This is a genomic window from Brevibacterium jeotgali (assembly GCF_900169175.1).
GTDB lineage: Bacteria > Actinomycetota > Actinomycetes > Actinomycetales > Brevibacteriaceae > Brevibacterium > Brevibacterium jeotgali.
The window spans coordinates 1-115,343 of sequence record NZ_FXZM01000010.1 but is presented as its reverse complement, the minus strand read 5'-3'; the positions used below and the strand labels follow the sequence as shown (position 1 = coordinate 115,343).

Below are 115,343 nucleotides of genomic sequence, written 5' to 3'. Positions count from 1 at the left end.
CCCAGATCGAAGCCCTCGAGGAAGAGGAATCCCAGCCACAGCACGGCGATGAGCACGAACCAGATCACGGGCAGCAGGTCAGCCATGTCGTCTCCTTGGTCTCCGGAAGAGGGGTCTCAGTACGCGAACGACAGGACGTCGTCCTCATCGCCGTCTACTCTGGCGCGGGTGGGCTTCGCAGGGTCCTCGCCCAGCTCCGGCATCGCGGAGACCACGCCGCCGCGGGTGTACTGCACGATGAGCTTCAGCTCGAAGACCATGAGCACTCCGTAGACGAGGGTGAGGAGGATGACCGAGGTGAGGAGCTCCGCCGCACTCACAGACGGAGACACCGCCGCGGCCGTGTAGAGGAACACGCCGTCGATGCCGCTGGGATCGGGGTTGGGCGCCACGACGAAGGGCTGCCTGCCCATCTCCGTGAAGATCCACCCCGCAGAATTCGCGATGAACGGCGCCGCGATCCCCCACAGTGCCAGCCGGGACAGGAACCTGGATCTGGGTACCGTGCCCCTGCGAGTGATGAAGAGCGCGAAGACCGCGGCCGCCGCCGCGAGTGCGCCGAAGCCGATCATGAGGCGGAAGCCCCAGTAGGTGATGAACATCGAGGGCTGGTAGTCGATCATCGTTCCGGAGCGCTCGCCGTACATCTCGTCCTCCGGCAGGTGGGTGCCGTAGGCGTCCTGGTACTCCGGGATGAGTGACGTCACGCCGGGGACGTCCGTCTCGACGTCCCCCTTCGCGAGGAACGACAGGACGCCGGGGATCTCGATGATCGGTGTGACGTCCTCGCAGCTGTTCGACTCGAGGTCGCCGATCGTCAACACCGAGAACGCGGTCCCGTCGTGGCAGGCGGCCTCTGCAGACGCCATCTTCATGGGCTGCTGCTCGTACATGAGCTTCGCCTGGATGTCACCGGTGAGCGCGACGGCGGCGAAGGAGAAGACCGCGACCCACGCACCGATCCGCAGGGACCGCCACCACACGGTGTAGTCCGCAGCGTCCCGTCCGGGGATGTCCGGGGCGGAGCCCACGATCACGCGGCCGTGCTCGTCGACGGTGTCGATGCCGTCGACGCGACGGCGCCACAGGTGGTGCCACGAGATGCCGAGCAGGAGGGCCGCACCCACGGAGAGTGCACCCGCGAGAGTGTGGCTCGTCGCAGCCAGAGCGGTGCTGTTCGTGAGCACCGCGACGACGTCGGTCATGACCGGTCGGCCGTCGATGAGCTCCACGCCGACCGGATGCTGCATCCAGGAGTTCGCGACGATGATGAAGTACGCGGATATCCACGATCCGATCACCGCACACCACAGGACGGTGAGATGCGCGCGTCTGCTGATGCGTCCCCAGCCGAAGATCCAGACTCCGATGAAGATCGATTCGAGGAAGAACGCGAGCAGTGCCTCCATCGCCAGCGGGGCACCGAAGACGTCGCCCACGAAGCGGGAGTACTCGCTCCACGCCATGCCGAACTGGAACTCCTGGACGAGGCCGGTGGCCACGCCCATGATGAAGTTGATGAGATAGAGCTTGCCCCAGAACTTCGTCGCCCTGAGCCAGACATCGCTGCCCGTGCGGTGCCACCGGGTCTGCAGCACGGCGACCAGCACGCCGAGCCCCAGAGTGAGCGGCACCATCCAGAAGTGGTACACGGTCGTGATGCCGAACTGCCAGCGCGCGATGAGCACGGGATCGAGTTCCACGGAGCCTCCTGAGAGCGGCTGCGGCCCCGTTGACCGAAGGCCGCCATTTCTACAGTCCGTAGAATACAGCCGACCGGCAGCCGCCCAGGAACCCATTCGCTGAGTGCACAGATCTGTCTCGCCAGCCGGACACCCTCTGAGAACGCGTGTCGGGCGACGCCCCGGGCCCGCATGATAGATTCATCGTTACGCGTGCGCGCGCCCAGCGGGCGCACGAACAGCATCTCAGTGCAGCAGTGAAGGAGAATCGGTGGAGAACCTCGGGGAACTCGAGCGCGGCGTGATGGACGCCCTGTGGTCGCAGCGCGAAGGTCTCTCCGCCGCCGCACTGCGAGACGCCCTGGCGGATCGCGGCCTCGCACTCACGACGGTCCACACGGTCCTCACGCGCCTTGAGAAGAAGGGGTACGTGGTCCGCGACCGCAGCACCCGTCCCCATCTCTACAGCGCCGCGTCGAGCAGGGAAGAGCACGTCTCCGATCTCCTCTCCGAAGTCCTCGACCAGGCCGGGGATCGCCGCGCCGTCCTCGCACGCTTCCTCGGAACGGTGTCCCTGTCGGACTCCGCCTTCCTCCGCGGGGTTCTGGACAGCCGTCTGCGCCACACCGATCCCCCGCGCCACTCCGAGGTCGGCTGACGGCCCGTGCGAATGGCCCCCCGGGCTGACGCGCACCCCTTCGACACGACCGGACCTCCCCTGGTCCGGTGCGACCCATGACCGTCGTCGGCTTCGCACTCGCGGCCTTCGCCGTCGTCCTCGCATGGCCCATCCCGGAAGCCGTCGCCGCAGCCCAGAACCGCTCGCGGCGCACCGCGGATCCGGTCGCAGCCGTGATCATCTGGCAGGCGATCGGTGTCGCGGGCGGCTTCTCGCTCATCTCCGCCTGCATCGCCTTCGCGCTCGCACCGCTGGTCCACGTGCCCGGCATCGCTCTCGACGATGCGCTCGACTGGTGGCGATGGCCCCTGCTCGCAGTCGGCATCGGCCTGCTCGCGCTGCTCCTGGGCTCCCTTCTGTGGGAGGCCCGATCCGCGCGTCTGCATCGCGCGCGGCACCGCGAGGTCCTGTCACTCGTCTCCGAACCGCGTGAGGGGGCACCCGAGACACGGGTGATCGAGACGGATCACGCCCTCGCGTACTCCGTGGCAGGAGGCTCCGGGACCACGGTCGTATCGACCGGGCTGCTTGCGCTCCTCGAGGACGAGGAGCGGGACGCCGTGCTGGCCCATGAGCGTGAGCACCTGCGACTCCGCCATGACCTCCTGACCCTCGCGTTCGCATCCTGGCATCGCATGCTGCCGTTCCTCCCCGCGACCCGGACCGCACTCGAAGCCGTGAGCGCAGCGATCGAGATCATGGCGGACGATGCTGCGCGCCGCTCAGTGTCGGACCGGGCGTTCGTCCGCGCGCTCACGAAGGTGTCCGCCAAGCAGGCCGCCGGGTCGAAGGACTACGACCCGGATCTGACGGACGTCCGCATCGCCCGACTGTCAGCCCCCGTCGCGGCCGACATGATACGTTCCCGGGTCCGCGCGGCCGTCTACGCCGTCTGCCTCGTGGCGGTGCCCCCGCTCATCCTCGTCGGAACGATCATCTACAGCTGAGCACGGCTCTCATCCGGCTGCGCAGCGCGCTCGTGCGTCAGCATCTGCGCAGCCACCCCCCGACCGCGGCCCCGTCACGCGTCGATGCGCTCTGCGTCGAGTGCAGCGGCGCCGGCGACGATGAACTCCTTGCGCGGGGCCACCTCGGAGCCCATGAGGAGTGCGAACGTGTGCTCTGCCGCCTCCGCGTCCGCCATCGTCACGCGCCTGAGGCTGCGCAGGGACGGATCCATGGTCGTCTCCGCCAGCTGGTCCGCGTCCATCTCCCCCAGCCCCTTGTAGCGCTGGATCGGCTCCTTGTACACCTTCTTCTGCTTCACGAGCTTCGCGAGCAGCGTGTTGAGCTCCTCTTCCGAATACGTGTAGATGACCTCGTTCGGCTTTCCGCGTCCCGTCACCACCTCCACTCGGTGGAGCGGGGGAACCGCCGCGAACACCCGCCCGGACTCGACGAGCGGTCGCATGTAGCGGAAGAAGAGGGTGAGCAGGAGCGTGCGGATATGTGCGCCGTCGACGTCCGCGTCCGTCATGATGATGACCTTGCCGTAGCGGGCCTGATCCACCGCGAAGCTGCGGCCCGCTCCCGCCCCCACCACCTGGATGAGCGCCGAGCACTCCGCGTTCGCGAGCATGTCCGCCACGGAAGCCTTCTGCACGTTCAGGATCTTGCCGCGGATCGGGAAGAGCGCCTGATGCTCGGAATCCCGTGCGGCTTTCGCCGTCCCCATCGCGGAATCGCCCTCGACGATGAACAGCTCAGTGTCCTCACGGTCGCTCACGCGGCAGTCGTAGAGCTTGGCCGGCAGCGACGATGATTCCAGGGCCGTCTTCCGGCGCTGGTTCTCACGATGCGTCCTCGCGGAGATCCGCGCCTTCATCTCCGAGACGACCTTCTCCAGCAGGCGACCGGCCTGCGCCTTCGTCTGCCGCTGCGACGAATCGAGCTGCGCGGAGAGCTGCTTCTCCACAGTCTGCGCCACGATCCGCTTGACCGCGGCGGTCCCGAGCACCTCCTTCGTCTGGCCCTCGAACTGCGGCTCGGCCAGACGCACCGTCACAACGGCCGTGAGGCCCGCCAGCACGTCGTCCTTCTCCAGCTTGTCCTTGCCGACCTTGAGCTTCCGGGCGTTCGCGTCGACCGCTTTGCGCACCGTCTTGAGGAGCGACTGCTCGAACCCCGCCACATGGGTCCCGCCCTTGGGGGTCGCGATGATGTTGACGAAGCTCCTCAGCTTGGTCTCGAAGCCCGTGCCCCAGCGCAGAGCGATGTCGACGGCCACGTCGCGCGTGACGTCCTGGGACACCATGCGGCCGTCGTCGCCCAGTACCGGGACCGTCTCTGTGAACGTCCCCTCTCCGCCGAGCCTCCAGACATCCGTGATGATCGGGTCCGCCGCCAGATGGTCGACGAACTCGGAGATGCCGCCCTCATAGCGGAACTCCTCAGTCCGGCTCCGCACGATCTCGCCGTTCTCATCACGCACGACGCCGCGCTCATCCGTCACCCTGATGCCCAGGCCCGGGATCAGGAACGCGGTCTGACGGGCTCGGTCCGCGAGTTCGCTGTACTGGAACTCCGCGTTCGGCAGGAAGATCTGTGGATCGGCCCAGTACCGCACCTTCGTGCCGGTGGCACCGCGCTTCGCCTTGCCCACGACGTCGAGTGGGGTGGGCTCCGTGAAGGGCGTGAAGGGGTTGTCGGCCGACAGGTCCCCCGAAGAATCGTCGAAGCGGCCGGGCTCACCACGGCGGAACGACATCCGATGCACCTTCGATCCGCGCGTCACCTCCACGTCGAGGCGCGCGGAGAGTGCGTTGACGACGGACGCACCCACACCGTGCAGACCGCCGGCAGCCGCGTAGGAGCCCCCGCCGAACTTGCCGCCCGCGTGCAACTTCGTCATGACGACCTCGACGCCGCTGAGGCCGGTGCGCGGTTCTATGTCGACGGGGATCCCGCGCCCCTCATCCGCGACGGTCACAGACCCGTCGGGGAAGAGCGTGATGTCGATCGTCGAACCGTGGCCGCCCAGTGCCTCGTCGACGGAGTTGTCGATGACTTCCCACAGGCAGTGCATGAGACCGCGCGTATCAGTGGTGCCGATGTACATCCCCGGCCGTTTGCGGACCGCCTCGAGGCCGGACAGCACCGACAGATGCCGTGCATCGTAGCTCTCGTCCGCCTTCTTGTTCGCGCTCTGCGCCACCACGGCCCCCTTCGCTTGCGGATTCCGACGCTCCATTCTAGAGCGCCGGGCCGTCAGATGCCGGGAACGCGCCCCGCAGGCGCGCCGCTCCACCCCTGCGTGCGGCATACTCGGTGGCGTGCACCACACCTCACTCCTCACCCGTGCCGCACGTGGCCTCGCTGTGCTCACAGTCCTCGCATTCGCAGTCTCCGGCTGCGGTGCAGGGGCAGGAGCAGGGGCAGGCACCCCCACGTCCACCTCCGCGTCGCACACTGCGACCGGCGAACAGGTGCCCGAATCCGCTCAGCCGGCGGAACGAGGGCCGGCACCCGAGGGCTCGGACCCGGAGGATGCCGAGACCAGGGCGTCCAGCGCCTCGCTGTCCGGACTCACCATCGCCGTCGATCCCGGTCACAACGGTGACAACGGCGCGAACCCGGCCACGATCAGAGAAAGCGTTCCGGACGGCCGCGGCGGGACGAAGGACTGCAACACCGTCGGCACGGAGTCCACAGACGGGTACCCCGAGCACCGCTTCGCGTGGGAAGCGGCTGAGGTGCTCGTCGACGCCCTGGAGGAGGCGGACGCATCGGTGGTCCTCAGCCGCGCCGATGACAACGGGGTAGGGCCCTGCGTCGATGAGCGCGGCACGTTCGCAGACGATGCGGATGCCCTGGTGAGCCTGCATGCGAACGGGACAGAGGACCACTCCGCCCGCGGCTTCCACGTCATCGCCGCCCCGGCGGGAGGCCGTGCGGACGAGCAGGTCGCGGACGTGTCCGAGGCCCTCGGGACCGCACTCGCGGCCTCGCTCGAGGACGCGGGCCTCACCCGCAGCCCCGCGTACGACGACCTGGTCGTGCGGGACGACCTCGCGACTCTCAACAACGCCTCCGTCCCGGCGATCATGGTCGAGGCAGGCGAGATGCGCAATGCCGAGGATGCGAGGATGCTCCAGTCCGAGAAGGGGCAGCAGCGCATCGCACGGGCCATCGTCGACGCGCTGGCCGTCACGCTCGTGAGATGACCCCGCCGACGTCGCAGTCCACCAGGCACCGGGCACAGGCTCGTCACAGCACCTAGACTGTCGGGGTGCGGCCAGGAGCCGCGGCACATCTTCCCCGACGCCAGGAGCCGCAATGGCCCCCCTTCCGTACGACCCGCCCTTCGGCGCCCCCTGCTGGTTCGAGCTCAGCTCGCCGGATCCCGACGCTGCTGAAAGCTTCTACTCCCAGCTCCTGGGGTGGCAGTTCGAGGGCGCGGGACCACTGGGCCTCGGCAGCGCCGCGCACTCGGAGGGCCTGCGCGTCGCCGGCGTGAGCGCACAGCCTCCGGGTCAGCAGGGCCCAGCGTTCTGGTCCGTCTACTTCCGCGTCGAAGAGCTGTCCGCGCACCTCGCACACGTGGACGAGGCCGGCGGGCAGGCGCTCATGGCGATCCCGGACTTCGACGGGTCCGCCGGCGTGGCGCTGACGTCCGATCCCGCGGGAACTGCGTTCGGCGTGCTCGCCTATGACGACGACCGCGCGATGCAGTCCTTCGGCACGGCAGGCGCAGTCCAGTGGGCGGAGCTCTTCACCGCCGACCCGACGGTCAGCGACTTCTACGCAGCGACGTTCGCGTGGAGCTTCTCCTCCCTCACCGGCTCGGAGGTCGCCGCGGGCGACATGGAGGGCAGTGCCGCCTCACAGCAGGGGTACTGGGCCATCGAGCATGCAGGGACCCGGATAGGCGGCGTGTTCGACGCCTCTGCCGTCTCCGTCCCCGCGCACTGGGAAGCACACATCAACGTGAACGACGTCGACGCACTGGTCGAACGGGTACGCGAACTGGGTGGGGACGTCCTCGCCGCCCCGCATGATTCCCACCACGGTCGCGTCGGTCGCTTCATCGATGCGCAGAATGCGGCATTCACACTGGTGTCCCCCGCCTGACGGGTCTGTTCGCATGCGGACCGCACGCAGTCCGCACCAGACGTGATCCGTGATCACGATCATCGGGGAACCCTCCCGCGCGGCGTGTGCGAGCACTGTCACACCGAGATGACCGCTCGTTGCACCGCGGTGACCGAGCACCGGCGTTCGAAACGACTGCGGCCCCGCCTGGAAGGACGGGGCCGCAGTCGTTCCGCAGCGAGCGCCGGTGCGACGAGCGCCCTGAGCAGGAGTGTGCTCTCAGTCGAGGTAGTCGCGGAGCACCTGCGACCGCGAGGGGTGACGCAGCTTCGCCATCGTCTTCGATTCGATCTGGCGGATCCTCTCGCGGGTCACGCCGTAGACCTTGCCGATCTCATCGAGCGTCTTCGGCTGTCCGTCATTGAGGCCGAAGCGCATGGAGACGACCCCGGCTTCACGTTCTGAGAGCGTATCGAGGACGGAGTGCAGCTGCTCCTGGAGGAGCGTGAAGCTCACCGAGTCCGCCGGGACGACGGCTTCGGAGTCTTCGATGAGGTCACCGAACTCTGAGTCACCGTCCTCGCCCAGCGGCGTGTGCAGCGAGATGGGTTCGCGGCCGTACTTCTGCACCTCGACCACACGCTCCGGTGTCATATCGAGCTCCTTCGCGAGCTCTTCCGGAGCAGGCTCACGACCCAGATCCTGGAGCATCTGGCGCTGCACCCGCGCGAGCTTGTTGATGACCTCGACCATGTGCACGGGAATGCGGATCGTCCGCGCCTGGTCGGCCATCGCGCGGGTGATCGCCTGTCGGATCCACCACGTCGCATACGTCGAGAACTTGAAGCCCTTGGTGTAGTCGAACTTCTCCACCGCACGGATGAGGCCCAGGTTCCCCTCCTGGATGAGGTCCAGGAACAGCATCCCTCGACCGGTGTAGCGCTTCGCGAGCGACACCACGAGACGGAGGTTCGCTTCGAGGAGGTGGTTCTTCGCGATCCGACCGTCGTGGATGATCCACTGGTACTCCCGCACCACCTTGGGATCGGTCACGTCTCCCTGCTTCACGAGGTGGTCTGCGTACATCCCCGCTTCGATGCGCTTCGCGAGGTCGACCTCCTCTGCGGCGTTGAGCAGCGCGACCTTGCCGATCTGCTTGAGATAGTCCTTGACGGGGTCCGCAGTCGCGCCCGCAGACACGACCTGCTGCGCCGGCTGATCATCATCGTCCGCGTCGGAGACGACGAAGCCGCCGGCCTCCTTGACCTCTTCGTCCTTCTCCTCTTCAATCGAGTTCTTGGTCTCCGTGGTCTCGTTGGGATCCACGTCCTCGACGCCGGCCTCTTCCAGCGTCGTCGGCTCGGTGCTCTCGAGGCCCTCGTCGCCCTTGGCCGCCGTGGCCGTCTTCCCCGTGGCCGTCTTCGCTGTGGCCTTGTTCGCTGCGGTGGTCTTCGTCTCAGCGGTCTTGGCGGCCGTCGTCTTCGCCGCAGCGGTCTTCGACGCCGTCGTCTTCGCCGCAGTGGCCTTCGCGGCAGTGGTCTTCGTCGCTGTCGACTTCGCAGCGGTCGACTTCGCGGCCGTCGACTTCTTGGCGGCGGTCGCCTTCGCCGCGGTCTTCGCTGTCGAGGAAGGAGCCTTCTTCGCAGCCGTGGTCTTCTTCGGCGTCGCTGCTGCGGTCGGCTTCTCAGCGCCTTCGCTGCTGGTCTGAGCGCTCGACTTTCCCGTATCCTTCGTGGGCACGTGCGAACCTTTCGGCAGAGGGCGGAGGCCACCGGGCCCATTCGGGCACCAGTAAGACCCATGTCAAACTGCGCGGAGGTATGGACCTCCGGCATCGCGTTCGACCGGGTCAACACTCCATCATTGCACGGTATTCCCCCGCGCCCAAACCGTCGGGCGACATCCTCTCCCCCGACGACGGCACCTCTTCACCTCCGATGCAGCCACCGCGGCGGGATCCCGTCGTCGATGGCCCTCCGGAGCATGGAGGCGAGCCGATGATCCGGATCGTCGGAGAGCGCACACTCGACGTAGTGCTCCGCGAATGACATCCTTCCCCTCGCCCATTCGAACCACGCGATGAGGGCCAGCACATCCGGGCGCACGTCGTCGATCACCAGCGGAAGGCAGTGGCGCAGCCAGCCCACCGACTCGGCCAGCGCGACGTGACGCGGCGGGTCGGGCGCCAGACCGACGATGTGCTCCGCGGCTCCCCCTGCGTCGACGCATCGGCGTGCGTACGGCAGGAAGGTCCCCGGCGAGAAGTTGCGCAGGCGTGCGGCGGAGAAATCGGGGTGGTCCCCCGCCAGCAGCATCTGGATGATGTCGCGATCTGCGACTCTGCGGCAGAGTCGCTCGACCGCCAGAACCGCCCGCGGATCGACCACCAGGGACACGTCCGGAACCTCGCCGGCCGCACGAGCATGAGCTCGCGCATCCAGCAGGAGGGCTTCGGACACGAGCCCGTCGACGAGCTCCGCATCGGCGAACCTCTCCCTGCGCAGGGCGTCGACCGCAGCGGCTGTGGCGGCGTCCGGCTCCGGTACCCGCACACAGCTGGCGAAGCTCTCCGCCACGAGGGTGCTCGCCGCCCCGAGCCCCCTCGTGGCGGCTGCCGGCCGCACTGAGTCCAGGGAGGACGTCTCCGTCATGCCGACCTCCCCGCAGTCGCCGCTGCCGGACCACAGCACCGGGAACACGGCGAACCCCATGTCGCCGAGCACATCGGTCACGGTGTCGAGTGCGGTGAGCAGGAGTTCCACCGCGGCGAGGTCTGCGTCGGGCATCGGCTCACGGTCATCCCAGCGCAGATGGAAGTCCGCCAGGACATCGCTGTAGAGGACGGGGAAGATCGTGTCGGCCTCCGGCACCGCGCACAGGGGTGCTGTGAAGCGACGGACGGCTGGGGCGTCGAGCCGTCTCGCCTTCTCGACGGTGAGGTCGACACGCAGGCTGGGGCCGATCTGCCCGGTCCCGTCCGCCGTCCTCGTCGCCGTCACGAGCACGAGGGAATCCTCAGGCGGATAGCCCAGCAGGTGCGGGACGATGCCGACGAGGTCAGGGCCATGAGTCACTCTCTCCGTATCCATGGCCGCAGTCCATTCCGCCGCGTGCGCCGCAGCCAGTCCCCGGAGTGAGCTGTGGAGCGCGCTCTCTCAGTCCACCGGGCTCTGTGCGCACGGATCGATCGCGGCGGTGCGAGCCTGTGACGCACCGCTGCCCCGCCCGCGGCTCGCTGAGGCCGTCGGTTCTCCGGCGGTGGACAGCGACTACTCTGGTCCGATGTCCGCTCGTCGCGCTCGGTCCGGGTCCCGGGCCCCGCTCTCCCCTCTGACAGGGCCCGTCCCCGCCGATACGGGAACCGCATCCTTCGACGCCGTGCCGGGCGATCCGCACGCCTACGTACTCACCCTGAACGGCGTCCCCTCGTCGCCCTACCGTTCGGACGACCCTCGGGTCCTGGACTTCGAGTACCTGCGCTGGATGGCCCATCTCACCGCCTCCGCTCTTCCCGCGGGACGATCGGTGCGCGCCGTCCACATCGGCGGAGCGGCCTGCGCGCTCCCCCGTCATCTCGACGCGATCAGGCCCGGATCGCGCCAGACGGTCGTCGAGGTCGATGCGGCTCTCGCAGACTGGGTGCGCGCGAACCTCGATCTGCCGCGCTCGCCTGCCCTTGCGATCCGCGCAGCTGACGGCGCCCAGGAGATCACGCGCTTCCGTCCGAACAGCATCGACCTCATCGTCCGCGACGCGTTCGCGGGAGACACCACCCCGGACGCACTGTCGTCGTCCGCATGGTTCGACGGGGTGCACGCGGCGCTCGGGCCTCACGGAGCCTACATCGCGAATGTCGCGGATCACGCGGATCGAACGGCTCTCCGGTCCGAGATCGAGGGCCTGCGCACGCGCTTCTCCCACGTGCTCGCCGTCGTCGACCCCACACAGTTCCGCCGGCGGCGACGCGGCAACGTGGTCGTCGCCGCGGCCCACGACCCGATCGACGCCCGGGCCGTCGAGTCGCTGGTCCGAGGCGACGGAGCATCCGTCCGGTCCGGCGTCGAGCTCATGTCGCACCTGGGACCGGCGCACGCCCGTCGGTGACGACATGCCGCGCGCGGCGACCTCTCCAGCGCGCGATCGCCTCACCACCAGGTGACGTCCGGGCGAACTCCTGACTGCATCGGGCCTCGCTGCACGCTTCCGGGCCGCGGATGCGCCATAATGGATTGCCCACATCTCAGAAAGGCGACATGACTGAGCGAAGCGAGATCGCGCACGAGCAGGCGCAGATCGACACCCTGTACGCCCGCCTCGACGATCTGCGTGCGGAGACGCGCGAGTCCCTGTCGACGGTGCGCAGGTCGAAGGTGGGCGGTCACCACCAGAACCGGTCCGAGCGCGATGCCTTCGCGACGATGTACGAAGACACCCTGATCCGCTATCAGTCGGCAGAGGAGGGCCTGTGCTTCGGTCGCATCGATGCTGCTGATGGCGAGACGATATACATCGGACGCATCGGTCTCTCCGCTCCAGACCGCTCACAGCTGCTCATGGATTGGCGTGCGCCCGCATCCGAACCGTTCTACCGCGCCACGGCGGCCGAGCCCAGCGGTCTGGTCCGACGGCGGCATGTCGCCACCCGTGCCCGGACCGTGACGGGCGTCGAGGACGACGTGCTCGACCTCGAGGGGCTCGACGAGGACGAACGCTCCCGGCTGCAGGGCGAAGGGGCGCTCATGGCGTCCCTGGACGCGCGCCGCACGGGCCGCATGGGCGACATCGTCGCCACGATCCAGTCGGAGCAGGATCGGATCATCCGCCGCGACCTGGCCGGGACCCTCGTCGTCCAGGGTGGTCCGGGCACCGGGAAGACAGCCGTCGCGCTCCACCGTGCGGCCTATCTCCTCTATCGGCACCGTGAGCGCATCGCGAAGTCGGGCGTACTCCTCATTGGACCGTCCCCGGTGTTCCTGCGGTACATCGAACGAGTGCTCCCGTCGTTGGGCGAGACAGGTGCTGTGCTCCTCACACCGGGACAGCTCATGCCCGGTGTCGACACGGCCCTGCGCGATGCGCCCGACACCGCAGCAGTGAAGGGCGACCTGCGGATGGCCGACGTCGTGCGCAGGATGGTCCGCTCCTATCAGCGAGTGCCCACCGAGGAGCAGCGTCTGGGGGTCGGACCGTACGCGGTCACGCTGCGGCCGGCGGACGTGCGGACAGCCCGCGAACGCGCGCGCCGGACCGACGACAGCCACAATGACGCCCGCACCGTCTTCGTCCAGGTGCTGCTGCGGTCCCTGGCGGAGGAGCTGGCACGCGCACAGGGCCTCGACACCCCCGGAGAGCGCCTACCTGAGTTCCTCGAGGATCTGCGCGCCTCGCGCGATGTGCGCATCGCGGTGAACCTGTGCTGGCTGCCGCTCACCCCCGCAGGAGTGCTCGACGCGCTGCTCTCGAAGCGCCACCGACTCGCCGCCGCCTCGCGGGGTGTCCTCTCCGCAGCGGAGATCGACGTCCTGCACCGTCCCAAGGGCGCACCCCTCACCGTCGAGGACGTCCCACTCCTCGACGAGATCGCAGAGCTGATCGGCACCGACGGAGTCCCGGCCGACCGTGGGCAGGACCCGGAGGTCGAGTACGCCGAGGCGGTCGTCGACATGACGGAAACGGGCACCTGGGTCTCTCCTCAGCAGCTCGCCCAGCGGTACAGGGAGACCGCGGCGGCGGGTGAGGTCTCGGACCGTGCGGCCCATGACCGGGAGTGGACGTTCGGCCACCTCGTCGCCGATGAGGCCCAGGAGCTCTCCCCCATGCAGCTCCGCCTCCTGTTCCGTCGGGTCCCCAGCAAGTCCGCGACCCTCGTCGGGGACCTCGCCCAGGCGTCCGCGACGGATGCCGGCCGCACGTGGCACTCAGTCCTGGATCCGCATGTCGGTGATCGCTTCGGCCTCGAGGAGCTCACCGTGTCGTACCGGACACCGCGCTCGATCATGGGGCCCGCCAATGCCCTCCTCGCCGCCCGGTTCCCGGCCCTCACACTTCCTGAAGCAGTGCGGGAAGGCGACGAGGCACCCACGCGGCGGCACTACGGCTCTGTGCAGTCGCTCGTGGAGGACATGCCCGCGAGCATCCGGGAGGAGGCTGCGGCAGTGGACGGCGGCCGCGTGGCCGTCATCGTGCCCGAGGGCCTGATGGAGCTGGTCGAGCATGCCATCGCTGCGGAGTCGGCGCAGGAGCGATCGTCGGACGTGCTCGAGGATGTGGGATTCGGCCCCACCGCGATCGATCATCGGATCGCCGTGCTCACTCCGTACGATGCGAAGGGCCTCGAGTTCGACTCCGTCATCGTGGCAGAGCCGACGCTCATCGCCCCAGTGCAGGCGGATCCGACAGGCGATCGATCGACGGACGCGGGTATCGGTGCGCTGTATGTCGCACTCACGCGCTCGACGTCCCGGCTGACGATCCTCGCCGCGAACCCGTCCGTGCTCGACGAGCACTTCACCGAGACAGGACCGGAAGCGGACGTCACAGCGGGATGAATGAAGACCGCCGGCGGCGTCGGCTTCCCCTCCGATGCCGCCGGCGGCGGGCGCACCGTCGGTGCGCAGTTGTCATCTTACACATATGTCGCGTCCGTCGCGCAATTCTTTCGAACTCCGGCGCACCGTCGTCCGCGAACCGCCGCAGAAGATCGCCCTGGGGCCTCTGAACAGCACGGACACTGACCTGAGCCGGCCTGTCTCCACGGCCCGGGATGCGTGTGCTGGGAGGGCGGTCTCCCTGCCCCAGTGCGCGGCGTCAGGCGAGGTGTGCGCTCGAGGAAGCGGGACCTGCCCTCAGGACGCGGGACCTGATCCTGCCGCCTCTGCATCACGTCGCAGCGAAGCGATCGCGGATTCGAAGTCCTCCAGCGTGTCGAATCCCTGGTAGACGCTGGCGAACCGCAGGTACGCGATCTGGTCCAGTGCACGCAGCGGCTCCAGGATGGCCAGCCCGACCTCGTCCGCATCGATCTCCGCGACGCCCAGACCGCGGATCTTCTCCTCCACCCGCTGGGCGAGCTTTGCCAGGTCATCGTCGTTCACAGGGCGTCCCTGACAGGCCTTGCGCACTCCGGTGACGATCTTCTGGCGTGAGAACTCCTCGGAGACGCCTGACCTCTTGATCACCGCGAGGCTTGTCGCCTCCATGGTCGTGAATCGGCGGTTGCACTGCGGGCACTGACGGCGCCGACGGATCGAGGAACCGTCCTCCGCGGTGCGGGAATCGACGACGCGCGAATCCGGGTGGCGACAGAAGGGACAGTGCACGGCTCAGGCCTCCCGGGCTTCATCGGCGAATCGCACGGAGATCGACTCACCGTGGGCCGGGAGTCGCTCCGCGGACGCGAGTGCGGTGATGTGGTCCGCGACCTCGGCGAGAGCATCCCTCGTGTAGTCGACCACCTGACTCACGCGCAGGAAGGCGTGCACGGAGAGGCAGTCGCCGAACGCGGCCGTTCCCATCGTCGGGAGCACGTGATTCGATCCCGCGATGTAGTCACCCAGTGCGACGGGCGTGTGAGCGCCCACGAACACCGCTCCACCATTGACGATGCGCCCGGCGACGTCCTGGGCGTCCGCGACGTGGAGCTCGACGTGCTCCCCCGCATACGCGTTGACGACGGCGATCCCTGCGTCCAGCGAGTCCACGAGGACGATGCCCGACTGCGGCCCGGCGAGGCTTGTCCTGATCCGCTCCGAGTGCTCGGCCGCAGCGGTCCGCGCGCCCAGGTGCGAGTCGACTGCCTGGGCGAGCGACGAGGACTCGGTCACCAGCACTGCGGCGGCGAGGGGGTCGTGCTCCGCCTGGCTGATGAGATCCGCGGCGATGAAGACGGGGTCCGCGGCCGCATCCGCCAGGACGATGATCTCCGTCGGTCCGGCTACCGCGTCGATCCCGACGTGCTCGCGCACCAGGGCCTTGGCAGTCGCGACGTATGCGTTCCCCGGCCCGGTGATGATGTCGACCGGCTCCAGCGACTCCTCGGTGCCGAGCTCGCCGTCCAGATCGGCGAACCCGAATGCGAAGGCTCCGATGGCCTGCGCACCGCCGATGGCCCATACCTCGTCGACGCCCAAGAGGTGGGCCGCCGCGAGCACGGTGGGGTGCGGCAGGCCGGTGGCCGACTGCGGAGGCGAGGCGATCGCGATCGACCGGACGCCGGCCTCCTGCGCAGGCACCGTGTTCATGACGACGGAGGAGGGGTAGACCGCGAGACCGCCGGGCACGTAGAGGCCCACGCGGTCAGCGGGCAGATGCCGTGTGGTGATGGACGCACCGTCTGCGACGGAGGTCGTCCGCGGTGCGGGGACCTCTGCGGCGGACACCGTGCGCACCCGCCGGATCGCCTCCTCCAGTCCCAGTCGCACGGCGGGATCGAGGGTCTCCACCGCCTCCGACAGTGCGGCGGCGGGGACGCGGAACCTCCCGGACGTCGCGCCGTCGAAGCGCGCAGCGGCATCCGCGACCGCGGCACGGCCGCGATCGCGGATGTCGTCCAGAAGCGGTCGAACAGCCTCGAGCGGTGCGTTCTGCTCGGCCGTCGCCCGCGGCAGACGGGACCGCAGCGTGCGGCGATCGAGCGCGGTTCCGCGCAGGTCGATGAGGGGGATGTTCTCGAGCGTGTCCACGACGTCCATCCTAGTGTCCGCTCTCCGACTCAGCGCAGGCAGTTGGGTCCCAGCAGTGCCTTGAGGTCGCCGAACAGGCTCGGGCCCATGTCCACCCGAAATGTGCGGTCGAGCCGCATGACGCATCGCCGGCCGGACTGGACGAGCGTGAGATGCACATCCGTCGTTCCACGATGGGATTCGAGGACGGAGCCCAGCCTCTCCACCACGGGGGTCGTGCACCGCTCCCACGGAATGGTGATCGAGAGCGGGCGGTCCGCCGGATCCGTGACGTCCGGAAGCGTCATCGACTGGGCCATCATGCTCGTCGGCCTGTCGTCGGACGTCCGGACACGACCCGTCACGGCGATGACGAGGTCCGTCGTGAGGATCCCCGCCACCGGTTCATAGGAGTCGCCGAAGAACATGACCTCTATAGACGCCTCGAGATCTTCGACCGTCACGATGCCGTAGGGCCTGCCGCTGTTCTTCGACACCTTCCGCTGCACGCCGGTGATCATCCCGCAGATCGTCACCTGCGCCCCGTCGGGCCGCCCCCGCTCCGGGTCGATGAGTTCGGCGATGGAGGCCTCGGCCTCCGCGGCCAGGACGCCTTCGAGGCCGTTGAGGGGGTGATCCGAGACGTAGAGCCCGATCATCTCGCGTTCGAACGCGAGCTTCTCCTTCTTGTCCCACTCCGGCCTCTCCGGTACGGGCACCGTGAAGGCGGGCTCCGAGTCGTCGTCACCTCCCAGTCCCGCGAAGAGGTCGAACTGGCCGTGCGCCTCCTGACGCTTCACGCCGATGACAGCGTCGACCGCCTCCTCATGGACCTCCACCAGTGCACGGCGGGTGTCGCCCAGTGAGTCGAAGGCACCGGATTTGATGAGCGATTCGATCGTGCGCTTATTGCACACGTGCGCCGGGACCTTGTCGAGGAAGTCGCCGAACGTCGTGTAGTCGCCCTTGTCCCGGCGCCCGGCCACGATGCCCTCCACCACGTTCTGCCCCACGTTGCGCACTGCGCCCATGCCGAACCGGATGTCGTTCCCGACTGGGGTGAAGTTCGCGTGCGACCCGTTGACGTCCGGCGGCAGGACCGTGATCTGCAGCCGACGGCACTCGCCCAGGTAGATCGCGAGCTTGTCCTTGTTGTCGCCCACCGATGTCAAGAGCGATGCCATGTACTCGGCCGGATAATGCGCCTTGAGGTAGGCCGTCCAGTAGGAGACGACGCCATAGGCGGCCGAGTGGGCCTTGTTGAACGCATAGTCGGAGAAGGGGAGCAGGATGTCCCACAGCGCCTGCGCGGCAGGTTCGGAGAACCCGTTGGACTTCATCCCCTCGAAGAACCCCACCTGCTGCTTGTCGAGCTCGGACTTCTTCTTCTTGCCCATCGCACGACGCAGGATGTCCGCCTGGCCCAGGCTGTAGCCCGCGACCTTCTGCGCGATCGCCATCACCTGCTCCTGGTAGATGATGAGGCCGTAGGTCGTGTTGAGGATCTCCGCGAGCGGTTCCTCGAGCTCCGGGTGGATCGGTGTGATCTCCTGGCGCCCGTTCTTGCGCAGCGCATAGTTCGTGTGCGAGTCCGCGCCCATCGGACCCGGCCGGTACAGCGCCAGGGTCGCAGAGATGTCCTCGAAGTTGTCCGGCTGCATGAGGCGCAGAAGTCCCTGCAGACCGCCGCCGTCCAGCTGGAAGACGCCCAGCGTGTCTCCGCGCGACAGCAGCGTGTACGCAGCGGGGTCGTCGAGGGTCAGCTGCTCGAGGTCCAGGTCGATGTCCTGATTCAGGCGAATGTTCTCGATCGCATCGGAGATGATCGTGAGGTTGCGCAGACCCAGGAAGTCCATCTTGATGAGGCCCAGGCCCTCGGACGTCGGATAGTCGAACTGCGTGATGACCTGGCCGTCCTGGAACCGGCGCATGATCGGGATCACGTCGATGATCGGTTCGGACGACATGATGACTCCGGCCGCGTGGACGCCCCACTGACGCTTCAGCCCCTCGAGGCCCTTCGCGGTCTCGAACACTTCGCGGGCCTCGGGATCGGTCTCGAGCAGCGAGCGGAACTCACCCGCCTCGTTGTAGCGGGGGGCCTTCGAATCCTCGATGTCCGCGAGGGGGATGTCCTTGGCCATCGCCGCCGGTGGCAGCGCCTTGGTGAGGTGCTCACCCATGCTGAACGGCTTGCCCAGCACACGCGCGGAGTCCTTCAGCGCCTGCTTCGTCTTGATCGTCCCGAACGTGACGATCATCGCCACGTACTCGGCCCCGTACTTCCGCGTCACGTACTCGATGACCTCGCCGCGGCGACGATCATCGAAGTCGACGTCGAAGTCGGGCATCGAGACGCGCTCCGGGTTGAGGAAGCGCTCGAAGATCAGACCGTGCGTGAGCGGATCGAGGTCCGTGATGCGCATCGCGTAGGCGACCATCGAACCGGCGCCGGAACCCCGCCCGGGTCCCACCCGGATGCCGTTGTCCTTCGACCAGTTGATGAAGTCGGCGACGACGAGGAAGTAGCCCGGGAACCCCATTCCGACGATGACGTCGATCTCGTAGTCGGCCCGCCTCCGGGCCTCATCGGGAACGCCGCCCGGATAGCGGTAGTGGAGGCCCCTGTCGACCTCTTTCAGGAGCCACGACGTCTCGTCCTCTCCTTCTGGAGTGGGGAATCGCGGCATGTAGTTCGCGCTCGTGTCGAACGACACCTCGCACATGTCGGCGATCTTCAGCGTGTTGTCGCACGCTTCCGGGATCTCCCGGAACAGGTGCCGCATCTCTGCTGCGGATTTGAGGTAGTACCCGGTGCCGCCGAACGCGAATCGTGACCCGCCCTGGTCATAGGTCGGCTCGATCAGCTTCGAACCCGACTGGATGGCGAGCAGTGCTTCGTGCGCCTTCGCATCCGACTCGTTCGTGTAGTGCAGGTCGTTCGTCGCGACCAGCGGGATGTCGAGCTCCTTCGACAGCCGCAGAAGGTCCTTCGAAACGCGCTTCTCGATGCTGAGACCGTGGTCCATGACCTCGCAGAAGTAGTTCTCCGCGCCGAAGATCTCGCGGTACTCTCCCGCGGCCCGCTTCGCCTCCTCGTACTGCCCTAGACGCAGTCGGACCTGCACCTCGCCCGAGGGGCACCCGGTCGTCGCGATGATCCCCTCGGAGTATGTGTTGAGGAGCTCGCGATCGATGCGCGGCCATTTGCCGAACGCGGAGTCGAGCGAGGCGATGGAGGACGCCCGGAAGAGGTTCTGCATGCCCGTGTTGTTCTTCGACAGCATCGTCATGTGCGTATAGGCACCGCCGCCTGACAGGTCGTCGCCCTTCTGCGACTCATCCGTCCGCCACTTCACACGGGTCTTGTCGTTCCGTGCGGTTCCCGGTGTCACATAGGACTCGACGCCGATGATGGGCTTGATCCCGGCGCTGGTCGCCTGGCTCCAGAAGTCGAACGCCCCGAACAGGTAGCCATGGTCCGTGGTCGCAAGAGCCTTCTGACCCTGCGCATTCACCGCGGACATGAGATCGCCCAGACGGGCCGCCCCGTCGAGCATCGAGTACTCGGTGTGGACGTGGAGGTGGACGAAGTCATCACTCATCGCGTCGTGCTCTTCCTGTCTCTGTCGCCGTGCCATCGTGCTGCGATGCCGCGCATCGCTGACGTGCGAACGTCATCCCTGAGCGGCCTCGAGAGTGTCGAGAGCCTCCCGGAGGTCCTGCGGGTACTGGCTCTCGAACTCCATCCACTCACCCGTCTCCGGATGTTCGATGCCGAGCCGCATCGCGTGCAGCCATTGTCGAGTGAGCCCCAGCCGCTCCGCCAGCGCCGGGTCCGCTCCGTAGGGGAGATCACCGCAGCAGGGGTGCTTGGTCGCGGACATGTGGACGCGGATCTGGTGGGTGCGCCCTGTCTCCAGGTCCACCTCCACCAGGCTCGCAGAGCGGAACGCCTCGAGGACCTTGTAGTGGGTCACGGCATGCTTGCCGTCACTGCGGACCGCGTAGAGACCATCCCGACGCGGGTTGCGGCCGATCGGGGCCTCGATGGTGCCGACGACCGGATCGGGCAGACCCTGGACGAGCGCGTGGTAGGTCTTCGACACCGTGCGCTCCTTGAAGGCGCGCTTGAGGACCGAGTATGCGCGCTCGCCCTTGGCGACGACCATCACGCCGGAGGTCCCCACATCCAGACGCTGCACGATCCCCTGCCGCTCCGCTGCGCCCGAGGTCGCGACCCGGTGCCCCGCCGCAGCCAGACCGCCGATGACCGTGGGGCCGTGCCAGCCGGCAGCCGCGTGAGCGGCTACTCCCACCGGCTTGTCGACCACGACCATCGCATCGTCCTCGTGGATGATCGACATGCCGGGGACCGGTTCGGCCACGATCTCCAGGGGTCGCTCCGGTTCCGGCAGTACGACATCGAGTCGAGCGCCCGACAGCGCACGGTCAGACTTCCCCACACGCAGACCGTCCTGCTCGACTCCCCCGTCCTGGGCGATCTGCGCCGCGACGCTCCGCGACAGGCCGAGCGCCCGCGACAGGGCGGTATCGATGCGTTCTCCGTCCAAGCCCTCTGGCACGAACAGCGACCGTGTGGTCATCGTGTGCTCTCCTCTTCGTCCTCGCCCGCGCCGGCCTCGCCGACCGGCCCGGGTCCTCGATCCGCATCGGCGAGTGCCGCCGACGCCGTGTTCTCTGCGTTCCGCTCCGCCTCGCGCTCCGACTCCAGCCGACCATCCAATCCGATCCCCCGGAACGAGGCGAGTATCAGCAGCGCCGCCGCTCCGGTGATCGCTATGTCCGCGACGTTGCACACGAAGAAGTACAGGTCGATGAAATCGACGACGGCTCCGTGGAAGAACTCGGGGGGCCTGGCCAGCCGATCGATCAGATTGCCGGTGAGGCCGCCGAGCAGAAGTCCGAGAGCCCACGCCCACGCGCGCGAACCGAGGCGCCGTCCCGCCCACAGGATCGCCACGAACACGACCAGCGCGATGACGGTGAAGACCCATGTCGCGTTCGCTCCCATGCCGAAGGCCGCTCCGTCGTTGCGGTGGAAGAGGAATCCGGCCCACTCGCCGAGCACAGGGACACGCGGTTCGCCCTCGAGCAGAGCGACCGCGATCTGCTTCGTCGCCTGGTCGACGACGATGACCGTCGCGGCGACCGCACAGAGCACGACGCGCAGCGCCCGTCCACCAGCGGGCACATCCGTCCGCGCAGAGCCAAGGGTCATCGTGGTCCTCTCGTGTTCTCAGTCGGGCCTCACCACCGATCGGTGCTCCCACATCCTAGGCGGTCGGCCACTCCGGGATGTTCAGGGAGCGGCGACCACGGTCGCGGTGAATGCGAAGGGGCCCCGGCCGTGTTCGGCCGGGACCCCTCGTGTGGGTGCGAAGGACGGAGTCGCCTCCGCCCGCGTCAGATGGAGCGGCGCGCCGCGCTGTCTCCGAGTGTCTCCGGAGCCAGAGAACCGGAGTTCTCCAGGTCTCGCAGCTGATCCGTGAGGTAGCTCTTGAGACGAGTGCGGTACTGGCGCTCGAAGTTCTGCAGCGTGTCGATCTCACGCTGCAGATCCGACTTCTGGGTCTCGAGGCTGGTGAGCGTATCGTCGCGCTTCTTCTCTGCGTCGCCCACGATGGACGTCGCGCGAGTCTCTGCTTCGGCGATCAGCTCGTCGCGCTTGCGCTCGCCTTCGGACACGTGCTCGTCGTGCACTCGCTGAGCGAGTGCGATGAGTCCGTGCGAGTCGTTGCCGGAGGGTGCCGCGGAGAGCGCTGAGGCGTCCGGGGCCTGTGTGGGAGCCGCCGGCTCTGCCTGCGGTTCCTCGACTGCGGCCTGGGACTCCTGCGGAGCGACCAGCGGTGCAGCCGGCTCTGCCGGAGCCTCCGGCTCTGCCGGGGTTGCCGGCCCTGCCGAGGCCTCGGGCTCTGCCGGGGTCGCGCCCCACGCAGGAGCCTGCGCCGACTCTGCGGGTACCGCCGCGGGCATGGCCTGTGTCGCCTGGGGATCCTCCGACGCCTGCGGCGCAGCAGGAGCGCCCGAATCGGTCTCACCGGCACGGGATTCTGCCGCAGACAGCTTCTGCTTCAGCTCGTCGTTCTCCTGATAGAGGCGACGCAGCTCAACGACGACTTCATCCAGGAAGTCGTCGACTTCGTCCTGGTCGTACCCATCGCGGAACTTGACATGCTGGAACCGCTTGTTCACTACGTCTTCTGGCGTAAGCGCCATGAGGCCAACCTCTTCTCGACAACAATGTGGCACTTCGACTGGTGACAGCCGAGCTGATTGTCACGATACCGCATCACTATGGCTGTGTCTTGCGCAGACTCGCCGGTGTGCGCGGCCTCTGATCACCGCGGTCCTCAGGCGACGACTGCCGCAAGGTAGTAGAACCAGCTCGCGATGAATTGCACACCGATGAACACGATGATGAATCCCAGGTCCAGCGCAACGCCCCCCAGACGCAGGGGCGGGATGAAACGGCGCACGAAGCGCACTGGCGGATCGGTCAGTGTATAGACGAACTCGCACAGGACGAGCAGGAAGCCCGACGGCCGCCATTCGCGTGCGAAGACCTGGATCAGGTCGATCACCACACGGGCCAGCAGCACGAATACGTAGAGGTTGAGCAGGGTACCTGCAAGGGTGAGGATGGCGCTGAGCACAGTGTCACTTTCAATCGTCGGCGAGGGCACCTCGTCCACCGCTGCACGTCCGAACGTGCACAGATGGCGGACTACCGACTGTAGTCCGCCATCCTGGGAATTCTTTCATCCGCGGTGCTCAGGGCCGCTGGTTCAGCTCTGGTTGAAGAAGCTCGCCTGTTCGTCGGGACGCTCCTCGGTCTCCGTCGTCACGGTGATGCGCTCCGGGCTGAGGAGGAACACGTTCCCCGTCACCTTCTCGATGGAGCCGTGCAGACCGAAGATCAGACCGGCGGAGAAGTCGACGAGCCTCTTCGAGTTCGCGTCGTCCATCGCAGAGAGGTCCATGATCACCGGCACCCCGTCCCGGAAGGCCTGTCCGATCGCCTTGGCATCGTTGTAGCTCCGAGGGTGGATCGTGCGGATCGTGTGCAGCGATCCCGGAGCGGCCGACTCCACAGGTCGCACCGACGAGCGGATCGGCGACACCGTCGCCGCCGGCTCCTCGATGACGGGCGCGGAATCGTAGTCATCGTGTGCGGTCAGGTGCTCCCCCGAATCGCCCACGTCGTGGAACTCTTCATATCTGTCACGGTTCGCGCCTTCAGACAGGCGCGGGTCGTCCTCGTCCTCGACGAAGCCGAGGTAGCTGGCGACCTTGCGCATTGCGGACATATCGTCTCCTTCGGCTGTGCTCGCGCGGAGCCTTGTGATCCCCTCCCATGAAACTACCGGAGCACAGCACACCGACAGCTCAGGCGGGCGGGCGTGTCGCTCCCTCGGGGGTCGACAGCCAGACGACTCCGGCGAATCGACCAGTGGTCCCGTCTCGGCGGTAGGAGAACAGATCCTGCGACTCGAGCGTGCAGCGCGGCGACCAGTACCGGATCGACACGCCCTCCCGCACAAGCTGCTCCGCGACTCCCGCCGCCACATCCAGCGCCGGTGTGCCCAGTCGCGTCACTGACGCGGTCACCGGCTCCACAGCGGACACCTCGTCGCGCATGGCCTTCGGGACCTCGTATCGCCGTGGCCCGATCGACGGCCCGATCGCGGCCGCGATGCTCTTCGCCCCCCGTGCACGCATGCGGTCGACGGTGGCGGCCACGATGCCGTCGACCATCCCCCGCCGGCCCGCATGCACCGCGCCGATGACACCGGCATCGGGATCCGCGAGGAGCACGGGCGTGCAGTCAGCCACCAGGATGGCGAGCCCCACATCCGCAGAGTCGGACACCTGCGCATCCGCTTCGACCGCCTCAGATGCAGCGCCTCCCCCGAGCCCGGCGGAGGCGGCGGCGTCAGAGGTCACGTCGTGCACTGCTGTGCCGTGCACCTGCTCCACGAAGGAGATCCTGTCGATGCCCAGCGCCTGACCGAGCAGACTGCGATTCGCAGTCACGAGCGCGGGCTCGTCTCCGACATGCAGGGCGAGGTTGAAGGATCCGAACGCCCCGTGGCCGTAGCCTCCGTTGCGATCGGTGAATGCCATGCGGACACGACCTGCCGCGCCTGCCAGCTCCACTCGGCTCAGCAGCACAGCGCCTCCCACTCATGCACGCTGATCGGGACCCTCGTCCCGATCGTCCGTCCCGGGCGGTCGCTGCCGTTTCCGACCAGCTCTGGCCCGGTCAGGCCCTCTACCTCACTTGAGGAAGTCCGGGATGTCGAGGTCGGAGTTGTCGAACCTCGTCGGGGTCTCATCCGGCAGCGAACGAGGCAGGTCCCGATTCCGCTCCGGCGCGATGCTCTGCACCTGAGGCGCCTCCTCGCGGATCGGCTGCTCGGGCTCTTCTGCGACGGGCTCTTCGAAGGCGGCCTCTGCGACGGCTGGGCGTTCATCTGCGCGCCCGAGCGTCCGCATATCCTGCGTCTCCGAGGCCGGTGTGTCGAAACCGGCCGCGATGACGGTGATGCGGCACTCATCGCCGATGTTGTCGTCGATCACAGCACCGAAGATGATGTTCGCTTCAGGGTGCGCCGCCTCCTGCACGAGCCGCGCTGCTTCGTTGACCTCGAAGATTCCGAGGTCGGACCCGCCCTGCACGTAGAACAGCACGCCGTGCGCACCTTCGATGCTCGCTTCGAGCAGAGGCGAGGCGATCGCGGCCTCAGCGGCTTGGACCGAACGGTCCTCGCCGGTGGCGGAGCCTATGCCCATGAGAGCCGTGCCGGCGTTCTGCATGACCGACTTCACATCGGCGAAGTCGAGGTTGATGATTCCCGGCACCGCGATGACGTCCGTGATGCCCTGCACTCCCGACCGGAGCACTTCGTCTGCGGAGTTGAAGGCTTCCAGCAGCGACACGTTGCGGTCGGAGATCGACAGGAGTCGGTCGTTCGGGATGACGATGAGGGTGTCGACCTCTTCACGGAGGGTCCTGATCCCCGCTTCCGCCTGAGCGGAGCGGCGACGGCCCTCGAAGGTGAAGGGACGGGTGACGATGCCGATCGTCAGCGCACCGAGCGAGCGCGCGATGCGCGCGACGACGGGTGCCGCACCGGTGCCGGTGCCGCCGCCCTCTCCCGCGGTGACGAACACCATGTCCGCGCCGTCGAGCGCCTCCCGGATCGCGTCCTCCGAGTCTTCAGCAGCCTTGCGGCCCACCTCCGGATCCGCTCCGGCACCCAGTCCGCGGGTGAGCTCACGGCCGATCTCCAGCTTGAGATCGGCCTCGGACAGGAGAAGCGCCTGCGCGTCGGTGTTGATGGCGATGAATTCGACGCCGCGCAGACCCACGTCGATCATTCGCTGGACGGCATTCACACCGCCGCCGCCGCAGCCGGCGACCTTGATGTCTGCTCCTGCGCTCTGGAATTCAGCCACGTCGGTTTCCTCTTTCGACCCTGGGGAATGGGCGTAATGCAATCTGTGGTCGACGCTATTGCCCCCGTGCTCCGAGTGCAACGACGCCACGCGGAGTGTCGGCTCCGGGTTTGCCTCAGCCGACTGTGGGGACGTCCGGGACGGAGACGTCGATGGTGTCGTGCCCGTCGTCGAGCAGCACGGCGGCGACCTGGGCCTTCCGCTGCGCGTCCTCCGCGGAGCCGAAGACGATCTCGGCCTCCCCTGCCTCCGTGGTGAGCCGCAGAGTGTAGGTGCCGGTCGCGCCGACGGCGAGCATCTCCATCTCACCGGGGAGTCTACCCCCGATGTCCGTGAGCAGCCGCGCGCCGTCCCTCGCCGCAGCAGCGGCGTCCGCCTGCGTCGCGACGGTGAGGGTCGGCACGTCCACTCCATCCGCGGGGATGGTGTCGATGGCCGCTCCGTCCTCGTCGTACCGGACCGCTTCTCGGCCATCGACCACGGCCACCACGGGCTCGCGGTCCACGACGACGATGTGGAGGCTGCGGGGACCCGCGTACGACACTGTGATCTCGGCCGCGGCCGAGTGCTCGGCCTCGAGGTCGTCTGCCAGGCCACCCGTGCGGACTCGTGGCAGGGGCGTGCCCGCAGTGAGCTCTTCGACGTCCGCACGCACCGCCTCTGCATCGACGATGCCTCCGCCCTCCGCGGTGACCGATTCGACTGCCAGCAGCGGCGAGTACCAGGCGACGGCTCCGATCCCCGCAACCGCGAGCAGGGACGCGACCGCGATGGACCACCGCAGGAGCGCAGTGCGGCGGCGGGACGCGCGCAGCTCGCCGAGGTCGACGGCGGTGCTCATGCGCCGCCGAGCGCCTCGACGATCTCCGCGCCCAGCACCGTGACGTCGCCCGCTCCGACCGTCAGGACGATGTCACCGGGCTGCACGCGCTCGAGCAGATACGGGACCACCTGCGTGAACGCGGGAAGGAACACTGCCCCGGCGTGCGGCACCTCATCCGCGACGATCGCACCCGTCACTCCGGGCACGGGGTCCTCACGGGCCGGGAAGACGTCGAGGACGATCACGTCGTCCGCGATGCCGAGCGCGATTCCGAAGTCGCGCCGGAAGCTCTGCGTGCGGGAGAAGAGGTGGGGCTGGAAGACGACGTGGACGCGGCCCCCCGGATCGACGACGTCCTTCGCCGCCGTGAGCAGCGCTGTGATCTCCGTCGGATGGTGGGCGTAGTCGTCGAAGACCCGCACACCCGAGCCCTGGCCCCGGTACTCGAACCGGCGGCGGGTGCCGTGGTAGCCGGCGAGCCCCTGTGCCGCCTCCTTCGGGGCGTATCCGAGCGCCAGCGCGCTGCACACGGCGGCCGTCGCATTCAGCGCGTTGTAGTGCCCCGGCTGGTGGAGCGCGACGGGGATGGAGCGCTCCCCGACAGTGATCGTGAAGTCCTGGTCCTGACCCTGCGAGCCGCCCGGTGCGATCGCAGCGACCCGCAGTCCGGCGACAGTCTGCTCGTCGAAGGGACCGAGACCGTAGCCGATCACGTCGCATCCCTGGTCTGCGGCGTAGGCAGCGATCCCTGCTGCACCGGGATCATCGAGGCAGGCGACGAGGGTGCCGCCCGCCTCCGCGGTGCGTCGGGCGAACGCGCGGAAGGCCTCCGTGACCGCGTCCGCGGTGCCGTAGTGGTCGAGGTGGTCGGCCTCGACGTTGGTGACGATGCCCACCGTCGGCTCGTAGAGGAGGAATGAGCCGTCCGATTCGTCCGCCTCCGCGACGAAGACGTCCCCGGTGCCCTCGTGCGCATTCGCACCCGTGGCGGTGAGGACTCCCCCGATGACGAACGAGGGGTCCGCGGCGCACGCCTGGAGTGCCACCGTCGTCATCGAGGTGGTCGTCGTCTTCCCGTGCGTGCCTGCGACGGCGACGGTCCGACGGTCCGTCATCAGCGAACCCAGCGCCGATGAGCGGTGGACCACCCGCAGCCCCAGCCCCCGTGCACGCACCAGTTCCGGGTTATCGTCGCGGATGGCGGAGGAGACGACCACGGTGTCCACGTCCTCGACGGTGTCCCCCGCGTGGCCGATCGTCACCATCGCGCCCAGTGCGCGGAGTCCGGTGACCACGTCGGAATCGCGCGCGTCGCTGCCGGACACAGCGATGCCGCGGGCCAGCATGACCCGGGCGATCCCCGACATGCCCGCGCCGCCGATCCCGATGAAATGCACACGGCCCAGATCGGCCGCCGGGACGATGTCCCTGGAAGTCGTCATGCGTTCTCCTCACCAGAACGGTAGAACCGCTCGTGCTTCGTCCAGCGATCAGGACCGTACTCGCGGTCGGGGTGCTGCGCACCTGCCGCGTCGTGGATCATCTGCGTCATCGTCCTCACGGCAGTGCCGGGGAATCCCTCACGCCGCGCAGAGTCCCGCATGGCCTCGAGTCGTTCCTCGTCGGTCACCAGCGGCAGGACGGTGTCGACGACGTAGTCCGCGCTGAAGTCAGCATTGTCGACCATGAGCGCCGCGCCCGCATCCACATGCGCCGCCGCGTTGAGCTTCTGCTCACCGTTGCCGACCGCAAGCGGGACGAATACCGCGGGGACCCACACGACGGAGACTTCGGCCACAGTCCCCGCACCCGCACGGCAGACGAGGAGATCGGCGGCGAGGTACGCGTTCTCCATCCCGTCGACGTAATCGCGCACGTGGTAGTGGGGCAGGTCGGCCGTCGACTCGCGCAGGCCCTCTCCCTTGCCGGCACCGGTGATATGCAGGATCTGCACACCGGCCGCGTCGATCGCGGTGAGCGCACCGGCCATCGCATCGTTGATGGCCTGCGCCCCCAGCGACCCGCCGGTCACGACCAGTGTGGGGCGGTCCTCCTCGAGGCCCAGTGACCGCCGAGCGGATCGACGCTGTCCGGGTTCGTCGTAGTCGACCGCCTCGATCTGCGCACGCATCGGCATGCCGACATGGCGCCCCTTCAGCGGCGTGCCCGGGAACGCGTAGCCCACGAGGTCCGATCGGGTCAGGCGGGCACCGACCTTGTTCGCGAGGCCGGGACGGGCGTTCGCCTCGTGCACGACGATCGGCGTCCCGGTCCGCCGGGCGGCGAGGTAGGCCGGGGTCGACACGTAGCCGCCGACACCCAGCACCACGTCCACGTCACGGTCCCGCAGCAGCTCCACGACGGACCTGGCCGCTCCGCAAAATCGACCGGGGAAGCGCAGTGCATCCGCGTTGGGGCGACGCGGCATCGGCACCTTGGGGATGGTGACGAGTTCGAGCCCCGCCTCTGGGACGAGACGTGACTCCAGCCCTTCCTCAGTGCCCAGCACCACGATGGAGGCGCCGGGATCCTGGAAGCGGAGGTCGTCTGCGATCGCGAGGAGCGGCGACACATGGCCGGCGGTGCCGCCGCCGGCCAGCAGGACGGACAGACTCATGGGCGACCTCCGGATCGTCGAGCGAGGATTGACAGGGGGCGCCGGCGGCTGCGCCGCCACGCGAGTGCGTCGGCGGCGCCCGGCTCCTGCCGGGCGAACGCGAGCACCAGCCCTGCAGCGATGAGGTTCGCGATGAGAGCGGACCCACCGTACGACACATACGGCAGCGGCACACCGATCACGGGCAGCAGCTGGATGACGACGGCGACGTTCACCGCCGCCTGGCCGATGATCCACATGAACACGGCCATCGATGTGATGCGCATGAGCGGGTCAGCGGCACGCAGGCTCACCCGCAGGAGGCCCCATCCGAGCAGGATGAAGAGGCCGACCACGAGCAGACTGCCGACGAGCCCGAGCTCCTCTCCGATGATCGCGAAGATGAAGTCGTTGTGCGCTTCGGGCAGCCACGACCACTTCTCGCGGCTGGCGCCGAGCCCCACGCCGAAGATCCCGCCGGACGCCAGTGCGTACTCACCGTGCGCGGACTGCCAGTGGGCGCCCAGCAGGTCCACCTGCGATGCGTCGTCACGACCGCCGAGCGACGCTGCGATGCGGCGCAGTCGGTTGGGACTGGAGAGCACGAAGAGGGCGACTGCGCCGGCACCGGCCGCCGCCGTGCCGAACGACGCCACGATCGGAAGGTCGGAGACGAAGAGGGCCCCCATGAAGAGGAGGAAGACCATCATCGCGGTGCCCAGGTCGTGTCCGAGCATGATGAGCCCGCCGGCGGCGGCCAGACCTCCGACCGCCGTGCCCCACGTCCGCAGGGCATGGGTGCGGACAGCTTCGTGGCTGAGCACCGCGCCGAGCCAGAGAGCGAAGGCGACCTTCACGAACTCCGCCGGCTGGACGCGCATGCCTCCACCCACCTTGATCCAGCTCTGGGAACCATTCACCTCCACTCCCAACGGGGTCAGCGTCGCCGCCTGGAGCAGGAGTGCAAGCACGAATGCGACCCACGCGAGGGGTCGCCACCAGCGTGGGCCCAGTCGTGACAGGACCAGCATCATCGCAAGACCGACGACGGCGAACGCCGCCTGGCGCGCGACGATCCCGAACGAGCTGCCCTCACCACCGTCATAGGCGGTGATCGACGAGGCGGACAGGACCATGATGAGGCCGAACCCGGTGAGCGCGAGCACGCTCACCAGGACGAGCACGAAGCTCGTCGCCGGCAGTGACAGCGCGTGCTTGAGGCCCGCGACGGGTCCCAGCCGCGACGGCCCGTCAGCACGGCCCTCCCCGGCCCCGTCCGCAGTCGTCCGTTCGCCCACGACCGCTCCCCGACTCATCCGTCGACCGGGGTGGGAGTCGTCTCGAGGCGCGCACGCACCGCGGCGCCGAACTCCTCACCCCGCGAACGGTAGTCGCGGAACTGATCCATGCTGGCCGCGGCGGGAGCGAGGAGGACCGTATCGCCCGGCTGAGCGCGCTCACCCGCGAGCTCCACGGCACGTGCCGCGACGCCCGCTCCCCTCGACGACTCCGCGAGGTCGCCGGAGGAGTCGACCACTTCGTCGACGGGGACGTCCGGAGCGTGCGCGGCGAGTGCTTCTCTCAGCGCGCTGCGATCCTCGCCGATGAGGACCACGGCGCGCAGACGGTGCGCTGCGTCAGCGACCAGCTCGTCGACGGCGGCGCCCTTGAGCAGTCCTCCGGCGATCCACACGACCGAATCGCAGGCGGCGAGTGCCGCCGACGCTGCGTGCGGATTGGTCGCCTTCGAGTCGTCGACCCAGCGGACTCCGCCGGCCTCGCCCACGAGCCGGGAGCGGTGGGCGCCCGGTGTGTGTCGTCGCAGGCCGTCGCGCACCGCACCTGTCGGGACATCGATGGAACGGGCCAGAGCGGCCGCGGCGAGGGCGTCAGCGATGTGGTGGGGACCGGCCGCATCCGTGCCGACCGCCGCCGCGACGTCGTCGAGCGACCCGAGTTCTGCCGCAGCGGACTGCCGTCGCGGGATATATGCGCGATCGACGAGCACGTCCTCCACGAGCCCCAGCTCACCGGGAGCCGGCACGCCGAGCGTGAAGCCGATCGCACGCGCCCCGTCGACCACGTCAGCGGATTCGACGAGCGTGCGGGTGACGGGGTCGTCCACGTTGAAGACGCACGCACGGACCACGTTCTCGTATGCCCGCCCCTTGTCCGCCCGGTACGCGCCCGGGCCACCGTGCCAGTCGAGGTGGTCATCGGCGATGTTGAGCACCGCTGCCGCGTGCGCTCCCATCGAGAACTGCCAGTGCAGCTGGAAGCTGGACAGCTCGATCGCGAGCACGTCCAGCTCCGGGTCCAGGACGGCCTCGAGCAGTGGGTCCCCGATGTTGCCGCACGCCCGCGCGCGGAGCCCGGCGGCCTCGAGCATCGAGGCGAGCATCGTCGTGGTGGTCGTCTTGCCGTTCGTTCCCGTCACGACGAGCCAGGGAGCCGAGTTCGCGCCACGGACCCGCCAGGCGAGCTCCACCTCGCCGATCACGGGGATGCCCGCCGCACGCGCGCCGCTGAGGACGGGCGAATCGGGGCGCCATCCGGGAGAGGTCACGACGAGCTCGAAGGCTCCTCCATCGGCGGGTTCCGGCAGCGAGGCCACGTGCTCGGGACCGCGACGGACGTCCGTGTCGAAGACTTCGAGGATGCGGATGCGCTCCGAGTCGTCGCGCGTGGCGTCGCCGTCGACGACCGTCACGCGCGCACCCCGCTCCGCCAGGTGGACCGCAGCGGGGAAACCGCTCACCCCCAGTCCGGTCACCAGCACGCGAAGACCCGCGAGCGAGGACGACGGGCCGTTCAGGATGGCGGGGATCCGGTCCGCGTCAGGGTAAGTTGCGGCTCCCCCGCCCCGAGCAGGCGAGGGGTCCGCTGCGGGGACTCCGCTGCGCTCACTCAAAGTGCGACAGCCATTCCGCGTAGAAGAGTGCGACGCCGCCGATCACGAACAGGATCGCGATGATCCAGAACCGGACGACGATCGTGACCTCCGCCCAGCCCTTCAGCTCGAAGTGGTGCTGGAGGGGAGCCATCCGGAACACGCGCCTGCCCGTCGTCTTGAAGGAGGCGACCTGGATGATCACCGACAGTGTGATGAGGACGAACAGTCCACCCATCACGATGAGGAGGAGCTCCGTGCGCGACAGGATCGCGATACCGGCGAGGGCACCGCCGATCGCCAGCGATCCGGTGTCTCCCATGAAGATCTTCGCCGGGGAGGTGTTCCACCAGAGGAAGCCGAGGCACGCGGCGGTCATCGCCGCGCCCACCATCGCGAGATCGCGCGGGTCGCGGACCTCATAGCAGCCGACGGCGGCCGTCGTCTGCAGCGCGCAGTTCTGCGTGGACTGCCACAGGTTGATGAGGACGTAGCCGGTGAACACCACGACGGCGGCACCGGATGCGAGGCCGTCGAGGCCGTCCGTGAGGTTCACCGCGTTCGATACGGCTGTGACGATGAGGTTGGCCCAGATGATGAACAGGATGAAGCCGACGGCGGCGCCGGCGAAGGCGAGATCGATCGGCAGATCTCTGACGAACGAGATCGCGGTGGATCCCGGTGTGATGCCGTGCTCGTTGGGGAACAGCAGGGCCATGACCGCGAAGGAACCGCCGACGAAGCCCTGCCCGAGGATCTTTCCGAGGGGTCGCAGGCCCAGGCTGCGCTGCTTCGAGACCTTGATGTAGTCGTCGAGGAAGCCGACGGTGCCCAGCCCCACCGCCAACCAGAGGACGAGGAGCCCGGAGACCGTGGGCAGCGAACCCGCGAGCAGATGTCCCAGGAAGTACGCGAGGACGGCGGACCCGATGATGACGACGCCGCCCATGGTCGGCGTGCCGCGCTTGGTCGCATGCGACTTGGGCCCGTCGTCTCGGATGAACTGGCCGTAGCCGCGCTTGACGAGGACGCCGATGAAGGCGGGAGTGCCGACGAGAGCCAGCACGAGCGCGAAGACTGCGGCAAGGATGACGGCGATCATGGTGTGACCGTCACCCCCGCGATCTCGTCGCCGAGGAAGCGCAGGCCGGCGTCGTTGGATGACTTGAAGAGGACGATGTCACCCGACTGCAGTTCGCTGCGCAGCAGTTCGCGCGCGTCGGCGAGTGATGAGACCCAGACCGCTTCGTTGCCCCACGAGCCTTCCAGCTCGGCCGCCTGGAACACCGGACGGGCACCGTCGCCCACGGCGATCGTGCGATCGATGTTGAGTCGGACGACCAGTTCGCCGATGTCCGCGTGGGCCTCTCGGGATCCCTCCCCCAGCTCGAGCATCTCGCCGATCACTGCGATGGTGCGCCGTGCTGGATTCTCCTCATCGCCCCGGCCCATGGCTGCGAGGGTCTTGAGCGCCGAGCGCATCGAGTCGGGGTTCGCGTTGTACGCATCGTTGAGGACGGTGATGCCCTGCGGCGAATCGATGAGCTCCATGCGCCAGCGGCTGGCGGCGCCGGATGTCCGCAGCGTCGTGATGATGGCGCGCTGCGACAGTCCGCAGCGATGCGCGACGGCCGCGGCCGCAAGCGCATTGGCAACATGGTGCTCGCCGAGCAGGGCGAGCTCGACGGAGGTCGGCTCTCCCCCCGGGACGGCGAGTGTGAAGGTGGGACGACCGGATGCGCCGGTCGTCGAATCCGTCGCAGACACGACGGGAGCATCGGAGCCCTCCACGCTGTCGCGTCCCGACGCGGAGAACCAGATCACGTCGACGCCGTCCGCCAGGACGTCTGCCATCGCCCTCACACGCGGGTCGTCTGCGTTGAGCACGGCTGTTCCACCGGTGCGCAGCGATTCGACCAGTTCGGTCTTCGCCCGGGCAGTGTTCTCGATCGACCCGAACATGCCGGAGTGCGCGGTCCCGACCATGAGCTCGACCGCGATGTCGGGGGTGACCATGGACGTGAGATACGTCAGGTTCCCGATCGATCGCGCACCCATCTCGAGCACCAGGAATCGTGTGGATTCGTCTGCTCGCAGCGCTGTGAGGGGAACCCCCACCTCGTTGTTGAAGGACTTGGGGGGCCAGACGGTCTCTCCTGCCGCTGACAGGAGGTCACCGACCAGGTCCTTGACCGTTGTCTTCCCGGTGGACCCGGTGATCGCGACGACGGTGAGGTCGCCTTCGGCGCGCAGCGTCTCGACGTTGTGCCGGGCGATGTGACCCAGCGCCTCCGTCGCATCCTGGACCAGCAGGGTGGGGAGGTGCTCGCCGTCGACTGACGGCACCGCCTCCGCCACGATGAGTGCGGCGCCGGCGTCGATCGCCGCGGGCGCGAAGTCGAGGCCGTCTGCGTGCTCACCGCGACGGGCGACGTAGACGTCGCCGGCAGCGACATCGCGGGAGTCGGTCACGACTCCCGCGGAGAGCTGCGTGTCCGGCGCGATGCCGTGGAGCTCTCCGCTCGTCGCATCGGCCAGATCCTGTGCTGAGAAAGGCTTCATATCAATCCTGAACTCTACCGGTTGCGGCACGTGCGGCCCGTGAGGCCACGGCTTCGCGTGTCCGCTTCCTATCGTCGAATGGGAGCACTTCGCCGTCGATCTCCTGACCGGTCTCGTGCCCCTTGCCCGCTACGAGGAGCGCGCCCGAATCTCCTGCATACTCCACCGCTCGGGCGATGGCCTCCCCGCGCGGTGTCAGCTCGAGGAGCCGATCGGGCCGCACGCGGGCAGTGCCGTCGGAGATCGCCGCACGAGCACCTTCGAGCAGCGTCGCCCGGATGGCGGCCGGGTCCTCTGTCCTCGGGTTGTCATCGGTGATGATCACGACATCCGCGCGCCGCGCGGCGGCCGCTCCCATCGCGGGCCGCTTCGTGCTGTCCCGGTCGCCTCCGGCTCCCACGACCACGACGAGAGGCGCACCGGAGTCGGAGAGCCCGCCGAGCACCTGGTCGAGGGCGTCCGGCGTGTGCGAGTAGTCGACGACGGCCAGCGGCGCAGCCTCGTGCACGCGCTCCATGCGCCCGGGGACCACGACCTCGAGTCCCTCCGCTGCGGCCTCGAGCCGCTCCGCGGACACGCCGCCCGCGTGGAGCATCGCGAGCGCCAGAGCCGTGTTGGTGCGGTTGAAGTCTCCAGGCAGGGGCGATGCCGCGCGAATGCTGTCGCCGCCTGCAAGATGCAGGATGAACCGCTTCGGACCCTGCTCACGCACCAGCAGGTGATCGGGGTCGAGTCCGGCGTCCGATGAGACCGTCACGACGGGGATCGTCGCGGCCTGAGCCATGCGTGCTCCCCACGCGTCCTCGACGACGACCACTCCGCTCCTGGAGTGCTCCGGGGTGAAGAGCGCGGCCTTCGCCGCGAAGTAGTCCTCCATCGTCGGATGGAAGTCGAGATGGTCCTGACTGAGGTTCGTGAAGCCCGACACGGAGAAGACCGCGCCGTCCGCGCGGTGCTGCGCGAGGGCATGGGATGAGACCTCCATCGAGCAGACGTCCACCCCGGCGTCGCGCATCCGGGCGAAGAGGCGGTGGAGGTCGGGCGCCTCGGGTGTCGTGCGGACGCTGGACTCGACCCGGCCTGCGATCGTCGTCGCCACGGTGCCGATGAGTCCCGTCGTGGAGCCGAGGCGGGTGAGGAGCGCGTCGAGGATGAAGGCGGTCGTGGTCTTCCCATTCGTCCCGGTCAGCCCGTACAGCTTCAGCGACGAGGAATCGGTGCCGAACACCTGCGCGGAGATGCCGCCGAGCACTGCGCGCGGCGAGTCCACCACGACGATGGAGACGCCCTCGAGGTCGTCGACCGAGCGGCGCAGGGTCTCCAACCCTGCCACGTCGGTGAGGACCGCATCGATCCCGCGGCCCAGGACCTCGGCGCCGAAGGCGGCTCCGTGCACGCGCGCACCCGGCAGCGCGGCCCAGAGGTCACCCGGGGCCGCACTCCGGGAATCCTGCGATACTCCGTCGACGCCACGCGTCGCGTCACCCACGATGCGGGCGGTGAGTGGCAGGCGCAGATCGGAGAGTCGCATCATTTCCATTCCATCGGGGTATCGGACGGCTCGCCGGTCGACAGGGGCACGCGGAGGTGCCGGAGGGCGAATCCCGTGACGTCGGAGAAGACGGGGGCCGCTGACTGCCCACCGTAGTATCCCTCGCGCGGCCGCTGGAGTGTGACGGAGACTGCGATGCGCGGGTCGTCGACGGGGGCGACGCCCACGAATGAAGAAGTGTACCCGTCATATCCCCCGCCCTCTGCCGCCGGGGCCTGCGCCGTGCCGGTCTTGCCGCCCACCCGGTAGCCGGGCACAGCTGCGTTTCCTGCGGTGCCGCTGACGACGACGTGCTCGAGCATGTCCAGGACCTGCGTGGACGTCTCTGCGGACACGACCCGGGTCCCCTTCCCGACCTCGGCGGGTGTGAAGCGGCCGGAGGGGTCGACCGTCCCGTCGACCAGCTGGGAGTCGGGCAGCACGCCCCCATTCGCGATCGCGGCGAATGCGGCCGTCGTCTGCACGGCGTTCGCGGTCATCCCCTGTCCGAACATGACGGTGTACTTCGTGCGCCCATCCCATTCGTCTGCAGGATGGAGGACTCCTCCCGTCTCCCCGGGGAACCCGATGTCCGAGGACTCACCGAACCCGAATCGGGACAGATAGTCGTAGCGCTGATCGGAGGACAGCTCGTTGCCCGCCAGGATCGTGCCGGTGTTCGACGACTGCGCGAGGATTCCTGCGAGAGTGAGCTTCTGATCCGGGTGCGACGAGGAGTCGCGGAACTCCTCGTCGTTCGGCGCCGTCCACTCGTCGGGGACGACGAACTCGTCGGCCGGGGTGTGGCGGTCCTCCTCGAGCAGCCCGGCGACCGTGATCATCTTCGCAGTCGATCCGGGTTCGAACCCCGCTGTGAAGATCCGTGAGCCCCGATCCTCCGCGTCGACGGATCCCGGGGCGTTCGGGTCGACGCTGGGCGCCTCCGACGCAGCCAGGATCTTGCCGGTCTCCACATCCATCATGACGACTGAGGCCCATTCAGCCTCGTGCTCCTTCACCGCCTGCGCGGCAGCCTCCTGGGTGTAGTGCTGGATCGTGGGATCGACCGTGAGGCGGATGCCGGTCCCATCGACTGCGGGAGTGTGGCTCGAGTCGCCCAGGGGGATGCGCTCGCCGAGCAGTCCGCGCTCGTACTGCTGCTTCCCGTCCTCACCCGCGAGGATCTCGTCGTAGCTGTGCTCGAGTCCGGCAAGGGGCTGTCCGTCGGATCCGACGAAGCCCACGAGGTTGCCGCCGACTCCGCCGGAGGGGTACGAGCGGATCGCGTACTCCTCGAACGTCAGCCCGGGGATCGCGAGCTCCTCGATCTCATCGCGGACCTCGCTCGTGAGACCAGTGGCAACGACGTTCCAGCGCCGGTCCCCGTCGAGCTTGGGGTTCAGCAGGCCGGGCTCCGTGTCGAGGACTCCGGCGAGTTCCTGGGAGGCGCCCCATGCACCGAGCAGACCACCCTCGTCATCCGTGTACTCGGCGACGTTCTGCTGGTCGACGACGAGCCGGAACCGTGCCGCGTTATCGGCGAGCAGCGTGCCGTCAGCGGCCTGGATGGATCCTCGGTGCGCGGGCAGGGTGACGGTGACGAGGCGTCCTTCGAGTGCCTTCGCGGCGGCCTGCTGCTGATCGACCCCCTGGATGGTGACGAGGTTCCACAGCACGATGCCGAGGATCGCGAGGAACGAGATGCCGACGAGGCGGATCCTCCCGGCTGGGGCGATTCGCCAGCGCTTCCTGCGCCTGGGCACGTGGGCCATCGCGTCTCATCCCCTTCTGTCGTGCGTCAATCTCCGGTCGTCACTGCGGCGGCTCTTGCGCGGGCGCATTGAACTCGCTGCCATCGCCGCCCACCACGGGCAGCCGCTCATCGGAGCGTAGATTGGGACGGGCGTCATCCCGCGCATCGGCACGCGGACCCGGGATGCTCTCAGGGGATTCCACGGCGGGGTCCGCACCCCCGGCCTCCTCCGGAGTGATGACCCGCCCCGTCGACAGATCGATGTAGGCCGGGTCGACGTCGCGCTTCATGCCCTGCTCCTCCGCGAATGCGGCGATGTTCTGCGGGCTCTCGCGGTAGGAGATGTCTTCGACGAGGCGATCCCGCTCGTCCTGCAGGACGGACTGCTCCTCCGTGAGCGCCTGCACGCGGAAGGTCGTGTGTGAGACGGCGATGTTCGCCAGGAGGATCGCGACCACGCCCACGAGGATGATGAGGACCACCCAGACGGCGGTGGGGAACGACGGGCGCGCAGGCTCCGGCAGCACGAGCCGCAGGCGCCGCACGGTGCGCTGCGGCAGCGTCGCGGGCGCGGGCCGTCGCGTTCGGGCCGGTGCGGTCACGGCAGGGCGCGCGTGGGTCGTGCGCAGTGGAACGCTCATCGTGCCTCTCCGATCTTCTGGACTGCGCGCAGCCGCACGCTCGCTGACCGCGGGTTGCTCTCGACCTCGTCTGACGCCGCGGTCTCAGCGCCGCGGGTGAGGGGCGTCAACCACGCCTTGAGGTAGTCGGGGACGACGGGCAGGTCAGGCGGCGCCTGATCGCGGGAGCCCGTTGTGAAGACCCGCTTCACGATCACGTCCTCGAGCGACTGGTAGGACTCGATGACCGCTGTCCCGCCGATGTGGAGCCGCCCCAGTGCCGCGGGCAGCGCGGTCGACAGCGAATCGAGTTCGCGGTTCACCTCGATCCGCAGCGCCTGGAAGGTGCGCTTCGCGGGATGGGACCTCTTCCGCTTGGCCGGGCCGTCGCCGACCACGCGCTCGAGGAGGCCGGCGAGCTGGTCGGAGGTCTCCCAGGGGCGCTTCTCGCGGTCCGCCACGACGGCCCGTGCGACGCGCCGCGCCTGCCGCTCCTCCCCGTACTCGCGGATGATGCGCACGAGGTCGGCTTCCGGGTAGGTGTTGAGGACGTCCGCCGCTGTCAGTCCCCGGCTCTGGTCCATCCGCATGTCGAGCGGCGCAGGGCGCGAGTAGGAGAATCCGCGCTCGTCCTCGTCCAGCTGCAACGAGGAGACGCCCAGGTCGAGCAGAAGAGAGCTGATGCGGTCGATGCCGAGGTCGTCGAGCACGTCGTCGAGCTCATCGTCGACCGCGTGCACCGGAGTGAGGCGATCGCCGAACGCCGACAGACGGACTCGCGCCCGGTCGAGTGCGTCGGTGTCCCTGTCGAGGCCGATGACACGCACATCTGGGAAGGCGGCGAGGATCCCCTCGGCGTGCCCGCCCATGCCGAGCGTGCCGTCGACGACCACAGGGGCGATGCCTGATTCGCGAGCCGCGGCGACGCCGACGCCTACCAGCTCCACACAGCGCTCCAGCAGCACCGGGGTGTGGGCGAATCGCTCCATGTCACGCGCTCCTGCCATGCGGGTCCGTCGATCTGTCTGGTCGTGCCGGAAGGTGCTTGCGCCGCCTCCCACCGGGTGCGCTGGGTCCAGAACCCCGACCGCCCGCGCCCTGCCGCCGGGGAAGTGCGTCAGGACCTGCGGGCTTCGGAACCGGGGAAGTGCCCCGAAACCACAGGCGGGCGAGGATCTCGATCCAGCGCTTGAGTGTCAGATGACCCCGGGGATCACCTCGTCCGAGCGGTCCGCGAAGCCCTGCTCCGTCTCCGCCAGGTACTGCTCCCAGGTCGGGGCATCCCAGATCTCAGCACGGTTTCCCATGCCGATGACGGCCACGTCGCGGTCCAGCCCTGCGTACTGCCGCAGAGCCTGCGGAACGGTGATCCGGCTCTGCTTGTCGGGCTGCTCCGCCGACGCCCCTGAGAGGAACACACGCAGGTAGTCCCTTGCGCTCTTGCTCGTCATGGGCGCTGTCCGCATCTGCTCGTGGACGCTTTCGAACTCCCTGGTGGAGAAGACCGTCAGACAGCGCTCCTGTCCGCGGGTCAGCACCAGGCCGTTCGCCAGCTCCTCACGGAACTTCGCGGGGAGGATGAGGCGGCCCTTGTCGTCCAGCCGCTGCGCGTGCGTGCCGAGGAACACGGTGCCTCACCCCCTTCGAATCCCCTGGGGGCTCCGATGGCTCCCACTGTACTCCACTTGCCTCCACAGTTTGCCGCATGCGACCCCACTTTGCCTAGGCAAGCAGCATTTCCGCAGGTCAGATATGTGGAGGAAAGTGGGAGGAGCTGAGCATCCGCGTGTCGACCCGCGTGTCGGCAGGCTGGCGACGGGCAGGCCAAGACTCCCCCCCCCCCCGCAGCCGGAACCCCCGCCCTCAGGCATCAACACAGGTGAGAGAGCCAGCCGGCGATTCGGGCCGCCCCTTTCCCCCACGATCCGCGCCGCTTCGTGGCAGACAGAGGGATCGAGTGGAGGTGAGTGGGGAGAGTGGTGGAAGACAGTGGGGAATGCGGAGCGGGGGCCACTCGGACCCGCCGCGTGGAGCCGTCGCGCACACGCGGAGTGGAGCAGTGGTGGCGCGTAGGAGAGAATGGAGGGTATGACCGCGCTCGGGAACGACCACATCACGCACATCCAGTCCGTCGCACAGAAGTCGCGTGCGGCGATGAACAGCGTGCTGGACGGCAAGGACCACGCTGTTCGCACTGCGCTCATCACCCTGTTCTCCGGAGGGCATCTGCTCCTCGAGGACGTTCCGGGTGTGGGCAAGACCCTCCTGGCGAAGGCGCTCGGACGAGTGGTCGGCGGAAGCGTCCGACGCGTCCAGTTCACCCCGGACCTCCTGCCGTCCGACGTCGTCGGGGTGAGCATCTTCAACCAGGAGACCCGCTCGTTCGAGTTCCGCGCAGGCCCGGTGTTCGCGAACGTGGTGATCGCGGACGAGATCAACCGCGCCTCCCCCAAGACGCAGTCGGCGATGCTCGAGTGCATGGCGGAGAATCAGGCGAGCGTCGACGGCACGACCTATCGCATGCCGCAGCCCTTCATGGTCGTCGCGACGCAGAATCCCGTGGACATGGAGGGCACGTACTCCCTCCCGGAGGCACAGCGGGACCGCTTCACGGCCCGCATCTCGATCGGCTACCCGTCGTCGGCCGCAGAGATCGACATGCTCGACCACCATGTCGAGTACGACCCCCTGGCGCAGACCTCTGCCGTGACCACCCTCGACGAGGTGACACAGGCACGGGACCTCATCCGCCATGTCCAGGCGAGCCCGGAGCTGCGTGCATACGTCGTGTCCCTGCTCGACGCGACGCGGAATGATCCTGGCATCGCGCTGGGCTCGTCCCCTCGCGCCGGCGTGCAGCTGCTGAGGACCGCCAAGGTCCTCGCAGTGCTCGGCGGGCGCGGCTACGTCACTCCCGACGACGTCCAGAGCCTGGCCGTCGACGTCCTCTCCCACCGCATCGTCCCGCGCGAGGGCGACGACCCCCAGCTCGCCGCGTCCCTCGTGGGAGACGTCCTCCGCCGGGTGCCGGTGCGCTGATGCGCCCCACCGCCTCCGGGCTCATCTTCCTCTTCCTCGGGGCGGCGCTGGGAATCGCGGCCTACCGGTTCTCACTCCCGGGCATACTGCCCGCCGGCCTCCTCCTCGTGGCGCTCGTCCTCCTGTCGGGCCTCGTCGTCGCCGTCGCCTCGGGACGACTCGCAGTGGCCCTCTCGTCACGGATGCGCCACGTGGACGGCAGCCCGCTGACCACGGTCGGCACGGAGGCGCAGGTCGACCTGAGCGTCCGGAACCGGACCCCGCTCCCCGTCGGGTCATTCACTCTGGAGCTGCGCATGGAGGACGGCTTCGGCCCGGACCGGACGCTGAGGCTCCCGGGCCTCCCCGCCCGCGGCGAGGACGGAGCGTCCGTCACTGTCGTGCCCACCCGACGCGGGAGGAGCGGCGTCGCGGACGTCGGCCTGCGCATCGAGGGACCCTTCGGCCTCGTCACCCGTCGTCGCCGCACCGGCACCCGCCTCAGTGTCGCGGTCGCGGTGCCGGACCAGCGGCTCCCGGTGCACTCCTCACCTCGGACGAGCCTCGATCAGTCGGACTCCGACCGGCTCCTCCGGGGCACGTCGACGCTCGACTTCCACACTCGCGAGTACGTCCCAGGAGACGACATGAGGCACGTCCACTGGTCATCCACAGCACGCATGGGCGAACTCATGGTCCGAGAACGGGCCCATGAGGAGACGCCCACCGCCGTCATCCTGCTCGATACACTCGGCGCAGACCCGGAAGGGCACGGCGCCGACATCGCGGTCACGGCCGCGGCGGCCGCCGCGCTCCACCACCTCGACAGGGACTCGGAAGTGGTCTTCTGGTCCGGTCCGACCCGGCTGCGGCTGGCGAGCGGACGAGGCCGCGACGCAGTCCGCCTCGAATCCGCCCGGCACCCTGCCGGCGCCCAGGTCCCTGACGACGCGAACGTGCCGACGTCCGCGTGGCACGTGTCCGTCTGCACTCTCACGACGGAGCGCGCAGACGCTCTCAGCTCGAGGCTGCCCCGAGGTCAGGCACGGTCCCGCTTCGTCGTCGAAGAGCTCGACGACGACGGCGTGAGCCTCGACACCGCCCTCTTCGGCGGCGCGCTCAGCGTGCCCCACCAGTGGCGGCGCAGCCCGGGAGCCGTGCGATGAGCGCCGGCCCCACGCTGACTCAGACACCCTCGTCCCCCGCTGCGGACGGGCCTTCCGCTGACGGTGCCACGACGCGTCACGACACCGCGCCGTGGCTCCCCGCGGTCTGCACAGCACTCGCGATGCTGCTCGCCGCCTACAGCGTGAGCGCGATCTTCGCCGACTGGGCATGGCTCCCGCCGACGCTCGTCATGATCGTGCTCGTGGTGGGCAGCGGCGCGCTGCTCCGCGCGATCCCCGTGGTGCGAGCCACCGGGTCGGCCGTGCTCGCCCAATGCGTCCTGGCCGTCCTCGCGGCCCTGTACCTCTGCGCCCCGTCGGCCATGCCGTTCGGCGTGCCGAGCCCGGGGGCGTTCGCGGAGCTCTTCTCCGTCCTCGGCTCCGGCATCGACGACATCTACGCGACGACGGCCCCGGCGCCGTCGACCCCGGGATTCACTGCGATCCTGGTCGTGGGCATCGGCCTCATCACGATTCTCATCGACGGCCTCGTCGCCGATCTCCGCGCACCCAAGATCGGCGGCATCCTGCTGCTGCTCATCTGGATCATCCCCGTGTTCCTGGCGGGCCCCCACCTGTCGTGGCATCACTTCGCGGCGATCGGCTGTGCTTTCGTGGTGCTGATGCTGTCGCACTACCTCGCGGTGCGCGTGCGGAGGGCCGCCGCCTTCTCGGTCGTGGCCGGTGCCGTGGCCCTGGTGCTGGGCGTCGGCCTGCCGATGCTCCTCCCGCCGGTCGCCCAGCGGCCGCAGCAGCCGCTCGGGCAGCCCGAGGACATCACTGTCATCAACCCGTTCCTCGATCTCCACGCCGACCTGGACCAGTCGAACGACCAGGTGGTGTTCACATACTCCACCGATGATCCGATGGCTCCTCCGATCCGCCTCACGAGCGTGAGTGCGTTCGACGGCACGACGTGGATGCCGGAGCCCTTCGACATCGATCCGTTCGCGGTCGCCGCGGACGGGCTCCCCCGACCTGAGGGCGTCTCCGCCGACACCCCGGTCGTGGAGCGGTCCGCGCAGATCTCGATCGAGGATCTCGACGAGCAGCATCTTCCCGCCCCCTACGCGCCGTCCTCCGTGGACGGGGTGGAGCGCCGGTGGATCTACGACCCGTCGACGCTCACGATCGTGGGCAACGGCGTCCTGTCCACGGACGCGGAGTACACGGTCGACTACCGGTCGGTCGAGCCCACCGTGGACCAGCTCGTCGAAGCGGAGCCTGTCGACGGGGACGAGTTCGAGTCCGCACTCGAGCTCCCGGATGACGTCCCGGATGTCATCCACACGACCGCGGAGGAGGTGACGGCGGGGTCCGAGAACCAATGGGAGACCGCGATCGCGCTCCAGGACTGGTTCCGCAGCGACGAGTTCGAGTACTCCCTCGACGCACCTGCCGATGCGTCCGGGTCCGCACTCGAGGACTTCCTGCGCGACCGACGCGGATACTGCGTGCAGTTCTCCGGCGCGATGACGGCGATGTCGAGGTCGCTCGGCATCCCGGCCCGGATCGGCGTCGGCTTCACGGCGGGGACGCCCACAGGCGACGACGAGTACGAAGTCCGGCTCAATCAGGCCCACGCCTGGCCGGAGCTCTACTTCGAGGGCGCCGGCTGGGTGCGGTTCGAACCCACCCCCGGCGGTCCTGCCGGAGATCCCCCGCCCTGGGCGGACGCGAGCGGAGGAGACGAGGGATCCGAGGAGGAGACCTCATCCCCGACCGAGGCCCCGGCCGAGGAGACGGAGGCCGCCCAGGAGACGCCGCCGGCGGAGGCGGAGGCGGAGGAGACCGAGGCCGCTGAAGACACAGAACCGGTGTCCGACGGTGCACCTGCATGGATCCTCGTCACCGGCGGAGCAGTGCTCCTCGCCCTGCTCCTCATCGTCCCCTCTGTCGCACGGATCTTCGTGCGCCGCTCCCGCCTGTCGGGAGGGGCCGCGTCCCGTGCGGAGGGCCTGTGGGAGGAGATCGCTGCGACGGCGATCGATGAGGGCCGCGGCTGGGATCGCAGCCGGACGCTGCGCGATCACGAGCAGCGTCTGGCGACCGGACTCGAGTCCGATGACGCACAGACGCTCGCACGCGCATCGGATGCTGCCGAAGCGCTGCGGTACGGAGGAGGAGCTGACGAGCGCGCCGTGCCCTCCACCGACGAGTCCACGCGTCTCGTCGCCGCTCTGCGCGGCACACGTGCACAGGATATGGGCGTGTGGAGCCGCATCCGTGCGACGGTCCTCCCGCGCAGCCTCGTCCAGCAGGTGCCGCGGGGGCGTGACGTCTCACAGAAGCCGGCTCCAGAGGATTCGACCGCGCGCACTGATGCGGGACACGGCTGACGCACGGGCAGTTCCGTCAGGACTGACGGATCCTCGGACCCCGGAGGCCGGAGGATCCGTCGGTCCTCGTCGTGCGAGACGACGAGCGGTGCACCCCGGCGTGTGAAGGGCAGATGGCACCGGACGGGCGCGGGGTCGGCATATTCTTCACGCGCCCCGGTGTGTGAAGGACGGATGGTTGAGGACGGTGGAGCGCGGGGAATGGGCACCTCGAGCCCCGGGTACGTGCCACTCTGCGGTGAGCGCACGGCGGGTGACGGGCGATTGCGCCGCCCGGGCCCCTGGGTGTCAGTTCATTGCAACTGCTCGCCGTCGATGATCGAACGGAGTCACGATCGCCTGTGAGCCGTGGGGAAGATCACTGTCCGCCGCGGCGCTTGTCCCAGCGATCTTCCATCCGATCCATGAAGCCGGACGGCTTCCGGTTCTGTGCAGTCGACGGTCCGGGCGAACCGGTCGGACGTGACGACGGGGCATCGGTCTTGGGTGCCCTGCCCGAAGACAGCGCCCAGAAGCCGCCGCCCACCATGACTGCGAAGCCGAGCACACCGAGTGGCCAGATGCCGGACCAGATCGCTCCGAGCACGATGGCCAGGCCGATGACCACACCCACGACACCGATGACGACGCGGGTAGCGGACAATCCGTCCCCCGGCCCCACAGGCTGATCCTCGGAGATGCTGCGGGTGAAACTGGGGTCTTCCCTCAGCTGCTGTTCGAGCTGGTCCAGCAGCTGCTGCTCGTGGTCTGAGAGAGCCATCCCGATCTCCTCGATTCGTGTTCTGCGCGGTGTCCGCTGACGCGGAGCGGAGTGATTCCGCGAGGCGCCGCGGTACTCCTCCTATGATAGTCGCCAACCTGGGAAATCGCCCAGCCGTCATCCTCTCCGCAGGAGCGAAGCCGAGGTGATCGAGTCTCCGCCGAAGCGGCTCCTCACCTCGTCGAGTGCGCGCTGGGCCTCACTCGCCCCCGCCGCAGAGTCACCTGTCGATCCGTCGCCCTCGATCGACTCCCCCGAATCGTCGACCTCGAACAGGGACGCCTGCCGTCCGGAGGCGGCACGGTCCGCGAGTCCGTGCGCACGCACGCCCAGCAGTCTCACGCCCGCTCGATGATCGGCGCGCAGCCGGCGCAGCGGGACCAGCAGTGCCGCGCGCAGGTCGTGCGGGAGGTCGCTCGGCACGGGCAGCGTCACCGATCGACTGAATGTGGTGAAGTCCGCCAGTCGGTACTTCAGCCCTGCCCCGCGGGCAGTCGCCCCCTCTTTCCGGAGTCGGGCGGCCACGTCGTCGCAGAGGCGGAGCAGTTCGGTCTCCAGCACGTCCGCGTCCCACACGTCGTCGCCGAAGGTCCGCTCGGCGCTCACGGAGTGATCCTTCGGCTCGCTGTGGAGCGGACGGGCGTCGATGCCGTGAGCGAAGTCGCGCAGCGTCCTGCCGTGCGCACCGAACGTCCTCGCGACCCATGCCTCGTCCGCGTCGGCCAGGTCCGCGATCGTGCGGAGACCATACCGCGCGAAGCCGCTCTGCGTGCTCTGCCCCACCCCCGGCAGAGCTTCGACGGGCATGGGCCGGAGGAAGTCCGCCACTCTGTCCACGGGCACGACCAGCAGCCCGTCGGGCTTCGCGCGGGCCGAGGCGAGCTTCGCCACGACCTTCGTCGATGCCGCTCCGATGGATGCCACGAGTCCGGTCTCCGCCCGGACCGCCGCCCGAAGCCCCTGGGCGATGCGGCCGGGCGAACCCAACCGACGCACCGCCGACGTCACATCGACGTACCCCTCGTCGATGCCCACCCGGACGTATTCGTCGGTCACCCGGGCCACGATGTCGAACACCTGCTTCGAGTATGCGCTGTACAGCCCTCTGGACGGAGGGATGAGGATCGCCTGCGGGCACAGCGTCATCGCCCTGCCCACAGGCATCGCTGCGTGCACTCCGTACGCCCGCGCCTCGTAGCTCGCGGACACCACCACTCCGCGACCTCCGCTGCCGCCGACGACCACCGGACGGCCCCGCAGTTCAGGACGGCTGAGCAGTTCGACGCCCACGAAGAACGCGTCCATGTCGATGTGGAGGATCACACACCCGGTATCGTCCGTGCCCAGTCGGTCGAGGTCGCCCCCGCCCCGGGCAAGCTGCTTTCGACTCACATCCACCCCCGCGCGGTACTCTGGTCAGCATGGTACTCCGCTCCCCCCGGACCGTGCTCGTCTGCACGGCCGCCGCACTCGCGTTCGCCGGCTGCTCCGCCCCTGAAGCCGACGGTGACGGTTCTCCTCCGACAGAATCCGCTCCGTCCGCAGAGGAATCCGCCACCGGCCCGGGCACGGACGCACCGGACGTGACGGAGACCCCCACCGGACCGGATGTGCAGGCCACGAGCGGTGCGGTCATCGACGGATTCCCCTCCGTGATCCCCCCGCTGCCCGATTCCGAGGTGGTCCTCTCATCCGTCGAACCGGCCGCGGACGGGCAGCCCGTCGCCGCGAACCTCACGATGCGCACCACCTCATCGGAGGACGATGTGCTCGACTTCTACAGCGACCACTTCGAGGACGCCGACTTCGAGCCCGTGGGCGACCCGTCGTCCGACGGCGGAGTCACCTCGCAGTCCTACCACTCCGATGACGCGGGCCAGACCGTCGCTGTGAGCATCGCGCCGGATCCTGACGGCGAAGACGGCCTGCTCGTGTCCGTCGGTGGGAGAGTCCTTCCGTGACCGCGATCCGCGCGGATGCCAACGGCAGCAGACTGACTCCCGACGCCGAGGTGCGGGCCCGCGTCGATGCGACGCTCGGGGCCTTCCTCGAGCACACGGGGACGACGCTGCGGGAGATCTCTCCCGTAGCGGACCGGCTCCTGGATCCGCTGCGGATGTTCAGCGCCGGCGGGAAGCGCGTCCGCGCCGTCCTCACCTGGTGGGGCTACGAACTGGCCGGCGGAGGCGATGCCGAGGCGATCGCCGCGGCGGCCGGATCGGTCGAGCTCCTGCACGCCGCGGCGCTGGTCCACGACGACATCATCGACGATTCGGAGACCCGCCGGGGACGACCGGCGATGCACGCGGGCTTCCGCGCCGCCCACGCGCGCTCGCGCATGAGCGGCGACCCGGTTCTGTACGGCACGGGAGCGGCCATCATCGGCGGCGACCTCTGCCTCGCGCTCAGTGAAGAGCTGTTCGACTCCGCCGGCTTCGCCAACGCTCCGGCGGCACGGGAGGCGCACGCCGCGCTGCGCCGGGACGTCATGCTGGGACAGTTCCTCGACATCGAGCTCCAGGCAGCGCACCCGACGCGCGCGGAGCTGCGGGAGCGCGCGGACGAGGTCCTCACCCACAAGACCGCGAAGTACACGGTCGTCCAGCCCCTGGTCCTGGGCGCAGCGCTTGCAGGTGCCGGCGACGCGCTGCGGGCCGCCCTCGCGGATTTCGGCCTCCCGCTGGGCCGTGCGTTCCAGATGCGGGACGACGTCCTGGGCGTCTACGGCGACCCGGGTATCACCGGCAAGCCGGCCGGCGACGACCTCGTCCAGGGAAAGCGGACGATCCTCGTGGCAGAGGTCCTCGATCGCGCCGCCGAGGCCGAGGCGCGGTGGTTCGAGGAGAGGCTCGGCGCGGAGGACATCTCAGCGCATGACGTCGCACGGATGACTGCGATCATGACGGACTGCGGCGCACAGGACGCGTTCGAGCGCCTCATCGAAGCCGAGACGGCGCGTGCTCTGGCTGCACTGGACGAGCTGAAGCGCCTGGGGGTGGCGCATGACGATGCGACCGTCCTGGAGGCCTTCGCCGATGCGCTGACGCAGCGGCACCGCTGACCGGGCGGGGCGGGCCATGCCTCGCACTCCGGTCGACCGATCAGTCGACGAGTGCCTGGTCAGAGAGCGAGGGCCTGCGCGCGCCTGCGGACCTCGCCCTTGTTCCCCGCCCGCAGCAGATCGATGGGCCGACCGGGGAGCGATTCGTCAGGGGTGAACAGCCACGCGATCGCCGCCTCCTCGTCGAATCCCGCATCGAGCAGGGTCGTGAGTGTGCCGCGCAGGTGCTTGAGCGGCATGGAGTCCGCATCCAGGAAGAGCTCCGGAACCTGGAACACATCGCGATCACCCCGCCTCACACCGACCAGGGCCCGGTCCTCGAGGAATCTGCGCACCTTCGAGATCCCCAGTCCGGACCGCTCGGCGATATCGGGAAGCGGCAACCATGCGTCTACGAGTTCTTCTGATCCATTCACTCCCCCAGCCTAACGACTCGGGGCGGCCCACCGCCTCCCCCTCATCGCGACACGCCCGCCGGGTGCCGCCGGATCACCGCCCAGCCTGGATACGCTGTCCCCGTCTGCATGATGCCGACTTCCCCCTAGAGCACCGGACCACCTGCAGGACGGATGATGACATTGTCGACGGAGCACCCCGCGCCCACCGCGAGCCGCCGGGATCGCGCGCGGACTTCCGCCGCGCCGGACCCCTTCACGGTCTCCGCGCTGCTGTCCTCTCCGGCGGACGCGCCCCTCCCCCCGGAATCCGACCACGCACCCGCGCTCCCCATCGACGTCACCACTGCACCGGGCTTCACCTCCGGGACCGCTTCGGAGTCCGTGCCGGTCGCCCACGGCGGCCGCACCTATCGGGTCCGCAAGGGCGATGACCTGGTGAGCGTCGCGGCACGTTTCGGCGTGTCCGTCCCGGCGCTCGTCGATCTGAACGGCCTGTCGCGACGGCCCCACCTGCGACCCGGTCAGATCGTCTCCCTGCCCGAACGCCAGGTGACCGACGGGCCGGCCACCGACCGCGCACGCCCCGGGGACACGCTCCAGTCGATCGCCGCGCGGCACCGCCGCAGTCCAGCGGATCTGCAGCGCGCGAACGCCATGGGGACCTCACAGCTCCTCGTGGAGGGAGAGCTGCTCAACCTGTCCGGCACCGGCGCGATGAGTGCCCGGCCGCGGATCGACGCACAGGACCTCCCCACCCTGTCGGCACCCGCAGAGGGCCATCCCGACGACACCGTCCAGGCGGCGCGCATCAATCGACGCAGTCTCTCAGCGCGCGCCGTCCCGTCCCGCAGGGCAGCACGTGCACTCGTCGACCGGCTCGCGCGAGAGCAGGGCTTCGACCCGCACCTCGCACTCGCCGTCGCGCAGACGGAGAGCGGCTTCAACCATGCCGTCGTGAGTCCTGGGAACGCGATCGGGATCATGCAGACGACCCCTCACGCCGTGCATTGTGCCGCGCACACGATCGGCCGCACGCTCGATGTGCTCGATCCCGCAGACAATGTGACCGCGGGCGTGACGATCCTCGCATCGCTCGTCGAGCGCGCGCAGACTCAGACAGAAGCACTCCACGGCTACTACCAGGGGCTCACCTCCGTCAGGACGCACGGGCCGTACCGCGACGCACAGAGGTTCGCGGCGAATGTGCAGATCCTGGCCGACCGGTCCCGAGCGGAGGGAGGACGATGACCACGCTCACCGATCCGCTGATCGGTCAGGTGCTGGACGACAGGTACCGGATCGACGATGCCGTCGCGCGCGGCGGCATGGCAATGGTCTACAAGGGCACGGACCTGCGACTGGATCGCGTCGTCGCGCTCAAGATCATGCACCGCCACCTGCTCGACGACGAGGGTTTCGTCGAGCGGTTCCAGCGAGAGGCACGGTCCGCTGCGACCCTCATCCATCCCAACCTCGTGGCAGTGCATGACACAGGGCGCGACGGCGACTCGGTGTACCTGGTCATGGAGTACCTCCCCAATGTCACGCTGCGCAAGGAGCTCCGCCATCGGGGGACCCTCACACCGCGACAGGCCGTCATCGTGCTCGATGCGATCCTCGCGGGACTCGAGGCGGTCCACTCCGCGGGGATGATCCACCGCGACCTCAAGCCGGACAATGTGCTGCTCGGAGCGGACGGTCAGATCAAACTAGCGGACTTCGGCCTCGCCCGTGCCGTGAGCGCGGCGACCACCACGAAGACGCTCATGGGCACTGTGGGCTACGTCGCACCGGAGCTGGTCACCCGCACCGGCGCGGACGGCCGCACCGACCTCTACACCGTCGGCATCATGCTCTACGAGATGCTCACCGGCTTCCAGCCGTACACCGACGACGTCGCCATCCAGGTCGCCTACCGCCACGTCCACGACGATGTGCCGCCACCGTCGGACGAACGCCCCGGGCTCAGCCCGCGCTTCGATGCTCTGGTGCTGTGGGCGACCTCCCGCGACCCGGAGGACCGCCCCCAGACCGCGACGGCGCTGCGCGAAGCGGCCGCGGAGGCACGAGCCGCCCTGACGGACGAGGAGCTGGACCTCGACCACGAAGAGGCTCTGGACGACCCGGCCTTCGCCACCCGTCCGCTCCTGGTGCCGACCGCGACGATCCTGGGGCCCGGCGCCGATTCCGCTCCTGTCCGCACCGGCGCGGGAACCGACGAGATCCCCTACCTCGACGACGAGTCCTCAGCGGATGACCCGTCGATCGGGGCGCCAGCAGGCGCGGCGGCAGAGACAGACGAGGCCGAGGCATCGGTGACCGATTCCTCGCAGGACGGCGTCCCAGCGACGGCAGCGGCTGTCGCCGGGACCTCGGCGGCGGGCCCGGATGCGTCCGTCAGCCGGAGGCGACGGCGTCGCGGCGTGCTGCTGGGGCTGGTCGCGGTCCTCGTCACCGCGCTCCTCACGGTCGGTGCGGCAGTCGCCCTGACGGACCGCGCGACGGTGGTGCCGGACGTCACCGCCGGGCAGGACCCCGAGGAGTTCATCAGTCTCGTCGAGGATGCAGGCCTGCGTGCCGAAACCGCCGACGGCCACAGCGACACGATTCCCGAAGGTCGCATCCTCGATGTGGACCCGGGAGCGGGAACCGAACTCGACCGCGGGTCGGTCGTCACGGTCACCGTGTCGCAGGGCGAAGAGCTCTTCACGGTCCCGGACGTCACCGGGTCTGCGGAGGCGGATGCGCGGACGACCCTCGAGTCAGCGGGCATGGTGCTCGGCAAGATCACACGCGAGTTCTCCGACGACGCACCGGAGGACGCTGTGGTGAGCCAGGGCACGCCCGGCGGCGAAACGGCGGCGAAGGGCACACCGGTCGACCTCGTCATCTCGAAGGGCGTCGAGCCCGTCTCCGTCCCCATCGTGACCGGGCTCGACTACGACACGGCGTTCGGGAACCTCGCCCGCGAAGGCTTCCGGATCTCCCGCGACGACGAGTACTCCGACGACGTCGCGAAGGGCAAGGTCATCTCGCAGTCCCCCGACGGCGGCCAGGACTCGGACGACGGGGCACTCGTCATGCTGACGGTGTCGAAGGGCAGAGAGTCAGCAGACGGATCATCGGGTGACGGATCAGCCGAGGACGATTCGGAGTCCGACGGGTCGAGTTCACCGGACTCGGACGAGTCCGACTCGAACGACGACTGATCGTCCTCGACCGACGACCGACGACTGGCGGTTCGCGGACAGCGAGTCTCCGGCTGAGGGCGGCGACTGGCGACGCGCGCCGAAGAATGTCGGTCAGGCTGCGCCCGCGGACTCTTCGGCGAGCTCTGCGAGGATGCGTGCGGTGTCGCGCGCCTGCTCCTCGGTGACGTCCAAGTGGGTGACGAGACGGCATTCGTCCTGGTTCATCGCGATGATGCGCACGCCGCGGAGCTCGGCCGACCGCGCGAAGTCGTCGGCTGATACGCCCGCAGCACCCGTGCGCAGCAGGACGATGTTCGTCTCGACGGCCCCGAGATCGACGAAGGCGGGGACCGCTGCGGCGACCTCCTGCGCGATGAGCGCGGCGTGCGCATGATCATCGGCGAGTCGGTCCAGATGATGGTCGAGCGCGTGGATGCCCGCGGCCGCGAGGATACCGGCCTGGCGCATCCCGCCCCCATAGCGCTTGCGCAGGTAACGAGCCTCCTCGATGAGCCCGGCGGAACCGGTCAGCACACTGCCGACCGGCGCCCCGAGCCCCTTCGACAGGCAGACGCTCATCGTGTCCACCACCGCGCCCTGATCCGCGAACGACGTCCCGGACGCGACGATGGCGTTGGCGACGCGGGCACCGTCCATGTGCGTGCGGATGCCGCGAGCATCGGTGAGCCCACGGAGTCTGCGCAGCTCACTGATGTCCGCGACGCGCCCCCCGGAGAAGTTGTGCGTGTTCTCCACTGCGATGAGGGCGGTCCCGACCTGGTTGTACCCGCGGGCGTCTCCCGCCAGGGCGATCGCGTCGTCGGCGCACAGCGTGCCGTCGGGAGAGATCCACGTGCGGCTCGTGACGCCGGCGATCGCGCCGTGGCCGCCCACTTCCGAGCGCAGCACGTGTGCACGGGACTCCGCCAGGAGCTCCTGCCCACGGCCCACGGAGACGGCGACTCCCAGCATGTTCGTGAGGGATCCCGATGGGCAGAACAGGCCGGCCTCGTGGCCGAACATCTCTGCGAGGCGCGCTTCGAGAGCATTGACCGTCGGGTCCTCGGCATAGACGTCGTCACCGACCTCCGCCTCCGCCATCGCCTTCCGCATCGCGGGGGTCGGACGCGTGAGCGTGTCGGACCGAAGATCGATCACGGGCGCCGACCGATCACTCACGCGCGAGTGGCCTTCGTGAGCAGCTCTGCCACCTGGAACGCCATCTCAAGCGACTGGTCGTGGTTGAGACGGGGGTCGACCAGTGTCTCGTAGCGGCGACGCAGGCCCTCCTCGTCGATCTCCGCTCCGCCTCCGAGCACCTCTGTGACGTCGTCGCCCGTGAGCTCGACATGCAGGCCACCCGGGATCGTGCCTGCCTCGGCATGGGCGTCGAAGAAGCCGGAGACCTCTTCGACCACGTCTTCGAATCGTCGGGTCTTGAAGCCGTTCCCGGAGGTGATCGTATTGCCGTGCATCGGGTCGCAGACCCACGCGACCTGCGGCAGCTCCGCGCCGACCTCGGCCAGGAGGGTGGGGAGCTTCTCGCGGATCTGCCCGGCGCCCATCCGGGTGATGAAGCTCAGGCGGCCGGGGGTGCGCTCCGGATCGAGCTTGTCGACCAGGCGCAGGACCTCGTCCTTCGTCGTCGTGGGGCCGAGCTTCACACCGATCGGGTTGTGGACGCGGGACAGGAAGTCGACGTGCGCGCCGCCGACGTCGCGGGTCCGCTCCCCGATCCACAGGAAGTGACCGGAGACCGCGTACGGGTTGCCGGTCCGCGAATCGATCCGGGTCAGCGCGCTCTCGTACTCGAGCAGCAGCGCTTCGTGAGCGGCGAAGAACTCGACTGAGTTGATCGCGTCGAAGTCCGCCCCGCACGCTGCCATGAACTTCAGGGCACGATCGATCTCGCGCGCGATCTGCTCGTAGCGGTGGTAGTTCGGATTCGACCCGAGGAAGCCCTGGTTCCAGTCGTGGACGCGCCGCAGATCGGCGAAGCCGCCCTGCGTGAACGCGCGGATGAGGTTCAGCGTCGAGGCAGAGATGTGGTACGCCTGCAGCAGGCGGTTCGGGTCGTGGCGACGCCCTTCCGGGGTGAAGGCGTGATCGTTGACGATGTCACCCCGGTACGACGGCAGTGTGGTGCCTTCACGGGTCTCCGTGTCCGATGACCGGGGCTTGGCGAACTGACCGGCCATGCGGCCCATCTTCACGACCGGGACGGATCCCCCGTAGGTGAGGACCGCCGCCATCTGGAGGACCGTCTGGATGCGACGCCGGATCTTGTCCGCCTCCGCATCCGCGAACGTCTCTGCGCAGTCGCCGCCGGTGAGGATGAAGGCCCTGCCCGCCGCCGCATCCGCGATGCGGCTCCGCAGCAGGTCCGCTTCACCCGCGAAGATGAGAGGCGGCACCGAGCGCAGTTCCGCCAGGGCCGTCTCGAGCTCCGCCGCATCCTGATAGGTGGGCTGCTGCTGGGGATCGAGCCCGCGCCACTCGTCGAGCCCTGCGAGGGTCTCCGGGGTCGCGCGGACGGATCCCACAGCATCGAAGCGCGGGTCAGCGTGGAAGCTCATATCGAGCCTTTCTCTGGTCGTTCGTGTCGAGCGCGAGGAGCGTCAGCGGCCATCCGGATCATCCGCGGACGGATCGTCATCGGGCTCATCGGACTGCTCGGACGCATCTGACGGGTCGGGTTCAGCTGTGTGACCGGGTGCGGCGTCGTCGGAATCCGGAGCGGATTCTGCTGAGCCATCCGCTTCCGCATCGGGACTGAAGTCTTCGGCCGATACGTGATCGAGGAACTCCCGGAACTGCGCCACAGCGTCCTCATCCGGTTCAGGAGCGTCGATGCCGTCCTCATCGAGGACGGATTCCGCCACGTACACGGGTGCATCGGCCGTGAGGGCCAGGAGCACCGCATCGGATGGACGTGCAGAGATCTGTTTGCCGTCGCTCGTATCGATGCGCGCATAGAACGTGTGCTCCTCCCGTCCTGTGACGGTCACCCGCTCGATGCTCGCACCGTAGCGGTCGAGGACGTCCAGGAGCAGCTGGTGCGTCAGCGGACGAGCGGAGATGAGCCCCTTCTGCGTCATCTGGATGAGCGCCGATTCCGACGACCCGATCCAGATGGGCAGATATCGCGGCCGCTCGACCGCCTTGAGGACGAGGATCGGCTGGTTCGCGGGAAGCTCGATCCTGACTCCGACGACTTCTACTTCGAGATCCGCCATCTGTTCCGCGCTCAGCTGGTCCGCGGACGCTGCTGGAAGATCATGCGGAACTTCCCGATCTGCACGTCCGCACCGTTCTGGAGCTCGATCGAATCGATCAGCTGGCGACCCACATAGGTGCCGTTGAGCGAACCGTTGTCCCGCAGGGTGAAGCCCGAAGGCGTCCTCACGAACTCCGCGTGCTTGCGCGAGACCGTCACATCGTCCAGGAAGATGTCCGCATTGGGGCTGCGTCCCACTGTGACGACGTCCGTGTCGAGCAGGATCTGCGCACCGGCGTCCGGTCCGGAGACGACGACGAGGAGCGCGTCCGTCTCATCGAGGTTCTGCAGATCGGGGACAGGGTGGATCTCGCCCGTATGCGGGTCCAGGATGCCGGAGAACTGGGGATTCCCCTGGCTGCCCTGCTCCTGTCCCGCCGCCGGCGGCTGCCCGGCCTGCGGGCCGTTCCACTCCTGCGGAGGTCCGCCCTGCGTGTGGCCCTGGGAGCCGAAGGCGTGACCGGGCTGCGCTTCAGCGTTCTGATGCTGAGGCCCCGAGCCGAACTGCCCCGGCTGCTGCTGCGCCCACTGCTGGTCGACCTGTGCGTGGCCCCAGGCCTGAGGCTGCGAGCCCTGCTGACCCTGGTCGTACTGCTGCTGGTCGTACTGCTGCTGGCCGTACGGGCCCTGGTCGTACTGCTGGGGCGCAGCCGGCTGCGCCCAGCCCTGCGGGCTGTGCTGCTGGGGAATGGGCTGCGAGCCCTGGGGCTGCTGCTGAGCGTCGTACTGCGGTTCCTGCGGAGCCTCCTCCGGCGCACCCTGCTGCTGGTTCCCGAAGGGGAAGACATGGGGTGTCGCGGACGTCGACTCCTGGCCCTGCCACGGCTGCTGGCCGTCGGGGAACCCGCCGTTCTGCTGGGACATCAGGCTCCTTCGCTTTCGACCGCCGCACGGTATGCGGCGGCGTCCATCAGTGCGTCGACCTCTGCGGGGTCGGACAGTCGGACGTCGTAGATCCAGCCGCCCGAATACGGATCGGAATTGATCGTCTCGGGGGCGTCCTCGAGTGCTTCGTTCACGGTGATGACATCACCGGAGACCGGCGCGACGAGGTCGGACACGCTCTTCGTGCTCTCCACCTCACCGCTCGACTCACCAGCAGTGACAGTGTCCCCGACGTCAGGCATGTCGACGAAGACGACGTCACCGAGTGAGTCCTGGGCGAAGTCGGTGATGCCCACGCGAACGACCGATTCGTCGTCGGTTCGGGCGACCCACTCGTGCTCTGCGGAATAGTGCAGGCCTTCGGGAAAGGTGAGATCAGCCATGTCAACTCCTCCTCGTCAGGTCAATCCATCCCAGCATAGCCGCATCGGTGGCGCAGATCGCATTCCGGTGACGTGGACCGCCCCACTTCGGCGCCCACCCCGTGCCGTGCGGGCCACCGCCACCAGAATTTGCCCTGTCGCTCAGCATTCGGATAAGGTCATCCACGGTTCATCGCAGATCCGACGGGCTATGGCGCAGCTTGGTAGCGCGCTTGACTGGGGGTCAAGAGGTCGTGGGTTCGAATCCCGCTAGCCCGACCAGCTGAGGAATGCCGGGACATCGTGCAGACGATGTCCCGGCATTCCTCATTCATCGTCACCTCTCGAGCAGACGCCCGAAGGCTCCTGCCTCCTCGCGCAGCTGCGCCGTCCGTCCCTGCTCGACGAGCCGTCCCGCATCGATGACTGCGACGAACGCATCGTCCGGCACCAGGTCCACCCGGTGGGTGATCTCGAGAGTCGTGGTGCCGGGCCGGGCGGCGTCCAGACGTGCGCGGACGGACGCGGCTGTGGCCTCGTCGAGCTGGCTGAGAGCTTCGTCCAGCACGAGCACCTGCGGCCGGGCGAGCAGTGCACGTGCCAGTGCGAGCCGCTGGAGCTGTCCCCCGGAGACCTCGGTCCGCCCCGCGGCCAGCACGCTGTCGAGGCCGAACGGCAGCGCTTCAGTCCACTCTGAGAGCCCCACCACCTCGAGCGCTGCCCGCACCTGCTCCGCAGACGCTTCAGGTGCCGCGAGCGTGAGATTGTCGAGCACTGATGCCGCCAGCAGTGTGGGTCGCTGATCGACGAGCGCCACCCGTGATCGGAGTGCGTCCAGCTCCAGCGCAGCCACGGACACACCGTCCAGGCGAACCTCTCCCGCCTGAGGATCCCATGCCCGCAGCAGCAGGGACGCCATCGACGACTTCCCGCTGCCGGACACACCGACGACGAACGACCACTCCCCTGCAGGGAACTCGACGCTCACATCCTCCAGCGCGGTTCCTGCGACCACCCCGGAGGCCGGGTCGTCTCCTGCGTCCCCGGAGTCGGTCACCGCGTACCGGAGGGTCACGCCGCGGTACTCCACGCTGGGCCGCTCCGACGCCTCTGCCGGATCCAGTTCCTGCGGCCGGCGCGGATCCATCACTGCCGGCGGCGCGTCGACGATCGCCCGCAGCCGCTGAGCCGATGCGAGCGCCGCATCGAGGCCTGCCATGAAGCCGTCGACCCCGCGCACGGATCCGCGCAGTCCCACCGCCACCGCGAGCGCACTCGCCACGTGCCACAGTCCGTGTCCCGTGGCCGCACCCGCGGCGACCAGCACGATCACCGCTGCGGCCTGGACCAGGTCGATGATCGCGGTGCGGATCCCCTGCACCGCCCCCGAGGCCGAACGCGCCCGGGTGAGCCCGTCACCCGCTGCGTCGAGCTCCGCGAGGCGGCGCTGCTGGGCTCCCAGCATGAGGACGTCCCGGACGCCGTGCACGTCGTCTCCCACCTGCGCGGCGACTGCGCTTCGATCTGCGGCGACCTGCCGCGCTGATCGCCACACGGTGGGTGCGGACACCAAGGGGACCACGAGCACCGCGAGGACGAACGGCAGGAGCAGGAGTGCCGAAGACCTGTCCACGGCGATGCCGAGCCAGGTGAGGGCGATCGCCGGAGTGAGGACCGCGGAGACGGCCGGCGGGAAGGTGTGGGCGAAGAAGACCTCGATCCGGTCGATGTCGCGCGTCGCGGTCTCCGTGAGTGCTGCACCGGCCCGCCCCCTGGTCGCCGCCGGGGCCTGCGGGACGAGTGCGGCGAAGAAGAGCGCGCGCAGACGCTGGAGCGCGGTGAACGCCACCCAGTGCCCCGCGTAGTGCTCGGCGTAGCGCAGGGCCGCTTTGAGCAGGGAGGCGCAGACGAGCAGTCCGGCGAGCTCTCCGAAGCGGACGCCGTCGCCCGCCGCGGCGCGCACGATCGCGTCCGCCATCACGACGAGGAGTGCGACTCCCAGCAGCTGGGAGATGACCCGGGCGAGTGCGGCCAGCAGCAACGGCGCGAGGAGCCCCTCCGCGTGCCGCATGAGCCATCCGGCAGTGTGCGCCCTGCGCGCGCGGCTCATGACCGCACCCCCAGGTCCACGACACGGTCTGCTGCGAGGACGGCTCCGGGCCGATGCGCGATCATGAGGACCGTGCGCTCAGCGGCGAGCTGATCGAGCGCTTCGAGGATCCGAGCCTCTGCCGCGAGATCGACCTGTGAGGTCGGTTCGTCGAGCACGAGCAGCGGCGCGTCCTGCAGCCACGCACGGGCGATCGCGAGCCTCTGCGACTGCCCGCCGGACAGGAGAGCGCCCTGCTCCCCCACCTGGGTGTCGAGCCCGGCGGGCATCGCCGCGACCTCCTCGCGGAGGCCCGCCCGGGCGAGGGCGTCCCACAGCTGCGCGTCGTCGGCCCCGGGTGCTGCGAGGCGCAGGTTGTCGGCGATCGAGCCGAGGAAGAGGAACGCTCTCTGCTCGACGGCTGCGATCCGACCGCGGACGGCTCCGCTATCTGTGAGCGGGTCCAGCCCCTCGACCCGCACCGTTCCGCGCCGCGGCGCGAGGTGGCCCTGGATGAGAGCGGCGAGCGTCGACTTGCCCGTCCCGCTGGGGCCGACGAGCGCGACCCGTTCGCCGGGCTCGACCCGCAGCGAGATGTCCGTGAGCACGTCGGCGCCGCCTGGCCAGCCCGCGCTCACGCCGACCAGCTCGATCACTGCGCCGCGCGAGCCGGTCGCGGGAGTCCGCCCGCCCGTCGGCGCTCGCTCGACCCCGCTGTCCCCGGAACGCAGGAGAGAACCGATCTGCGCCTGGCTCGCACGTCCGGCGATGCCGATGTAGAAGAACTGCCCGACGACGTCGACGGGTCCGATCACCAGAGTGGTGAGGAGCATGACCGTCAGGCCGTCGCCCACGCTCATGTCACCGTTCGCCACGCGCAGGGTCCCGACCACGGCGGCTGCGACGATGACGGCCAGCGAGAAGGCCGCGTCGACGACCAGGATGAGTAGCTGGTTGACTCCCAGCATGCGCATCAGGGTCTGCCGATGAGACTCCCCGCGCGCGGCGAGCACGGCGGCCTGACGGTCCGCCGCACGTGCGTACACGAGTGTCTCGAGTGCCTGGACCGCGTCGAGGAAGGCACTGGTGAGTGCCGCCTGGGATCTCCGGTAGGCCCCGCCCACCGGACGGACGAGGCGCTGGAAGCCGCCGATCAGCAGGGGCACCAGCAGGATCAGCACAGCGAGGATGCCTGCTGTCACAGCGTCGACTGCGAGCGCCATCACCAGCAGGACGAGCAGCGGGATCGTGAGCGATGCCGTGATCGGGCCCAGGAACGAGGCTCGGTACTGCGCGGCCTTCTCCACAGATGTGGTCGCGGCGGCGAGGAGCCGTCCGGTCTGGGCGGAGGCTCGGACGGAGCCGCCGCGGAAGACGGATGACACGACGGCGCGGCGCAGGCGGGTCTCCGTGGTCGACGCCGCCCATTCACCGAACCAGGCTCCCACGCCGGAGCACAGCGCGGCGACGAGGGCGCAGGCCGCGGCGAGGGCGTACCGACCGCGCTCGCCTGCCCATGAGCCGGCTCCTCCGTCGGCCGGGGCGTTCGCCGTCCCCGCCGGGGACGCTCCGCCGTCGAGCCCCCTCCCAGCGGGCAGCAGGTCGACGACGTCGCCCAGGAGGACGAACAGCAGCGCTGCGGCGAGCGCGGAGACCCACCCTAGGGCAACGGACACGAGGAGCACCCAGCGAGGGGTCGCGTGCCGGACCCGCGGGTCCAGTGGGCCGGAGGGAGGCCCGGCGCTGCGAGTGCCAGGCGCGCCCGCAGCGGTGCGGCCGATCGGACGCGTCACGTGTCCCACACCCCGGACGTGCCCCTCCTGTGCGACCCGAGGAGATGCGTGTCCACGAGGCCCAGCGCCTCCATGAGCGCGAACATCGTCGTGGGCCCGACGAACCGGAAGCCCTCCTTCCGCAGCGCGCGGGCGAGCGCACGCGACTCGTCCGACTGTGTGGGAACGTCCGCGACGGTGCGCGGCCTCGGTGTCTCCCGGGGCTGGAAGGACCAGATCAGCTCCGCGAGCCCTCCCCTGTCCCGCAGCGACACGGTCGCCTGCGCATTGCCGATCGTCGCGGCGATCTTCGCGCGGTTGCGGACGATGCGGGCGTCGGCGAGCAGGCGTGCGGTGTCCGCCTCGTCGAACCGGGCGACCGCGTCCGGGTCGAAGCCCGCGAAAGCCTCGCGGAAGGCCGAACGCTTCCTGAGGATCGTCGCCCATGACAGCCCGGACTGGAACGCCTCGAGGCTGAGGCGCTCGAAGAGCCCCTGCTCGTCGCGGACGGGCATCCCCCATTCCGTGTCGTAGTACGTGCGCAGGAGCGGATCGTGCGCCGCCCACTGAGGCCGTGCGCGGCCGTCGTCCCCCACCACGAGGCCCGTGGTCTCCGTCATCGTCATCCTTCCAGCCCCGTCTCCCGCAGGGTGATGTTGATGCGGCCCGATTCCAGCCCGGTCTCCGCTCGTGCCGTGCCGGGGTGGATGGTGGGGACCGCGTGATAGGCCATCCGTGAGGGGCCCCCGAAGACGAACAGGTCGCCGGACTCCAGGAGGATGTCCTCGTACGGCTTCGTGCGCGTCTCGGTATTGCCGAACCGGAAGGTGCAGGAGTCCCCGATCGACAGGGACACGACCGGTGCCGGAGACCTCTCGTCCCGGTCCTGGTGCATCCCCATCCGCGCCGCATCATCGTAGAAGTTCACGAGCGCGGTGTCCGGTGTGTAGCCCCCCTCGAGGTGGAGGGACTCGGCCGACGTCCTCGCCTGCTCTCCGTACGCCGCGTCGATCGCGCTGCGTCCCAGACGGATCATCCAGTCCGGCATGTCGAGGACGTCGTTGCCGTTCACATCCACAGCATCCCGCGAGTACGCGTAGGGGCGCCAGTGCCACCCCAGGCACACGGTCTCCACACTCATCTCATGCCCCCGGACCGTGGCCGAGCGCGGAGGCACCGGCCCCGCCGCCCACTCGTGGAAGCGAGCGACGAGCCATGCCTGCTGCGGCGGACTGAGGAACCCGGGGACCCAGACGGCGCCCGGAGCCACCTCACGGCGGGGACGCTTCAGCAGATCATCTCCGAACAGGGCGTCCATCGCCCCTCCTCTCGCTCCTCGTCACCGTGGTCGCAGCGCTGCCGCGGTCCGACCGCCGACTCACACGCCCTTGAAGTACACGAGCTGCGTCGTCGTCGCGAGCAGCTCACCGTCCTCGCCCCACACGTGGCCGATCTGGTCGAAGTGGCCCTCGTGGAAGCGCGAGGCCGCGGCCCGGCACAGGAGGTGCTCACCCTGGGCGGCCAGGGCCTCGGGTGCGGTGTGGAAGTACACGGTGTAGCTGACGGTCCCCGCCGGCGAGGGTGTGCCCGTTCGGGCGAAGATCCGCGGGAAGAACACGTCGCAGGCCGCCGCGAGGGACACGTGGTCCCACGGGCGCCGCTGCGCCTGCGACACCCACATGACGGTCTCCGATGATGCGGAGGCCGCGGTCGGAGGGCCGGACACGATGCGGAAGACGTAGTTCTCCATCCACGGCAGGGCCATCGTGTAGGGGGTGATGTCGACGTCCGCGGGCACGGGGACGTCCGGGACGGACAGCTCCGTATCGGTGAACGTCTCGCGCCCCCGGGCGAGCAGCGCGGTGCCGGTGAGCACCGTGCCCGATTCCTGGTCGATGCGCACGGTCCAGTGCTGGTTCGACCGATTCGTCCGCACGGGGTCGACGACGACCTCCATCGTCCCCTCATCGACCGGCGCCGCGAAGTTGACGGTGAGCGCGGCGGGACGACCCTGCGCCCGGGGATCCGAGGTGATGCCGGCGAGCGCCTGCGCCGCGGTCGCCCCGCCGTAGGGGCCCACCATGTTCGCCCACGCAGGATGCGTCCTCGCGGTGACCGTCCGCGGACCGCCGAGCCCTGCGCCGGACGTGGACTGCGCACCGTCGGCCGGATCTTCCATAGCAATGAGAGCATCGAAAGAGTGAGTCATGAGCCGATCGTATCCGGGCTCACACCGGGCTCACACCGGGCGGCGCTCCAGCACAGGCGACACCCTCCGTTCACCTGCTGCGGCTATCATCGTCGCGTCCATCCCGCGAAGCAGGAGACATCGACACGTGATCCACGGCTCCCACGAGTCTCCGACGGAGATCCACACACCGCAGTTCCCCGCCAGCGACCTGGCGCCGCCGCCCCGCACACTCATCGATCTGATCGTGGAGACCGCTGCCGAGCACCCGGACTCCCCCGCGATCGACGACGGGACGACGGTTCTGCGCTACCGGGAGCTCCTCGCCGCGATGCGGGACCGCGCGCTCGCCCTGGCGGACGCCGGGGTGGGGCCGGGCGACACCGTGGGCGTGCGCGTCACGTCCGGAACGGCTGATCTCTACACGGCGATCCTCGGCGTGCTCATGGTCGGAGGCGCCTACGTCCCCGTCGACGTGGACGATCCGGATGAGAGGGCGCGCACCGTCTTCTCCGAGGCGAAGTGCGCCGCGGTGGTCACCGACGGGTTCACGATCGACGTCCGACACGGCCGCACCCCCGAGCAGGTCCCCCCGCTCCGGGCACCGGAGCCGACCGATGACTGCTGGGTGATCTTCACCTCGGGCTCCACCGGCACTCCGAAGGGCGTGGCGGTCTCGCACCGCTCCGCAGCGGCCTTCGTCGACGCCGAGGCGAGGATCTTCTGCAGCGGAGAGCCCCTGCGACCGGGCGACCGCGTGCTCGCCGGCCTGTCCGTGGCGTTCGACGCGAGCTGCGAGGAGATGTGGCTCGCGTGGAGGTCCGGTGCGTGCCTGGTGCCCGCGCCCCGGTCACTCGTGAAGTCGGGCATGGACCTGGGCCCGTGGCTCGCTAATCGCGGCATCACCGTCGTCTCCACCGTCCCGACCCTCGCCTCGCTGTGGCCTGCGGAGACCCTCACGAACGTCCGACTCCTCATCTTCGGCGGCGAAGCGTGTCCTCCTGAGCTGGCGGCCCGCCTCTCCGACGAGGATCGCGAGGTCTGGAACACCTACGGCCCGACCGAGGCCACGGTCGTCACCTGCGCCGCACCGCTCGACGGTGCGGACCCCGTCCGCATCGGGCTGCCGCTGGACGGCTGGGACATGGCGGTCGTCGACCCGGCGACCGGCGTCCCTGTCGCCGATGGGGCCACCGGTGAGCTCATCATCGGCGGCGTCGGCCTGGCCCGCTACCTCGACCCAGCCAAGGACGCGGAGAAGTACGCGCCCATGCCGACCTTGGGCTGGGACCGTGCGTACCGCTCCGGAGACCTCGTCGTCATGGATCCGGAGGGCCTCGTCTTCGTGGGCCGCGCGGATGAACAGGTGAAGCTGGGCGGTCGCCGCATCGAACTGGGCGAGGTCGATGCCTCACTCCAAGCGCTGCCCGGGATCGCGGGAGGAGCCGCCGCCGTGAAGGAGTCGGCCGGCGGCATGCAGCTGCTCATCGGGTACCTCGCCCCGGAGATCCCCGGCGACGACCAGCGGGAGGCGTGGACCGCGCTGCTGCGGCAGGAGCTGCCCCCGGCGCTGGTGCCCCGACTGGTCCTCGTCGACGACCTGCCCACGAAGACCTCCGGCAAGGTCGACCGCAGTGCACTGCCCTGGCCCCTGCCGGGCGAAGAGCCCGCTGGCGGCGACCGCGACGATCTGCCCGAGTCCGCACACTGGTTCGCGGACCAGTGGGAGGCGGTCCTGGGAACCGTTCCCACCCTCGACTCCGACTTCTTCGACTCCGGCGGCGGCTCCCTCGCAGCCGCACAGCTGGTCTCCCGTCTGCGCACGCGTCACGCAGGTGTGACCGTCGGCGACGTGTACTCCGTGCCCCGCTTCGGTGCGCTCGTCGACGTCGCCTCGGACACCGACGACGCGGCACCCGCGCGCCCCCGGCGGACGATCACGCGCACGCGGTACTCGATGCAGACGCTCCAGACCCTGCTCGGCCTGCCCGTCCACGTGCTGGCCGCGATGAAGTGGGCGGTGCTCGCTCTGGTCATCGTGAACCTCGCAGGTCTGACGGGGATGGACGTCCCGACCGTGAGCTGGTGGTTCGTCGTCGCGCTCTACTGCGTGTTCGTCACCCCGTGGGGCCGCATGCTCGTCTCCGCGGCAGTCGCCCGAGCGCTGCTGCGCGGAGTCTCCCCCGGCACGTACCCGCGCTCCGGCTCCGTGCACCTGCGCCTGTGGCTCGCAGAGCACGCAGCGGACCTCGCGTCAGCCGTCTCCGTCGCGTCGGCGCCGTGGGTCACGTGGTACGGCCGCCTCTTGGGAAACCGGATCGGCCCGAACGTCGACCTGCATTCGGTCCCGCCCGTCACCGGGATGCTCACCCTCGCAGAGGGTGCGTCCATCGAACCGGAGGTCGACTTCAAGGGCTGGTGGGTCGACGGCGACGTCGTCCACATCGGCCCGATCCGCGTGGGCGAGTACGCAGTCGTCGGCGCCCGCTCGACGCTGCTGCCGGGGTCGCGGGTGGGAGCCGGGGCCTTCGTCGAGCCCGGCTCCGCAGTGCACGGGAAGCTGCGCCGGGGGCAGGTGTACTCCGGTTCGCCTGCCATGCGCGTCCGCAAGGCGCAGATCGACTTCCCCGAACCGCCTCCTCATCGCCGCCGCACACCCTTCCTGCTCTATGCGATCGGCTCCGTCCTCCACGCCGCCATCCCCGTGCTCGCCGCCGTTCCCGGGGTGGCGCTCATGGTCGCCGTGTCCGGGCCCGAGGCCGTCGTCTCCCCACTCGTCCTCCTCGCCTGGTCCCCCGTCCTCGGCCTCACCTGGTTCGCCGGCACGGCTCTGCTCATCGTGCTGGCCGTGCGCACACTCGCGATCGGGATGAAGGAGGACGTCGTCCCGGTGAGGTCCTTCGCGGGCTATCGCGTGTGGGCGACCGAGCGGATCATGGACATGGCCCGCGACCTCCTCTTCCCGCTCTACGCGGGGCTCCTCACCCCGGTGTGGCTGCGCCTGCTCGGGGCGAAGGTGGGACGTGACGTCGAGGTGTCGACCGTCCTCCTGGTGCCGTCGATGACGACGATCGCCGACGGCGCGTTCCTCGCCGACGACACGATGGTCGCCAGCTACGAGCTGGGCAACGGCTGGATGCGGGTCGGACCGGCGAAGGTGGGCAAACGGGCGTTCCTCGGCAATTCCGGGATGGCGGCCGCCGGACGGCGCGTGCCGAAGAACGCGCTCGTCGCCGTGCTGTCCGCTGCACCCACCAAGGCCAAGAAGGGCTCGAGCTGGATCGGCTCCCCACCCGTCGAGCTCCGCCGCTCGGAGGTCGCGGCCGACTCCGCGCTCACGTACCGACCATCGGCTCGTCTGCGCCGGACCAGAGGGGCCTGGGAGACGCTGCGTCTGCTGTCCGTCGTCGCCGGGGCGCTCATCGTCACAGGCGTCATCGGCGCGCTCATCGGACTCCATACGGCACTCGCGCACGTTCTTGCGGACACCACCGCCGCCCTCGTCATGCTCCTCCTGTCCGGCGTCGTCATGATGCTCGCCGGTGCGGTCGCCGCCGGTATCGCAGTCGCGGCGAAATGGGTCTGCGTCGGACGCATCCGCCGATCCGAGCATCCTCTCTGGTCGTCGTTCATCTGGCGCAGCGAGCTCGCGGACACGTTCGTGGAGCTCGTCGCCGCACCCTGGTTCGCACGCACAGCGGTCGGCACACCCGCCCTCGTCTGGTATCTGCGCTGCCTGGGCGCGAAGATCGGGCACGGCGTGTGGTGCGAGACGTACTGGCTGCCGGAGGCGGACCTCGTCTCCCTGGGCGACAACGCCACGGTCAACCGGGGCTGCGTCGTCCAGACGCACCTGTTCCACGATCGCGTCATGAGCCTCGACACCGTCGCGCTCGACCCCGGCGCCACCCTCGGCCCCAACAGCGTCATCCTGCCCGCCGCGACGATCGGCGACGCGGCCACCGTCGGACCCGCGAGCCTCGTGATGCGCGGGGAGTTCGTCCCGGCGAATGCGTATTTCATGGGCAATCCGGTCGTACCCTGGATCGATGCTCCCATCATCCCCGCCGAGGAGGACTGACGTCCGTGCGTGATCCCTACATCCCCGAATCCGGGCATGACGACTACACCGTCGAGCACTACGACCTCGACCTCGACTACCGGCTGGGCCCCAATCGCCTGGATGGAACGGCCCGCCTGAGCGTCCGCGCGCTCGAAGACATCGGTTCGCTGAAGGTCGACCTCGTGGGGCTCGGCGTCGACCGCGTCCGCGTGGACGGCCGGCGGGTCCGCTTCCGCCAGCACCGCCGCCACGTCGACGTCACACTGCCTGCGACGACGCGCGGCGACGGTCTCCTCCTGGAGATCCGCTATTCCGGCACCCCCGAACCGGTGATGGGGACGTGGGGCGACGTCGGCTGGGAGGAGCTCGAGGACGGATCACTGGTCGCGGGCCAGCCCAACGGCTCCGCCACCTGGTATCCGGTCAACGATCACCCGGCCCACAAGGCGACGTACCGCATCAGCGTGCTCACCGACGCGGACTACTCCGTCATCGCCAACGGGCGCCTCACCTCGAAGACCCGGGCCTCCCGCGGCACCCGCTGGGAGTGGACCTCGGACACTCCCCTGGCCCCCTACCTCGCGAGCGTTCAGGTCGGTCGGTACCGCATCGACTCCCTGCCGGGTGTCGGAACCGTTCCGCAGTGGCTGGCGGCGCCTCCCTCCACATGGCGCGCAGCAGCCCTCGTCCTGGAGAAGCAGCGACGGATGCTCGAGGTCTTCGAGGACTGGTTCGGGCCCTATCCGTTCGACTCCTACGGCATCGTCGTCACACCGGAGGACCTCGAGATCCCCCTCGAATCCCAGCCGTTCTCCATCCTGGGTGCCAACCATCTGCTGCCCACGTGGGAAGCGGAGAGGCTGATCGCCCATGAGCTGTCGCATCAGTGGTTCGGCAACTCCGTGTCGATCCGCCGCTGGCGCGACCTCTGGCTGAACGAGGGGTTCGCCTGCTACGCCGAATGGATCTGGTCCCAGGCCACGGACAGACGATCGATCGCGGACTGCGCGGACGAGGTCCATGCGGAGCATGTCGGTCTCCCACAGGACATCATCGTCGGCGATCCGGGTGGACCGGACATGTTCGACGATCGCGTGTACAAGCGCGGCGCTCTCACGCTCGAGGCCCTGCGGCGCACCGTGGGGGACGAGGACTTCCGGCGGATCGTCCAGGAGTGGTGTGCCAGGAACCGGCACGGCCATGGGGATGCGGAGGGGTTCTGCACACTCGTCGCAGAGATCACTGACATCGATGCGCACGCCCTGCTCGATCCGTGGCTCGCACGAGCGGAGCTCCCCGCGCTGCCGACTCGGGCAGGCCAGGCCGCCTGAGCCGGATCGTCAGATGCTGCGCAGCAGGATGTCCGCGCCGCCTTCGCGACCCGCGATCACGAATCCGTTCGCCGCGAAGAACTCGCCGGCCGTATTCAGCTCGTGCACCGCAAGACTCACGGAACCGCGTCCGGACAGGCGCAGGAGGTCCAGAACCGCGCGCAGGAGGTGTGTTCCGTAGCCGTTGCCCTGCGCCGCCGGGTCGACCGCGATGCGGAGCTCCGGGATCTGATCCCCGGCCCATCCCAGGCCGCGCCAGCCGTCGTGCGGCAGTCGGACCCACGCGGCGCCCACCGCCTGCTCCTCCTCGTCGAGGATGACGACGCCGGTGTCGCCCGGTCGCCCCCAGCCGTCCAGGTAGCCGGCCAGCACGTCGTCAGCGGCGATCTGGGCATCGGACAGCGGAGGAGAGTCGATCGACCAGTTGACGGTCTGAGCGAGGAAGGGGCGGAGCATGTCCTCCGCGCTCACAGCATCGGGAACGGGTACAAGCTTCATAGCGACATTCTGTCCGATCACCGGCCGCAGTGCGAACCTCCGCGCGGGAGTTCAGCGGATACCGCGGGCGAGCGCTCGGTCGATCCACGCGCGTCCGCGAGCGCGGGCTCCGAGCGTGACTCCGCGAGCGCCCAGGAATCCCAGGACGAATGCGGCCCACGCCGTGAGCGCGTTGGGCCATACCGCCATGGCTCCGTACAGGATCACGGCGAACACCGCGAAGGACACGACCTGGGCGAGCGCGAGGTACTGTGCGTCCTCTGCGCCCAGCAGCACTCCATCCAGCACGAACACGATTCCTGCCAGCGGGAGGCTCACCGCGAACACGAGCAGAAGAGACGTGAGGAGCGAGCGCACAGCCGGGTCCCCCGTGAACGCGAAGGGGATCCACGCGGCGCCCGCTGCGATGAGGAGTGCGCAGACGATGCCGAACCCGACGCCCCAGCGCACCAGGCGCGCCGTGATCCTCTGCACTCCCGGCACGTCCTCAGCGCCCAGTCGCAGAGCGATGAGCGCCTGACCGGCGATCGCCAGTGCGTCGAGTGCGAGCGCCACCGCGAAGAAGAGCGTCTGGACGACCTGGACCGCCGCCAGCTGCTGGGTGCCCAGCCCGGTGGCCTCGAACACGAGGAGGATGAGTGCCGCACGCAGAGCCGCGCTGCGGACCACCAGCCACCCCGACGTCCTGGCAGACGACCACACACCCGACCACTGGGGCCAGAGACTGGCTCCGTGTCGTGCGGCCGCACGGAATGCGATGCACAGGATGACGACCGCCATGGCCGCCTGAGCGATCACGCTGCCGACCGCGGACCCCGCGATCCCGAGGTCCAGCCCGTAGATGAGGATCGCGTTGAGGACGATGTTCGCCCCGAACCCGCCGCCGGCGACCCAGAGCGGCGTCGTCGTGTCCTGCAGCCCGCGCAGCAGACCTGTGCCCGCGACGACGAGCAGCATGAACGGCAGACCCCACCAGGAGATGGTGAGATACGTGAGGGCCGCGGATTCGACCTGGGGCGCGGGCCCGAAGGCTCCGACGACCGGCCCCAGCAGCGGCAGCCCAGCCAGCAGGAGGAGCGCGGACATCACGACGGACAGCCACATCCCGTCGAATCCCGCGCTCACCGCTCCCCGGATGTCGCCCGTGCCCATGCGCTTGGCGACACGAGGAGTGGTGGCGTAGGCGAGGAAGATCATGAGTCCGAGCACCGTCTGCAGCACGGTCGATGCGATCGCGAGTCCGCCCAGTTGAGGCGCCCCCAGATGACCGACCATCGCGGTGTCCGCCAGGAGGAAGAGGGGTTCGGCGATCAGTGCGCCCAGCGCGGGCACGGCCAGGCGGAGGATCTCGCGATCGACGGGTTTCATCAGGGACGATTCTAGATCGGATGTCTCCGGATCGGCATTCGGCGTCAGCTGATCGTCTTCGCCCAGGCGCGGGAGTCCGCCGGATCGATGACGTCGTCGACGTCGAAGACCATCGCCGCGCTCAGCGCCCTGCCCTGGGCGTACAGCTCCTCGACGAGCTCCGACTCGCGTGCGGCGCGCACATCCGCATCAGAGATGGCGGCGAGCTCCTTCGCATGGCCCAGGCGGACGGCTCCCTCCAGTCCCATCGGCCCGATCTCCCCGCTGGGCCACGCCACGGTGAAGTGCGGGGCGTCGAACCCGCCGCCGGCCATCGCCATGGCGCCCAGCCCGTAGCCCTTGCGGATCACGAACGCACCCAGCGGCGACCGCAGTCGCGCACCCGCGACGAAGAGGTCGCCGAACGCGCGCACCCCCGGCTCCCGCTCCGCGTCGGGCCCCACCATGAAGCCCGGCGTGTCGACGAATGACAGGACCGGCAGGCCATGATCATCCGCCAACCCCAGATGCTGGGCGAAGGAGCGGGCCGCGTCGACGTCGATCGCACCGCCCAGATGTGAGTTGTCGTTGGCCAGGAACGCGAACGGCGCACCGGCTATGCGCAGGAAGCCGGTGATCGCGCCGGGTGCGTATCGAGGGCGCACCTCGATGAGGGAGTGCGCGTCCGCGACCGATGCGAGCACCGCTCGCATCGAGAAGGCGCGCAGGCGGTCCGCCGGCACAGCGCTGCGGGAGGAATCTGCGGGCGGCGCGGCGGCCTCGGCGGCGGGTTCGCTCCGCACGGACAGGCAGCCCAGCAGGCGGCGGGCAGTCGCGACCGCTTCCGCCTCATCCCGGGCGACGACGTCGACCACTCCGGTCGATTCGTGCACCTCGACCGGACCGATGTCCTCGGATCGGTGGCGTCCCAGACCACCGCCTTCGATCATCGCAGGCCCGCCCATCCCGATGTTCGCGTCCGGAGTCGCGATGATGAGGTCGCACACCCCTGCCAGCGCCGCATTGCCCGCGAAGCTCCGGCCGGACACGACCGCCACGAGCGGAACCCGCCCCCGCAGCGCGGCCAAGGACCCGAAGGTGGGCACACTCAGCCCGGAGGTCGGCGCACGGTCCGTGTCCCCGGGACGCCCCCCTCCGCCCTCTGCGAAGAGGACGACGGGCGCGGATCGCCGCGCGGCGAGTTCCAGGAGTCGGTCCGTCTTCGCGTGGTTGCGCGTGCCCTGCGTGCCGGCGAGGACGGAGTAGTCGTAGCTCATGACGACGACCTCCTGCTCCTCGATCTTCGCGACTCCACCGATCAGACCGTCACCGGAGGTGCGGTCGACGAGGTCCTCGACGCTGCGCCTGCGCGTCTGGGCTGCGATCACGAGGGGGCCGTACTCGACGAAGGTGCCGGGGTCGACGAGGTCGTCGATGTTCTCCCGAGCTGTGCGTCGCCCACGAGCCCGGATGGCGGCCAGCGCGTCCTCACGCTGGTCGTCCGCGACTGCAGCGTGCCGGTCCCGGACCTCGGCGACGCCGGGGTGGGGACCGCGTTCCTCCACGGCATCCGTCCCCGCAGGTGCGGCACCCGTGAGGACGGCGACCGGAGAACCAGCGGGCACGTAGTCACCCGCACCGACCAGATGGCGCACGTGGGACGAGGGCGGACCGGGCACCGGGTGGTGCATCTTCATCGCCTCGAGGAGCACGTACTCCCCCGGAGCGTCCCCGATCGCGACGACGGTGCCCGACACCGCGGCACGCAGCAGGTGCTGGTCGGGGCCCAGCTCCTGCTCCGCGAGGACCACCGCCGAGGCCGCCCCCACCCGGCCGTCGCCGCCCGCCGGTCCGGACAGCGATGGTCGGGTCGTGCCAGCGGTCATGTCACGTGCACGGGCGGCCGCGTCGAGCTCCCGGGCACGTTCCGCCAGCTGGGCGGCGCAGGCATCGAACGCCGTGGTCGTCTCACGGCCCGGATCGAGCTGTTCGCCGACCGCCCGCAGCAGACCCGTGCTCGTGTCGAGGCCCTCGATCCGCGTCTCCGCCAGCGCGCGATCCGCCCGGTGGAGTGCGGCTGCGAGGCTGTCGCCGTGCGCGATCACCTTCGCCAGCAGCGCATCGAATACGCCGGTCACCCTGGTCCCCGCACCGATCCACGTGTCGACGCGCACCCCGGGGCCGGTCGGCCAGGTCACTGCGGTGACGGTCCCCACGCTGGGCACCGGGTCCCCCGCAGGCGATGTGCTCTCCGCGGCGACGCGCAGCTGCACCGCCGTCCCGCGCGGGGCCGGTTCGGTGGGAAGAGCCGGCACTCTGCCTGCGGCCACCTCGAGCTGGCAGGCGACGAGGTCGATCCCCATCACCTCCTCCGTCACGGTGTGCTCCACCTGGATCCGGGGATTCACCTCGAGGAGGACATGAGTACCTCCGGTGACGAGGAATTCGACGGTGGCGAGCGACTGGTAGGACAGAGGCTCCACGAGGCGGAGCGCATCGGCGTGGATGCGTGCGCGCAGATCCTCGTCGAGTCCGGGCGCTGGAGCGATCTCGACGAGCTTCTGCCGGCGGCGCTGGATCGAGCAGTCCCGGTCACCCAGCACGTGCACGCCGGACGGTGTGCCGATCACCTGCACCTCGATGTGTCGAGCACCGACCACCAGTCCCTCCGCGAAGATGCGCCCGTCTCCGAAGCCGGCACGGGCCTCGGCGGAGCATGCCGTGAGCGCCTCCGACAGTGCGTCCGCCTGGTGCACGATGCGGATGCCGCGGCCTCCGCCCCCGGCGACGGCTTTGACCGCCACGCCGTCGGGGTGGGCGTCGAGGAGGGCACGGGCTTCTGCCACGGCCGGTTCGTCGCCTGCGCCGGCCGGTCGATCCGGCTCCAGCAGACCCGTCGCCGCGGGCACGGCGACACCCACCGATCGGGCGTGCGCCCGCGTGGCCGTCTTGTCCCCGAACAGCTCGAGCGCGTGCGGATCCGGGCCGACCCACGTGAGACCGATCTCCGCACAGCGCCGCGCGAGGTCCGCCGATTCGGCGAGGAAGCCGTACCCCGGGTGGACGAGCGACGCACCTGTGTGGGTCGCCGCCGCGATGATCGCGGAGGCATCGAGGTAGGCCGATGCGCCGCGCCCGGGCAGGGTCACGACCTCGTCGGCGAGCCCCAGGTGCAGACCTCCGGCTGTGCCGAGGGCCTCCTCGTCCGTCGCACGCACCACGATGGTCCGCAGACCGGCGGCACGCGCAGCGCGGACGACGCGGACAGCGATCTCGCCCCGGTTAGCGATCAGAATGCCGGGTCCTGCGTCCTCCATCGTGCGCCTCCTCGCGTCGCTCAGTGGCTGCCCGGCTGCTCCTTCCGGGCTGCGGTCGCCTCGTCGCGGACCGTGCGACGGAGGATCTTGCCCGAGCTCGTCTTCGGCAGCTCCTCGACGACCGTCACCTCGACCGGCGCCTTGTAGCTGGCGAGGTGCTCCTTGCAGTGGGCGATGATGTCCTCCGCGGTCGCCTCCGCGTCCGGCTGCAGGCTCACGAACGCGACGACCGTCTCACCGCGGTACTCGTCCGGCACACCCACGACCGCACCCTCACGGACCGCCGGGTGCATATACAGGATGTCCTCGACCTCACGGGGCCACACCTTGAAGCCGGACGCATTGATCATGTCCTTCTTGCGGTCGACGATGAAGACCCATCCGTCGGCGTCCATGAAGCCCACGTCGCCCGTGCGCAGCTCGCCACCGGGCATCGAGTCAGCGGTGGCCTGCGGATTGCCGAGGTACTCATCGGCGACCATGGGGCCGCCGATCGCGACTTCGCCCACCTCCCGTGGACCGAGGGGGTTCCCCTCATCGTCGAGGATCCGGACCATCGCATCGCGCTGCGGCAGGCCGGTCGACAGATTGCCGGACTCGGGATCGACCGGTGCACGCAGTCCGCGCGGCACCGTGACGGCCTGCGCCGCAGTCTCCGTGAGCCCGTAGCCCTGCCCGATGTAGTGGCCCGTCCTCTCCTCGAACCGCTTGACCAGGCCCTCCGGCAGCGGTGCGCCGCCCGACATGATCGAGGAGAAGGACTCGAAGGCGTCCGCCCCGAACTTCGGGCTCGCCATCATCGCGGTGTACACCGTGGCGGGACCCGCCATGAACGCGGGCTTCTCGTGCCGGAGCAGGTCGAGGAACGACGCGGGGTCGAACCTGTGATTGAGGACCAGTGTGCTGCCGTTGGCACTGCTCGCGATCATCTGGCAGATGAAGCCCGTGATGTGGAAGAGCGGCGCCAGTGACATGATGCCCGCGCCCTGCGGGAGGCGGGCGTTCCGCGCAGCCATCCGGGAATTGGACGAGATGCTCGCGTGGGGGTGCAGCGCACCCTTCGCCTTCCCGGACGTGCCGGACGTGTAACCGATGAGTGCGGGGTCCTCGGGACGGACGGCGACCGGCTCGAAGTCCGTGTCGAGGCGTTCGTCGACGACGGTCTTGAGGTCGGGGAGCGGGAGATCCGGAAGGTCCGCGTACGCACCGAACACCGCATCCGGACCGTCCTGCGCCCAGTCGAGGTCCCCGGCAAGGACCACGAGTGGCAGATCGGCCGTGTACTCCTTCACGCGCATCAGATGCAGCGCCTTCTGGACCACGATCGCCTTGACATCCGCGTCTGCGAAGGCGTGCGTGAGCTCATCGCGGTACATGGGGTTCAGGGGGACGACGACCGCGCCGGCCTTCCAGATGCCGTACGTGGCGATCGGGAAGTGCGGCGAGTTCTGCGCATACACGGCGACGGCGTCCCCCGGGCGGATGCCCGATTCCGCGAGGTAGGCCGCGAAGGCGGTGGTCTGTCGGTCGAACTCCGTGTACGTCGCGGACTCCCCGTAGTGCGACCAGGCGACGGTGGCGGGGTGGGCGGCGACGGTGTCCGCCAGATCCTGCAGTGGGGTGGACGGCTCCAGGGGCGCTGCCTCGTCCGCTGTGAGGCCGAGGGTGCGCAACCAGGGGCGCTCGTCGAACCAGCTCATGGGCTTCTCCGTTCTCCGGCATCGGCACTGATACCGGTCGCGTGATCGACGGGCGTCTCCGCGCCGCCGCTGCTCTGACTCCAGTCGGAGCCCGGGTCCCCGCCCACGGTGTGCGAGCGGAGTGACGTGCCGTGCCGGGAGCGGAGTCCCGGCACGGCACAGCTGTGCGGATGTTCGGTCAGACGACTTCGAAGAGGCCGGCGGCGCCCATGCCACCGCCCACGCACATCGTCACGACGACGTGCTTGGCACCGCGGCGCTTGCCTTCGATGAGGGCGTGGCCGACGAGGCGGGCGCCCGTCATGCCGTAGGGGTGGCCCACGGAGATCCCGCCGCCGTCCACGTTGTAGACCTCGGGGTCGATGCCCAGGTGGTCGCGGCAGTACAGGGCCTGGACCGCGAACGCCTCATTGAGCTCCCACAGGCCGATGTCGTCGACCGTGAGGCCGTGGCGCTCCAGCAGGCGCGGGATCGCGTAGATCGGGCCGATCCCCATCTCGTCCGGGGCATTGCCCGCAACGGCCATGCCCTTGTAGATGCCGAGCGGCTGCAGGCCGCGCTTCTCCGCCTCCTCCGCGCTCATGAGCACGGATGCCGAGGCACCGTCGGACAGCTGTGAGGCGTTCCCGGCGGTGACGGTCGGGACCTTCGACGCGACGCCCGGCTCCAGGACGGGGTTGAGCCCCTGAAGGCTGTCGAGCGTCGTCGAGGGACGATTGCCCTCATCCTTCTCGAGGGTCACCTCGACCTCGCTGGACTCCCCCGTCTCCTTGTCCACGACGATCTTCGTCGTCGTGAGCGGAACGATCTCCGAGTCGAAGCGACCGGCCTCCTGACCTGCGGCCGTGCGCTGCTGCGAGGACAGCGAGTACTCGTCCTGCGCCTGACGGGACACGCCGTAGCGCTCGGCGACGACCTCCGCCGTGTGCAGCATCGGCATGTAGAGCTCCGGGAGGTTCTCCACCAGCCACGGATCCTTGGCGCGGAAGCTGTTCGCCTTGTCGTTCTGCACCAGCGAGATCGACTCGACTCCGCCGCCCACCGCGACCTTCATGCCGTCGTGGACGATCTGCTTGGCCGCGGTCGCGATCGCCATCAGTCCGGACGCGCACTGACGGTCCACGGACATGCCTGCGACGGAGGTGGGCAGACCGGCTCGCATAGCGGCCTGACGTGCAATGTTGCCGCCCTGTGCACCCTGCTGGAGTGCCGCGCCGAGCACGACGTCCTCGATCTCCGAGGGGTCGACGCCGGAGCGCTCGACGGCGTGACGGATCGCGTGGCCCGCGAGTTCCTGCGACTGGGTGTTGTTGAAAGCACCGCGGTACGCCTTGCCGATGGGCGTGCGTGCGGTGGAAACGATGACTGCCTGGGTCATGGTGCTCCTTCGGATGTGTGGTGGTGCGTGAGGGGTGGGTGGGCGATCAGAGGTCGACGAGGCGGCCCAGCTCGTCGCGCTGCGCCTCCGCGCCGCCGAGCATGACCTCGTCGAGCTTCGCCCGCTTGAGCAGCAGGTGGATGGGGAACTCCCAGGTCATCCCGTTGCCCCCGTGGAACTGGAGGATCTCCTCGACGATGTGGGAGGTGTGCGTCTTCGCATACGCACTGGCGGTGCGCACTGCGATCGCGGCGTCCGCGCGGCTGACCTCGCCGGCGTCCGAGGCGTCGACCGTCCGCACAGCGGCGACGGCGGCGGCGCGCAGCTGGTTCGCAGCGATCCACGCATCCGCGAGCCGGTGCTTGATGGCCTGGTACGACCCGATGGTGCGGCCGAACTGGCGGCGCTCCTTCACGTACTCGAGCCCGCTGTCGAACGCTGCGTCCACGATCCCCGACTGCTCGCACGCGAGGACCGCGAGCGTGTCGATCAAGGCTCGTTCGAGTGCACGCTGCGCGCCGTCGCCCACCGCTATGACCTGTCCGCGGATACCGGCGAGCTTCACCTCGGACAATCGGCGCGTCTCGTCCAGCGACGGGAAGACCGTGACGCGGGCATCCGCAGCGTCCGCGACCGCGATGACGAGCGCACCGCCCACCGTGCGAGCGGGGACGACCAGCAGGTCGGCACGGTGCGCGTCAGCGACACCGTGGACGATCCCGATGAGTTCGACCGCGGCGCCGGGCTCCAGCGGATCATCGGCGGCCGACGGCCCCGCCGTGTTCGCCGTGACGTGGAGCGATCCACTCCACTTCCGCGCCGTGACGTCCATCGCCAGCGCCGCAGTGGTGCCGTCCGTGGCGAGGCGTCGCAGCAGCTTGTGCGCGGGACCGTCCGCGCCGGTGCGCCGCTCCGCCGCAGCGGCGCGGAACACCACGCGCGAGGCGACGACCGCAGAGCTGAGGAACAGCGACGGAGCCGCGCTGCGCCCGATCTCCGAGGCGACGGTCCCGGCTGCTGACAGACCGGCTCCGTCGCCGCCGTCCGCCTCGGGGATCACGAGGCCCGCGAGCTCGAGCTCGTCGAAGAGCCCCGCGTCGACGGCCGGCGCATCGAAGCCCGGTTCGTCATAGACGCGTGAGACGTCCTGTGCGGACGCGCGTGCGGCGAGCAGAGCACGCACATTGGTGCGCAGGTCCTCGTCGATGTCGGTGGGGAGAAGATCAATATCGTTCATCGTGGCATGTCCTTGAACGGAACGTCCTTGTCAGTGCGGTGCTCGCCGGGCAGCCCGAGGACCTTCTCGGCGATGATGTTGAGGATGATCTCCGTCGTTCCGCCCTCGATCGAGTTGCCCTTCGCCCGCAGGTACCGGTACACGGGGTTCCGGCCGGTCATCGAGTAGTCGGTGGGGCGGCGATCCTCCCAGCTGTCGTAGCGCAGACCGTCGACTCCGCGCATGCGGAGGTCGAGGTCGGACAGGGACTGAGCGGTCCGGGAGAAGGACACCTTGGCGCCGGAGCCCTCCGGTCCCGGCCGTCCCGCGGCGAGCTTCTGATTCAGGAGCATGCCGGAGGTCCGCTGGACCTCCGCGTCGACCCAGTGCCCGAGCAGCTCGTCGCGCAGCACCGGGCTGCGGTACTTCGTCGAGGATCTCCAGGCGGAGGCGACGACGCCGATCATGCCGCCTTCGCGAGGCGCTCCAGAACCGATCGACACGCGTTCGCTGTTGAGCGTCGTGTTCGCGACGCGCCAGCCTTCTCCCACGTCGCCCAGACGGCGGGAGTCCGGGACGACTGCGTCGTCGAGGAACACCTCGTTGAACTCGGATTCGCCCGTGATCTGCCGCAGACCGCGGGTCTCGACCCCCGGCTGCTTCATGTCGATGAGGAAGTATGTGAGGCCCTTGTGCTTCGGCACGTCCGGATCGGTGCGGGTGACGAGGATCGCGATGTCCGCGTTCTGCGCGCCGGACGTCCAGACCTTCTGACCGGTCACGCGCCAGTCGTCTCCGTCGCGCACTGCGCGCGTGGCCACAGCGGCGAGGTCGGAGCCCGCGCCGGGTTCGGAGAACAGCTGGCAGAAGATGCGGCTGAGCGTGAAGATGTCGCGCAGGAGCTTCCGCTGGTCTTCCGTTCCGTGGACCGCGATCGTGGGCGCGGCCATGCCGAACCCGATCGTGTTGCGACGCGGGTCCGGCTGGGAGAGGCCTGCGGCCTCGACCGCCGCGTGGGCGTACGCGCGCAGACTTCCGGAGACACCCAGTCCCCCGCTGCCGCGCGGGAAGTCGACCCAGGCGAGTCCGTGATCGTAGAGGACGCCCCACACGGCGGCGTCATCGGTGAGGTCCCGGGCCGCGGCCGCCGCCGCGGACACGGCGGCGTCGATCGCCGCCGTGTCCGCGGCGCTGCCACCGGTGGGGACTGCTGTGTCAGTGCTGCTCATGTCTCTCCCTCAGGTCTTCGGTCCGCCGGCGACGTAGATGACCTGCCCCGACACGAAGCCCGCGCCCTCGCTCGCGAGGAAGGAAGCCGTGTGCGCGATGTCCTCCGGCTTGCCAGAGCGTGCGACGGGGATCTGTGCGATCGCGCCCTTGACGAAGTCCTCGAAATCCACGCCGACTCGTTCTGCTGTCGACTTCGTCATGTCGGTCTCGATGAAGCCCGGTGCGATCGCGTTCGCGGTCACACCGAACTTTCCGAGCTCGAACGCGTAGGTCTTCGTCATCCCCTGGATGCCGGCCTTGGCCGCCGAGTAGTTCGTCTGCCCGCGGTTGCCCAGTGCCGATGTCGACGACAGCGAGATGATGCGGCCGAACTTCTGCTCGACCATGTGCCCCTGCACTGCGCGAGTCATGAGGAAGTTGCCGGTCAGGTGCACGCCCATCACGGAATCGAAGTCGTCGCGCGTCATCTTGAAGAGCATGTTGTCCCGGATGATGCCCGCGTTGTTGACGAGCACGGTGGGTGCGCCCAGCTCGCCCGCCACGCGTTCGACCGCTGCGGCGGCCTGCTCCTCATCCGCGACATTCGCTCCGATGCCCAGAGCCTCGCCGCCGGCCGCACGGATGCGGCCCACGACGTCTGCTGTGTCCTCTTCGCGCAGATCGATCACTGCGACCTTCATACCGTCCGCCGCGAGTCGCTCCGCGATCGCGGCGCCGATCCCCCGCGCACCTCCGGTGACGAGGGCGGTCCGTGTGCTGCTCTGGTTCATCAGGCCGTGTCCTTCCTGTACTTCTTGATCTCGTTGCGGGCGATCGAGCGCTTGTGGACCTCGTCCGGGCCGTCGGCCAGACGCAGTGTGCGCAGCCCTGCCCACCAGCCGGCCAGCGGGAAGTCCTGGGTGACGCCGCCGCCGCCGTGGACCTGGATCGCACGATCAAGCACCTTGAGAGCCATAGTAGGCGCGGCGACTTTGATCTGGGCGATCTCGTTCTTCGCAACCTTGTTGCCGTGCTTGTCCATCATGTCCGCGGCGTGCAGGGTCAGCAGTCGAACCTGGTCGATCTCGATGCGTGATTCCGCGATCCACTCCTGGATGTTCGCACGCTCGGACACCTTCATCCCCCACGTGACGCGGGACTCTGCACGCTTCACCATGAGCTCGAGGGCGCGCTCCGCCAGGCCGATCGACCGCATGCAGTGGTGGATGCGCCCCGGTCCCAGGCGGGCCTGGGCGATCGCGAAGCCCTCGCCCTCGCCCTTGAGGACGTCCTTGGCGGGGACGCGCACCTGGTCGAAGGTGACGTCCGCATGGCCTTCGCGGTCGTTGTATCCGAACACGGAGAGGTTGCGCTCGATCGTCACGCCGGGCGCGTCGATCGGGACGACCAGCATCGACTGCTGGCGGTGGGGTGCCTCATTCGGGTCCGTCTTGCCCATCACGATGAGCACCTTGCACTTGGGGTGCAGCGCGTTGGAGGTGAACCACTTGCGACCGTCGAGGATGTACTCGTCGCCCTCCTTCTTCATGAGCATCTCGATGTTCGTCGCGTCCGAGGATGGGACGGCGGGCTCCGTCATCGCGAAGCCGGAGCGGATCTCTCCGTCGAGGAGCGGCGTCAGCCACTTCTCCTTGTGCTCGTCCGACCCGAAGACCGTGAAGACCTCCATGTTGCCGGTGTCCGGCGCGTTGCAGTTCATCGATTCGGGTGCGAGGTCAGGAGACCGGCCCATGATCTCTGCGAGGGGGGCGTACTCGAAGTTCGTGAGGCCCGGGCCCCATTCCTTGTGCGGCTGGAAGAGGTTCCACAGTCCGCGGGACTTCGCCTCCGCTTTGAGGTCCTCGAGGATCTGCGGGTGGAAGTGCGGCGTGTCCGCGGCTGCCATCTGCTCTTCGTAGACGGCTTCCGCCGGGTAGATCTTCTCGTCCATGAAGGCGAGCAGCTTCTCCCGGTATTCCCGTCCGCGTTCGGTCGTCTCCAGCACGTGGTCCTCCTATGTCGATGCGACTTCTGCTCGTGTCTGCTGCCGTGTCTCGTCTGTGCTCGGAACCGCTGGGCGTCAACCGGCCTCTGTGTCGAGGAGGCGGGATGATGAGAGCGGTCGGAGTGGCGGTTCGCCCGCTCGTCACGCGTCCTTGACGATCGTGCGCAGCTTCGCCTGGTATCGGCGCATGCCGGTCAGCCACCGGTCGTAGTCGGCGCCCTTCATGCGGTACATGTCGAGGACCTCCGGGTGCGGGAGGATGAGGAACTCCTCCTGCTCGACGGCATCGAGGACCGTGCGGGCGACATCCTCGGGGTCGAGGACGCCCCCTGCTTCGGAGACGGCCTTCTGCGCGGCGAGCGCGTCGCCTGTCTTCGGATTGTCCGGGTCGCCCCAGAGGATCTTCGTATCGACGCCCATGGGGGCGAGGACGGACACGCGGACACCGTCGTCTCCGTAGGTGACGGAGAGCCATTCTGCGAAGGCCAGTGCCGCGTGCTTCGTGACCGAGTAGCCGGCGGATCCGATCTGGGTCAGGAGACCCGCAGCCGAGGCCGTCGCGACGAAGTAGCCCGTCCCCCGTGCGGTCCAGTCCGGGATGAGCCGCTGCGCGGCTCTGATGTGCGCACGGAGGTTGACGTCGAGGACCGCGTCCCAGTCCTCGTCGTCTCCGAGGCCGGATGCCCCGCCGATGCCGGCGTTCGCGAAGTACAGGTCGACTTCTCCCAGCTGGGACCGGGCCGCATCGAGGAGACCGGTGACCCCGGCGGCCGAGGCCACGTCACCCGTCCACTGGGCCTGGCCGAGCCCCTCCGCAGTCTGTGCGACCGCAGGGTCGATATCGGCGAGGAGCACCCGGGCACCCCGCGAACCGAGTTCTCGAGCCAATGCGGCGCCGATGCCGCCCGCTGCTCCTGTCACGACCGCGCTACGTCCCTTGACGTCCATCTGGGCTCCTTCCCTGCCAGGCACATCCTTGTGAGCTGGCTTACCTCTATCTATAGTTGAGGATGACCTCGATTTCAAGTGTTGCCAATCGTTCGTTCAGTGCCGAACACCGAACCTGGCACCGCAGTGAAAGGGCCCCGTGGTCCTGATTCCACGGGCCGTGATCCGAAGGAGCCTCATGGCCGTCGACGACAAAGCACCCACCTCCCACCTCCCGGACATCCTGCTGCCGTGGGTGTCCGCCCGGCCGGACGCACCCGCACTGCTCACTCCCCCGGGAGACGGCCGCACAGTCCTCACCTGGTCGCGACTGCTGGCGGAAGCCGCTGCGGCACGGGACCGCTTCATCGGCGCGGGTCTGCAGCCCGGCGACAGGATCATCCTCATCGCACCGAGCTGCCCGGAGTTCGTCGCGGAGTTCTTCGGCGCGCAGGCCGCCGGGCTCGTCGTCGTCGCGGTGAATCCGCTCTCGACCTCACGCGAGATCGACTACCTGCTCGAGGACTCGGGTGCGCGACTCATCGTCGCCCACCCGTCTCGGGCGGAGGCCGGCCGCACCTCTGCCAAGGCCGCGGGAGTCGCGTACCGCCTCATCGACGCCGTCCCGTCCGACGGCCCGGAGATCCGTCCGGACGACCGCGGGGACGTCGACTTCACAGTGGTCGAACGGTCCCACGACGATCTTGCGGCGCTCCTCTACACCTCCGGCACCACCGGGCACCCCAAGGGCGCGATGCTCACCGTCGGGAACCTGCTGGCGACCGTCGACATCGTCGGTGAGATCACCGCCGTCGGACCTGACGACCACTGGGCGACGGGCCTGCCGCTCTTCCACGTGTTCGGCCTCGTCACCGTGACCCTGTCCTCTCTGCGGGCAGGGGTCCCGGTCACGCTGTTCCCCCGCTGGGATCCGCGGACGTTCGTGGAGGCGCTCACCGCCGATCGCGTCACGATCGTGTCGGGTGTGCCCACGATGTGGATGTCGGTGCTCGCCGAGGCCGCCGACAGCCCGGCTCCGACGCTGCGGGCGGTGAGTTCCGGCGGGGCGGCGATCTCCGCAGACGTCCTGAGACGCTTCGAGGAGCGCTACGCGGCGCCTGTCGTCGAAGGGTACGGGCTCACGGAGACCAGCGCGGTGGGCACCTTCAATCCGCTGCACGGGATCCGGAAGGTGGGCAGCGTCGGCCATGCGGTGCCGCGGATGGACGTGAAGGTCGTCGACCTCGACGGGAACGATGCCGCGCCCGGCGAGCCCGGCGAGGTGTGCCTCAGGGGTCCCGCCGTCATGCGCGGTTACTGGAACCGGCCCGAGGCGACCGCAGAGGTGCTCGATGACGACGGCTGGTTCCGCACGGGCGATATCGGGAAGCTCGATGAGGACGGATACCTCTTCATCGTCGACCGCATGAAGGACCTCATCATCCACGGGGGGTACAACGTGTACCCGCGCGAGGTGGAGGAGGTCCTGTACGAGATCCCCGGCGTGCGCGAGGCGGCGGTGGTCGGCACGCCCGACGATCGGTACGGACAGCAGGTCACCGCTGTCATCGCGCGCAGCGAGGGCTCGCAGCTCGACGCGGCCGAGGTCGAGCGCGTGACCCGCGAGGAGCTCGCGGCGTACAAGATCCCGCGGATCATCGAGTTCATCGACGAGCTGCCGAAGGGACCGTCGGGCAAGATCCTCAAACGGGCCCTCGTCAGCACCCCGAACGGATCATGAGCGGGATCGGTTCCCGATGATGGTCCCGATCGGTCCCGGGGAGCACTCCCCGCCGACCTCTGCACACGAGGAGTGACGATGAGCACCACATCCAGACCCAGTGGGCCGACGGGCGGCCGGAGACGCGACCCCCGGGACCTCACCCGCAAGGGCCGTCGCACGCGCAAGTCGCTCGTCGATGCCGCACGCGCGGTGTTCTACGAGCAGGGATACATCGATGCCCGACTGTCCGAGGTGACCGCACGCGCCGGCGTCTCGACGGGGACCCTCTACACGTACTTCGATGATCGCGAGCAGCTGCTCGCAGCGATCATCGACGACGCGTACGAGCGGTCCGTGCGTCCCGCGGGGTCGCGGCCGGCTGATGTGGGCGACCCGTTCCGCCGGATCTTCAACGGCAACCGCCGGTACGTCGAGGCATACCGCAAGAACTCCGATCTGATGGCTATCTTCGATCAGGCCGAGTACCTCGATGAAGCACTCAAGGTCCGGCGGATGGCTCGTGCATCCGACTTCGCGGAGCGCAATGCGCAGACCATCCGCAGGCTCCAGGACGAAGGGACCGTCGACCGCGGGGTCGAACCCCTCGTCGCCGCTCAGGCACTGTCGTTCATGGTGTCGACCCAGTGCCGATACGTCTACGTCCACGAACCCGACGCGAGGTACGCGGATGCCGCTGGAGCTCAGATGCTCGCGGATCACCTGACCCGACTGTGGTACTCCGCTCTGGGCGTCGACCCGGACCCGCTGCTGCAGACGTTCATCGCCGAGGCGCACCAGACCGACGCAGACGACGAGGTCGAGTCCCCGCCGCACGAGGACGAGCGGGCACGGCCCACGTGAACCTCACGCGAAGCGCGAGACGTCACCTGCACCTTCACGGCGCACGATCGGCGCACCTTCGGTGTAGTCGATGACGCTCGTGGGGGTGGTGCCGGGGACACCGGACTCGATGATGAGGTCGACATCACGGCCGATCGCATCCGCGACGTCCTGGGGCTCCGTGAGCGGATCCTCCTGACCGGGCAGCAGCAGTGTCGAGGACAGGATGGGCTCCCCCACCTCCTGCACCAGGGCCAGCGCAGTGGCGTTCTCCGGGATCCGCGCACCGACGGAGTTCTTCTTGGGGTGCATCATCTTCCGCGGCACCTCCTTCGTCGCCTTCATGATGAAGGTGTAAGGGCCCGGGATCAGAGACTTGATCGTGCGGAACGCAGAGTTGTCCACGATGACGAACTGGCCCAGCTGCGAGAACTCGTGGCACATGAGCGTGTAGTGGTGCTTGGAGTCGAGGCTGCGGATCCGCGCGATGCGTTCGATGCCCTCCTTGTTCCCCAGCGAGCAGCCCAGCGCATAGCAGGAATCCGTCGGATACGCGATGAGCCCACCGTTCCTGATGACCTCCGCGGCCTGGCGGATCAGGCGCGGCTGCGGGTCGACCGGGTGGATGGCGACTGTCTTCGCATTCATATCCACATCGTACGGGGTCTGCTCAGCCCGCCATGGGAACGACCACCTCTCGCGTGTTCCGGTCCGTGCCGCGCCGCCTGCCGATCGGCAGCCCCGATCCGGTGCGGAGGTCGGACGCGATGAGGTTGTTGACCCAGCGGGCCCGCGGGTCCGCATCGACGAGCAGAGCCTTCAGCAGCAGCGTCGCAGGGAGCGCGAGCAGCGCACCGAGCGCTCCGAGCACCCAGTACCAGAAGAGCAGCGACAGGAAGCTCACGAAGGGTGTGACCCCCACCGATTCCCCCGTGAACTTCGGCTGGATGATCGATTGGATCACGAAGTTGAGGACGCTGAACGCGATGACGACCCACAGTGCCGCCATCCACCCCTGGTCGACCAGGGCCAGCAGCGCGGGCGGCACGAGGCCGATGACGAAGCCCACGTTCGGGATGTAGTTCGTGAGGAACGCCAGCACGCCCCACACCAGCGCCAGCGGGACGCCGATGATCTCCAGCGCGATGACATCCAGCACGGCGACGATGAGACCGAAGATCGTCGCCACGACCCAGTACCTGCGCACGCCGTGGCCGAACGACGTCATGGCTGTCGCGAGCCGCGGACGCACGACCGCGGTGGCCAGGATCCGCTGACCGAACGACATCGAGTCCATGGCGACGAAGAACACCGCCATGACGACGGTCGTGAGCAGGGCGACCACGATCGAGACGTTGCTGAAGACCGCGCCTGCGGCTCCTGCTATCGAATTCGCATCGATCGCCGCGAGCTGGTCCTCGATGAACGTCGGGGTGAGCCCCATCGTCGCGAGCCACTGCGCCGAGTCCTGCACGATGGCGAGCATCTTCTCCGTGTAGGTCGGCAGCACCAGGACCAGCTGTGCGATGGACCATCCGGTCAGGGCGAAGAACGCGGCGAGCAGGGCGAGTACGACGAGGACCGTCACCATCGCCGCTGCGAAGCGCGGCACCCTCAGTCGGACGAGACGGGACTGCAGCGGATGCACGATGAGGACGAGGTTGAGCGCGAGGAACACCGGCGCGATGATGCTCTGGAGCTCGCGGACGACCAGGATCGTCACCGCGAGGGCGGCGATCCCCACTGTCACGAGGACATAGCGCGGCAGCGGGGTGCGGACCGACGGCGATTCCGCAGGCACTGCGGCGCCGTCGTGATCCGTGGTCGTCACCGCCGCTTCCTCTTCTCCCGGATCCGCATGCCCAGGTGGATGGGCGTCCCGGTGAAGTCGAACGTCTCCCTCAGCCGGCGCAGGATGAACCGCCTGTACCCGGGATCGAGGAACCCGGTCGTGAAGAGGACGATGTGCGGCGGCCGGCTGGAGACCTGCGTGCCGAAGAGGATCCGCGGCTGCTTGCCACCGCGCACGGGGTGCGGGTTCGCCGCGACGAGCTCACCGAGGAAGGCATTGAGCCGACTGGTCGGGATACGCATGTCCCAGCTCTGGAGCGCGTGCTCCATCGCAGGCACCAGCTTGTCCGCGTGGCGACCGGTCTTCGCGGAGATGTTCACCCGCGGGGCCCACGCGACGTGCGCCAGGTCCTTCTCGATCTCACGTCCCAGCCAGTGTCGACGCTCCTCATCGACAAGGTCCCACTTGTTGAACGCGAGCACGAGTGCTCGGCCCGCCTCCGTCGCACTGCGGACGATCCGGATGTCCTGCTCGCTGAGGGGTTCGTTCGCCTCCAGGAGGACGAGCGCGAGCTCTGCGCGCTCGAGCGCTGTCTGCGTCCGCAGAGACGCGTAGTAGTCGGCACCGCTCGCCTGTCGCGCACGCTTCTTGATGCCCGCCGTGTCGACGAACTTCCACGGCTTGCCTCCCAGCTCGACGATCTGGTCGACGGGATCGCGCGTCGTGCCCGCGACGTTGTCGACGATGACCCGCTCCTCCTTCGCCAGATGGTTGAGCAGCGAGGACTTCCCGACGTTGGGGCGCCCGACCAGCGCGATCCGTCGAGGTCCGCCCGGCTCTTCCGGGTCGTCGACCTCCGAGAAATCCGGCAGCGTCTCCATGATGACGTCCAGCAGGTCTGCGACGCCGCGGCCGTGCATCGCGGAGACGGTGCGCGGTTCGCCCAGCCCCAGCGCCCAGAGCTCGGCCGCCTGGATCTCACCGCGTTCGTCGTCGACCTTGTTCGCTGTGAGGATGACGGGCTTGCCCGCACGACGCAGCATGCGCACGACGTGCTCGTCGGTCGATGTCACACCCGTGGTCACGTCGACGATGAGCAGGACCGCGTCGGACTGGGAGACCGCGATCTCCGCCTGTCCCGCGATCCGCGAGGACATGCCGCGGACGTCGATGTCCCAGCCGCCGGTGTCCACGAGCGTGAGCGGTCGGCCGCCCCACTCCGCGCTGTACCGGACGCGGTCACGGGTCACACCGGGGACGTCCTCGACCACGGCCTCGCGCCGGCCCAGGATGCGGTTGACGAGCGTCGACTTGCCCACGTTCGGGCGGCCGACGATCGCGAGCACCGGAGCGGGGCGCACCAGCGGGGTCGCGTGCTCATCGGATTCGTAGGCGTCGAGCAGCTCGAGGTCGTCCTCCTCGAGCTCGTACGCCTCGAGTCCGCTGCGCAGGGACGCCGCGCGCTGCGCCGCCTCCTCGTCATCGATGCCGGCGACGCGATCGGCGAAGTCCTCGTCGGGGTCGGGGATGAAGTCGTCCTGGTCATCGCTCATGTCGTTGTGTCCTCCACGAGCCCGAGCACGGCTGCGACAGCCTGTTCGAAGCCCACGTCTGTCGTGTCGAGTGTGTGTACGCCGTCTGCCGCCGTGAGGAAGTCCGTCGTCGTCGAGTCCTTCGCGTCCCGGTCCACGACCAGCTTCCGCGTCGCGTCCACCGCTGCGGCGTCCGCGGTCCCGTGCAGTTCGGTGGACCGGCGCGCGATCCGCACGGATTCTTCGGCGGTCATGAGGATCCGGACCGGCGCGTCCGGTGCGACGACGGTCGTGATGTCCCGCCCCTCGACGACGATGCCGGGGGTCGTGTCGCCGATGATCTCACGCTGACGCTCGATGAGCTCGTCGCGCGCGTCCTGGACCGCCGACACCGTCTGGACGTTCTCCGACACGCGCGCTTCGCGGATGTCGTCGGTGATGTCCATCCCGTCGACCTCGACGCGGAAGTCGTCCGGATCGGTGGTGATCTCCAGGTCGGCACCGCGGATCAGTTCGACGACGTCTCCCGGGTCGGACACGCCGCGGTTGAGGCACAGCCAGGCCATGGCCCGGTACATGGCTCCCGTATCGAGGTAGCCGTACCCGAGTCGGCGCGCCACCTCTTGGGAGGTGCTGGATTTGCCGACGCCGCTGGGTCCGTCGATCGCGATGACGCTCATGTCGATGTGTGCCTCTCTCACTGCTTCTGTGCTCGGTCCACCCTATCCGGCTGAGTCGTCCCCCACCGCCGTACCGGTCGGGCGGGGGTCGTCTGGCTCCGCATGCTCCGGCAGTCGCCAGCCGCGCTGCTGCAGACCGAGCACGAGGTCCTGCTCACGATCGGGCAGCACCATGATGTCGAGGCTTCCCAGGCGGTGACCGGTCGCGTGGTCGATCCGGACGTCCTCGACGTTCACCCCGAGCGCGTGGACGTCCGTGAAGAGCTGCGCGAGTCCGCCCGGCTCGTCGCCCACGACGACGGTGACGATCGCGTAGACCATCGGCGCCTGACCGTGCTTGCCGGGGACACGGCGATGCCCCTCGTTGCCCGCTGCGATCGTGGAGGCGAGCACGGCGTAGCTGCCGGTCTCCAGCGTCAGGGCGTCCACGACCCGGTCCAGGTCATCGCGCAGTGCCGTGAGCACCCCGCGGACCTCTGCTGCGTTGCCCGCGAGGATCTGGGTCCACAGCCCCGGATCCGAGGCTGCGATCCGGATGACGTCCCGCAGTCCCTGTCCGGCCAGCGCGATGCCCTCGACCGGCATGTCTGTGAGCTGCGCCGCCATGAGCGACGAGACGACCTGGGGCACGTGGGAGACGCGGGCGACCGATGAGTCGTGGAATTCGGGCTCGAGATGGAGGACGGAGGCGCCCACGGCCTCGGCGACCGCCACGACCTGGTCGAGTCGGCGCGGAGGCGTGGCCTCATCCGAGCAGACCACCCAGGGGCGCGCCTCGAAGAGGTCGACCCGGGCGGACACGGCACCGGACCGCTCACGCCCGGCCATGGGATGGGAGCCGATGTAGCGATCGAGCTCCGTCCCGACCGTCTGCGCGCGCACGCGATCGAGGACGACCCCCTTGACGCTCGCCACGTCCGTGACGGTCGCGTCCGGCAGCGCCCGCAGCTGCGCGACGATGACGTCGGCGGCGACGTCGGGGGGCGCTGCGACGACGACGAGCCCCGTGTCCTCGTGCGGATCCGCGGCGGTGCCCGCGCCCATGTCCGACGCGAGGCGGACCGCTGTGGGCGATGCGTCCTCCAGAGTCACGGTGCAGCCGGCGCGCGTGAGCGCCAGGCCCAAGGACGTGCCGAGGAGCCCCGTACCCACGATGTGCACGCGGTCCGGGACATCCCCTCGGCTCACAGCTTGACGGCCTTCATGAGCTCGCCGACCTCGTGCGGGCGCAGGGTCCGCAGCTTCCCGGGACGCTGCTCTGCGAGCGCGATGGGGCCGAAGTGAGTGCGGACGAGCCGCTCGACCGGAGTGCCCACGGCTTCGAGCATCCGCCGCACGATCCGATTGCGACCGGAATGCAGCACGAGCTCGACGAGTGCGTGGCCCGGGGTCGAGTCGAGCAGGCGGAACGAGTCCGCATGAGCGATGCCGTCCTCCAGCTCGATCCCATCGCGCAGTCGTGCACCGGCGTCCTTGGGAACGGGTCCCCGCACCTGGGCGAGGTAGGTCTTGGGCACCTCGTACGACGGATGCGTGAGGCGGTTGGAGAGGTCGCCGTCGTTCGTCAGGAGGAGGAGCCCCTCCGTGTCGTAGTCGAGGCGGCCCACGTAGAAGAGGCGCTCCGGACGATCCCGCAGGTAGTCCGCGATCGTCTTCCGGCCCTCCGGGTCGCTCATCGACGTGACGACCTTCGCCGGCTTGTTGAGTGCGAGGTAGACGCGGTCCGCCTGCGTCGTGATCCGGAAGGTGTCGACGTGGACGGCCTGGGACTCCGGATCGATGCGGGTGCCGAGTTCGCGGACGACGACGCCGTCCACCTCCACCCGACCCTCTGCTATGAGGGATTCGCACGCGCGGCGCGAACCCAGTCCCGCATCGGCGAGGACCTTCTGCAGACGCACTCCGTCCTCGCGGTGGACGTCCGACACCTCCCCGGTGCCGGCGTTCGGCTGCTGACGGGCGGCGCGTTCACGACGCGAGGGTCGACGGGAACGATGTCCGGGGGAACGGGGATCCGATGAGCTCATTCCCCCATTATCCCGAATTCTGCGACGTCTGGGGCACCGGCCTCGCCGGTGCGGTTCGCCTCATCGCCTTCCGGGAGGAACGGAGCGATGTCCGGAAGGTCCTCGATCCGCTCCAGACCGGCCGCTTCGAGGAAGGCCGGCGTGGTGACGAAGCGCACGGCCCCCGTCGTGGGATCGGTGCCGGATTCGACGAGAAGCCCCCGCAGCAGCAGGGTTCGGACGACTCCATCGACGTTGACGCCGCGGATCGCGGAGATCCGTGCGCGGGTCACGGGCTGCCGGTATGCGACGACGGCAAGGGTCTCCAGCGCCGCCTGGGACAGCCTCGCCGAGTGTCCGGCAGTGAGGAAGGCCGCTACGAGATCGTGGTGCTCCGGGCGTGAGTAGATCCTCCAGCCGCCCGCGGCCCGGGCGAGTCGGAACCCGCGCCGGCGTGTTCCCCGCTCCCCGTCGTAGTCTGCGGCCAGTTCCTCGAGGGCCGCGGAGACCTCCTGCGGCTCGACACCCAGCCCGTCGCTCAGATGCTCGACCGTCACGGGCTGGTCGGCCACCATGAGGACGGCCTCGAGCCCTGCGAGCAGTTCGGCCGTGACCGGCCTCTCCTCACCCATCCGCGGTCTCCTCTCGCTCCGCATCCGCACTGCCGAGGTCCCGGTCGCCTCCGGCATCCCCCGCACCGCGGGCATCCGTCGCCGTCAGTGCGATCGTCAGCGGTCCGAGCGCCTCCGGCTGATCGAAGTCGCAGAGCCCCGCCTTGAACAGTTCGAGAACTGCGAGGAAGCGGGCGACGACGACCATCCTGGTCTCCGCGTCCTCGATGAGCGCGGCGAAGTCGATCTGCACCTCGTCTCGCAGGCGCGACAGCAGCAGCGCCCGCTGCTGAGGCACGGACACGTGGGCATCGTGCAGATGATCGAGCGCCACCGCGGGCGGAGTGCGGTCGCGGGACAGGACCGCGCCGAACACCGCTGCCAGCACCGGACCGGACGTGCTGAAGTCCAGGGGCGGGAGGATGTCCGTGAACTCCTTCTCGAGGGGAACCGCACGAGGGACCGCTCGAGCGGCCTCCCCCATCCGCTTCTCCAGCACACGGGAGACCTCCTTGTACGCCCGGTACTGCAGGAGCCGGGCGAAGAGCAGGTCGCGGGCCTCGAGCAGCTCGAGGTCGAGCTCGTCCTCGACATCCGCTCCCGGCAGCAGCCGCGCGAGCTTGAGGTCCAGCAGCGTCGAGGCGACGAGCAGGAAGTGGCTCAGTTCATCGAGGCTCTTCGTTCCCCGCAGTGTGGCCACATAGGCGAGGAAGTCGTCCGTGACCTCGGCGAGCGCGATGTCTGTGATGTCGAGGGAGCGGCGGGCGATGAGGTCAAGCAGCACGTCGAACGGGCCGGAGAAGTTCTCGAGGTCGACGGTGAAGCCCGCTGGGGCCCCGGCGTGCTCGGACCCGCCGCCGTGCTCCGGCACGCTGCCGGCGGGATCTGCCCCGCTCGGTGGGGCGACCGCAGCCTCAGCGGTCACGGACTGCATCGTCAGGGTGAGCCGCCGCGGGCGATGAGTTCCCGCGCGAGCCGCCGGTAGGCGTCCGCGCCCTTGTGGTTCGGCGCGAAGCTGATGATCGGCTCCGCCGCCACCGTCGCGTCGGGGAACTTCACGGTCCGGCTGATGACGGTGTCGAAGACGGTGTCGCCGAACGCATCGACGACGCTCGCGATGACTTCGCGGGAGTGGAGGGTCCTGCCGTCGAACATGGTGGCGAGGATCCCGTCGATCGCGAGCGACGGATTCAGGCGATCCTGCACCTTCTCGATCGTCTCCACGAGCAGCGCGACGCCGCGCAGCGCGAAGAACTCCGTCTCCAGCGGGATGATCACGCCGTGCGCGGCGGTCAGCGCGTTGACGGTCAGCAGGCCGAGCGACGGCTGGCAGTCGACCAGGATCACGTCGTACTCGTCGGCGACCCTCGCCAGTGCCCGCGCGAGCACCTGCTCGCGTGCGACCTCGCCCACGAGCTGGATCTCGGCTGCGGACAGGTCGATGTTCGCGGGCATCACGTGGATGTTGTCCACGGCGGTCTCATGGATGACCTCGTGGGGATCGATCCGTGCACTCATGAGGACGTTGTAGACGGACTTCTCGAGTGCGTTCGGGTTGATGCCCAGTCCCACGGACAGCGCACCCTGCGGATCGAAGTCGACGAGCAGGACTCGTCGGCCGTAGGCGGCGAGTGCGGCGCCCAGATTGATCGACGACGTCGTCTTCCCGACGCCGCCCTTCTGGTTGACCATTGCGATGGTCCGTGCGGGCCCGTGACCGTCGAGCGGCGCGGGTTCCGGGTGCTCCCGGGCGGGGCGTCCGGTGGGGCCCAGCGGTGCGTCGGCCGCGATTTCGAGCCGCTGCTGCGAGTCTGCCACGTGCTTCCTCATCTCCTTGCTGCTGCTGCGGTGGATGTCAGCCTATCGCGCGCGGGGGTGCGACGAGGCGTAGACCTCGCGGAGCGTCTGCGCTGTCACCCTCGTGTAGATCTGCGTCGTCACGACGGAGGCGTGTCCCAGCAGCTCCTGGACGACCCGGATGTCCGCGCCTCCCTCCAGCAGATGGGTGGCGAAGGAGTGGCGCAGGGTGTGCGGCGTGACGTCGTCGACGCCTGCGAGCCCCGCGGCGCGGCGGACCAGGGTCCAGGCCGACTGACGACTGAGCCTGCCGCCGCGCTGGTTGAGGAAGACCGCTCCCGCCCGGTCCGAGGCCTGTGCACGACGGTCGGCGAAGCGGGGGCGGTCCCGAACGATCCACGCGTCGAGTGCCGCGCGCGCGTGTGAGCCGACGGGCACCAGCCGCTCTCTGGAGCCCTTGCCGTAGAGACGGACAGTGCCGCGTGCGAGGTCCAGGTCGTCGAGGTCGAGGCCCACTGCCTCACTGATCCGAGCACCTGTGCCGTAGAGCAGCTCGAGCAGTGCCGCGGCCCTCCGCTGGACCGGCTCCTCCCCGTCGGTCGTGGCGAGCAGTGCTTCGATCTGCTCCACCGTGAGAGCCGATGGCAGGCTGTCCGCCTGACGCGGGGGCGGCAGTGCGGCTGCGGGGTCGCCGTCGACCCGCCCTTCCCCCAGGAGGTGGTCGTGCAGCCTGCGCACGGCCACCCCGATCCGTGCCTGCGACGCGGCTGCGAGCCGCGCCGACCCGAGTTCGCTGCGGAACGCGAGGAGGTCTTCCTCCGTCACCTCCGCGAATCCGCTCACACCGCGCTCGTGGAGCCACTGGATGTACCTCGACAGATCGCGCGCATAGGCGTCCACCGTGTTCCGGGACAGGCCGCGTTCCAGTTCGATATGGGCGAGGTAGTCCGCGACCGGATCGTGCAGAGGCGCTGCAACCTCGTGGAGCAGCTCCGCGCCGTGGCGTGCCACGTCAGACCCGGCTGCCCGGCCACGGCGCATCGACCGGACGCAGGTCCGTCCAGCCGCGCTCGCGCGCCCTGTCCGCATGGAGGATCGCCAGGCACGCGGTCGCGTTGCCGATGCTGCCTGCGAGCACTGCGTCGACCGCCTCTGCGAGCGGCGTCCACCTGACGACGATCCCGCGCTCCTCCCCCACGCGGTCTGTGCGCTGCGCGTGCGGCAGGGCATCGATTCCGCGAGCGAGGTAGATGCGGATGATCTCCGTCGATCCGCCCGGGGTCGTGTACATGTCTGCGAGCGTGTGCCATTCCTCCGCGCGGATGTCGGCTTCCTCGCCCAGTTCGCGCGCGGCGGCGACCGCCGGGTCCTCTCCGTCGATGTCCCGGAGTCCTGCCGGGACCTCCCAGTCCCGCATGCGGATGGGATGCCGGTACTGGCGGATGAGGAGGACGCGGTCCTCGTCGTCGATCGCCGCGACGGCGACCGCGCCGGTGTGTGCGAGGACATCACGGGTGAGCGCGCCCCCGGCCTCCGGCAGGTCGAACGACTCGCGCACCACGTCCCAGACCGCTCCTCGATACACGGTCGACCGTTCGTGCACCTCGACGTCGACGCTCTCGTCGGACAGGGGGACGTCCGTCCCGCTCCTCGTGTCCTTCACCCGATCCTCCTCACGCACGGGTGCGCTCCTGGGCGGCCCGCACAAGGCCCGCGAAGAGAGGATGGGGTCTGGTCGGTCGGCTGCGGAACTCCGGATGCGCCTGCGTCGCGACGTAGAAGGGGTGGATGTCCTCCGGCAGTTCCACGAACTCGACCAGAGTCCCGTCAGGCGAGGTGCCGGCGACGCGCAGGCCCGCGTCCTCGAGCCGTGACCGGTAGCCGCCATTCACCTCGTAGCGGTGTCGATGGCGTTCGTGAACCTCCGTCGTGCCGTAGGCGGCGGCGGTGACGGTGTCCTCCCCGAGCACCGCGGGGAAGCGCCCCAGACGCATCGTGCCGCCCAGGTCCGCCGCGCCGTCGACGATCGCACGCTGCTCCTCGAGGGTCGCGATGACGGGTTCCGCGGTGTCCGGGTCGAACTCGGTCGACGACGCGTCTGCGAGCCCCAGGACGGACCGCGCGTACTCGATCACCATGCACTGCATCCCGAGGCACAGCCCCAGCGCCGGCAGACCCGTGGTCCGGGCGTAGGTGAGCGCCCCGAGCTTCCCCTCGATGCCGCGGATGCCGAACCCTCCGGGCACGCAGATCGCGTCGACGTCCTCCAGCTGGGCCGCAGCGCCCTCCGGCGTCTCGCACGAGTCGGACGGGATCCAGCGGACCTCGACCCGGGCATCGTGCGCGAGGCCGCCGTGCCGCAGAGCCTCGGTGACCGACAGGTACGCGTCCGGCAGGTCGATGTACTTGCCGACCAGGCCCACGGTGACAGCTGCGGAAGGGTGGTGGACGCGCTCGAGCAGAGCATCCCACGTGCGCCAATCGACGTCCCGGAACGGGAGGTCGAGGCGACGCACCGCGTAGACGTCGAGTCCCCCGTCGTGGAGGACGCGCGGGATGTCGTAGATGCTCGGAGCGTCGACGCACGGCACCACGGCCTCGAGGTCGACGTCGCACGACGCGGAGATCTTCTGCCGGATCGACTCGGGCAGGTCCCGGTCCGCACGGAGCACGAGCGCGTCGGGAGTGATCCCGATGGATCGCAGCTGTGCGACGGAGTGCTGGGTCGGCTTCGTCTTCAGCTCGCCGCTGGGGGCGAGGAAGGGCACGAGTGACACGTGGATGAAGAGCGCGTTCTCACGGCCGATGTCGTGGCGGACCTGTCGGGCCGCCTCGAGGAACGGCAGCGACTCGATGTCGCCGACGGTGCCGCCGATCTCCGTGATGATGACGTCCGGAGCCCGGCCGTCGGTCCGCTGCGCCTGTGCCCTCATCCGGGCCTTGATCTCGTCGGTGATGTGCGGGATCACCTGGACGGTGTCGCCCAGGAACTCCCCGCGCCGCTCCTTCGCGATGACGGACGAGTAGACCTGGCCCGTCGTGATGTTCGCCGCGGCGTCCAGGGAGACGTCGAGGAAGCGTTCGTAGTGCCCGATGTCGAGGTCCGTCTCCGCACCGTCTTCGGTGATGAAGACCTCTCCGTGCTGGAACGGGTTCATCGTTCCGGGATCCACGTTCAGGTAGGGATCGAGCTTCTGCATCGCGACCCGCAGTCCGCGTCTGCCGAGGAGATGGCCGAGGCTCGAAGCCGTGAGACCCTTCCCCAGCGAGGATGCGACGCCACCGGTGACGAAGATCTGTCGAGTCTGCTGGACGCCGTCGGATTTCAGTCGTTTCTCCACGGACCTCCATACTACCAGCCTCGATCCGTCACCGTCGGTGAGCGAGCGCCTCCGCATACACGTCGAGGAGGTCGTCTGCGATGAGCGCAGCCGGGTCGACGTCGTCGACGCGCCGCTTCACGGCGAAGGCGGCAGACGTCCGCTCCTGCGGAGAGTCCACAAGAGAGGTGATCGCCCGCAGCAGTCCAGGCGTGTCGTCTGCGTCGACACGCGGTGCGGCGTCACCCCACGGACGGGCTGCGCGCGCGTTCCCCAGGACCACCGTCGCCCGTCCCAGCTGCATGAGCCCGTCGACGTCCACGCCCGTCATGTCCTTCGAGCCCACGACGATGTCCGCAGCTGCCAGCACATCCACGACCGATCCTTCGTCGGCGAGCACGACCGGGTGCGTGCGGGTGAAGGAGTTCTCGATCGTGCTGCGTTCGCGGCCTGCACCGGTGAGGGCGAAGACCACGCGCCGATCCGGTCGGTGATCGAACATCGTGAGGGCGGCCTCGAGGAAGGTCGTGAGGTCGTCGCCGTCGGACAGCCGCATGGGCGTGGCGACGAGGAAGGAGCCTGACGGCAGTCCGAGGTTCTCGCGCACCTGCGCGCGGCCGACGGTGGGCGCCAGGCGCTGCCGGACATCGGGACGGCGCAGCTGGGCGCGCTCCGTGACCGGCACCGAGTCGGTGAAGTGCGCGGAGGTGGGGGCAGTGGTGCCCAGGACGACGGCCGCGGTCCTCTCGACGATCTTCGCGGAGGCGCCGTCGACGACGTTCGAGGCGCGGAAGCGGCCGATCGTCGCGACGAGTGCGGGGCGCATGCGTGCGGGCAGCCCGGTCTGAGCGGCGCCGGCGAGGGCGGCGGCGTGCAGACCGTGGGCATGGACCACGTCGACGTAGCGGTAGTGCTGATGGAGAGTGAGGCTGCTGCTGGGATCTGCACCGGTCACGCGGTCGCGCGCGCCGATCGGGATGATCGCCAGCTCCGGCGAGTGCGGAAGGTCCAGACGGCTGATCACGGATGTGCGTGCGGCGACCGCCACCTGTCTCCCCGCTGCCAGGTGTCCGCGGATCGCGTCCACGGCGACTTCGCCGATGACACCGCGCGTCGTCGTGACGACGTGGAGTATGCGGGCATCAGGAGCCGGCCCGATCGACGCGGGCTCTCCGTGATCTTCGAACATGTGCGCATCCTTCCGATCCTGCGACAGTGCGCGGACCGTCAGAGAGCGGTAGGGGCACCGTCCTGGGTCGCACGCGACTTCACCGGTCCACAGCCTACCGGCTGACCTCCGTGTACGCCGCCCGGACCGTCTGCGCGGCCTCCTCCTCGTCAGGCAGGTCGAGCGCACGCAGTGCTGCCCTCCGCCCCAGATCAGCGCGGAGCTGTGAATCGTCGAGGAGAGTGCGCAGACCTGCGGCGAACGCCTGCGGGTCGCCCTGGGGAACGAGGATGCCGGCGTCCCCGACGAGCTCCGGGGTTCCGCCGGTCGCAGTCGCGACGATCGCTCTGCCGGCCAGCATCGCCTCCTGCAGCACGAGCGCGCGGGCCTCCCACCGGCTGGAGAGGAGGAACACGTCGCTCACCTGGTTGAGTGCGGCGACGTCGCTCCGCTGCCCGAGGAAGTGCACGGCAGGTCTGCGCCCGTTCTGCGCGTGCTCCTCGATCCGACGGGTGAGACGCTCCTGCTCCTGCTCGTCCGCAGACCCTGCGATGAGGCACTGCGCCTCCGGGTGGTCGTGCGCGATGTCTGCGAGCGCATCGATGAGGACGTCATAGTCCTTCTGCGGCGCGATGCGGCCGACCGCCAGCAGCAGCGCGGCGCTGCGGGAGATCCCCAGCTCCCGGGTCAGGGAGGCGCGCAGCAGTGCGGAGTTCACGTCTTCGACCACTCCCTGCGGCGGCGATGCCGCCGGAGCGAAGCGGGAGCGTCCCGCACCCAGGTCCTGCGCGAGGTCGACCAGGTCCTGGCTTGCGCCGAGGACGAGGTCGGCACCCCGCGCGATCGCGGTGGCGACCGTCCTCTCGAGCCGTCCGCGCATCCCCTGGCCCATGAGTGTGTTGTGCCAGCTCGACACGAACCCCGGACGCCTCCTCATCACCGACAGCGCGGCCAGGGTCACCAGGGATGCGCGGAAGCCGTGCGCGTGGACGACGTCGGCCCGGAATGTGGTCACCAGGCGACGGAGCCTGGTGACGACCGCGGCGTCGGCCGGACCGACGGTCGTGCTGATCGGGAGCGGGGCGAAGCGGACGCGGGGGCGGTCGTCGAATCCGAAGTGCTCCTGCGTCTGCGGAGGGCCGATGACGCCCACGGTGTCACCCGCCTGCGCGAGACTGCGGGCGAGTGCGGCGACGTGTGTGCCGACTCCGCCCGTCGATGTGCCCAGCACGATGAGGACCCGCATGCGTCGATTCCCTTCACGTCGCCGGACGGTGCAGGGCCCCGCATCTGCGGGACCAGGGTTCCAGGCTATCGCCCCGCGGCCGGTCGGTGGAGCATCGCCACCCGGGACCAGTGTGTCGTCAGCGCAGTCCGCGCACGTGCGCGAGCGTCCCGCGGTCTGCGAGCGCCACGACCGCGAGGACCACCACCAGCGCAGCCGTGCCGCCGGTGGCACCGGCGGCGACGGCCGCCGCCGAGGACGTGCCGACGACCGTGCCCAGGCTCGACGCCGTCAGAGATCCGACAGCAGCTCCCAGCACGGCTCCGACTGACGCGACGACGAGGGTGCGGGGGATCCCTGCGGCTGAGGCGCGGCCGCGCACGCGGAGGATGCCGCCGATGAGCCCCGCGGCCGCGAGCGTCATACCGATGACGTGCGCAGCACCCAGGAGGACGAGCGTGCGCGGAGCGGGGTCCTCCCCGACGAGGGGGATACCCGCCACGACGCTCAGGGCGACGGCGCTCCAGCCCACCGCTGTCGCGATCGCAGCGGTCCGAGACCGCTCCAGGGCGTAGAACACCCGGGTGCCCCACGCGACGAAGCACCAGCCCGGCACCGCCCATGCGATGACGCGGACGGCGTCTCCCAGCGCGGCGAAGAGCTCAGGGGAGTCCCCGCTCGCCGCGTCGCGGGTCGAGAAGAAGTCCTCCAGTGGGGTCGCGGCCGCGATCAGCAGTGCCGCTCCGGCGAAGCCGAGCGCCAGGACGAGGCGCGAGGTCTTCGCGATCGCCGCGTCGACGTCCTCGGGCAGCGAGGGTTCCGTGCTGCGCGTGCGGGCGGAGGCCGCCAACTCCGACAGGCGCGGGAACGCGACGGTGGCCACGGGGATGGCGAGCACGGCATACGGGAGCAGGTAGACGGCCTGGATGTAGCTGAAGACGACGAACACGCCGGTCCCGCCGACGTTGTTGGAGACGACCATGATCATCAGCGTCGCCGCCTGCTGCGCGAGGAGGACTGTCATTCCTGCGGCCGCGAGTCGCACGGCGCGAGCGGCGACACCGGCGGGGAACCGCCACGCCGAACGGATACGCAGTCCGGTGCGCAGAGTCGGGAGCGCCAGCGGCAGAGCGAGGGCGACCACGCCCGCCGTCGTCCCCCAGCCCAGCAGCGCCAGCGCCGCCGGGTCCTCGGTCGCGACTTCGGGCCCGCGCAGACGGGCGTAGCCCACGTAGACGCCGATGACGATCAGACTGGAGACCAGCGGCATGAATGCGGGCCAGAGGAAGCGCCGATGTGCCTGCAGCACTCCGGTCAGCACTCCGCCGATCGCGTAGAGCACCAGCTGGGGCGCGAACATGAGCAGGAACCCGGCCCCGTAGGCGACCTCCGACTCGTGGTCGAGTACGGCTCCGGCGATCTGCTCCCGAAAGACCACGATGAGGACGGCGAGCGGCAGTGTGAGAGACACGGACCAGGTGAGGAGCGCGGACGCGATGCGGGAAGCGGTCGCCGTGTCAGCGCGTGCCAGCGGGCCCGCCAGCAGCGGCACGACGGCACCCGCGAGAGCGCCTCCGGCGATCACCTCGTAGAGGATGTTCGGCACCTGGTTGGCCGACTGGTAGGCAGTCCCGATCGCACCTGCGCCCACGGACGGTGAGAAGACGAGCAGCCGGCCGAAGCCCACCAGTCGTGACAGGAGCGTCGCGACGGAGACGAGGAGTGCGGCCGACGCGACGAAGCGCAGCAGCCGCGGCATCAGCGACCCAGCGCGTCGAGGTGGCGCAGGCCCGGTGTCGACTCGATGACGCGGGTGAACGAGACGCGCTCGCTCGCCAGCGTCAGGGCTGCGAGGATCGCGAGTTCGCAGACCAGCCGAGGGCGGGACGCGGTGAGCGCACTGCGCATGCCGATCGCCGCGCCCAGGGCGTTGGCACCGGCATCGCCGAGCATGGTCGCCCCCGCGAGGTCGTCCCGCAGCAGCGTCGCGGTGGTGCCGAGCACGCCGCTGGAGAGCATCTGCGAACCCGCCTCCCGCTCGGACCGCAGAGCTGCGCCCGTAGAATCCTCGCGCGTTCCGGGGACCATGTCGATGACGGTCTGGGCCGCGACCATCACGAGCCCGGCCTTGAGCGCGCGCCCGGGACGCAGGTCGAGCAGATTGAGCAGGTTCGCGGTGCCCGCGACCACGCCGCCGGCGAGCACTGCATCTGCCAGCCGGCCGAGGGGCGATGTCGCATCCGTCCGCAGGAGCACACCCGCGCCGACGGCGGCGACGGGAATGCCGATGACCTTCAGCCCGCCGGTCGTGACGGTGCCGCGCGCCAGTGCACCGAGGTGTCCGCGCAGGCCCTTCGAGGCACCGGACTCCGCGAAGTCATCGACCGCTCCCAGCACCCCTGCGGTCCCGACAGCGATGAGTGCCGCGGACTTCCCAGTCGCCCCCGGGACGCACGCCGCGGCTGCGAGCAGGCCGGCGCTCGCGGCCGGCCCTTCGAGCAGCGACACGGGACGGCCGGCATGGTTCTCGCGCACCAGGCGCGGCCACCGCGCGTCCGCTCGCGCACGGGCTCGCATCACACCGGCGGCGACCGTCGCTGCCAGCCCAGCAGGCAGCAGCGTCCGTGCGCCTCGGCTGCTCACGCGCGCTCCGGCAGGACCGCCGTCGCACCCTGAGCGGTGCCGTAGTCCCCGAACGAACCATCGATCGCCGCCTCGACGACCAGCGGGATGAGGGCGGGACCGGTCGACAGATCCGTGCCGTCGACGGTCGACAGGTCGACTCGGTCGGAGCGCAGTGTCGCGAGCAGTCCCCCTGTCGCGGACGCGGAGGGCCCGGCGACCACGACGACGGTCTCGCCCGCGAGCGCAGAGCTGAAATCGGCGTGGATCGCGACCGGATCGGCGGGTGCCGCAGCCGCCTCGGCAGTGGGAGACGGTGTGGCGGACGGTGTGGGCTCGGCTGCGGCATCCTGCTGCAGGGACGGAGCGATCACGACGGCGGCATCGGCCTCGGCCCACTGCCCGCCCGCGATCCGTTCCGCATCCGACAGGATCCCGAAGAGATCCTGCGACGCGGCCTGCCGGGAGTCGGCCGACTCCTCCGTGTCATCTGCCGAGTCCGCGGGCGACGCCGGCGCGTTCTCCTCCACGACCTGTGTCTGGGCACCCAGAGCCTTCGCGAGCGCCGCACCCATGACAGCGGAGTCGTCCTCCGGCAGCGAGTCGTCGGCATCGCGCAGCGCGGTGAGGAGCTCTGCGTCGGCGGCCGCGAAGGCGTCGTCGTCCAGGCTCACGTCCGACGCGATGCTGCCGCCCGCCTCCTCTGCGCGTGCGCTCGCAGCGTCGGCCGCGTCGTTGTCGGCCCCCGCCAGGCGGACGAGCGTCACCGATCGGTCCGACAGGGAATCCGCGATGAGGTCCGACGCCGTCGCGTCGACGAATGCCGCGGTCTGCTCCATGTGCGTGCGTGCCTCGTCGAGCTCCGTGCGCAGGGTGTCGCGGTCGGTGCGCAGCGCATCGACCTGTGACTGGAGGGAGCTGCCGATCGGCCCCTGCAGGGGGCCGGCGCCCAGGACGATCCCGACGGCGAGCGCCAGGAACACCGAGATGAGCGAGACGAGGTGGTAGCGGAAGTCGATCACGGTGAGCTCAGTCCTCCGAGGTCAGGGTCGTCGAGGTGGGCGAGTGCCTCGGGCGCGGGACGTGCGGACAGGGAGTCGGCGGTCGGGTCGCCGAACAGCGATCCCAGCCACTGGAAGAAGCCGTCGAACTGGGCGGCGACGAGCCCGAACGCGGTCTGCCCCGCGGCGGTCGCGGACATCGCCGCGACCAGTGCGACGACGCCTGCGAGCGCGAGGAGCATGAGCTGTCCCGTGCCGATCCGCTGCCGGTAGAGCAGCGAGACGCCCTTCGCATCGAGCAGCTTGCTGCCGACGCGCAGACGGGTGAGGAACGTCGAGGCCATGCCCTTGCGGCCCTTGTCGAGGAACTCGATGAGCGTGTCGTGCGTGCCGACGGCGACGATGAGCTGCGCGCCCTTGTCATCGGCCAGCAGCATGGCGATGTCCTCGCTCGTTCCCGATGCCGCGAACGTGACGGAGTCCATGCCGAGATCGCTGACGCGTTCGACGCCCGGGGCGTTGCCGTCCCGGTACGCGTGGACCACGAGCTCCGCGCCGCTGGTGAGGGCCGCATCCGACACGGAATCCATGTCGCCGACGATCATGTCCGGACGGTGACCGGCCTCCATGATCGCGTCCGCTCCCCCATCCACACCGATGAGGACGGGACGCTGCTCCCGGATGTACGGGCGGAGCGTCGCGAGGTCCTCCTTGTAGTGGTACCCGCGGACCACGATGAGTGCGTGGCGTCCTTCGAAGGCGGTGCGCACCTGCGGGACCTCGAGGCCGTCGTCCAGGAGGTCGGAGTCCTTCTGGATGTACTCCACCGTGTTCGCGACGAAGTCCGCGAGCACGGTGTTCATCCCGGTCTCCGCCACCTCCATCGCGTTCTCGATGGACGACTTCGTCTGCACCGTGCCCGAGGCGATGACGGTCTCCCCGCGCACCAGGTCTCCGCCCTCGAGAGCAAGCTCCTCGCCCTCCTCGATGAGGTCCTCGAAGAGCTCCTCCCCCACGTCGTCGACGAGTGGGATCCCGGCGGCGACGATGATGCCGGGCCCCAGATTCGGGTAGGCGCCGGACACCGACCGGTGGGCGTTGACGACCGCCGCAGGGCGGCAGTCGACAAGGGCCTCTGCGGACACGCGGTCGATGTCCGAGTGGCGGATCACCGCGATGTCGCCGGGCTGGAGCCGCTTCGTGAGGTCTTTCGTGCGTCTGTCGATCCGGGCCGCGGTCGGTCCGACCGGTGCATCCGTCTCCACGCGCTCTCGGGTCTTGCGCTGAGTCATGATGAGGACATCATCCCATCAGCTCCACTCGGAAGCGCGCCTTCTCGGACTCCGCGTCGCTCAGCAGCTCCTCTGCGTGCGCGCGGGCGGAGGCGGAGCCGGACACTCCCGCGAGCATCCGAGCGAGCTCCTCCGTGCGGTCCTCCCCGCCCAGCTCCCGCACGCCCGACACCGCTCCGGTCCCCTCGTCGGTCTTGCGGACGACGACGTGGTGGTCGGCCCATGCTGCGACCTGGGGAAGATGTGTGACGACAATGACTTGTGAGCCCGATGCCAGTCGGGCGAGTCGTCGCCCGATCTCGACTGCTGCGGCTCCTCCGACGCCTGCATCGACCTCGTCGAAGACGAAGGTGGGGAACCGCTCCGTCCGCGCTCGCACGACCTCGATCGCGAGCATCACCCGGGACAGCTCGCCGCCGGATGCGGTCTTCCCGATGTCCGCGGGCGCTGCGGCTGCGTGCGAGCTGAAGAGCAGGCGCACGTCGTCCGCGCCGTGCGCTGCGGGGGTCGTCTGCGTGACGGCGAAGCTCAGGGAGGCGTGGGGCATCGCGAGTGCCGCGAGCTCGTCCCCGACGGACGCGGAGAACTCCTCCGCCGAGCGGGTGCGGACCTCGCGCAGTGCGACTGCGGCTTCGTCGAGCCGCGCATGCGCCGCTGCCACGGTCCCGTCCATGTCTCCCAGGCTCGCCTCCGAGTTCTCGAGGTCGAGCAGCTCACGACCCGCCTGCTCCTCGAAGGCGAGGACCGCCTCGAGGTCCTCCCCGTAGGCGTTCAGCGACGAGATCTCTGCTCGTCGAGCCTCAGCGTCCTCGAGCGACATCCCCTCGTCGTCGCCGAATCCGGCGAGGTAGGACGAGAGGTCCGCTCCGGCATCCGCCATGCGGACCGACACGTCCTCGAGCGAACGGGCCGCGTCCGTCAGCGTCGCGTCGACGGACGCTGCGCGTGACAATGACTCCGAGGCCTGCGCGACGAGCGCGGTCGCGCTCTCCGCGTCGTCCCAGTCGCTGCCCATGATGAGGTCGTGGGCCCGGCCGGCCGCCTGCTGCAGCTCCTCCGCAGCACCCAGACGCGCGGCCAGTGCCGCAAGCTCCTCGTCCTCGCCCTCGGTGGGACGGACCGCGTCGATCGCTTCGAGCGCATTCCGCAGGAAGTCCATCCGTGCTGCCCGTTCGGACCGGGTGCTCTCGAGTCTGCGCAGCTCATCGGTGAGTCGTCGGTGCTCTGCGAAGGCCTCCGCGTACTCGGCGCGGGCGGCGGCTCCGTCCTCGCCGGTGAGGGCATCGAGCAGCTCACGCTGCTGGGCCTGTGCCCGGAGGGTGAGCTGCTCTGCCTGTCCGTGCATGCTCACCAGTTCCCGACCCACGTCGCGGAGCACCCCGGCAGGCACCGTCCTGCCGCCCGCGGTGGCACGGGCACGGCCGTCACGCGGGAGGATCCGGGTGAGGACTGCTTCGTCGTCGGCGTCGCCGCCGGCTTCGACGATCCGGTCTGCCGCGGTGCGGCGGTCCTGCGGGAGGGCGAAGACGCCTTCGACGACCGCGCGGTCCGCATCGCGGCGCACTGTCGACGCATCCGCGCGCGCCCCGGTGAGCAGATCCAGAGCGGTGACGAACATCGTCTTCCCGGCTCCGGTCTCACCCGTCACCGCTGTGAGCCCGGCCCCCAGGTCGATGTGGGCGGAGGTGATGACTCCCAGGTTCTCGATTCCGATCGAAGAGATCACGTCGCCTCCCCTGCCGGTCCCCTCCAGCCGTCCACGGGAAGCTGGAACTTCCGCACGAGGCGGTCGGAGAAGGGCCCCCGCTGCATGCGCGCGAGCGTGAGCGGCTGCGCGGAACGGCAGGCTTCGATGTGTGCACCGCTGGGCAGGTCGAGCTCCACCCTGCCGTCGCACCAGAGCACGGCGGACTCACCGAGATGGCGCGCGACGTGCTCGACTGCGATGACGGACGACGGTCCCGTCACGAGCGGCTTCGCGAAGAGTGCGTGCGCGCTGATCGGAACCATGAGCAGGGCTTCGACGTCCGGCCAGACGATCGGGCCGCCTGCGGAGAACGCATACGCGGTCGATCCGGTGGGGGTGGCGACGATCGCCCCGTCGCAGCCGAATGTGGAGACGGGGCGGTCGTCGATGCCGATGCTGAGCTCGATCATCTGCGTGTCCGGCCCCTTCTCCACCGTCGCCTCGTTGAGCGCCCAGGCACGATGCACGATCTCACCGTCCACGCGGACGGTGATGTCGAGGCTCATGCGCTGCTCGATGTCGTAGTCGCGGGCAACGGCGCGTCGGACCGTCTCCTCCATGTCCGCGGACTCGCTCTCCGCGAGGAACCCCACGTGGCCCAGATTGATGCCCATGACGGGCACGTCGAAGGAATGGAATCGTTCGGCCGCGCGCAGGATCGTCCCGTCGCCGCCCAGCACCATGATGAGTTCGCAGTCGGCCGCTGCGACTCCCAGTGCGCAGTCGTCGACGATCTCCGTCCCGTTGGGATGCACGTCGCCGTACGAGGACAGCGCATCGTGCGCGGATCGCGACATCACGGGGACGATGCCGTTCTCCGCGAGTGCGGCGCACACCAGTTCGGCGGCTTTGCGGGCGTTCTCACGACGGGGGTGGAGGTCGATCATCATCCGTCTGGTCACGGGGCCTCCTCCGGCGCGGTTGCAGGGACGTGGTCGGCACTCCCCCGGGGGTCTGTGCCGCGTTCCACGGTAGCCGATGCTACAGCGGCGAGGCCTGCGGCCGACGTGGCGGGGGCAGTGGGCGCGTTCGCGCGGGCGAGGACGAAGTGCTCGACGTTGCCGGCGGGGCCCGGCAGCCGGGACGGCGCGGTCCCGCAGATCTGCGCACCCGCCGCGGTGAGCGCAGTGCTGACTCTCTCGAGCGCGCGCGTCCGGTCATCGGCGTCCGTCACCACACCGTGCTTGTCGAGGGCGCCCCTGCCGAGTTCGAACTGAGGCTTCACCATGAGCAGGAGCAGTGCCCCGTCGCGGACGACGGACAGCAGCGCATCGAGCACGAGCGTCAGTGAGATGAACGAGAGATCGGCGACGACGAGGTCCACCGTCCCGTCCGCGTGGAAGGGAGGCGCCGGGGCTGCGGCCAGATGCGTCCGGTCGAGCGTCCGGACGTTGGTACCGGGCAGATCGTGCACGCGCCCGTCACCGGCGATCCGCGGAACGAGCTGGCCGTGGCCCACGTCGACCGCGTGGACGGCCGCCGCGTCGTGCTCCAGCAGCACTTGGGTGAAGCCCCCGGTGGAGGCTCCCGCGTCGAGGCACACTGCACCGCGCACCGCCGGGGCGGCACCCAGGTCCTCCAGCGCCCCCAGGAGCTTGTGCGCGCTGCGCGCCACCCAGTGCTCCGGATCGTCGACCGCGACGAGGGAGCCCACGGTGATGGATGAGGACGGTCGCACGACGAGTCCGCCGTCGACGGTCACCCGCCCTGCGCGGATCTCCCGTGCCGCGCGGTTGCGGGAGTCGACGAGCCCGAGGCCCACGAGCACGGTGTCGAGTCTGCCCGCGGTGTGCGCACGCTCCGCAGGCACGTCAGAGTGCCTCGAGCGCGTCTTCGAGGCGGGAGAGGAGTGCGTGGGTCCGGTCGCCCCGCTCCTCCGGTGGGCTCTCATCGAGCTCGGTGAGCGCTTCCTCCCACTGGCGGATCGGCACGCCACCACCCGGGACGGGTGTCGGATCACCGCTCATGGGAACCGCCGCGGTGAACGCCCCGGCAGCAGCGCGGTGAGGTCGTCCAGGAGGTAGTCCGGCCGGTGCTCGGCCGGGGCCGACTGTGCGTCGGCCTCGCTGTGGACCCCTGTGAGCACGAGACCTGCGGTGATCCCCGCAGCCCGCGCGCCCGCGATGTCCGTCTCCAGTCGGTCACCCACCATGAGCGGCCGTGCAGAGCCCAGAGCACGTGCTCCCGCCTCCATCATCGTCCGCGACGGCTTACCGGTCACGAGCGGAGTGGCACCGGTCGTGTCAGCCACGACCCTGACGAACGCGCCGTTGCCCGGGAGCTCTCCGTGCTCGGTGGGGAAGGTGCGGTCCAGATTGGTCGCCCACCACCGGGCTCCGGATCGGATCGCACGGCATGCGTCCGCGATCTGCAGCCATCCGAGGTCCGGCGAGAATCCCTGGACGACCGCTGCGGGGTCGTCACTCGCCGTGTCCACGACGCGCATCCCCTCCTCCTCCACCTGGTCGGCGAGTGCGTCGGACCCGACGACGAGGACCGGGGACCCTGCGGGAAGGGTGCGCGCGAGCTCGCGCGCCGCGACGACCGCGGAGGTGAGGACCTGCTCCGGTCGCGCATCCACACCGAACGAGCTGATGTGCTCCGCCACCTCGTCCGCTGATCGCGACGCGTTGTTGGTGAGGAACACCAGCGGGATCCCAGCCTCGGCGAGCCCGGTGAGCGCCTCTGCCGCTCCCGGTACCGCCGTTCGGCCCGTGTAGACGCATCCATCGAGGTCGAGGAGCAGTCCGTCGAAGTCGATCGCTTCCATCAGTACTCCCGTCTCAGAGGTCGAAGAGGGGCTCTGTGAGCTCCTCGTCGTCGTCCGGTGCCACGTCCTGCGCCGGTTCCTTCTTCTGCGCATCCGCCTTCGGGGATTCCTCTGACGGGGATTCCTCTGACGGGGAATCGTCTGCCTGGGAGTCCGCTGACTGGCGATCGTCTGACGTTGATTCCTGCGCAGTGGAATCTGCGTCCATGGCCTCCGCGTGCTCGGTGCCCTGCGGAGCGTCGGACTCCTCCACAGCGGCCGAAGCAGCAGCCGGAGCAGCCTCGGGCGCCTTCTCCGACTGGTCGTCTGCGGGCGCCTCCGTCTCAGCCTCCGCCAGGATCTCCTCCAGCTCGTCGACCGTCTCCGATGGGAACTCCGCGTCGACGGTGTGCGTCGACGCGTCACGGTCCTCGTCTGCCGGCGATCCGGCGGACTGGTCCTCGACGACGCTCTCTTCGCTGGTGGTGTCGACGGTGGCTCCAGCTGCGGGTGCGGCGTCGTGTTCCACCTCGTCTGCAGGATCGGCCCCGGGAGAGCCGGCTTCCTGGCCGGAGGCCTCCTCGTGCTCGGGCTCCTCGTCCGGCAGCTCGATCTCCTCGAGCGTGACGATCTCCACGTTCGCATTCGGGTCGGGGGCCTCGTCCCCGAACAGCGTGCCCGTCGCTTTGGCTGTGCGCCGCGCGAGCTCCTCGTACCGACCCGCGAGATCCGCGTCGCCCTGCAGTCGGATGACATCGGAGTACACCGACAGGAGTCTCACGAGTGTTCCGTTCGCATTGCCCGCGAAGTTCCTGGTCTCCAGGAGCGCTCGGGCCTCGGCGACTTCTCCCCGGTCCATGTGCGCCCCGGCCGCCACCATCAGCAGCTCTGTGTACAGGTCGTGGCCGAGTGCTTCCTCTGAGGCCTCCGAGAAGATCTCCAGTGCCTTCTGGGGACGACCGCGGCCGCGCTCGGCATCCGCGATGAGCGGCAGATTGTCATCGGATCCGGAGATCCTCCGATGGGTCCGCAGCTCACGCAGCGCTTCCTCGTATCGGTCCGTGTGGTAGGCCACGATCCCTGTGGCCTCCCGGACTCCAGCCACACGACTGCCCCGCACGGCCGCCGTCTGCGCGTGGGCGAACGCGGCCTCGGGATCGGTCCCGATCAGCTCGCTCGCAGCGACGAGGTGCTGTGCGACGAGCTCGGCGTTGTCCTTCGACAGCGGACGCAGCTGGGAGCGGATCTCCTTCGGCAGCTCGCTGCCGGTGATCCCTTCGGGAATGGGCGGACCCTGTGGGAACTTCGGACGGTCATCCCCGCGGTCACGAGCGCCGCCACGATCTGTCGGGCGTCCGCGGCCCCCGGGGCTCTCGCGCCGGCGATCGTCCTGCCGACGATCGTCGAAGCGTCGACGGTCACCGCGCTCATCACGACGAGGGCCGCGCTCCTCACGACGACCATCGAAGCGGGAACCTCCCCGCTCGTCACGACGGTCGCCCCCCGGGCGCCTGTCGGGGCGTGATCCCCCATCGTCCCTGCGAGGACCGCGGTCTCCCCCGGGACGTCCGTCGCGACGGTCACCGCGGGAGCTGTCCGCACGACCTCGCGGGTCGCCGCTCCGTGAGGTCCGATCGGGACGTGAGGTCCGATCGCTGCGGCGATCATCATCGCGACGACGATCGTCGGCACTGCGTCCCCGGCCGTCACCGCCGGGGCGGCCGCTGCTGTTCGAACGCCCGCGGTCGTCCCTGTCGTTCCATCGGCTGCGACCGGGCCGGTCATCACGGCGCCCCTGTCCGCGCTCGTCGCGTCCACGATCGCCGCTCGGACGCTCGTTTCGCGGACGCCCATTGCGCGAACGGTCATTGCGGGCGTCGCGGGAGCGATCGCCTCGTCCGGCGCCGTCGCGTCCCCCGGCGCCTCGTCCGCGTCCTGCTCCGAGCGGCCCTCCGCGCCGGTCGTCGCGGCGCGCACCGTCGTTCGTGTCGTCTGCCTCAGCCATCGCCATCCTCGGTCGTCACTATTCAGTTCCGCGCCGCGGTGCAGCGCCCTGGCTCCGTCTGACCGGGCCGAACATCGTCGCCCATTCTACCGTGGCGGACCACAGCGCGCGGGAAGCAGGAGTTCATCTTCCTCACACTTGGTGCTCACCTCGCCTCAGTCTTCTGCTCGCCGCCCGCCCGTACCGTCGACGCGGTCGTGCCTGCACCGTGCTCCACCGGCAGGCTCCATGCCCACAGAAGCATCCGAAAGGAACCCATGCACCGCATGCTCGCAGCAGCCTCGGCCGGGTCGCTCCTCGCTCTCGCCGTCGTCGCCCCGGCATCCGCCACTGTCCTCGTCGACGACCCTGTCGTGCATTCCGCTGCCGACCCGTCGGTTGCGATCGCACCGATCGGAACCCACGCGACCGGGACGTTCGACGAATCGGCCGCAGAGATTGTGGCCCACTACGCCGCCGCGGACCGCACTCTCGTCGTCAACGCGCAGCAGGGTGTCATCGATGTGATCGACGCGTCCGACCCGACGAACCCCGCTCATCTGACCCAGATCGAGGCAGCAGGGACTGCCGGCGCTGACGGCACGGTGATCCCGGACGGTGCAGTCGCCAACTCGGTCACCGTCCGCGAGGACGGCCTCGCGATCGTCGCAGTCGAGGCGCCGGAGAAGACCGATCCGGGCTGGCTGATGTTCGTGGACGTGACTGATGAGGAGCCCGTCCCCCTCGGCGCGATCACCGCAGGCGCCCTGCCCGACTCGGTCGTCCTCTCCCCCGACGGCGGACACGCGGTCGTGGCGAACGAAGGGGAGCCTGCGGAGGACTACTCCGTGGATCCGGAAGGATCCGTGGGCGTCCTCGCACTGCCCGACTCCGTCGCTGCCGCGTCCCAGTCCGACTACCGCACTGCGGACTTCCACGCGTTCGAGGACGGAGCACTATCGGACGAGGTCCGGATCTACGGAGGCCGCGAGGACGCGGGCACCGGCACTCCGGAACGTCCCGTGTCGGAGAACCTGGAACCCGAGTACAGCGCTGTGATCGGTGGGCGTGCGTACACCACGCTCCAGGAGAACAACGCTGTCGCGATCACTGATCTCGCGACGGCGACCGTCGAGGACATCGTGCCGCTCGAGACGACCGACCTGCGCGAGGTCGCGTTCGACGTCTCCGATCGTGACGGTGTGATCGCCACCGAGAACTGGCCGGTGACGGCGTTCCGCGCGCCCGACACCATCAAAGCCGTCGAGATCAGTGGTGAACCGCACCTCGTGACGGCGAACGAGGGCGACCTGCGCGATTGGGACGCCTACAGCGAGGAGTCGCGGATCCAGGACTTCGGCAGCGACGGTCTCCCCCCGCTGTGCGAATCGGTCGCCGCAGGCACGGGGATGACGCTCGCCGAGCTCACGGCCGAAGAGAACCTGGGCCGGATCACAGCGACCACCGCCGACGGACTGTCGGACGAGGGTGACTGCTATGACCAGATCCATGTGAGCGGATCGCGTTCGTTCTCCGTCCTCGCCGCCGACGGCACCGAGGTCTTCGATTCGGGTTCCCTGTTCGAGGAGATCACGGCGGAGGCGCACCCGGACTACTTCAACTCGAACCATTCCGAGACCAACTTCGAGGGACGTTCCGATGACAAGGGCCCCGAGCCGGAGGCCATCGAAGTCGGCGCCGTGGGCGACCGGACCTACGCATTCGTGGGCTTCGAGCGGGTGAGCGGGTTCGCCGCCGTGGACATCAGCGATCCGCGCTCCCCCGAATTCGTGACGTACGTCAACAATCGCGACTTCACCGTGTCCGCAGAGGACGAGCCGGACCGCTTCGAGGAGGCCGGAGACCTGGGTCCGGAGTCGATCGAGTTCGTGACCGGCGCCGACGCTCCGGGAGCCTCTGCGGAGGCGGACGCCGATGCGATGCTGATCGTCGGCAACGAGGTGTCGGGCACGACGACCTACTACACGGTCGAGGACCTGCTTGCCGACGGTCCCACGGACGCGCCGACGAATCACCCGACGAAGGACCCGACCGGTGAGCCGTCGGAGCAGCCGTCGGAGCAGCCGTCGGAGCAGCCGTCCACTCAGCCCACAGACCCGTCCGGTGACGACGAGGACGGCCAGGAGGAGCAGCGCGACGACGAGGCCCGTGACGGCGAGGACGGTTCCCTGCCGCGCACCGGCGCGTCTGTCGCGAGTGCCCTGGGTGCTGCGGGACTGCTCGTCGGCATCGGTGTCGCTGCGACTGCTGTGGCACGTCGCCGGACCTGAGGCGCCCGGAGCAGTCCGTTCTCACCGCCGTGGCCCTCATGCGAGGGTCGCGCGGCCGGTGAGAACCGTGGCACGTACCGGAGGGGGCGACTGCACTGCAGTCGCCCCCTCCGGTACGTTGGACCGACACGCTGCTTGCGGCCGCTGACACGGGCAGCGAGCAGATTCGGACTCATGCGGAAGGGCACTGCACGTTGACTCTCAGAGCACACACCGGCCTCACCCTGCCGACGATCGGACTGGGCACGTACGGACTCCGTGGATTCGCCGGGTCCGACGCGGTCCGTACTGCGCTGGAGTCCGGCTACCGCCTGGTGGACTCCGCGTTCAACTACGAGAACGAGGCCGCCGTCGCCGTCGGGTGCAGAGAGTCGTCCGTCGACCGGTCCGACATCCTGTACACCACGAAGCTTGCCGGTCGGCATCATGAGCACGACAAGGCGACGACCGCGATCGAGGAGTCGGTCCTGCGGACCGGGCTGGGACAGATCGACCTCATCCTCATCCACTGGCCGAACCCGTCCCAGGGCCTCTTCGTCGAGGCGTGGGATGCACTCATCGGTGCGAGGGAGCGCGGACTCGTCCGCCACATCGGCGTCTCCAACTTCCTCCCCGAACATCTGGAGACGCTCGAGGAGGAGACCGGTGTCCGACCGGAGGTCAACCAGATAGAGGTCCACCCGTACTTCCCGCAGGACGAGGCACTCGCATTCCACACGGAGAAGGGCATCATCACCCAGGCGTGGAGCCCGATCGGCAGGGCGGGCGGACTCCTCGACGAAGCGCCCATCATCGATACCGCGGCTGCGCACGGCATCAGCCCGACGCAGGCAGTGCTGGCCTGGCACGTGCGGCGCGGAGCACTGCCCCTGCCGAAATCCGCCGACGCGATGCGTCAGGCCGAGAACCTCGCCGCGGCCGAGGTCTTCCTCACCGATGATGAGGTCACCGCCATCTCGTCACTGTCACGGATCGACGGACGCCGCAATGCTCAGGACCCTGCGGTCTACGAAGAGTTCTGACCCGGATCAGGACGAGCGCGAAAGGCGCTCCAGAACCACAGGCAGCGATTCCTGAAGGTCTCCCCCGACGACCTCGTCGGCCATCGAGTCGAACGGTGTGCCCTCCGCGTTGACGATGATCGTGCGTGCGCCATTGCGCGCGGCCAGCGGGAACAGACCCGCGACGGGGTAGACGCCCAGTCCGGTTCCGACGGCGACCATGACATCGCAGCGCGCCGCGGCGTTGTGCGCCTCGTCGATCACCGTGGCGTCGAGAGCCTCCTCGAAGAGGATCGTCGTCGCACGAATGATCCCTCCGCACTCTGCACAGCGCGGGTCCGGCTCTCCCGCGTGCACACGCGCCACAGGCTCCTCCATGGGGCCCGTCGCCGCACAGAGCTCACAGCGCCATGACAGTGCGCTGCCATGGACTTCGAGCACGCTCGCAGGGTCCGATCCGGCAGCCTGGTGGAGGCCGTCCACATTCTGTGTGATGACCGCACCGACATCGACGGTCTCGGCGAACCCCGCGATGGCACGGTGCGCGTGCGTAGGCTCCTTCTCCCACATCGATGCCTGAGCACGCATCTGCCACGCCTTCCGGCGCACATCCTCGTCGCCCAGGTACCACGACAGCGTCGAGGTGCGCTCTGCTTCTGGGTCCCGGGTCCAGACCCCCTGGGGCCCCCGGAAGTCCGGGATGCCCGCAGCGGTGCTGACTCCCGCACCGGTCAGGAACACGACCCTCATCGAGCACTCCCCTCGCACTGTCCCCCGATGTGCGCCTGGTCCGAAGACGCATTCGCGGCACCACGCCGGAGGCCGGCGAACCGTGCGACGAGCGACGCCGCCGATTCCTGCCGACACCCGCCCACACCGGTTCCGGACCAGAGGTTCAGCAGCTCCGGATCATCGGACGCAGCGGCCGCAGCGCGGATGCCCCCGGTGAGGAAATGGACCTGTGGGTACCCGACCACTGCTTCAGCATCCATCTCCCGTGTGAAGCGGTTCGACAGCGCGCGCGCCGGACGCCCGGTGAACGCGCGCGTCAGCGTGGTCTCCGCTGAGCGCTCGCTCACCGACGCCTCGACGAGGGCTCGGCGATGGGTGGGCTTCGTTCCTGCTTCGTCGGTCGTCAGGAACAGCGTGCCCAGTTGAACTGCATCAGCTCCCCGGCTCAACAGCTCCTGTGCAGATTCGGGGCCGTCGATTCCGCCTGCTGCGATCACCGGCAGCGGGGTCGCAGCGGAAAGACCCGATACCAGATCCGCAGTCGAGATCGGTTCTGACGGTGCCGACTGGTCGAACTGCGCTCGGTGGCCGCCGGCCTCGATCCCCTGGGCGATGAGGAGATCGACACCGTTCGCGTGAGCCGCGGCGCCTTCCGGCACCGTCGTGACCGTGGCACCGACCAGGACGCCCACTTCGTGGAGCCGTTCGATCGTCACGACGTCGGGCAGGCCGAACGTGAAGGTCACGACCTCAGGACGCCGATCCCTGACGACCGCCAGCTTCTCCTGATACATGTCATCGCTGTCTCCGGTCACCGGTGGAACAGCACCACTGATGCCGCCGGCATCCGTCCACGTCCGAAGCGCGCTCCGGTAGGACTCCACGTCCGCTGCCGACGGACGATGGGATTCGGGAGCGAAGATGTTCACTGCGACCGGACCGGACGAGAGCCCTCTGAACTCCGAGATGTCGTGCGCGAGGGACTCTGCGGAGAGATATCCCGCGGCCAGGGACCCCAGACCGCCGGCCTCGGTCACAGCCGCTGCCAGCAGAGGGGTCGATGGCCCACCGGCCATGGGCGCCTGCACCAACGGCACAGACAGGGATGCCAGGGAGAATGTGCTCATCACACCATCGTACTGAACCCCACCGGCCACCTGCAGCGGTGCCGAAATGTGCGGCACGGCTGCGGGTCTCTGCCGGGTTGCACGTCAACCCGGACGACCCGACAGACGTCTTACTCAACCCTGGTCTGGTGAATGAGGAAGAGCCCGAAGGTGAGCAATGCTCAAACCCTCGGGCTCTAACCCCTAAAAAGAATTGCGGCGGTGTCTTACTCTCCCACACCCTATCGAGTGCAGTACCATCAGCGCTGGCAGGCTTAGCTTCCGGGTTCGGAATGGGACCGGGCGTTTCCCTACCG

Annotated in this window: 95 protein-coding genes, 1 tRNA gene and 1 rRNA gene (1 of these 97 running past the window's edge); 20 read left to right on the top strand and 77 right to left on the bottom strand. The window is 69.2% G+C overall.

Features of this window, described 5'->3' with window-relative positions; all coding sequences use genetic code 11:
• Both cydB and BJEO58_RS10950 read right to left on the bottom strand, forming a co-directional pair.
• Positions 1–86, bottom strand: the 5' portion of a protein-coding gene (gene cydB, locus BJEO58_RS10955; RefSeq protein WP_101589516.1) for a cytochrome d ubiquinol oxidase subunit II. It extends 970 nt beyond the left edge of the window; only the first 86 of its 1,056 coding nucleotides appear in the window; it begins with the start codon at positions 84–86; its stop codon lies beyond the left edge, outside the window.
• A gap of 30 nt (positions 87–116) precedes the next feature.
• On the bottom strand, positions 117–1,703 hold the full coding sequence (locus BJEO58_RS10950) for a cytochrome ubiquinol oxidase subunit I (protein ID WP_257904210.1): 1,587 nt from the start codon (positions 1,701–1,703) through the stop codon (positions 117–119).
• 250 nt (positions 1,704–1,953) lie between these two features.
• On the opposite strand from BJEO58_RS10950, the gene BJEO58_RS10945 reads away from it, so the two are divergent.
• Together BJEO58_RS10945 and BJEO58_RS10940 are read left to right on the top strand one after the other, a co-directional pair.
• Positions 1,954–2,340, top strand: coding sequence for a BlaI/MecI/CopY family transcriptional regulator (locus BJEO58_RS10945; protein ID WP_101589514.1), 387 nt, complete (start codon positions 1,954–1,956; stop codon positions 2,338–2,340).
• A gap of 77 nt (positions 2,341–2,417) precedes the next feature.
• Positions 2,418–3,308, top strand: a complete 891-nt coding sequence (locus BJEO58_RS10940) for a M56 family metallopeptidase (RefSeq protein ID WP_101589513.1) — start codon at positions 2,418–2,420, stop codon at positions 3,306–3,308.
• Between the two features lie 74 nt (positions 3,309–3,382).
• Here the strand turns inward: BJEO58_RS10940 and BJEO58_RS10935 are convergent, their stop codons facing one another.
• Complete coding sequence (locus BJEO58_RS10935) at positions 3,383–5,551, bottom strand: DNA gyrase/topoisomerase IV subunit B (RefSeq protein WP_101589512.1); 2,169 nt, start codon at positions 5,549–5,551, stop codon at positions 3,383–3,385.
• A gap of 82 nt (positions 5,552–5,633) precedes the next feature.
• Here BJEO58_RS10935 and BJEO58_RS10930 point away from each other — a divergent pair, with 82 nt between their 5' ends.
• Positions 5,634–6,524 (top strand): N-acetylmuramoyl-L-alanine amidase, encoded by an 891-nt coding sequence (locus tag BJEO58_RS10930; protein WP_180951916.1) that lies wholly within the window; start codon positions 5,634–5,636, stop codon positions 6,522–6,524.
• Between the two features lie 112 nt (positions 6,525–6,636).
• Complete coding sequence (locus BJEO58_RS10925; RefSeq protein WP_101589511.1) at positions 6,637–7,431, top strand: VOC family protein; 795 nt, start codon at positions 6,637–6,639, stop codon at positions 7,429–7,431.
• 240 nt (positions 7,432–7,671) lie between these two features.
• Here the strand turns inward: BJEO58_RS10925 and BJEO58_RS10920 are convergent, their stop codons facing one another.
• Both BJEO58_RS10920 and BJEO58_RS10915 read right to left on the bottom strand, forming a co-directional pair.
• On the bottom strand, positions 7,672–9,132 hold the full coding sequence (locus BJEO58_RS10920; RefSeq protein ID WP_101589510.1) for an RNA polymerase sigma factor: 1,461 nt from the start codon (positions 9,130–9,132) through the stop codon (positions 7,672–7,674).
• A 188-nt stretch (positions 9,133–9,320) separates the two neighbouring features.
• Positions 9,321–10,481 (bottom strand): DUF4192 family protein, encoded by a 1,161-nt coding sequence (locus BJEO58_RS10915; RefSeq protein WP_101589509.1) that lies wholly within the window; start codon positions 10,479–10,481, stop codon positions 9,321–9,323.
• Between the two features lie 193 nt (positions 10,482–10,674).
• Here BJEO58_RS10915 and BJEO58_RS10910 point away from each other — a divergent pair, with 193 nt between their 5' ends.
• The gene (locus BJEO58_RS10910) at positions 10,675–11,496 is read left to right on the top strand and encodes a spermidine synthase (RefSeq protein ID WP_144573819.1); all 822 of its coding nucleotides are present in this window, start codon (positions 10,675–10,677) and stop codon (positions 11,494–11,496) included.
• 149 nt (positions 11,497–11,645) lie between these two features.
• Entirely contained in the window at positions 11,646–13,940 is a 2,295-nt protein-coding gene (locus BJEO58_RS10905) for a HelD family protein (RefSeq protein ID WP_101589507.1), read from the top strand.
• A gap of 297 nt (positions 13,941–14,237) precedes the next feature.
• Here BJEO58_RS10905 and nrdR read toward each other — a convergent pair whose 3' ends face one another.
• From nrdR to mraZ, 22 genes are all read right to left on the bottom strand, one after another.
• Positions 14,238–14,711 (bottom strand): transcriptional regulator NrdR, encoded by a 474-nt coding sequence (nrdR, locus tag BJEO58_RS10900; protein WP_101589506.1) that lies wholly within the window; start codon positions 14,709–14,711, stop codon positions 14,238–14,240.
• A gap of 3 nt (positions 14,712–14,714) precedes the next feature.
• Positions 14,715–16,073 (bottom strand): histidinol dehydrogenase, encoded by a 1,359-nt coding sequence (gene hisD, locus BJEO58_RS10895; RefSeq protein WP_246075983.1) that lies wholly within the window; start codon positions 16,071–16,073, stop codon positions 14,715–14,717.
• A 29-nt stretch (positions 16,074–16,102) separates the two neighbouring features.
• A complete protein-coding gene (gene dnaE / locus BJEO58_RS10890; RefSeq protein WP_101589504.1) occupies positions 16,103–19,657 on the bottom strand; it encodes a DNA polymerase III subunit alpha in 3,555 nt (1,184 codons plus the stop codon).
• Between the two features lie 72 nt (positions 19,658–19,729).
• On the bottom strand, positions 19,730–20,659 hold the full coding sequence (locus BJEO58_RS10885; protein ID WP_101589503.1) for an RluA family pseudouridine synthase: 930 nt from the start codon (positions 20,657–20,659) through the stop codon (positions 19,730–19,732).
• Positions 20,656–21,294: a signal peptidase II gene (locus BJEO58_RS10880; RefSeq protein ID WP_101589502.1), complete on the bottom strand. Its 639-nt coding sequence runs from the start codon at positions 21,292–21,294 to the stop codon at positions 20,656–20,658. Before BJEO58_RS10880 ends, BJEO58_RS10885 begins: the two co-directional genes overlap by 4 nt.
• 185 nt (positions 21,295–21,479) lie before the next feature.
• On the bottom strand, positions 21,480–22,292 hold the full coding sequence (locus BJEO58_RS10875; protein WP_101589501.1) for a DivIVA domain-containing protein: 813 nt from the start codon (positions 22,290–22,292) through the stop codon (positions 21,480–21,482).
• A 134-nt stretch (positions 22,293–22,426) separates the two neighbouring features.
• The gene (locus BJEO58_RS10870) at positions 22,427–22,729 is read right to left on the bottom strand and encodes a YggT family protein (protein WP_101589500.1); all 303 of its coding nucleotides are present in this window, start codon (positions 22,727–22,729) and stop codon (positions 22,427–22,429) included.
• 132 nt (positions 22,730–22,861) lie between these two features.
• Complete coding sequence (locus BJEO58_RS10865) at positions 22,862–23,383, bottom strand: cell division protein SepF (RefSeq protein ID WP_101589499.1); 522 nt, start codon at positions 23,381–23,383, stop codon at positions 22,862–22,864.
• Between the two features lie 79 nt (positions 23,384–23,462).
• A complete protein-coding gene (gene pgeF / locus BJEO58_RS10860) occupies positions 23,463–24,200 on the bottom strand; it encodes a peptidoglycan editing factor PgeF (protein WP_101589552.1) in 738 nt (245 codons plus the stop codon).
• A gap of 153 nt (positions 24,201–24,353) precedes the next feature.
• On the bottom strand, positions 24,354–25,535 hold the full coding sequence (ftsZ, locus tag BJEO58_RS10855; RefSeq protein WP_101589498.1) for a cell division protein FtsZ: 1,182 nt from the start codon (positions 25,533–25,535) through the stop codon (positions 24,354–24,356).
• A 115-nt stretch (positions 25,536–25,650) separates the two neighbouring features.
• Complete coding sequence (locus BJEO58_RS10850) at positions 25,651–26,376, bottom strand: cell division protein FtsQ/DivIB (protein ID WP_101589497.1); 726 nt, start codon at positions 26,374–26,376, stop codon at positions 25,651–25,653.
• Positions 26,373–27,800 (bottom strand): UDP-N-acetylmuramate--L-alanine ligase, encoded by a 1,428-nt coding sequence (murC, locus tag BJEO58_RS10845; RefSeq protein WP_101589496.1) that lies wholly within the window; start codon positions 27,798–27,800, stop codon positions 26,373–26,375. The genes BJEO58_RS10850 and murC overlap by 4 nt, the downstream gene beginning before the upstream one ends.
• Positions 27,797–28,975, bottom strand: coding sequence for an undecaprenyldiphospho-muramoylpentapeptide beta-N-acetylglucosaminyltransferase (gene murG, locus BJEO58_RS10840; protein WP_101589495.1), 1,179 nt, complete (start codon positions 28,973–28,975; stop codon positions 27,797–27,799). Before murG ends, murC begins: the two co-directional genes overlap by 4 nt.
• A complete protein-coding gene (locus BJEO58_RS10835; RefSeq protein ID WP_246075982.1) occupies positions 28,972–30,252 on the bottom strand; it encodes an FtsW/RodA/SpoVE family cell cycle protein in 1,281 nt (426 codons plus the stop codon). The genes murG and BJEO58_RS10835 overlap by 4 nt, the downstream gene beginning before the upstream one ends.
• Before the next feature lie 14 nt (positions 30,253–30,266).
• On the bottom strand, positions 30,267–31,865 hold the full coding sequence (gene murD, locus BJEO58_RS10830; protein WP_101589493.1) for a UDP-N-acetylmuramoyl-L-alanine--D-glutamate ligase: 1,599 nt from the start codon (positions 31,863–31,865) through the stop codon (positions 30,267–30,269).
• The gene (gene mraY / locus BJEO58_RS10825) at positions 31,858–32,946 is read right to left on the bottom strand and encodes a phospho-N-acetylmuramoyl-pentapeptide-transferase (RefSeq protein ID WP_101589492.1); all 1,089 of its coding nucleotides are present in this window, start codon (positions 32,944–32,946) and stop codon (positions 31,858–31,860) included. The genes murD and mraY overlap by 8 nt, the downstream gene beginning before the upstream one ends.
• Positions 32,943–34,406 (bottom strand): UDP-N-acetylmuramoyl-tripeptide--D-alanyl-D-alanine ligase, encoded by a 1,464-nt coding sequence (locus BJEO58_RS10820; RefSeq protein WP_101589491.1) that lies wholly within the window; start codon positions 34,404–34,406, stop codon positions 32,943–32,945. The genes mraY and BJEO58_RS10820 overlap by 4 nt, the downstream gene beginning before the upstream one ends.
• Position 34,407: 1 nt before the next feature.
• Entirely contained in the window at positions 34,408–35,940 is a 1,533-nt protein-coding gene (locus BJEO58_RS10815; protein ID WP_101589490.1) for a UDP-N-acetylmuramoyl-L-alanyl-D-glutamate--2,6-diaminopimelate ligase, read from the bottom strand.
• Positions 35,937–37,709, bottom strand: a complete 1,773-nt coding sequence (locus BJEO58_RS10810) for a peptidoglycan D,D-transpeptidase FtsI family protein (protein ID WP_101589489.1) — start codon at positions 37,707–37,709, stop codon at positions 35,937–35,939. The genes BJEO58_RS10815 and BJEO58_RS10810 overlap by 4 nt, the downstream gene beginning before the upstream one ends.
• A 40-nt stretch (positions 37,710–37,749) precedes the next feature.
• Positions 37,750–38,331 (bottom strand): cell division protein FtsL, encoded by a 582-nt coding sequence (gene ftsL / locus BJEO58_RS10805; RefSeq protein ID WP_101589488.1) that lies wholly within the window; start codon positions 38,329–38,331, stop codon positions 37,750–37,752.
• A complete protein-coding gene (gene rsmH / locus BJEO58_RS10800) occupies positions 38,328–39,299 on the bottom strand; it encodes a 16S rRNA (cytosine(1402)-N(4))-methyltransferase RsmH (RefSeq protein WP_101589487.1) in 972 nt (323 codons plus the stop codon). The genes ftsL and rsmH overlap by 4 nt, the downstream gene beginning before the upstream one ends.
• 207 nt (positions 39,300–39,506) lie before the next feature.
• Positions 39,507–39,938 carry a division/cell wall cluster transcriptional repressor MraZ gene (mraZ, locus tag BJEO58_RS10795; RefSeq protein WP_101589486.1) on the bottom strand — a complete coding sequence of 144 codons (432 nt, stop codon included), beginning with the start codon at positions 39,936–39,938 and terminating at the stop codon, positions 39,507–39,509.
• A gap of 460 nt (positions 39,939–40,398) precedes the next feature.
• On the opposite strand from mraZ, the gene BJEO58_RS10790 reads away from it, so the two are divergent.
• The 3 genes from BJEO58_RS10790 to BJEO58_RS10780 are packed head-to-tail and all read left to right on the top strand — an operon-like array spanning position 40,399 to position 44,833.
• Positions 40,399–41,349 carry an AAA family ATPase gene (locus BJEO58_RS10790; protein ID WP_101589485.1) on the top strand — a complete coding sequence of 317 codons (951 nt, stop codon included), beginning with the start codon at positions 40,399–40,401 and terminating at the stop codon, positions 41,347–41,349.
• On the top strand, positions 41,349–42,494 hold the full coding sequence (locus tag BJEO58_RS10785) for a DUF58 domain-containing protein (protein ID WP_101589484.1): 1,146 nt from the start codon (positions 41,349–41,351) through the stop codon (positions 42,492–42,494). The genes BJEO58_RS10790 and BJEO58_RS10785 overlap by 1 nt, the downstream gene beginning before the upstream one ends.
• A complete protein-coding gene (locus BJEO58_RS10780; RefSeq protein WP_101589483.1) occupies positions 42,491–44,833 on the top strand; it encodes a transglutaminase TgpA family protein in 2,343 nt (780 codons plus the stop codon). The genes BJEO58_RS10785 and BJEO58_RS10780 overlap by 4 nt, the downstream gene beginning before the upstream one ends.
• Positions 44,834–45,191: 358 nt before the next feature.
• Here the strand turns inward: BJEO58_RS10780 and BJEO58_RS10775 are convergent, their stop codons facing one another.
• Entirely contained in the window at positions 45,192–45,593 is a 402-nt protein-coding gene (locus BJEO58_RS10775) for an SCO2097 family morphological protein (RefSeq protein WP_101589482.1), read from the bottom strand.
• Between the two features lie 117 nt (positions 45,594–45,710).
• Positions 45,711–46,985, bottom strand: coding sequence for a DNA polymerase IV (gene dinB, locus BJEO58_RS10770; RefSeq protein ID WP_180951915.1), 1,275 nt, complete (start codon positions 46,983–46,985; stop codon positions 45,711–45,713).
• Positions 46,986–47,014: 29 nt separating this feature from the next.
• On the opposite strand from dinB, the gene BJEO58_RS10765 reads away from it, so the two are divergent.
• The gene (locus tag BJEO58_RS10765) at positions 47,015–47,554 is read left to right on the top strand and encodes a hypothetical protein (protein WP_144573818.1); all 540 of its coding nucleotides are present in this window, start codon (positions 47,015–47,017) and stop codon (positions 47,552–47,554) included.
• Positions 47,551–48,654 carry a polyprenyl synthetase family protein gene (locus tag BJEO58_RS10760; protein ID WP_101589479.1) on the top strand — a complete coding sequence of 368 codons (1,104 nt, stop codon included), beginning with the start codon at positions 47,551–47,553 and terminating at the stop codon, positions 48,652–48,654. The genes BJEO58_RS10765 and BJEO58_RS10760 overlap by 4 nt, the downstream gene beginning before the upstream one ends.
• A gap of 59 nt (positions 48,655–48,713) precedes the next feature.
• Here the strand turns inward: BJEO58_RS10760 and BJEO58_RS10755 are convergent, their stop codons facing one another.
• Positions 48,714–49,070: an Rv2175c family DNA-binding protein gene (locus tag BJEO58_RS10755; RefSeq protein WP_101589478.1), complete on the bottom strand. Its 357-nt coding sequence runs from the start codon at positions 49,068–49,070 to the stop codon at positions 48,714–48,716.
• A gap of 156 nt (positions 49,071–49,226) precedes the next feature.
• Here BJEO58_RS10755 and BJEO58_RS10750 point away from each other — a divergent pair, with 156 nt between their 5' ends.
• Entirely contained in the window at positions 49,227–50,300 is a 1,074-nt protein-coding gene (locus BJEO58_RS10750; RefSeq protein WP_101589477.1) for a transglycosylase SLT domain-containing protein, read from the top strand.
• Entirely contained in the window at positions 50,297–52,261 is a 1,965-nt protein-coding gene (locus BJEO58_RS10745) for a protein kinase domain-containing protein (RefSeq protein ID WP_101589476.1), read from the top strand. The genes BJEO58_RS10750 and BJEO58_RS10745 overlap by 4 nt, the downstream gene beginning before the upstream one ends.
• 93 nt (positions 52,262–52,354) lie before the next feature.
• Here BJEO58_RS10745 and BJEO58_RS10740 read toward each other — a convergent pair whose 3' ends face one another.
• The 5 genes from BJEO58_RS10740 to gcvH are packed head-to-tail and all read right to left on the bottom strand — an operon-like array spanning position 52,355 to position 56,788.
• Complete coding sequence (locus tag BJEO58_RS10740; protein WP_246075981.1) at positions 52,355–53,422, bottom strand: threonine aldolase family protein; 1,068 nt, start codon at positions 53,420–53,422, stop codon at positions 52,355–52,357.
• Positions 53,419–54,819, bottom strand: coding sequence for a class II 3-deoxy-7-phosphoheptulonate synthase (locus BJEO58_RS10735; protein ID WP_101589475.1), 1,401 nt, complete (start codon positions 54,817–54,819; stop codon positions 53,419–53,421). Before BJEO58_RS10735 ends, BJEO58_RS10740 begins: the two co-directional genes overlap by 4 nt.
• Positions 54,820–54,861: 42 nt before the next feature.
• On the bottom strand, positions 54,862–55,479 hold the full coding sequence (locus BJEO58_RS10730; protein ID WP_101589474.1) for a bifunctional nuclease family protein: 618 nt from the start codon (positions 55,477–55,479) through the stop codon (positions 54,862–54,864).
• Positions 55,480–55,490: 11 nt separating this feature from the next.
• The gene (locus tag BJEO58_RS15390) at positions 55,491–56,384 is read right to left on the bottom strand and encodes an FHA domain-containing protein (protein ID WP_101589473.1); all 894 of its coding nucleotides are present in this window, start codon (positions 56,382–56,384) and stop codon (positions 55,491–55,493) included.
• Positions 56,384–56,788 carry a glycine cleavage system protein GcvH gene (gene gcvH / locus BJEO58_RS10720; RefSeq protein ID WP_101589472.1) on the bottom strand — a complete coding sequence of 135 codons (405 nt, stop codon included), beginning with the start codon at positions 56,786–56,788 and terminating at the stop codon, positions 56,384–56,386. Before gcvH ends, BJEO58_RS15390 begins: the two co-directional genes overlap by 1 nt.
• A 184-nt stretch (positions 56,789–56,972) precedes the next feature.
• Here gcvH and BJEO58_RS10715 point away from each other — a divergent pair.
• Positions 56,973–57,049 (top strand) — tRNA-Pro (locus BJEO58_RS10715).
• Between the two features lie 55 nt (positions 57,050–57,104).
• On the opposite strand, the gene BJEO58_RS10710 is transcribed toward BJEO58_RS10715, so the two are convergent.
• The 5 genes from BJEO58_RS10710 to BJEO58_RS10690 form a co-directional block, all read right to left on the bottom strand.
• Positions 57,105–58,877: an ATP-binding cassette domain-containing protein gene (locus BJEO58_RS10710; protein ID WP_101589471.1), complete on the bottom strand. Its 1,773-nt coding sequence runs from the start codon at positions 58,875–58,877 to the stop codon at positions 57,105–57,107.
• Positions 58,874–60,532: an ATP-binding cassette domain-containing protein gene (locus BJEO58_RS10705; RefSeq protein ID WP_180951914.1), complete on the bottom strand. Its 1,659-nt coding sequence runs from the start codon at positions 60,530–60,532 to the stop codon at positions 58,874–58,876. The genes BJEO58_RS10710 and BJEO58_RS10705 overlap by 4 nt, the downstream gene beginning before the upstream one ends.
• A gap of 113 nt (positions 60,533–60,645) precedes the next feature.
• Complete coding sequence (locus tag BJEO58_RS10700; RefSeq protein ID WP_101589469.1) at positions 60,646–61,248, bottom strand: DNA-3-methyladenine glycosylase I; 603 nt, start codon at positions 61,246–61,248, stop codon at positions 60,646–60,648.
• Between the two features lie 2 nt (positions 61,249–61,250).
• On the bottom strand, positions 61,251–61,946 hold the full coding sequence (locus BJEO58_RS10695) for an alpha-ketoglutarate-dependent dioxygenase AlkB family protein (RefSeq protein WP_101589468.1): 696 nt from the start codon (positions 61,944–61,946) through the stop codon (positions 61,251–61,253).
• Positions 61,947–62,006: 60 nt separating this feature from the next.
• A complete protein-coding gene (locus BJEO58_RS10690) occupies positions 62,007–62,837 on the bottom strand; it encodes a thioesterase family protein (RefSeq protein ID WP_101589467.1) in 831 nt (276 codons plus the stop codon).
• Positions 62,838–62,964: 127 nt separating this feature from the next.
• Between BJEO58_RS10690 and BJEO58_RS10685 the strand changes: the two genes are divergently transcribed.
• Both BJEO58_RS10685 and BJEO58_RS10680 read left to right on the top strand, forming a co-directional pair.
• Entirely contained in the window at positions 62,965–66,897 is a 3,933-nt protein-coding gene (locus BJEO58_RS10685; protein ID WP_308297867.1) for a Pls/PosA family non-ribosomal peptide synthetase, read from the top strand.
• Positions 66,898–66,902: 5 nt separating this feature from the next.
• Positions 66,903–68,210, top strand: a complete 1,308-nt coding sequence (locus tag BJEO58_RS10680) for a M1 family metallopeptidase (protein WP_101589465.1) — start codon at positions 66,903–66,905, stop codon at positions 68,208–68,210.
• A 9-nt stretch (positions 68,211–68,219) separates the two neighbouring features.
• Here BJEO58_RS10680 and BJEO58_RS10675 read toward each other — a convergent pair whose 3' ends face one another.
• From BJEO58_RS10675 to BJEO58_RS10630, 10 genes are all read right to left on the bottom strand, one after another.
• Positions 68,220–68,708 (bottom strand): GNAT family N-acetyltransferase, encoded by a 489-nt coding sequence (locus BJEO58_RS10675; RefSeq protein ID WP_101589464.1) that lies wholly within the window; start codon positions 68,706–68,708, stop codon positions 68,220–68,222.
• Positions 68,709–68,759: 51 nt separating this feature from the next.
• Positions 68,760–70,076, bottom strand: coding sequence for an MATE family efflux transporter (locus BJEO58_RS10670; protein WP_101589463.1), 1,317 nt, complete (start codon positions 70,074–70,076; stop codon positions 68,760–68,762).
• A 44-nt stretch (positions 70,077–70,120) separates the two neighbouring features.
• Positions 70,121–73,372, bottom strand: coding sequence for a carboxyl transferase domain-containing protein (locus tag BJEO58_RS10665; RefSeq protein ID WP_101589462.1), 3,252 nt, complete (start codon positions 73,370–73,372; stop codon positions 70,121–70,123).
• Between the two features lie 20 nt (positions 73,373–73,392).
• Positions 73,393–75,072, bottom strand: a complete 1,680-nt coding sequence (locus tag BJEO58_RS10660; RefSeq protein WP_101589461.1) for a class I adenylate-forming enzyme family protein — start codon at positions 75,070–75,072, stop codon at positions 73,393–73,395.
• A 178-nt stretch (positions 75,073–75,250) separates the two neighbouring features.
• Positions 75,251–76,450 (bottom strand): acetyl-CoA C-acyltransferase, encoded by a 1,200-nt coding sequence (locus BJEO58_RS10655; RefSeq protein ID WP_101589460.1) that lies wholly within the window; start codon positions 76,448–76,450, stop codon positions 75,251–75,253.
• Positions 76,451–76,496: 46 nt separating this feature from the next.
• Positions 76,497–77,687, bottom strand: a complete 1,191-nt coding sequence (locus tag BJEO58_RS10650) for an acyl-CoA dehydrogenase family protein (RefSeq protein ID WP_101589459.1) — start codon at positions 77,685–77,687, stop codon at positions 76,497–76,499.
• Positions 77,684–78,895 carry an acyl-CoA dehydrogenase family protein gene (locus BJEO58_RS10645; RefSeq protein ID WP_101589458.1) on the bottom strand — a complete coding sequence of 404 codons (1,212 nt, stop codon included), beginning with the start codon at positions 78,893–78,895 and terminating at the stop codon, positions 77,684–77,686. The genes BJEO58_RS10650 and BJEO58_RS10645 overlap by 4 nt, the downstream gene beginning before the upstream one ends.
• A gap of 9 nt (positions 78,896–78,904) precedes the next feature.
• Complete coding sequence (locus tag BJEO58_RS10640) at positions 78,905–79,666, bottom strand: SDR family oxidoreductase (protein WP_101589457.1); 762 nt, start codon at positions 79,664–79,666, stop codon at positions 78,905–78,907.
• The gene (locus BJEO58_RS10635) at positions 79,666–80,880 is read right to left on the bottom strand and encodes an acyl-CoA dehydrogenase family protein (RefSeq protein ID WP_101589456.1); all 1,215 of its coding nucleotides are present in this window, start codon (positions 80,878–80,880) and stop codon (positions 79,666–79,668) included. Before BJEO58_RS10635 ends, BJEO58_RS10640 begins: the two co-directional genes overlap by 1 nt.
• Before the next feature lie 141 nt (positions 80,881–81,021).
• Positions 81,022–81,828 (bottom strand): SDR family oxidoreductase, encoded by an 807-nt coding sequence (locus BJEO58_RS10630; protein ID WP_101589455.1) that lies wholly within the window; start codon positions 81,826–81,828, stop codon positions 81,022–81,024.
• Between the two features lie 178 nt (positions 81,829–82,006).
• Between BJEO58_RS10630 and BJEO58_RS10625 the strand changes: the two genes are divergently transcribed.
• Positions 82,007–83,548, top strand: coding sequence for an AMP-binding protein (locus tag BJEO58_RS10625; protein WP_101589454.1), 1,542 nt, complete (start codon positions 82,007–82,009; stop codon positions 83,546–83,548).
• A 78-nt stretch (positions 83,549–83,626) separates the two neighbouring features.
• Positions 83,627–84,391 (top strand): TetR/AcrR family transcriptional regulator, encoded by a 765-nt coding sequence (locus BJEO58_RS10620; RefSeq protein ID WP_101589453.1) that lies wholly within the window; start codon positions 83,627–83,629, stop codon positions 84,389–84,391.
• A gap of 3 nt (positions 84,392–84,394) precedes the next feature.
• On the opposite strand, the gene BJEO58_RS10615 is transcribed toward BJEO58_RS10620, so the two are convergent.
• The 24 genes from BJEO58_RS10615 to BJEO58_RS14810 all read right to left on the bottom strand — a co-directional run bounded on the left by BJEO58_RS10615 (position 84,395) and on the right by BJEO58_RS14810 (position 109,917).
• The gene (locus BJEO58_RS10615; RefSeq protein WP_101589452.1) at positions 84,395–85,018 is read right to left on the bottom strand and encodes an L-threonylcarbamoyladenylate synthase; all 624 of its coding nucleotides are present in this window, start codon (positions 85,016–85,018) and stop codon (positions 84,395–84,397) included.
• Positions 85,019–85,040: 22 nt separating this feature from the next.
• The gene (locus BJEO58_RS10610) at positions 85,041–86,201 is read right to left on the bottom strand and encodes an AI-2E family transporter (protein ID WP_101589451.1); all 1,161 of its coding nucleotides are present in this window, start codon (positions 86,199–86,201) and stop codon (positions 85,041–85,043) included.
• Positions 86,198–87,715: a ribosome biogenesis GTPase Der gene (gene der, locus BJEO58_RS10605; protein WP_101589450.1), complete on the bottom strand. Its 1,518-nt coding sequence runs from the start codon at positions 87,713–87,715 to the stop codon at positions 86,198–86,200. Before der ends, BJEO58_RS10610 begins: the two co-directional genes overlap by 4 nt.
• Complete coding sequence (gene cmk / locus BJEO58_RS10600; protein WP_101589550.1) at positions 87,712–88,374, bottom strand: (d)CMP kinase; 663 nt, start codon at positions 88,372–88,374, stop codon at positions 87,712–87,714. Before cmk ends, der begins: the two co-directional genes overlap by 4 nt.
• A 42-nt stretch (positions 88,375–88,416) precedes the next feature.
• Positions 88,417–89,562, bottom strand: coding sequence for a prephenate dehydrogenase (locus BJEO58_RS10595; protein ID WP_101589449.1), 1,146 nt, complete (start codon positions 89,560–89,562; stop codon positions 88,417–88,419).
• Positions 89,559–90,401, bottom strand: coding sequence for a pseudouridine synthase (locus BJEO58_RS10590; protein ID WP_101589448.1), 843 nt, complete (start codon positions 90,399–90,401; stop codon positions 89,559–89,561). The genes BJEO58_RS10595 and BJEO58_RS10590 overlap by 4 nt, the downstream gene beginning before the upstream one ends.
• Positions 90,398–91,012, bottom strand: a complete 615-nt coding sequence (gene scpB, locus BJEO58_RS10585) for an SMC-Scp complex subunit ScpB (RefSeq protein ID WP_101589447.1) — start codon at positions 91,010–91,012, stop codon at positions 90,398–90,400. The genes BJEO58_RS10590 and scpB overlap by 4 nt, the downstream gene beginning before the upstream one ends.
• Positions 91,005–91,916, bottom strand: coding sequence for a segregation and condensation protein A (locus BJEO58_RS10580; RefSeq protein WP_246075980.1), 912 nt, complete (start codon positions 91,914–91,916; stop codon positions 91,005–91,007). The genes scpB and BJEO58_RS10580 overlap by 8 nt, the downstream gene beginning before the upstream one ends.
• Positions 91,917–91,927: 11 nt before the next feature.
• Positions 91,928–92,821 carry a ParA family protein gene (locus tag BJEO58_RS10575; RefSeq protein ID WP_101589446.1) on the bottom strand — a complete coding sequence of 298 codons (894 nt, stop codon included), beginning with the start codon at positions 92,819–92,821 and terminating at the stop codon, positions 91,928–91,930.
• A gap of 30 nt (positions 92,822–92,851) precedes the next feature.
• Positions 92,852–93,799, bottom strand: coding sequence for a site-specific tyrosine recombinase XerD (gene xerD, locus BJEO58_RS10570; protein WP_101589548.1), 948 nt, complete (start codon positions 93,797–93,799; stop codon positions 92,852–92,854).
• Position 93,800: 1 nt separating this feature from the next.
• Complete coding sequence (locus BJEO58_RS10565; protein ID WP_246075979.1) at positions 93,801–94,451, bottom strand: NUDIX domain-containing protein; 651 nt, start codon at positions 94,449–94,451, stop codon at positions 93,801–93,803.
• 10 nt (positions 94,452–94,461) lie between these two features.
• Positions 94,462–96,186 (bottom strand): CTP synthase, encoded by a 1,725-nt coding sequence (gene pyrG, locus BJEO58_RS10560; protein WP_101589445.1) that lies wholly within the window; start codon positions 96,184–96,186, stop codon positions 94,462–94,464.
• Positions 96,158–97,297, bottom strand: coding sequence for a glycosyltransferase family protein (locus BJEO58_RS10555; protein ID WP_101589444.1), 1,140 nt, complete (start codon positions 97,295–97,297; stop codon positions 96,158–96,160). Before BJEO58_RS10555 ends, pyrG begins: the two co-directional genes overlap by 29 nt.
• A 94-nt stretch (positions 97,298–97,391) precedes the next feature.
• Complete coding sequence (locus BJEO58_RS10550; RefSeq protein WP_101589443.1) at positions 97,392–98,522, bottom strand: glycosyltransferase family 4 protein; 1,131 nt, start codon at positions 98,520–98,522, stop codon at positions 97,392–97,394.
• A 118-nt stretch (positions 98,523–98,640) separates the two neighbouring features.
• A complete protein-coding gene (gene murJ, locus BJEO58_RS10545; protein ID WP_101589442.1) occupies positions 98,641–100,260 on the bottom strand; it encodes a murein biosynthesis integral membrane protein MurJ in 1,620 nt (539 codons plus the stop codon).
• Positions 100,260–101,144, bottom strand: a complete 885-nt coding sequence (locus tag BJEO58_RS10540) for a hypothetical protein (protein WP_246075977.1) — start codon at positions 101,142–101,144, stop codon at positions 100,260–100,262. The genes murJ and BJEO58_RS10540 overlap by 1 nt, the downstream gene beginning before the upstream one ends.
• Positions 101,141–102,145: a copper transporter gene (locus BJEO58_RS10535; RefSeq protein WP_101589441.1), complete on the bottom strand. Its 1,005-nt coding sequence runs from the start codon at positions 102,143–102,145 to the stop codon at positions 101,141–101,143. Before BJEO58_RS10535 ends, BJEO58_RS10540 begins: the two co-directional genes overlap by 4 nt.
• Positions 102,142–103,416: a putative cytokinetic ring protein SteA gene (steA, locus tag BJEO58_RS10530; protein ID WP_101589440.1), complete on the bottom strand. Its 1,275-nt coding sequence runs from the start codon at positions 103,414–103,416 to the stop codon at positions 102,142–102,144. The genes BJEO58_RS10535 and steA overlap by 4 nt, the downstream gene beginning before the upstream one ends.
• A 10-nt stretch (positions 103,417–103,426) precedes the next feature.
• Positions 103,427–105,142, bottom strand: a complete 1,716-nt coding sequence (gene recN, locus BJEO58_RS10525; RefSeq protein ID WP_101589439.1) for a DNA repair protein RecN — start codon at positions 105,140–105,142, stop codon at positions 103,427–103,429.
• On the bottom strand, positions 105,139–106,065 hold the full coding sequence (locus tag BJEO58_RS10520) for an NAD kinase (RefSeq protein ID WP_246075976.1): 927 nt from the start codon (positions 106,063–106,065) through the stop codon (positions 105,139–105,141). The genes recN and BJEO58_RS10520 overlap by 4 nt, the downstream gene beginning before the upstream one ends.
• Positions 106,062–106,973: a TlyA family RNA methyltransferase gene (locus BJEO58_RS10515; RefSeq protein WP_246075975.1), complete on the bottom strand. Its 912-nt coding sequence runs from the start codon at positions 106,971–106,973 to the stop codon at positions 106,062–106,064. The genes BJEO58_RS10520 and BJEO58_RS10515 overlap by 4 nt, the downstream gene beginning before the upstream one ends.
• A gap of 1 nt (position 106,974) precedes the next feature.
• The gene (locus BJEO58_RS15250) at positions 106,975–107,130 is read right to left on the bottom strand and encodes a hypothetical protein (protein ID WP_246075974.1); all 156 of its coding nucleotides are present in this window, start codon (positions 107,128–107,130) and stop codon (positions 106,975–106,977) included.
• Positions 107,127–107,933, bottom strand: coding sequence for an HAD-IIA family hydrolase (locus tag BJEO58_RS10510; protein ID WP_101589436.1), 807 nt, complete (start codon positions 107,931–107,933; stop codon positions 107,127–107,129). Before BJEO58_RS10510 ends, BJEO58_RS15250 begins: the two co-directional genes overlap by 4 nt.
• A gap of 13 nt (positions 107,934–107,946) precedes the next feature.
• Positions 107,947–109,917, bottom strand: a complete 1,971-nt coding sequence (locus BJEO58_RS14810; protein WP_144573816.1) for a hypothetical protein — start codon at positions 109,915–109,917, stop codon at positions 107,947–107,949.
• Positions 109,918–110,174: 257 nt separating this feature from the next.
• Between BJEO58_RS14810 and BJEO58_RS10495 the strand changes: the two genes are divergently transcribed.
• Together BJEO58_RS10495 and BJEO58_RS10490 are read left to right on the top strand one after the other, a co-directional pair.
• On the top strand, positions 110,175–112,187 hold the full coding sequence (locus BJEO58_RS10495; RefSeq protein ID WP_101589433.1) for a choice-of-anchor I family protein: 2,013 nt from the start codon (positions 110,175–110,177) through the stop codon (positions 112,185–112,187).
• A 194-nt stretch (positions 112,188–112,381) separates the two neighbouring features.
• Positions 112,382–113,209, top strand: coding sequence for an aldo/keto reductase (locus BJEO58_RS10490; RefSeq protein WP_101589432.1), 828 nt, complete (start codon positions 112,382–112,384; stop codon positions 113,207–113,209).
• Positions 113,210–113,215: 6 nt separating this feature from the next.
• On the opposite strand, the gene BJEO58_RS10485 is transcribed toward BJEO58_RS10490, so the two are convergent.
• From BJEO58_RS10485 to rrf, 3 genes are all read right to left on the bottom strand, one after another.
• Positions 113,216–113,938: an SIR2 family NAD-dependent protein deacylase gene (locus BJEO58_RS10485; protein WP_101589431.1), complete on the bottom strand. Its 723-nt coding sequence runs from the start codon at positions 113,936–113,938 to the stop codon at positions 113,216–113,218.
• Positions 113,935–115,047, bottom strand: coding sequence for an NAD(P)H-dependent flavin oxidoreductase (locus tag BJEO58_RS10480; protein ID WP_101589430.1), 1,113 nt, complete (start codon positions 115,045–115,047; stop codon positions 113,935–113,937). The genes BJEO58_RS10485 and BJEO58_RS10480 overlap by 4 nt, the downstream gene beginning before the upstream one ends.
• A 193-nt stretch (positions 115,048–115,240) precedes the next feature.
• Positions 115,241–115,343 (bottom strand): 5S ribosomal RNA (gene rrf, locus BJEO58_RS10475); the annotation flags it as partial.

Bases quoted from the DNA above. Each gene is read 5' to 3' on its own strand.
- BJEO58_RS10940 (WP_101589513.1), top strand. From the start codon at position 2,418: ATGACCGTCGTCGGCTTCGCACTCGCGGCCTTCGCCGTCGTCCTCGCA.
- BJEO58_RS10935 (WP_101589512.1), bottom strand. From the start codon at position 5,551: ATGGAGCGTCGGAATCCGCAAGCGAAGGGGGCCGTGGTGGCGCAGAGC.
- BJEO58_RS10925 (WP_101589511.1), top strand. From the start codon at position 6,637: ATGGCCCCCCTTCCGTACGACCCGCCCTTCGGCGCCCCCTGCTGGTTC.
- BJEO58_RS10915 (WP_101589509.1), bottom strand. From the start codon at position 10,481: ATGGATACGGAGAGAGTGACTCATGGCCCTGACCTCGTCGGCATCGTC.
- BJEO58_RS10910 (WP_144573819.1), top strand. From the start codon at position 10,675: ATGTCCGCTCGTCGCGCTCGGTCCGGGTCCCGGGCCCCGCTCTCCCCT.
- BJEO58_RS10905 (WP_101589507.1), top strand. From the start codon at position 11,646: ATGACTGAGCGAAGCGAGATCGCGCACGAGCAGGCGCAGATCGACACC.
- dnaE (WP_101589504.1), bottom strand. From the start codon at position 19,657: ATGAGTGATGACTTCGTCCACCTCCACGTCCACACCGAGTACTCGATG.
- BJEO58_RS10885 (WP_101589503.1), bottom strand. From the start codon at position 20,659: ATGACCACACGGTCGCTGTTCGTGCCAGAGGGCTTGGACGGAGAACGC.
- BJEO58_RS10880 (WP_101589502.1), bottom strand. From the start codon at position 21,294: ATGACCCTTGGCTCTGCGCGGACGGATGTGCCCGCTGGTGGACGGGCG.
- BJEO58_RS10875 (WP_101589501.1), bottom strand. From the start codon at position 22,292: ATGGCGCTTACGCCAGAAGACGTAGTGAACAAGCGGTTCCAGCATGTC.
- BJEO58_RS10865 (WP_101589499.1), bottom strand. From the start codon at position 23,383: ATGTCCGCAATGCGCAAGGTCGCCAGCTACCTCGGCTTCGTCGAGGAC.
- pgeF (WP_101589552.1), bottom strand. From the start codon at position 24,200: ATGGCATTCACCGATCGCAACGGAGGCTACGGCCACGGGGCGTTCGGA.
- BJEO58_RS10850 (WP_101589497.1), bottom strand. From the start codon at position 26,376: ATGAGCACCGCCGTCGACCTCGGCGAGCTGCGCGCGTCCCGCCGCCGC.
- murC (WP_101589496.1), bottom strand. From the start codon at position 27,800: ATGACGACTTCCAGGGACATCGTCCCGGCGGCCGATCTGGGCCGTGTG.
- murG (WP_101589495.1), bottom strand. From the start codon at position 28,975: ATGAGTCTGTCCGTCCTGCTGGCCGGCGGCGGCACCGCCGGCCATGTG.
- mraY (WP_101589492.1), bottom strand. From the start codon at position 32,946: ATGATCGCCGTCATCCTTGCCGCAGTCTTCGCGCTCGTGCTGGCTCTC.
- BJEO58_RS10820 (WP_101589491.1), bottom strand. From the start codon at position 34,406: ATGAAGCCTTTCTCAGCACAGGATCTGGCCGATGCGACGAGCGGAGAG.
- BJEO58_RS10815 (WP_101589490.1), bottom strand. From the start codon at position 35,940: ATGATGCGACTCTCCGATCTGCGCCTGCCACTCACCGCCCGCATCGTG.
- BJEO58_RS10810 (WP_101589489.1), bottom strand. From the start codon at position 37,709: ATGGCCCACGTGCCCAGGCGCAGGAAGCGCTGGCGAATCGCCCCAGCC.
- ftsL (WP_101589488.1), bottom strand. From the start codon at position 38,331: ATGAGCGTTCCACTGCGCACGACCCACGCGCGCCCTGCCGTGACCGCA.
- rsmH (WP_101589487.1), bottom strand. From the start codon at position 39,299: ATGGAGCGATTCGCCCACACCCCGGTGCTGCTGGAGCGCTGTGTGGAG.
- BJEO58_RS10790 (WP_101589485.1), top strand. From the start codon at position 40,399: ATGACCGCGCTCGGGAACGACCACATCACGCACATCCAGTCCGTCGCA.
- BJEO58_RS10785 (WP_101589484.1), top strand. From the start codon at position 41,349: ATGCGCCCCACCGCCTCCGGGCTCATCTTCCTCTTCCTCGGGGCGGCG.
- BJEO58_RS10780 (WP_101589483.1), top strand. From the start codon at position 42,491: ATGAGCGCCGGCCCCACGCTGACTCAGACACCCTCGTCCCCCGCTGCG.
- BJEO58_RS10775 (WP_101589482.1), bottom strand. From the start codon at position 45,593: ATGGCTCTCTCAGACCACGAGCAGCAGCTGCTGGACCAGCTCGAACAG.
- BJEO58_RS10765 (WP_144573818.1), top strand. From the start codon at position 47,015: ATGGTACTCCGCTCCCCCCGGACCGTGCTCGTCTGCACGGCCGCCGCA.
- BJEO58_RS10750 (WP_101589477.1), top strand. From the start codon at position 49,227: ATGACATTGTCGACGGAGCACCCCGCGCCCACCGCGAGCCGCCGGGAT.
- BJEO58_RS10745 (WP_101589476.1), top strand. From the start codon at position 50,297: ATGACCACGCTCACCGATCCGCTGATCGGTCAGGTGCTGGACGACAGG.
- BJEO58_RS10735 (WP_101589475.1), bottom strand. From the start codon at position 54,819: ATGAGCTTCCACGCTGACCCGCGCTTCGATGCTGTGGGATCCGTCCGC.
- BJEO58_RS10730 (WP_101589474.1), bottom strand. From the start codon at position 55,479: ATGGCGGATCTCGAAGTAGAAGTCGTCGGAGTCAGGATCGAGCTTCCC.
- BJEO58_RS15390 (WP_101589473.1), bottom strand. From the start codon at position 56,384: ATGTCCCAGCAGAACGGCGGGTTCCCCGACGGCCAGCAGCCGTGGCAG.
- gcvH (WP_101589472.1), bottom strand. From the start codon at position 56,788: ATGGCTGATCTCACCTTTCCCGAAGGCCTGCACTATTCCGCAGAGCAC.
- BJEO58_RS10710 (WP_101589471.1), bottom strand. From the start codon at position 58,877: ATGAGCCGCGCGCGCAGGGCGCACACTGCCGGATGGCTCATGCGGCAC.
- BJEO58_RS10700 (WP_101589469.1), bottom strand. From the start codon at position 61,248: ATGACGGAGACCACGGGCCTCGTGGTGGGGGACGACGGCCGCGCACGG.
- BJEO58_RS10695 (WP_101589468.1), bottom strand. From the start codon at position 61,946: ATGGACGCCCTGTTCGGAGATGATCTGCTGAAGCGTCCCCGCCGTGAG.
- BJEO58_RS10690 (WP_101589467.1), bottom strand. From the start codon at position 62,837: ATGACTCACTCTTTCGATGCTCTCATTGCTATGGAAGATCCGGCCGAC.
- BJEO58_RS10675 (WP_101589464.1), bottom strand. From the start codon at position 68,708: ATGAAGCTTGTACCCGTTCCCGATGCTGTGAGCGCGGAGGACATGCTC.
- BJEO58_RS10670 (WP_101589463.1), bottom strand. From the start codon at position 70,076: ATGAAACCCGTCGATCGCGAGATCCTCCGCCTGGCCGTGCCCGCGCTG.
- BJEO58_RS10665 (WP_101589462.1), bottom strand. From the start codon at position 73,372: ATGGAGGACGCAGGACCCGGCATTCTGATCGCTAACCGGGGCGAGATC.
- BJEO58_RS10660 (WP_101589461.1), bottom strand. From the start codon at position 75,072: ATGAGCTGGTTCGACGAGCGCCCCTGGTTGCGCACCCTCGGCCTCACA.
- BJEO58_RS10655 (WP_101589460.1), bottom strand. From the start codon at position 76,450: ATGACCCAGGCAGTCATCGTTTCCACCGCACGCACGCCCATCGGCAAG.
- BJEO58_RS10650 (WP_101589459.1), bottom strand. From the start codon at position 77,687: ATGAACGATATTGATCTTCTCCCCACCGACATCGACGAGGACCTGCGC.
- BJEO58_RS10645 (WP_101589458.1), bottom strand. From the start codon at position 78,895: ATGAGCAGCACTGACACAGCAGTCCCCACCGGTGGCAGCGCCGCGGAC.
- BJEO58_RS10640 (WP_101589457.1), bottom strand. From the start codon at position 79,666: ATGAACCAGAGCAGCACACGGACCGCCCTCGTCACCGGAGGTGCGCGG.
- BJEO58_RS10630 (WP_101589455.1), bottom strand. From the start codon at position 81,828: ATGGACGTCAAGGGACGTAGCGCGGTCGTGACAGGAGCAGCGGGCGGC.
- BJEO58_RS10625 (WP_101589454.1), top strand. From the start codon at position 82,007: ATGGCCGTCGACGACAAAGCACCCACCTCCCACCTCCCGGACATCCTG.
- BJEO58_RS10620 (WP_101589453.1), top strand. From the start codon at position 83,627: ATGAGCACCACATCCAGACCCAGTGGGCCGACGGGCGGCCGGAGACGC.
- BJEO58_RS10615 (WP_101589452.1), bottom strand. From the start codon at position 85,018: ATGAATGCGAAGACAGTCGCCATCCACCCGGTCGACCCGCAGCCGCGC.
- der (WP_101589450.1), bottom strand. From the start codon at position 87,715: ATGAGCGATGACCAGGACGACTTCATCCCCGACCCCGACGAGGACTTC.
- cmk (WP_101589550.1), bottom strand. From the start codon at position 88,374: ATGAGCGTCATCGCGATCGACGGACCCAGCGGCGTCGGCAAATCCAGC.
- BJEO58_RS10590 (WP_101589448.1), bottom strand. From the start codon at position 90,401: ATGAGCTCATCGGATCCCCGTTCCCCCGGACATCGTTCCCGTCGACCC.
- scpB (WP_101589447.1), bottom strand. From the start codon at position 91,012: ATGGGTGAGGAGAGGCCGGTCACGGCCGAACTGCTCGCAGGGCTCGAG.
- BJEO58_RS10575 (WP_101589446.1), bottom strand. From the start codon at position 92,821: ATGAGGAAGCACGTGGCAGACTCGCAGCAGCGGCTCGAAATCGCGGCC.
- pyrG (WP_101589445.1), bottom strand. From the start codon at position 96,186: ATGCGGAGGCGCTCGCTCACCGACGGTGACGGATCGAGGCTGGTAGTA.
- BJEO58_RS10555 (WP_101589444.1), bottom strand. From the start codon at position 97,297: ATGTTCGAAGATCACGGAGAGCCCGCGTCGATCGGGCCGGCTCCTGAT.
- BJEO58_RS10550 (WP_101589443.1), bottom strand. From the start codon at position 98,522: ATGCGGGTCCTCATCGTGCTGGGCACATCGACGGGCGGAGTCGGCACA.
- murJ (WP_101589442.1), bottom strand. From the start codon at position 100,260: ATGCCGCGGCTGCTGCGCTTCGTCGCGTCGGCCGCACTCCTCGTCTCC.
- steA (WP_101589440.1), bottom strand. From the start codon at position 103,416: ATGACTCAGCGCAAGACCCGAGAGCGCGTGGAGACGGATGCACCGGTC.
- BJEO58_RS15250 (WP_246075974.1), bottom strand. From the start codon at position 107,130: ATGAGCGGTGATCCGACACCCGTCCCGGGTGGTGGCGTGCCGATCCGC.
- BJEO58_RS10510 (WP_101589436.1), bottom strand. From the start codon at position 107,933: ATGGAAGCGATCGACTTCGACGGACTGCTCCTCGACCTCGATGGATGC.
- BJEO58_RS14810 (WP_144573816.1), bottom strand. From the start codon at position 109,917: ATGGCTGAGGCAGACGACACGAACGACGGTGCGCGCCGCGACGACCGG.
- BJEO58_RS10495 (WP_101589433.1), top strand. From the start codon at position 110,175: ATGCACCGCATGCTCGCAGCAGCCTCGGCCGGGTCGCTCCTCGCTCTC.
- BJEO58_RS10485 (WP_101589431.1), bottom strand. From the start codon at position 113,938: ATGAGGGTCGTGTTCCTGACCGGTGCGGGAGTCAGCACCGCTGCGGGC.
- BJEO58_RS10480 (WP_101589430.1), bottom strand. From the start codon at position 115,047: ATGAGCACATTCTCCCTGGCATCCCTGTCTGTGCCGTTGGTGCAGGCG.